The 115,343-nt window shown below is 65.6% G+C and carries 96 protein-coding genes, 1 tRNA gene and 2 pseudogenes (2 of these 99 only partly in view); 45 read left to right on the forward strand and 54 right to left on the reverse strand.

Annotation, left to right across the window (positions count from 1 at the left end):
• On the reverse strand, positions 1–305 hold the start of the coding sequence (locus TV39_RS14720) for a LysR family transcriptional regulator (protein WP_043482822.1). 679 nt of this gene lie to the left of the window's left edge; only the first 305 of its 984 coding nucleotides appear in the window; it begins with the start codon at positions 303–305; its stop codon lies off the left edge, out of view.
• Between the two features lie 96 nt (positions 306–401).
• Here TV39_RS14720 and TV39_RS14725 point away from each other — a divergent pair.
• Positions 402–1,619: pseudogene (locus TV39_RS14725) on the forward strand (MFS transporter); the annotation flags it as partial.
• 114 nt (positions 1,620–1,733) lie between these two features.
• Here TV39_RS14725 and TV39_RS21785 read toward each other — a convergent pair.
• Positions 1,734–2,897 carry a trans-sulfuration enzyme family protein gene (locus TV39_RS21785; protein ID WP_200891029.1) on the reverse strand — a complete coding sequence of 388 codons (1,164 nt, stop codon included), beginning with the start codon at positions 2,895–2,897 and terminating at the stop codon, positions 1,734–1,736.
• A gap of 132 nt (positions 2,898–3,029) precedes the next feature.
• On the opposite strand from TV39_RS21785, the gene TV39_RS14735 reads away from it, so the two are divergent.
• Positions 3,030–3,533 (forward strand): Lrp/AsnC family transcriptional regulator, encoded by a 504-nt coding sequence (locus TV39_RS14735; RefSeq protein ID WP_043483179.1) that lies wholly within the window; start codon positions 3,030–3,032, stop codon positions 3,531–3,533.
• Between the two features lie 53 nt (positions 3,534–3,586).
• Here TV39_RS14735 and TV39_RS14740 read toward each other — a convergent pair whose 3' ends face one another.
• The 3 genes from TV39_RS14740 to TV39_RS14750 all read right to left on the reverse strand — a co-directional run bounded on the left by TV39_RS14740 (position 3,587) and on the right by TV39_RS14750 (position 5,979).
• A complete protein-coding gene (locus TV39_RS14740; RefSeq protein WP_043482826.1) occupies positions 3,587–3,826 on the reverse strand; it encodes a hypothetical protein in 240 nt (79 codons plus the stop codon).
• On the reverse strand, positions 3,823–4,584 hold the full coding sequence (locus TV39_RS14745) for a helix-turn-helix domain-containing protein (RefSeq protein WP_235347403.1): 762 nt from the start codon (positions 4,582–4,584) through the stop codon (positions 3,823–3,825). The genes TV39_RS14740 and TV39_RS14745 overlap by 4 nt, the downstream gene beginning before the upstream one ends.
• Positions 4,585–4,737: 153 nt before the next feature.
• Entirely contained in the window at positions 4,738–5,979 is a 1,242-nt protein-coding gene (locus TV39_RS14750) for an MFS transporter (RefSeq protein ID WP_043482827.1), read from the reverse strand.
• Positions 5,980–6,158: 179 nt separating this feature from the next.
• Between TV39_RS14750 and TV39_RS14755 the strand changes: the two genes are divergently transcribed.
• From TV39_RS14755 to zapE, 3 genes are read left to right on the forward strand one after another with little or no spacing between them, the layout of a single operon-like run.
• Positions 6,159–6,662 (forward strand): Lrp/AsnC family transcriptional regulator, encoded by a 504-nt coding sequence (locus TV39_RS14755; RefSeq protein ID WP_442853503.1) that lies wholly within the window; start codon positions 6,159–6,161, stop codon positions 6,660–6,662.
• Between the two features lie 6 nt (positions 6,663–6,668).
• The gene (gene corA, locus TV39_RS14760; RefSeq protein ID WP_043482830.1) at positions 6,669–7,664 is read left to right on the forward strand and encodes a magnesium/cobalt transporter CorA; all 996 of its coding nucleotides are present in this window, start codon (positions 6,669–6,671) and stop codon (positions 7,662–7,664) included.
• A gap of 11 nt (positions 7,665–7,675) precedes the next feature.
• Positions 7,676–8,149 (forward strand): AFG1/ZapE family ATPase, encoded by a 474-nt coding sequence (gene zapE, locus TV39_RS14765; RefSeq protein ID WP_052500584.1) that lies wholly within the window; start codon positions 7,676–7,678, stop codon positions 8,147–8,149.
• On the opposite strand, the gene TV39_RS14770 is transcribed toward zapE, so the two are convergent.
• Positions 8,146–10,836: a PEP/pyruvate-binding domain-containing protein gene (locus TV39_RS14770; protein ID WP_043482831.1), complete on the reverse strand. Its 2,691-nt coding sequence runs from the start codon at positions 10,834–10,836 to the stop codon at positions 8,146–8,148. The two genes, zapE and TV39_RS14770, sit on opposite strands and share 4 nt — an antisense overlap.
• 157 nt (positions 10,837–10,993) lie before the next feature.
• Here TV39_RS14770 and TV39_RS14775 point away from each other — a divergent pair, with 157 nt between their 5' ends.
• A complete protein-coding gene (locus TV39_RS14775) occupies positions 10,994–11,344 on the forward strand; it encodes a spore germination protein GerW family protein (protein WP_043482833.1) in 351 nt (116 codons plus the stop codon).
• Here the strand turns inward: TV39_RS14775 and TV39_RS14780 are convergent.
• From TV39_RS14780 to TV39_RS14790, 3 genes are all read right to left on the reverse strand, one after another.
• Positions 11,325–12,170 (reverse strand): S1 family peptidase, encoded by an 846-nt coding sequence (locus TV39_RS14780; protein ID WP_160292506.1) that lies wholly within the window; start codon positions 12,168–12,170, stop codon positions 11,325–11,327. The genes TV39_RS14775 and TV39_RS14780 overlap by 20 nt on opposite strands.
• 182 nt (positions 12,171–12,352) lie before the next feature.
• Positions 12,353–13,945, reverse strand: coding sequence for an ABC-F family ATP-binding cassette domain-containing protein (locus tag TV39_RS14785; protein WP_043482836.1), 1,593 nt, complete (start codon positions 13,943–13,945; stop codon positions 12,353–12,355).
• A 98-nt stretch (positions 13,946–14,043) separates the two neighbouring features.
• Positions 14,044–14,119: transfer RNA gene (locus TV39_RS14790), tRNA-Ala, on the reverse strand.
• A gap of 247 nt (positions 14,120–14,366) precedes the next feature.
• On the opposite strand from TV39_RS14790, the gene TV39_RS14795 reads away from it, so the two are divergent.
• Together TV39_RS14795 and TV39_RS14800 are read left to right on the forward strand one after the other, a co-directional pair.
• Positions 14,367–20,159: a family 78 glycoside hydrolase catalytic domain gene (locus TV39_RS14795; protein WP_144406431.1), complete on the forward strand. Its 5,793-nt coding sequence runs from the start codon at positions 14,367–14,369 to the stop codon at positions 20,157–20,159.
• Entirely contained in the window at positions 20,152–21,630 is a 1,479-nt protein-coding gene (locus TV39_RS14800) for a CAP domain-containing protein (RefSeq protein WP_043482840.1), read from the forward strand. The genes TV39_RS14795 and TV39_RS14800 overlap by 8 nt, the downstream gene beginning before the upstream one ends.
• Positions 21,631–21,651: 21 nt before the next feature.
• On the opposite strand, the gene TV39_RS14805 is transcribed toward TV39_RS14800, so the two are convergent.
• From TV39_RS14805 to galU, 4 genes are all read right to left on the reverse strand, one after another.
• Entirely contained in the window at positions 21,652–22,440 is a 789-nt protein-coding gene (locus tag TV39_RS14805) for an SDR family oxidoreductase (protein ID WP_043482842.1), read from the reverse strand.
• A gap of 18 nt (positions 22,441–22,458) precedes the next feature.
• Positions 22,459–23,424: a hypothetical protein gene (locus TV39_RS14810; protein ID WP_235347404.1), complete on the reverse strand. Its 966-nt coding sequence runs from the start codon at positions 23,422–23,424 to the stop codon at positions 22,459–22,461.
• Between the two features lie 142 nt (positions 23,425–23,566).
• The gene (locus tag TV39_RS14815; RefSeq protein ID WP_043482845.1) at positions 23,567–24,184 is read right to left on the reverse strand and encodes a GNAT family N-acetyltransferase; all 618 of its coding nucleotides are present in this window, start codon (positions 24,182–24,184) and stop codon (positions 23,567–23,569) included.
• 6 nt (positions 24,185–24,190) lie between these two features.
• A complete protein-coding gene (gene galU, locus TV39_RS14820; RefSeq protein ID WP_043482848.1) occupies positions 24,191–25,096 on the reverse strand; it encodes a UTP--glucose-1-phosphate uridylyltransferase GalU in 906 nt (301 codons plus the stop codon).
• A 109-nt stretch (positions 25,097–25,205) separates the two neighbouring features.
• Here galU and TV39_RS14825 point away from each other — a divergent pair, with 109 nt between their 5' ends.
• The 3 genes from TV39_RS14825 to cpaB (TV39_RS14835) all read left to right on the forward strand — a co-directional run bounded on the left by TV39_RS14825 (position 25,206) and on the right by cpaB (TV39_RS14835) (position 27,045).
• Entirely contained in the window at positions 25,206–25,802 is a 597-nt protein-coding gene (locus TV39_RS14825) for a 5-formyltetrahydrofolate cyclo-ligase (protein WP_043482851.1), read from the forward strand.
• A gap of 137 nt (positions 25,803–25,939) precedes the next feature.
• A complete protein-coding gene (locus TV39_RS14830; protein ID WP_043482853.1) occupies positions 25,940–26,188 on the forward strand; it encodes an FmdB family zinc ribbon protein in 249 nt (82 codons plus the stop codon).
• 128 nt (positions 26,189–26,316) lie between these two features.
• Positions 26,317–27,045, forward strand: coding sequence for a Flp pilus assembly protein CpaB (cpaB, locus tag TV39_RS14835; protein ID WP_235347405.1), 729 nt, complete (start codon positions 26,317–26,319; stop codon positions 27,043–27,045).
• A gap of 105 nt (positions 27,046–27,150) precedes the next feature.
• On the opposite strand, the gene TV39_RS14840 is transcribed toward cpaB (TV39_RS14835), so the two are convergent.
• From TV39_RS14840 to TV39_RS14860, 5 genes are all read right to left on the reverse strand, one after another.
• Positions 27,151–31,374 carry an ATPase AAA gene (locus TV39_RS14840; RefSeq protein ID WP_043482855.1) on the reverse strand — a complete coding sequence of 1,408 codons (4,224 nt, stop codon included), beginning with the start codon at positions 31,372–31,374 and terminating at the stop codon, positions 27,151–27,153.
• Positions 31,375–31,504: 130 nt separating this feature from the next.
• Entirely contained in the window at positions 31,505–33,094 is a 1,590-nt protein-coding gene (guaA, locus tag TV39_RS14845) for a glutamine-hydrolyzing GMP synthase (RefSeq protein ID WP_043482858.1), read from the reverse strand.
• Positions 33,095–33,177: 83 nt separating this feature from the next.
• Positions 33,178–33,690 carry a DUF3817 domain-containing protein gene (locus tag TV39_RS14850; protein WP_043482861.1) on the reverse strand — a complete coding sequence of 171 codons (513 nt, stop codon included), beginning with the start codon at positions 33,688–33,690 and terminating at the stop codon, positions 33,178–33,180.
• On the reverse strand, positions 33,687–34,574 hold the full coding sequence (locus tag TV39_RS14855) for an SURF1 family protein (RefSeq protein ID WP_043482863.1): 888 nt from the start codon (positions 34,572–34,574) through the stop codon (positions 33,687–33,689). Before TV39_RS14855 ends, TV39_RS14850 begins: the two co-directional genes overlap by 4 nt.
• 59 nt (positions 34,575–34,633) lie before the next feature.
• Entirely contained in the window at positions 34,634–34,948 is a 315-nt protein-coding gene (locus tag TV39_RS14860) for a helix-turn-helix domain-containing protein (protein ID WP_043482865.1), read from the reverse strand.
• Positions 34,949–35,014: 66 nt separating this feature from the next.
• Between TV39_RS14860 and map the strand changes: the two genes are divergently transcribed.
• Positions 35,015–35,797: a type I methionyl aminopeptidase gene (gene map / locus TV39_RS14865; protein ID WP_043482869.1), complete on the forward strand. Its 783-nt coding sequence runs from the start codon at positions 35,015–35,017 to the stop codon at positions 35,795–35,797.
• Positions 35,798–35,816: 19 nt separating this feature from the next.
• Here map and TV39_RS14870 read toward each other — a convergent pair whose 3' ends face one another.
• The 3 genes from TV39_RS14870 to TV39_RS14880 all read right to left on the reverse strand — a co-directional run bounded on the left by TV39_RS14870 (position 35,817) and on the right by TV39_RS14880 (position 39,368).
• Positions 35,817–36,305 carry a PTS sugar transporter subunit IIA gene (locus TV39_RS14870; protein ID WP_043482871.1) on the reverse strand — a complete coding sequence of 163 codons (489 nt, stop codon included), beginning with the start codon at positions 36,303–36,305 and terminating at the stop codon, positions 35,817–35,819.
• A 51-nt stretch (positions 36,306–36,356) separates the two neighbouring features.
• Positions 36,357–38,108 carry a glycerol-3-phosphate dehydrogenase/oxidase gene (locus TV39_RS14875; protein ID WP_043482873.1) on the reverse strand — a complete coding sequence of 584 codons (1,752 nt, stop codon included), beginning with the start codon at positions 38,106–38,108 and terminating at the stop codon, positions 36,357–36,359.
• A 123-nt stretch (positions 38,109–38,231) separates the two neighbouring features.
• A complete protein-coding gene (locus tag TV39_RS14880; RefSeq protein WP_043482875.1) occupies positions 38,232–39,368 on the reverse strand; it encodes a GuaB3 family IMP dehydrogenase-related protein in 1,137 nt (378 codons plus the stop codon).
• A 220-nt stretch (positions 39,369–39,588) separates the two neighbouring features.
• Between TV39_RS14880 and TV39_RS14885 the strand changes: the two genes are divergently transcribed.
• The 4 genes from TV39_RS14885 to TV39_RS14900 all read left to right on the forward strand — a co-directional run bounded on the left by TV39_RS14885 (position 39,589) and on the right by TV39_RS14900 (position 43,887).
• On the forward strand, positions 39,589–41,517 hold the full coding sequence (locus TV39_RS14885; RefSeq protein WP_235347406.1) for a S8 family peptidase: 1,929 nt from the start codon (positions 39,589–39,591) through the stop codon (positions 41,515–41,517).
• 217 nt (positions 41,518–41,734) lie between these two features.
• Positions 41,735–42,661, forward strand: coding sequence for a WXG100 family type VII secretion target (locus TV39_RS14890; protein ID WP_043482879.1), 927 nt, complete (start codon positions 41,735–41,737; stop codon positions 42,659–42,661).
• 57 nt (positions 42,662–42,718) lie between these two features.
• Positions 42,719–43,369, forward strand: a complete 651-nt coding sequence (locus TV39_RS22135) for a hypothetical protein (protein ID WP_144406432.1) — start codon at positions 42,719–42,721, stop codon at positions 43,367–43,369.
• Positions 43,366–43,887 carry a hypothetical protein gene (locus TV39_RS14900; protein WP_043482883.1) on the forward strand — a complete coding sequence of 174 codons (522 nt, stop codon included), beginning with the start codon at positions 43,366–43,368 and terminating at the stop codon, positions 43,885–43,887. The genes TV39_RS22135 and TV39_RS14900 overlap by 4 nt, the downstream gene beginning before the upstream one ends.
• A 19-nt stretch (positions 43,888–43,906) precedes the next feature.
• Here the strand turns inward: TV39_RS14900 and TV39_RS14905 are convergent, their stop codons facing one another.
• From TV39_RS14905 to TV39_RS14920, 4 genes are all read right to left on the reverse strand, one after another.
• Positions 43,907–45,766, reverse strand: coding sequence for an ABC transporter ATP-binding protein (locus TV39_RS14905; RefSeq protein WP_043482886.1), 1,860 nt, complete (start codon positions 45,764–45,766; stop codon positions 43,907–43,909).
• Positions 45,767–45,844: 78 nt separating this feature from the next.
• A complete protein-coding gene (gene guaB / locus TV39_RS14910) occupies positions 45,845–47,356 on the reverse strand; it encodes an IMP dehydrogenase (RefSeq protein WP_043482889.1) in 1,512 nt (503 codons plus the stop codon).
• A 210-nt stretch (positions 47,357–47,566) separates the two neighbouring features.
• The gene (locus TV39_RS14915) at positions 47,567–49,624 is read right to left on the reverse strand and encodes an acyltransferase family protein (RefSeq protein WP_043482892.1); all 2,058 of its coding nucleotides are present in this window, start codon (positions 49,622–49,624) and stop codon (positions 47,567–47,569) included.
• Positions 49,621–51,666: an acyltransferase family protein gene (locus tag TV39_RS14920; protein ID WP_043482895.1), complete on the reverse strand. Its 2,046-nt coding sequence runs from the start codon at positions 51,664–51,666 to the stop codon at positions 49,621–49,623. Before TV39_RS14920 ends, TV39_RS14915 begins: the two co-directional genes overlap by 4 nt.
• 216 nt (positions 51,667–51,882) lie before the next feature.
• Between TV39_RS14920 and TV39_RS14925 the strand changes: the two genes are divergently transcribed.
• Complete coding sequence (locus TV39_RS14925; protein ID WP_052500585.1) at positions 51,883–52,851, forward strand: DUF389 domain-containing protein; 969 nt, start codon at positions 51,883–51,885, stop codon at positions 52,849–52,851.
• Here the strand turns inward: TV39_RS14925 and TV39_RS14930 are convergent.
• The 6 genes from TV39_RS14930 to TV39_RS14955 all read right to left on the reverse strand — a co-directional run bounded on the left by TV39_RS14930 (position 52,848) and on the right by TV39_RS14955 (position 58,854).
• A complete protein-coding gene (locus TV39_RS14930) occupies positions 52,848–53,963 on the reverse strand; it encodes a flavin-containing monooxygenase (RefSeq protein WP_052500586.1) in 1,116 nt (371 codons plus the stop codon). The genes TV39_RS14925 and TV39_RS14930 overlap by 4 nt on opposite strands.
• Complete coding sequence (locus tag TV39_RS14935; protein ID WP_043482898.1) at positions 53,960–54,307, reverse strand: hypothetical protein; 348 nt, start codon at positions 54,305–54,307, stop codon at positions 53,960–53,962. Before TV39_RS14935 ends, TV39_RS14930 begins: the two co-directional genes overlap by 4 nt.
• Before the next feature lie 91 nt (positions 54,308–54,398).
• Entirely contained in the window at positions 54,399–56,039 is a 1,641-nt protein-coding gene (locus TV39_RS14940; protein ID WP_043483195.1) for a helix-turn-helix transcriptional regulator, read from the reverse strand.
• A 220-nt stretch (positions 56,040–56,259) separates the two neighbouring features.
• On the reverse strand, positions 56,260–57,870 hold the full coding sequence (gene groL, locus TV39_RS14945; RefSeq protein WP_043482900.1) for a chaperonin GroEL: 1,611 nt from the start codon (positions 57,868–57,870) through the stop codon (positions 56,260–56,262).
• Positions 57,871–57,955: 85 nt separating this feature from the next.
• Entirely contained in the window at positions 57,956–58,249 is a 294-nt protein-coding gene (gene groES, locus TV39_RS14950; protein WP_003805290.1) for a co-chaperone GroES, read from the reverse strand.
• Between the two features lie 206 nt (positions 58,250–58,455).
• A complete protein-coding gene (locus TV39_RS14955; RefSeq protein WP_043482903.1) occupies positions 58,456–58,854 on the reverse strand; it encodes a hypothetical protein in 399 nt (132 codons plus the stop codon).
• Between the two features lie 55 nt (positions 58,855–58,909).
• Here TV39_RS14955 and TV39_RS14960 point away from each other — a divergent pair, with 55 nt between their 5' ends.
• Positions 58,910–60,154 (forward strand): class I SAM-dependent methyltransferase, encoded by a 1,245-nt coding sequence (locus tag TV39_RS14960; RefSeq protein ID WP_043482906.1) that lies wholly within the window; start codon positions 58,910–58,912, stop codon positions 60,152–60,154.
• 6 nt (positions 60,155–60,160) lie between these two features.
• Here TV39_RS14960 and TV39_RS14965 read toward each other — a convergent pair whose 3' ends face one another.
• Positions 60,161–60,991, reverse strand: coding sequence for a shikimate 5-dehydrogenase (locus TV39_RS14965; RefSeq protein ID WP_268747787.1), 831 nt, complete (start codon positions 60,989–60,991; stop codon positions 60,161–60,163).
• A gap of 58 nt (positions 60,992–61,049) precedes the next feature.
• Positions 61,050–62,825: a glycoside hydrolase family 3 N-terminal domain-containing protein gene (locus TV39_RS14970; protein ID WP_326942840.1), complete on the reverse strand. Its 1,776-nt coding sequence runs from the start codon at positions 62,823–62,825 to the stop codon at positions 61,050–61,052.
• 93 nt (positions 62,826–62,918) lie between these two features.
• Here TV39_RS14970 and TV39_RS14980 point away from each other — a divergent pair, with 93 nt between their 5' ends.
• Complete coding sequence (locus TV39_RS14980) at positions 62,919–64,070, forward strand: glutamate--cysteine ligase (protein WP_043482915.1); 1,152 nt, start codon at positions 62,919–62,921, stop codon at positions 64,068–64,070.
• A 48-nt stretch (positions 64,071–64,118) separates the two neighbouring features.
• Here TV39_RS14980 and tsaD read toward each other — a convergent pair whose 3' ends face one another.
• Genes tsaD through TV39_RS15010 form a run of 6 tightly spaced genes read right to left on the reverse strand, consistent with a single transcriptional unit; the run spans position 64,119 to position 69,394 of the window.
• Positions 64,119–65,243 (reverse strand): tRNA (adenosine(37)-N6)-threonylcarbamoyltransferase complex transferase subunit TsaD, encoded by a 1,125-nt coding sequence (tsaD, locus tag TV39_RS14985; protein ID WP_043482917.1) that lies wholly within the window; start codon positions 65,241–65,243, stop codon positions 64,119–64,121.
• On the reverse strand, positions 65,240–65,785 hold the full coding sequence (gene rimI, locus TV39_RS14990) for a ribosomal protein S18-alanine N-acetyltransferase (protein WP_043483198.1): 546 nt from the start codon (positions 65,783–65,785) through the stop codon (positions 65,240–65,242). Before rimI ends, tsaD begins: the two co-directional genes overlap by 4 nt.
• 5 nt (positions 65,786–65,790) lie before the next feature.
• Positions 65,791–66,462 carry a tRNA (adenosine(37)-N6)-threonylcarbamoyltransferase complex dimerization subunit type 1 TsaB gene (tsaB, locus tag TV39_RS14995; protein ID WP_043482919.1) on the reverse strand — a complete coding sequence of 224 codons (672 nt, stop codon included), beginning with the start codon at positions 66,460–66,462 and terminating at the stop codon, positions 65,791–65,793.
• Positions 66,462–67,025 (reverse strand): tRNA (adenosine(37)-N6)-threonylcarbamoyltransferase complex ATPase subunit type 1 TsaE, encoded by a 564-nt coding sequence (tsaE, locus tag TV39_RS15000; protein ID WP_043482921.1) that lies wholly within the window; start codon positions 67,023–67,025, stop codon positions 66,462–66,464. The genes tsaB and tsaE overlap by 1 nt, the downstream gene beginning before the upstream one ends.
• Complete coding sequence (gene alr, locus TV39_RS15005) at positions 67,025–68,260, reverse strand: alanine racemase (protein ID WP_043482923.1); 1,236 nt, start codon at positions 68,258–68,260, stop codon at positions 67,025–67,027. Before alr ends, tsaE begins: the two co-directional genes overlap by 1 nt.
• A 42-nt stretch (positions 68,261–68,302) precedes the next feature.
• Positions 68,303–69,394 carry a PfkB family carbohydrate kinase gene (locus tag TV39_RS15010; RefSeq protein ID WP_043482925.1) on the reverse strand — a complete coding sequence of 364 codons (1,092 nt, stop codon included), beginning with the start codon at positions 69,392–69,394 and terminating at the stop codon, positions 68,303–68,305.
• Positions 69,395–69,520: 126 nt separating this feature from the next.
• On the opposite strand from TV39_RS15010, the gene TV39_RS15015 reads away from it, so the two are divergent.
• Positions 69,521–70,903 carry a family 4 glycosyl hydrolase gene (locus TV39_RS15015; protein WP_043482927.1) on the forward strand — a complete coding sequence of 461 codons (1,383 nt, stop codon included), beginning with the start codon at positions 69,521–69,523 and terminating at the stop codon, positions 70,901–70,903.
• Positions 70,904–70,928: 25 nt separating this feature from the next.
• Here the strand turns inward: TV39_RS15015 and TV39_RS15020 are convergent, their stop codons facing one another.
• Entirely contained in the window at positions 70,929–71,465 is a 537-nt protein-coding gene (locus TV39_RS15020) for a GNAT family N-acetyltransferase (protein WP_082049779.1), read from the reverse strand.
• A gap of 133 nt (positions 71,466–71,598) precedes the next feature.
• Between TV39_RS15020 and mshA the strand changes: the two genes are divergently transcribed.
• From mshA to TV39_RS15035, 3 genes are all read left to right on the forward strand, one after another.
• On the forward strand, positions 71,599–72,873 hold the full coding sequence (gene mshA, locus TV39_RS15025; RefSeq protein ID WP_043482928.1) for a D-inositol-3-phosphate glycosyltransferase: 1,275 nt from the start codon (positions 71,599–71,601) through the stop codon (positions 72,871–72,873).
• A gap of 55 nt (positions 72,874–72,928) precedes the next feature.
• Positions 72,929–74,626: a formate--tetrahydrofolate ligase gene (locus TV39_RS15030; RefSeq protein WP_043482930.1), complete on the forward strand. Its 1,698-nt coding sequence runs from the start codon at positions 72,929–72,931 to the stop codon at positions 74,624–74,626.
• A 127-nt stretch (positions 74,627–74,753) separates the two neighbouring features.
• On the forward strand, positions 74,754–75,671 hold the full coding sequence (locus TV39_RS15035) for an endonuclease domain-containing protein (protein WP_043483204.1): 918 nt from the start codon (positions 74,754–74,756) through the stop codon (positions 75,669–75,671).
• Between the two features lie 84 nt (positions 75,672–75,755).
• Here TV39_RS15035 and TV39_RS15040 read toward each other — a convergent pair whose 3' ends face one another.
• From TV39_RS15040 to glmS, 8 genes are all read right to left on the reverse strand, one after another.
• Positions 75,756–76,841, reverse strand: coding sequence for an inositol-3-phosphate synthase (locus TV39_RS15040; RefSeq protein WP_043482932.1), 1,086 nt, complete (start codon positions 76,839–76,841; stop codon positions 75,756–75,758).
• Between the two features lie 191 nt (positions 76,842–77,032).
• Positions 77,033–78,070 (reverse strand): L-glyceraldehyde 3-phosphate reductase, encoded by a 1,038-nt coding sequence (gene mgrA, locus TV39_RS15045; protein ID WP_043482934.1) that lies wholly within the window; start codon positions 78,068–78,070, stop codon positions 77,033–77,035.
• Between the two features lie 102 nt (positions 78,071–78,172).
• The gene (gene treZ, locus TV39_RS15050) at positions 78,173–79,927 is read right to left on the reverse strand and encodes a malto-oligosyltrehalose trehalohydrolase (protein ID WP_043482935.1); all 1,755 of its coding nucleotides are present in this window, start codon (positions 79,925–79,927) and stop codon (positions 78,173–78,175) included.
• Positions 79,924–82,272 (reverse strand): malto-oligosyltrehalose synthase, encoded by a 2,349-nt coding sequence (treY, locus tag TV39_RS15055; protein WP_043482936.1) that lies wholly within the window; start codon positions 82,270–82,272, stop codon positions 79,924–79,926. Before treY ends, treZ begins: the two co-directional genes overlap by 4 nt.
• A complete protein-coding gene (glgX, locus tag TV39_RS15060) occupies positions 82,269–84,524 on the reverse strand; it encodes a glycogen debranching protein GlgX (protein WP_043482938.1) in 2,256 nt (751 codons plus the stop codon). The genes treY and glgX overlap by 4 nt, the downstream gene beginning before the upstream one ends.
• A 91-nt stretch (positions 84,525–84,615) precedes the next feature.
• Entirely contained in the window at positions 84,616–86,130 is a 1,515-nt protein-coding gene (locus tag TV39_RS15065) for an NAD(P)H-hydrate epimerase (protein WP_043482941.1), read from the reverse strand.
• Between the two features lie 57 nt (positions 86,131–86,187).
• The gene (locus TV39_RS15070; RefSeq protein WP_043482943.1) at positions 86,188–86,535 is read right to left on the reverse strand and encodes a holo-ACP synthase; all 348 of its coding nucleotides are present in this window, start codon (positions 86,533–86,535) and stop codon (positions 86,188–86,190) included.
• A gap of 5 nt (positions 86,536–86,540) precedes the next feature.
• Positions 86,541–88,433: a glutamine--fructose-6-phosphate transaminase (isomerizing) gene (gene glmS / locus TV39_RS15075; protein ID WP_043482946.1), complete on the reverse strand. Its 1,893-nt coding sequence runs from the start codon at positions 88,431–88,433 to the stop codon at positions 86,541–86,543.
• 124 nt (positions 88,434–88,557) lie between these two features.
• Between glmS and coaA the strand changes: the two genes are divergently transcribed.
• The gene (coaA, locus tag TV39_RS15080) at positions 88,558–89,532 is read left to right on the forward strand and encodes a type I pantothenate kinase (RefSeq protein ID WP_200891038.1); all 975 of its coding nucleotides are present in this window, start codon (positions 88,558–88,560) and stop codon (positions 89,530–89,532) included.
• A gap of 5 nt (positions 89,533–89,537) precedes the next feature.
• On the forward strand, positions 89,538–90,452 hold the full coding sequence (locus TV39_RS15085; RefSeq protein ID WP_043482951.1) for a M15 family metallopeptidase: 915 nt from the start codon (positions 89,538–89,540) through the stop codon (positions 90,450–90,452).
• A gap of 119 nt (positions 90,453–90,571) precedes the next feature.
• Here TV39_RS15085 and TV39_RS15090 read toward each other — a convergent pair whose 3' ends face one another.
• Positions 90,572–91,402: a hypothetical protein gene (locus tag TV39_RS15090; RefSeq protein ID WP_144406433.1), complete on the reverse strand. Its 831-nt coding sequence runs from the start codon at positions 91,400–91,402 to the stop codon at positions 90,572–90,574.
• A 211-nt stretch (positions 91,403–91,613) separates the two neighbouring features.
• Between TV39_RS15090 and mscL the strand changes: the two genes are divergently transcribed.
• Positions 91,614–92,009, forward strand: coding sequence for a large conductance mechanosensitive channel protein MscL (gene mscL, locus TV39_RS15095; protein WP_043482956.1), 396 nt, complete (start codon positions 91,614–91,616; stop codon positions 92,007–92,009).
• A 96-nt stretch (positions 92,010–92,105) separates the two neighbouring features.
• Here the strand turns inward: mscL and TV39_RS15100 are convergent, their stop codons facing one another.
• Positions 92,106–93,956 (reverse strand): hypothetical protein, encoded by a 1,851-nt coding sequence (locus TV39_RS15100; protein WP_144406434.1) that lies wholly within the window; start codon positions 93,954–93,956, stop codon positions 92,106–92,108.
• Between the two features lie 102 nt (positions 93,957–94,058).
• The gene (gene glmM / locus TV39_RS15105) at positions 94,059–95,420 is read right to left on the reverse strand and encodes a phosphoglucosamine mutase (RefSeq protein WP_043482961.1); all 1,362 of its coding nucleotides are present in this window, start codon (positions 95,418–95,420) and stop codon (positions 94,059–94,061) included.
• Positions 95,421–95,437: 17 nt separating this feature from the next.
• Here glmM and TV39_RS21790 point away from each other — a divergent pair, with 17 nt between their 5' ends.
• Positions 95,438–97,357, forward strand: a complete 1,920-nt coding sequence (locus TV39_RS21790; RefSeq protein ID WP_082049761.1) for an ArnT family glycosyltransferase — start codon at positions 95,438–95,440, stop codon at positions 97,355–97,357.
• Between the two features lie 72 nt (positions 97,358–97,429).
• Here the strand turns inward: TV39_RS21790 and rpsI are convergent, their stop codons facing one another.
• Together rpsI and rplM are read right to left on the reverse strand one after the other, a co-directional pair.
• Positions 97,430–97,936: a 30S ribosomal protein S9 gene (gene rpsI / locus TV39_RS15115; protein ID WP_043482963.1), complete on the reverse strand. Its 507-nt coding sequence runs from the start codon at positions 97,934–97,936 to the stop codon at positions 97,430–97,432.
• A gap of 38 nt (positions 97,937–97,974) precedes the next feature.
• Positions 97,975–98,418, reverse strand: coding sequence for a 50S ribosomal protein L13 (gene rplM / locus TV39_RS15120; RefSeq protein WP_011692756.1), 444 nt, complete (start codon positions 98,416–98,418; stop codon positions 97,975–97,977).
• Positions 98,419–98,751: 333 nt separating this feature from the next.
• On the opposite strand from rplM, the gene TV39_RS15125 reads away from it, so the two are divergent.
• The 18 genes and pseudogenes from TV39_RS15125 (at position 98,752) to TV39_RS15210 (ending at position 114,959) form a co-directional block, all read left to right on the forward strand.
• Positions 98,752–99,435, forward strand: a complete 684-nt coding sequence (locus TV39_RS15125) for a prepilin peptidase (protein ID WP_052500588.1) — start codon at positions 98,752–98,754, stop codon at positions 99,433–99,435.
• A 225-nt stretch (positions 99,436–99,660) separates the two neighbouring features.
• Positions 99,661–99,855 (forward strand): Flp family type IVb pilin, encoded by a 195-nt coding sequence (locus tag TV39_RS15130; protein ID WP_043482967.1) that lies wholly within the window; start codon positions 99,661–99,663, stop codon positions 99,853–99,855.
• Positions 99,856–99,981: 126 nt separating this feature from the next.
• Positions 99,982–100,389 (forward strand): TadE/TadG family type IV pilus assembly protein, encoded by a 408-nt coding sequence (locus TV39_RS15135; RefSeq protein ID WP_043482968.1) that lies wholly within the window; start codon positions 99,982–99,984, stop codon positions 100,387–100,389.
• A complete protein-coding gene (locus TV39_RS15140; RefSeq protein ID WP_043482969.1) occupies positions 100,377–101,435 on the forward strand; it encodes a Tad domain-containing protein in 1,059 nt (352 codons plus the stop codon). The genes TV39_RS15135 and TV39_RS15140 overlap by 13 nt, the downstream gene beginning before the upstream one ends.
• Before the next feature lie 57 nt (positions 101,436–101,492).
• Entirely contained in the window at positions 101,493–102,260 is a 768-nt protein-coding gene (gene cpaB, locus TV39_RS15145) for a Flp pilus assembly protein CpaB (RefSeq protein ID WP_052500590.1), read from the forward strand.
• Positions 102,260–103,459, forward strand: coding sequence for an AAA family ATPase (locus TV39_RS15150; RefSeq protein ID WP_043482970.1), 1,200 nt, complete (start codon positions 102,260–102,262; stop codon positions 103,457–103,459). Before cpaB (TV39_RS15145) ends, TV39_RS15150 begins: the two co-directional genes overlap by 1 nt.
• A complete protein-coding gene (locus TV39_RS15155) occupies positions 103,408–104,943 on the forward strand; it encodes a CpaF family protein (protein ID WP_442853504.1) in 1,536 nt (511 codons plus the stop codon). Before TV39_RS15150 ends, TV39_RS15155 begins: the two co-directional genes overlap by 52 nt.
• 3 nt (positions 104,944–104,946) lie before the next feature.
• Positions 104,947–105,888, forward strand: a complete 942-nt coding sequence (locus TV39_RS15160; RefSeq protein ID WP_043482972.1) for a type II secretion system F family protein — start codon at positions 104,947–104,949, stop codon at positions 105,886–105,888.
• Between the two features lie 11 nt (positions 105,889–105,899).
• Positions 105,900–106,778, forward strand: a complete 879-nt coding sequence (locus TV39_RS15165; RefSeq protein ID WP_043482974.1) for a type II secretion system F family protein — start codon at positions 105,900–105,902, stop codon at positions 106,776–106,778.
• A gap of 400 nt (positions 106,779–107,178) precedes the next feature.
• Positions 107,179–107,412, forward strand: a complete 234-nt coding sequence (locus tag TV39_RS15170) for a Flp family type IVb pilin (protein WP_043482976.1) — start codon at positions 107,179–107,181, stop codon at positions 107,410–107,412.
• Between the two features lie 120 nt (positions 107,413–107,532).
• A pseudogene (locus TV39_RS22860) lies at positions 107,533–107,921 on the forward strand (TadE/TadG family type IV pilus assembly protein).
• Complete coding sequence (locus TV39_RS15180) at positions 107,909–108,928, forward strand: pilus assembly protein TadG-related protein (protein WP_043482977.1); 1,020 nt, start codon at positions 107,909–107,911, stop codon at positions 108,926–108,928. The pseudogene TV39_RS22860 and the gene TV39_RS15180 overlap by 13 nt, the downstream one beginning before the upstream one ends.
• A 41-nt stretch (positions 108,929–108,969) precedes the next feature.
• A complete protein-coding gene (gene cpaB / locus TV39_RS15185) occupies positions 108,970–109,746 on the forward strand; it encodes a Flp pilus assembly protein CpaB (RefSeq protein WP_043482979.1) in 777 nt (258 codons plus the stop codon).
• The gene (locus tag TV39_RS15190) at positions 109,743–110,939 is read left to right on the forward strand and encodes an AAA family ATPase (RefSeq protein WP_043482982.1); all 1,197 of its coding nucleotides are present in this window, start codon (positions 109,743–109,745) and stop codon (positions 110,937–110,939) included. Before cpaB (TV39_RS15185) ends, TV39_RS15190 begins: the two co-directional genes overlap by 4 nt.
• On the forward strand, positions 110,940–112,556 hold the full coding sequence (locus tag TV39_RS15195; RefSeq protein ID WP_082049763.1) for a CpaF family protein: 1,617 nt from the start codon (positions 110,940–110,942) through the stop codon (positions 112,554–112,556).
• A gap of 10 nt (positions 112,557–112,566) precedes the next feature.
• Complete coding sequence (locus TV39_RS15200) at positions 112,567–113,499, forward strand: type II secretion system F family protein (protein WP_043483214.1); 933 nt, start codon at positions 112,567–112,569, stop codon at positions 113,497–113,499.
• Between the two features lie 8 nt (positions 113,500–113,507).
• Entirely contained in the window at positions 113,508–114,392 is an 885-nt protein-coding gene (locus TV39_RS15205) for a type II secretion system F family protein (RefSeq protein WP_043482984.1), read from the forward strand.
• 108 nt (positions 114,393–114,500) lie between these two features.
• A complete protein-coding gene (locus TV39_RS15210; protein ID WP_043482985.1) occupies positions 114,501–114,959 on the forward strand; it encodes an Hpt domain-containing protein in 459 nt (152 codons plus the stop codon).
• A gap of 52 nt (positions 114,960–115,011) precedes the next feature.
• Here TV39_RS15210 and TV39_RS15215 read toward each other — a convergent pair whose 3' ends face one another.
• Positions 115,012–115,343, reverse strand: the 3' portion of a protein-coding gene (locus TV39_RS15215; protein WP_043482988.1) for a response regulator transcription factor. It continues 439 nt past the right edge of the window; 332 of the gene's 771 nt are visible here — the last part of the coding sequence; the start codon falls outside the window, past its right edge — the gene reads right to left on this strand; its stop codon occupies positions 115,012–115,014.

Genomic DNA, 115,343 nt, shown 5'->3' on the forward strand with positions numbered 1-115,343 from the left:
ATCCTGCCCCGCACCACCTCGGATTCGTGCCGCACCAGGTCCAGCCCGGTCCGGAACTCGTTGAGCGCCGCATCGATGTACGGCAGCAGAGCCTTGGCCGCCGGAGTCAGCCGGATTCCCCTGCCATCGCGGATCAGCAGTTCGGTGCCCACGACGGCACTGGCCCGGGCGAGCGCCCGGCTGACCGTGGACTGCGGTATGCCGAGTATTTCCGCCGTTTCCGTCACGTGCTGCGTCCGTCCCAGTTCGGACAGGACGGGGAGCAACGGAAGCAACTGCGCCAGCTGTTTGTGCTCGATATCCATCGGGCCTTCCTAAAATTGATCCGTTATCAGCATTGGTCCTATGTAAATCATGCATTGGAAGCATGCGATCCGGCGATCTACGCTGGCTTCATGCACATGCTGTCAAAGCGGGACATGCCTCACCCCGGGCCGTGGGCGGGCCATCCGAAGGGCTCTGCTGCCTACGGACGGCTGCTTGCGGGCCTGGCGTTCGCCGGGGTGGCGACGTTCGCGCAGCTCTACTCGACGCAGGCCGTGCTGCCCATCATGGCCACGGACCTGCGGATCACGGCGGCCGAAGCGGCGCTCACCATCTCGCTGGCGACCGTGGGGCTCGCGGCCACTGTCATCCCGTGGTCCTTCCTGGCGGACAGGATCGGCCGGGTCCGGGCCATGACCCTGGGCATTTCTGCCGCGACCGTCCTGGGCCTGCTGGTTCCCCTTGCCGCCACCTTTCCCATGCTCCTGGGGCTCCGCTTGCTCGAAGGCATGGCACTGGGCGGGATACCGGCGATCGCCATTGCCTACCTGAACGAGGAAGTCCACAAGGCGCACGCCGCCATGGCAGCCGGGAGCTACGTTGCGGGGACCACGCTGGGCGGCCTGTCGGGACGGCTGGTTGCCGGCCCCGTCGCTGAGCTCTGGGGATGGCGGGCGGCCACCTTGGCCGTCTCCGTCCTGGCAGCTGTCGCTGCCGTCCTGTTCCTTGTCCTGGTGCCCAAGGCCCGCGGCTTCACGCCTGCACGCGCCAGCGGATTCCGCGGGGCCGCGAGGACCCTTGCCGGCCATCTGCGCAATCCCCGCCTGCTGGCCCTCTATGTCCAGGCCTTCCTGCTCATGGGCGGCTTCGTGGCCGTCTACAACTACCTCGGCTTCCGGCTTTCCGGTGATCCGTTCGGGCTGCCGGCCACCGTGATCAGCCTCATCTTCGTGGCATACCTGTCCGGCACGGTGACCTCCAGGCTGGCTGGAGCCCTCACGCTGAAGTTCGGGCGGCGGACCATCCTGCTGGCCGGAATCGTGCTGATGATCCTTGGCCTGGCGCTGACACTGACGCAGCTGCTGGTCCTGATCCTGGCCGGTCTTTTGGTTTTCACCGGAGGATTCTTTGCGGCGCACAGCATCGGGGCGGGCTGGACCGGAGGGATCGCCACCACCGGCAGGGCGCAGGCTGCCTCGCTGTACAACCTGGCCTACTACCTTGGCTCCAGTGCAATCGGGTGGGCAGGCGGCCTGGTTTTCCAGTCATTCGGTTGGACTGCGCTCGCCCTGACGGTCATCGGCCTGGGATGCACGACGGCGGTGATCACCGCCGTCGTGCATCCCGCGGCTGACGCGGGGAAGCCGGCCCCGGGGCAACCGGCGTCCGGGCAGCCCGCCCCCGGGCCAGCCGGCCCTCAAACAGCCGGCCTCCAAACAGCCGGCCCCTTGGCAAGGGGATCCGGCCGGCTAGCGCGTTCCCTCGACTGCCTGCAGGAGGTCCGCCACAATGTCCGCAGCGTCCTCCAGCCCCACGGACAAGCGGAGCAGGCTGGCAAGCGGCCTGGCCTCGGCGGCAACGGGCCGGTGGGTCAGCCCGGCCGGGTGCTGGATAAGGGTATCGATGCCGCCCAGGGACACGGCGTGGGTGATCATCCGGACCGCCGCCGGCACCCGCTCGGCATGCTCGGCGCTGGCCAGTTCAAACGCCAGCAGCGACCCGGGTCCGGACATCTGGGTCCCCACCAGCCCCAGCGGGTCGCACTCCGGGAGTCCCGGGTAATGGACCGCCTTCACCAGCTCGTGTCCGGCCAGGGCTGCTGCAACCTTGTGGGCGGTTGCCTGCTGCGCCCGGACCCGCACCGGAAGCGTGGCGAGCCCGCGGTGCAACAGGTAGGCCGGCCAGGGCGTCAGGATTCCGCCGGTCACGGCCCGGACCTGGCGGAGCCTGGTGGTCCACTCCGTTGACGCCGCCACCACACCGCCCATGGCATCCCCGTGTCCGCCGAGGAATTTGGTGGCGCTGTGCAGCACCAGTGTGGCGCCGTGGGCCAGGGGCTGTTGCAGCACCGGGCTGGCAAAGGTGTTGTCCACCAGTACCGGCACGCCGTCAGCGTCACGCGAGAGCTGAGCGATGTCCACCAGTTCCAGGCTGGGGTTGGCGGGCGTCTCCACCATCACCAATCCCGTGTCCGGTCGCAGGGCCGCACGGACTCCGTCCGCCGTCGTGAACGCCACCTCGGTGCCCAGGACGCCCGAGGCCAGGACGTGGTCGCTGCCGCCGTAGAGCGGCCGCACCGCCACCACGTGCTTCCTGCCGGCAGCCACAGTCGCGAGGAGGACTGCCGACAGCGCGGCCATCCCGGTGGCAAAGGCCACCGCCTCGGGAGCGCCTTCGAGCACGGCCACGCCCTCCTCGAAGCGGGCCACGGTGGGATTCCACAGGCGCTGGTAGACGGTGCTCTGGCCTTCCAACGGCATCCCGCCGCTGGCCATTTGTTCATAGGCCCGGCCGCCGTCGTGGACGGACGGAAGCGGCGCAGTGGTGGAGAGGTCAATCGGCACGGCGTGCACGCCTTGGTCGGTGAGGCCGGTACGGCCTGCATGGACAGCCAGTGAATCGGGAGAAAGCACGGGACTCCTTTGAATTATTCGCCATTGAATCCGGCAAGTCTCTGGCAATAATTCGGAGTTTCATAGGGCATACGAATGGAACTGTCGGAAAATGAAGTTTATGATGAACTCATAACCCTTGGAGGAGGCCCTGTGAGCAGCGGTGCGAAGAATATTCGGCTCGGCGCGGGAACCGAACCGCTGGACGCCATCGACGAACGGCTGCTGGCCGCCCTCGTGGATGACGCCCGCATCTCAAACAAACAGCTGGCCGAGCTCGTGGGCATCGCCCCGTCCACCGCGCTCATGCGTACCCGGGCACTGTCCGAACGCGGCATCATCCAGGGCTTCGAAGCGAAACTGAGCCTGTCCGCCATCGGCCGGTCCGTCCAGGCGCTCATCGCCGTCCGGCTCCGCGCCCACGACCGCGAACAAATCGACCGCTTCACGTCCCGGGTACCCCGGCTCCCGGCCGTGCTCTCCACCTTCCACACCTCCGGCTCGGTGGACTACCTCCTGCACATTGCCGTGGCCACCACCGAAGACCTCCGCGACTGGGTCCTGGACAACCTGGCGACCGATCCCGTGGTGGGCCACACCGAAACCACACTGGTGTTCGAACACATCCAGGGCAACCACGGGCCGCTTCCGGACTGACGCCCCCGGGCGGGCCGCTGGCCGGGCTGGACGCCCGGGTTACCGGCCTGCCCCTAGTGCCAGATGTAGAGTCCGGAATGCGCGGCGCCCATGATGTCGCTCCGAAGCACGTCCAGCTGCTCCCGGCGGAGCGCTGCAGCGCGTTCGCGTTCGGCCCAGTCGGAGAGAATCACCCGCCGGCGTTCGGCCCAACGGACCAGCGCGGCGCCCAGCCCGGCCGCAGCCGACTCGACGACGGTGGGCCTTCGGTAGGGGCTGCATGCAGCTGAACCGGTGGCGGAGACTGTGCTCATGGCACTTTCCTTTCAGGACTTTCCGGTTGTGTGTTCTGACGTTGGATGTTCTGGCGTTCTACATTCCGTGGCATGCGGGCCCGGCTTCCCGCCGATGCGGGAACGCCGAGGATGGGGAAGGCGTTCAGGTGGATCTGGACCGGGCGGGCGCCTTCCTGCTCACCTTCGTTCCTGATGTCCTCCAGCAGCCGGTGGCCGAAGGCTTCCAGGGCGCTGGTGTACCTCGCGAGCTGGTCCGCCGTGAGCCGCGCATTCGCGGTGCTGATGAGGGCGGCGTGGAGCCATTCAGCATCGAGGCTTTCGCTCCCGTGCGCCATGAAGTCCGCAAGCACGGCCTGCCTGCTGTGTTCAAACTCGCGGGTGACCAGCCTGGACGCTTCCTCTGTTGCCGGGGAAGCTGCCAGCTCCGGGGACGCGATCTGGATGGCCCCGCGCGGGCGTTCCCACCAGCGCTCCCGCGCCGTGCCTTTGCCCTCAACCTCCCTGACAAAGTCATGCTTTGCCAGTTGCCGAAGGTGGTAACTCGTGGATCCGCTGGACTCGTTGAGCAGTTCGCCCAGACTGCAGGCCGTCTGTGCCCCGTAGCGGGAGAGCATCTCAAGGATCTGCACCCGCAGGGGGTGTGCCAGTGCTTTCAGTGAGGCTGTATCGACGCGCCGCACCGGAAACGGCACATTGTCCTCAGCCGGCAGGACGGAGTCTGTGGCGCTTTCCGCGGGCGGGACTGCTGCTGGCGCCGCCTCCGGTGAACTTTTCATACGTCCAAAATACGCTTGCAAAGGAACCTTTGCAAGCGTTTCTTTGCAAGCATTTCTTTGCAAGGATTTGTTTGCATCGGATTCGTGGCACGTCGACGGCGCCCCGGCGCGATCAGGAGCGCCCCGGCGCCCACCCGCGGATTTTGGTTCCGGTCAGACTGGCCGGCGTACTGCGGCAGCGAGCGTCACGGCAGCAAGAACGAAGGCCAGGAGGGCGCAGAGCACTACGAATCCGGCCACTGCCGCCTGCAGCCCGTAGGCCGCCGTCGCAATTCCCAGGCCGATCACCGGCAGCGCGCTGCCAAGGTAGGTGATCACATAGACGGTGCTGATGATCTGCGCGTGCCGCGACGCCTCCACTTTTCCGGCCACGTCGTTGAACACGGTCCGGAAGGACACTCCCTGGCCAACGCCGGCGGCCACGCTTGCGGCGATCAGCAGCCACGGGCTCGTCCAGGCGGCGGCAGCGGCAATCAGGAGTACAGACACTGCCAGCACTGCCAGGCCGGCGGGCACCACAAACCTCCCGCGGACGGCCAGCAACTGGCTGAGGGCGGAAGCGCCGAGCGTCAATCCGGCCAGCAGTCCGATGAGGGGGCGGGAATCGGCGCCGACGATCTGGGCGAAGTAGCCGGGCGCCAGCGAAAGGCAAAAGCCGAAGACGGAGAAGCTCAGGAACCCAACGGCGGAAGCCAGCCAGAAGGCGCCCCGGGCTTCACGCGAAACGGAGGGGCGGCGGGGCGCCAGCACCTTCAGGGGCTGCGGGCCGGCGACGGACGTGATGGCGGGCCGCGCCTTGAGCAGGTACAGCGGCACCAGCATGGCGATGAGGACAACCGAGTGGAGGTAGTACGGCGTGGAGGTTGGCCCCGGCAGGAGCGAGAGGATTCCCCCGATAGCCGGGCCGGCTGCGACTCCCCCGGCGGACGCCAGCAGGGTAAAGCGTGAGGCCCAGTCGGGGCGGGCGGGCAGCAGTTCACGCAGCGCAGCGGAACTGGCGCCGGTAGCCAGGGCCACGGCGACGCCCTGGAAGGCGCGCCCCGCGGACAGCATCGCCAGGTTGTCCGCATTGGCAAAGACCAGCCCGCCGAACAGTCCCACGACCACCGCGAGCAGCAGCGCCGCCCGGCGGCCGATGTAATCGGACCAATGCCCGGCCAGCATGAGCGTGGACACAAGGGCCAGGACATAGGCGGAAAATGCCACCGTAATCCCGAACGACCCGATGCCAAGATTCGCCTGGAGCAGCGGGTACAGCGGGGTTGCCAGGTTGGCGCCGACGAGCAGCGTGAAAATCACGACGCCGGCCATCACCAGCCGCGCTGTGGTGGAAGCGTCCCATGCCCAGCCGCCGGCGGTAGCCGGACGCATGCGGAGTTCGCTGAAGACAGTCATTGTGCGTGCCTTTGCCTGCAGTGCCGGTCCTCGCCCGCTCCTTGTGGGAACGCCGCGGTCCGGGCGGAAAGAATTGATACCTACAGAATGGGTCATGCCTGAGCCTGGAGGCCAAAATAGGTGACAGAATTGAGCAAAATAGTCAATGATGCCCAGTAGATATGAACCGGAGTGACGATTTGAACAGCTTGGACACCACGGACCTGAAGATCCTCCTGGAACTGATCCGGGATCCGCGGGTCCAGATCGGCGAACTCAGCGACACCCTGGGCATCGCCCGCAACACGGCGCAGTCGCGGGTCCGCCGGATGCTCCGCTCCGGCCTGCTGCACGACGGCGGACGGGAGATTGACCTCGAGGCGGTGGGGTACGACGTCGTCGCTTTCGTGACCATCGAGGTCAGCCACCGCGAACTCGACGGCGTGGTGGGCGCCCTGCGCCTGATTCCGCAGGTCCTGGAGGTCCACGAGATCTCCGGCCGCGGCGACGTCTGGTGCCGGGTGGTGGCCACAGACACCCACAACCTGCAAACGGCGCTGCGGTCGATCCTCAGGATCAAGGGCGTGATCCGGACGGAAACCGTGCTGGCGCTGCACACGCATATCCCGTACCGCACTGAGCCGCTTATCAGCCGGCTTGCCCAGGGCGGCGCGGAGGCGCCAACCCGCAAGAGACTGGGATAATGGCTCGTGACCATCATTGACAACGCCGTGTACGTGGACGGCCGCCGGACCGCCGAGCCGCACAACCTTGAGCAGACCTTTGAGACCCTGGCAGACCACGGCGGCATGGCCTGGATCGGGCTGTACCGGCCCAACGAGGCCGAAATGTCCGCCGTGGCCCGGGAGTTCGGACTCCACCTGCTCGCGGTGGAGGATGCCATCTCGGCCCACCAGCGCCCCAAGCTGGAACGCTACGACGACGTCCTCTTCACTGTGCTTCGCCCTGCCCGGTACCTCGACGACACGGAAACGGTGGAGTTCGGGGAGCTGCACGTGTTCACGGGCTCGAACTTCGTGATCACAGTCCGGCATGCGGAGACAGCCGGAGTGGCCCAGGTGCGGCAACGGCTGGAGGGCCGCCCCGAACTTCTGTGCCACGGGCCGGAAGCCGTGCTCTACGCCCTATTGGACCAGGTGGTGGACGACTACGTTCCCGTTGCTGCCGGACTGGAGAACGACATCGATGAAATCGAGGACCAGCTGTTCAGCGGGGACTCCGCGGTCTCCCGCAGGATCTATGAGCTGGCCCGCGAAGTGATCCAGTTCCAGCGGGCCATCCATCCGCTGCCGGGAATGATGCAGCTGCTCAGGCGCGGCTTCGACAAATACGAAGTGAACACGGAACTGCAGCACCACCTCCGCGACGTGGAGGACCACGTGGAGCGGCTGATCTCCCGCGCTGATACCTTCCGCGACATCCTCCAGAATGCGCTCACCCTGGACGGCACCCTGACTGCCAACCGGCAAAACGAGGCGAGCGCCGAACAGAACGAGCAGGTCAAGAAGATCTCGTCCTGGGCGGCCATTTTCTTCGCCCCGTCCTTCGTGGCCGGGGTCTACGGCATGAATTTCGACCACATGCCTGAACTGCACTGGGCTTTCGGCTATCCGCTGGCGATTGCCATGATGGCCGCAACGGCAACACTCATGTACGTCATCTTTAAGCGGAAGGGCTGGCTCTAGGAGCCGCCGGCATGACTGGTTCCCAGGCCGGCGGCCCGCAGCCGGCTCTTCGCCCGGGCCGGATCCTCGTCCCCGGCACCGCCCGGCAGCTGGGTACGTTCGGATTGTTCGCCCCGGCCCCCGGCCAGCGGCGGACCGTGGACGTCACCGGAGGGCCGCTGGAGGTAAAGAGCGCCGAAGGGGACCTTTTGTGGGTAGGTTTCCGCGAACTCACCGGCGCGGCAGCGCCCGCCCGGGACTTCGCCGCCCTGGCCGGCCGGTTCGGGGAGTGGGTGGTGGACGGGCTCCCGTCCCGGGCCGGTGCCGCCGGTTCCCCGGAGTGGCAGCGATTCCTGGACGTCGTGGACGTGTTGTTTGCCGCGGACGTGACCCTGTTCGTCATCGGTCCGGCGCTGCCGGAGTTCGGCCCGGACAGTCCGTTGTCGCGCCTTCTCCGGGTGGATTCCGACCACGAGCTTCCGGCCGCGCATTCGTCCGGGAGCTAGTCCCGCTCCGACTGGACAATGGTCACGGTGCCGGCGCCGCCGTCGACCTCTATCCGCTGACCGCTCGCGATCCGGCGGGTCGCCACTCCGGTGCCCAGCACGGCGGGGATGCCGTATTCCCGGGCCACGATGGAGCCGTGGCTCAGTGGACCGCCAACGTCGGTGACGACGGCCGACGCCATGGCGAACAGCGGAGTCCATGCGGGAGTGGTGATGCGGGCCACCAGCACCTCCCCCGGCTGCATCAGGGAAAAGTCTTCGGGACCGGCCAGCACCCGGGCAGGAGCACTGACCCGCCCCTGGCTGGCGCCCACACCCTTGATGGTGTTCCCCTGTTGGTCCTGGGACCCCTCCGGCATCATCCCGGCGAGGGACCGCTGCAGCCACCGGATCTCCGGCAGCATCTGCGGGGCGGTGGCGCTGCGCTGCCCCCGCCAGCTCAACCGGCGCTCAGCGACTGCCTCAGCCAGGACCGGCCGGTCAGCACCGGTAATTGCCGCCGGGCCGCCCGGGGCCGCAAGGCCGAATTCGACGGCGCTGCCGACTTCCTGGTGTCGAAGCCAGAACACGTCGCCGGGGTCTGCAATGAGGCCGGCCGCCACCAGCCGCTGCCCCAGTTCGCGGAGCATGCGCCGCATCAGCGGCCACCCGAGCCCGACGTCGGCAAGCGCGTCTTCGCGGATCGGCGCCGGCCCCTGCGCCCACCGGAGCAGACGAACGAAGGCCTTCCTGCGGGCAGGGTGCAAGCGCGCCAGTATCCTGTTCGTGCTGTCCTCACGGCGGGCGGCAGCGAGCGCCTGCCGCCGGTGCGGGTCGTTGCCCTGCCCGCGCAGGTAGAACTTGAGCGTGTCCAGCAGCGGGGACGCGTCGTCCGCCGGCACGGGATTGACGAAGTCCAGGTTGTAGACGGTGTGCCCGAAGCGGTCCAGGTGCTGCTGGAAACGGTCCTCCCACTGCTGCCACAGGCCTGGATCCATCCCGCTGGGAGGCGTCCCCGACAGCTGGGCCCGGGCCAGTGATTTTGTCGGCGTCGCCAGGATGGCCTCTGTGAGCCCGGGGACGTCGCGGGACCACCCGGCCAGGTCGAAGAGGGATTTCTCGGCCCGGATCGGCTGGCTGTCGTAGCCGAGCAGGAACGTCGCCGCAGGCGGGTCGCCGTCCTGCCGGACAAACTTGTCGTAGAACTTCTGGAACGCGAGTTCGCTGGACGTCGCGATCGGAATGATGGACTGGACGGCCGTGTAGTACACCGTGCCGGCGTCAAGCAGCGCAGATACCCCCTCCAGCAGTTCCTGCCCGCCCAGGTCTGCAACGGGCTTCGCGGACCATGCCTCCACCACGCGCACATAGCGCGGGTGGGAATAGTCACGCCAGCCCTGGACCCCCATATGCGCTTCGCCCCGTATAAGGGCACGGACAGCTGCGGGCGTCTTGCCCATCAGCCGCCACAACGCGGCTGTCCGGTAGTAGTAATAGGCGTAGCCGTTGATGACAGGCAGTCCAAGATCGGTGTCGCGGAGGCTGTTCCCGCCGAACGCCTCGTCCATCAGGGCATGCAGGGACCGCGACACTGAACCGTCAATCAAGTCGGCGAACAAGGGAGACAGCGGATCGGGAAGCTGCTCCACAATGCTCGCCCGGAAATAGAGCCCCTTCGGGTACGGCACGCTCCAGTCGCGCGGGACTTCCCCCGCGGGCTCGGGCAGTGCGGTGATGGGACGTGACTGGAGAATGAAGAACCTGCCGTCCGCCAGCGCCCACTCGATATCCTGCGGCGATCCAAAGTGCCGGGCGATGCGGGTTCCGTAGCCGGCCAGCAGTGCAGCCGCTGCATCGTCGAGCACGGGTTGGTGCCTGCGGGAAGCGGGGACAGGTTCCTCGCGCGTGCCCCGGCCGGCGTACGCCGTCATGACCTCCTTGTCGGCCGTCCGGCGGGAAACCACCTTGCCGGTCGCGGCCTCCACCACGACGTCGTCAGTGGAGACGGCTCCGCTGACCACGGATTCGCCCAGCCCCCATGCGGCAGCGAGCACGATCTGGTCGCGGCGCCCGTTGGCCGGGTTGGCGGTGAACATGACTCCCGCGGCGTCCGCGGCCACCATCTGCTGGACTACCACGGCCAGCCGGACCTGGTCCGGCCTGATACCTTCCCGGGCACGGTAGACCATCGCCCGGGAGGTCCAGAGGGAGGCCCAGCAGTTGATGACTGCGTCGATCAAGGCATCGGCGCCATAGACGTTGAGGTACGTGTCCTGCTGGCCCGCGAAACTTGCAGAAGCGAGGTCTTCGGCGGTGGCTGAGGAACGTACCGCCACGGCCGTTTCCATGCCTGCGCCGGGGCCGGGGCCCGGGCCGGGATCGTGGCCGGGGCCCAGCTGGCGGTAGGCCTCACGGATTTCAGCGGCTATCACGTCCGGCATCGTGCCGGCGCTAAAGAGTGCGCGGATCTGCCCGGAGGCTTCCCCGTAGTCACGGGGCGTGGCGGAGGCCGGCAGGGCTGCGTACTCCTGGATCCGCCCGGCCAGCTGGTTGTCCCGGACAAACAGCTCGTAGGCGCCGGTGGTGATCAGGAATCCCGGGGGTACCGGCAGCCCCGCCCGAACGAGTTCGCCCAGCCCGGCGCCCTTGCCGCCCGCCGTCGCGACGTCGTCCCGGCCGACTTCGCGGAAATCACTGATGTAAACCATGACCGCGATGCCTCCTGTCCGGCGGGGCCCTCCCGGGCGCCCCTGATTCACAACATACTGGCACGCGGAGCGGCATCCTGCCATGGCCGGGGCTTTCCGGTCCCGGACCTGTCCTTCGGCCCTTCCGCTACCCCGCCCGGGTCCCTAGTGTGGGTCCATGGCTGAGGCATTTTCCTCCCTCGTGGAGACGTTCAGGAACGTGGGTGTGGCGAGGGCTTACGGCGCTCCGGTGCAGATCGGGGGCGAGGAACTAATTCCCGTGGCGTTGGTGTCCTTCGGCTTCGGCGGCGGGGGTGACTCCGGTCCGGAGGGCGCCAACGGGGCCGCGGAAGGCGGCGGCGGAGGAGGCTTCGTACTCCCGCTCGGCGCTTACCTGACGGACGGGCAGGGCCGTTTAGTGTTCCGGGCCAATACACTGACGCTTCTCGCGGGGCTGGTCCCGGTGGTGTGCGCCGTAGGGATGGCAGTTCGCGGAGTGATCAAGACGGTCAACGCAAGCCGGCGGTAGCCCTGATCCAGTCCAGTTCGTAGGGAACAGAAGCCGACAGGTTCAGGTAGGCGGGGGCCGGCGGCAGTTCAATCGCGTTCGTCACCCCGACCAGTTTCTGGTCACCGTGGTCTGACCAGATGACCGGACCGCCGCTGTCGCCACGGTTCGCTGACGTATGCGGCGAATACGTGCAGAACTGCCAGGGTCCCGCGATGTCCGGGCAGGCCTCCGCGGGGACCGCTGTGAGCCGGGTTTCAACCAGCCGGGGCGCCGGATCGCATTGTGCCGCAGGGTTGAACGGGTCGCCCGTACAGCCATAACCCGCCACGGTGACCTCTGCCCCGACCGGAGCCGGCGTGGACGCCAACTCAATGGTGGGCTCGGACACGGCCGAGTCCAGGAAGAGCAAGGAAATGTCGTCTTTGATCCTTGCGGGATCGTAGTGCGGCATGGGGACGGCCCTCGCCACCCCGATGGTGTATTCGGATCGTTTCTGGCCATAGTGGAATGTCACGGCGATGGCGGACGGGCTGCGTCCGTTGTTGCTGATGCAGTGCGCCGCCGTGACCACGGTGTCTTCCGTGATCAATGATCCGGTGCAGGAAGCAATTCCTTCCGGGTAGGCCAGTTCCACCCTGACGGCCCACGCGTACTCGTCGGAGTCCGCCCTGCTCCCGTTGTAGACGGCGAGGGCCGGAGTGGCCGAGGCTGCCGTTAGGGCTGCTGCGAAGAGTGCCGACAGCAGCGGCGCCACCAATCGCCGGCGCCGGCGCGGGCGCGGGGAGCCTGGGGGGATTCCTTCTCCGCTGCGGGCCGTGGTGTGCGTGGGGATTCTTGTGCGCATGAGGGTGCTCCTCATCTTTGCCTGAAGATATATCGCGGATGTGGTGACGGAACCATGACGAAGCCAGGTTCCCGGAGATCACACATCTGCCCCCAGTCGCAGCACCATTACTCTGCTCCTCCCCGCGAGCGGCCGTCAAGGCATCTCGCCTGCAGGAAGGCAGGCAGGTTCCCGGTCAGCGGTCAGGCGGCGCGGACCTGGATCTCACCGGGCAGTGCCGCATCGGCACCGAAGACCAGATACTGGTTTGCGATCTTCTCACTGAAGAACCTGTCGTGGCTGACCACCACCACGGCGCCCGGGAAGTGTATGAGCGCCCGTTCCATGACCTGGGTGCTGGACAGGTCGAGGTGGTTGGTGGGTTCGTCCAGCAGCAGCACCGACGCGCCGGACAACAGGCACTGCGCCATCGCCACGCGCGCTTTCTGGCCGCCGGAGAGGTTCCCGATTTTCTGCTTGAGGTCGGCTTCGGAGAACTGGAACATCGCCAGGAACCTGTTCACTGACTTCCGGGTGGCGCTAAACGCCAGGCTGTCCGGCAGGGCGTTGACTGCGTGCGAGACGGTGTCGGCGTCGTCGAGCTCCTCCAGCATCGTGTTGTAGGAGACGAAGCCCGGCCCCTTGGCCCAGGAGACGACGCCGGTGTCCGCCTCTTCCTGCCCTGTCAGCACCTTCAGGAGCGTGGACTTGCCGCTGCCGTTGGCCCCCCGGACCACGATCCGGTTGCCGCGCCTGATCTCGAAGCCAAGGTCGTTGAAGAGCACCTTGTCCCCGTACGACTTGCCTAGTCCTTCGACCCGGCAGAGGACGTCCTTGACGTGCAGGCCGCCGTAGATCTCGGTGACGATCTGGTCCACCGGACGGGGCGTGCGGGACTTCTTGATCTTGGCCAGCTGGTTTCCCAGACCGCGGCTGGCCGCTTTGGCAGCCTCGCGTCGGTCGGCGATCCCCTCAGCCTCGAACGCCAGCAGTTCGGATTCGTGCACAAACTGCTGCTCGAGGGACTTGAGGCGGAACTGCTTCTGCACGACGTATTCGCCGAAGTTACCGGGGTACTCGTGCAGGTGGAAGTTTTCCACTTCAATGATCCGGGTGACGACGGCATCCAGGAACTTCCGGTCGTGCGAGACGATGACCGCTGCCCCTTTGAAGTCCCGGAACCAGCCTTCGAGCCATTCGACGCCGGCCACGTCCAGGAAGTTGGTGGGTTCATCCAGCAGCAGCACTTCCGGGTCCTCAAGGAGGATCTTTGCCAGCGCGGCCCGGTTGCGCCAGCCGCCGGACAGCTCGTCGATAGCGCACACCCGGTGGGCCTGGCTGAAGCCCAGCGTCGTCAGAACCTTGGCAATCCGCCGGGGGTAGTCCCAGCCGTCGAGGCGGTCCATGTCCTCGAACAGCTCGGCCTGCCGGGCGATCAACCGGTCAAGTTCTGCACCCGCAGGGTCCCCCGCGATGGCGGTGTCAATGGACGCCAGTTCGGCCTCTACGGCCTTGATCCCGGAAAACAGCCCGTCGAGGACGTCCGTAATGGTTGATGCCCCGTTCAGTTCGGAGAACTGGGAAAAGTAGCCGATCCGTGTTCCCGGCTCCACTGTGACCGTCCCGGACGCCGGGGTAATCCGGTCAAGGATCAACTGGAGCATGGTGGTTTTGCCGGAGCCGTTCTTCCCGATGAGCCCCACCCTGTCGCCCGGTTCGAGGCGGAAGAACGCCTCCCGCAGAATCTGGGTGTTGTCGAATCGCACGCTGACGTCTTGCAGCCGGACAAGGCTCATTGCTGCTGTCCTCTCGAGGGGTGGTTCGTGGCCGTTTACCGGACCGGCAACGAAAAAGCTCCCCCACCCGATGCTGGCACCGGATGAGGGAGCTGATGTGGTGGAGCTAAGGAGATTCGAACTCCTGACCTCTTCGATGCGAACGAAGCGCTCTACCAACTGAGCTATAGCCCCCGACCATTCATAGGCTAACCGCATCGGCCCGTGTTTCAAAAACCGGGGGCGCCACGGCACTTTCACTGCTAAGTCGGACACCGCATCCAGTACTGGTACCCTCTGAACCGGGAGCACGTCCTGCACCGTTCACTGCCGCGCACACCGGCCGTAAATTCTTGCCGGTACGGATCCCTGTTTCTTTAAGACCTGGGGGAATTTCTTGGCGTGCCTTCTGCAGCGTTGCCGATCTGTCATCACCGTGCTCGTGGCGAGCCTCGCCGTCAGCCTTCTTGCCCCCGCTCCGGTACACGCGTACTTTGCGGACCGCACGCCGGCGGGCAAGGCCGCTGTTCAGGCTCCGTTCCTGCAGCCGGCCATTCCGGACGCGACGGCAGCCCAGGCACCGCCGTCCCCGGTCCGCGCTGAGGCACAGCCGTCGGATGCGGTCCCGGGACACGGACTGAGCGTCGCGTCCCTGAGCGTCGAGCATCTCAGCAATCCCCTGGGGGTGGATGCGGCGCAGCCCCGGCTGAGCTGGCAACTGGCGTCGGGAAGCAGGGACAAGGCGCAGACCGCATACCAGATACAGGTGTCCCGAAACGGTGACTCGCTGGCCGCCGATGCTCCCGATGTCTGGGACAGCGCCCGCGTCTCCGGCGACGCCCAGTCCCTCGTGGCGTACGCCGGACCGCCGCTGTCCTCCGCGACGCCGTACTACTGGCGAGTCCGGGTGTGGGACGAAGCCGGCACGGAATCCGCCTGGAGCTCCATCGCCACCTGGACCACAGGCCTGCTTGCTCCAGGCGACTGGAAGGCTGACTGGATCAGCCCGGCGTCCACCGATGCCGGCGGCTCTTATCTCAGGAAATCGTTCAGCCTGCCCGAAAAGCCGCTCCGCGCGACGGCCTTCGTTTCAGGCCGGGGCACCTTCGAGCGCACCCCGGACTATCAGGGTTACTGCTGCCTCCAGACGGCAACGCTGGCCAGGGGCATTTATGAATTGACCGCCAACGGGAAGAAGGTGGGCGACGCCGAACTCGAGGCACAGCCGACCGACAGCCGGGTGAGGTCCCTGTACCGGACCTGGGACGTGACATCCCTGCTCAAGGCGGGGGACAACGCCGTCGGATTCCTCCTTGGCGAAGATTCCGATGTCATCCTCCAGATCCAGGTCGAATGGCCCTCCGGCCCGGCCACCGTTGTGACCACGGACAGCACATGGACTTCCCGGCCCGGCCCCGTCACCCGCGCACACAGGTTCCATGGCGAGACCTTCGATGCCCGCAAACAGATTTCCGGCTGGGACACCGCTCCGATCAGCAACGTGGGCTGGAGCCCGGTTCGAACCAACCCCGCCCGCGGCACCCTCAGCGCATCACCGAATGAGCCCATGCGTGTGGTGGACAGGCTCACTCCGGTCAAGGTGACCCAGCCCGCCCCGGCAGTGTTCGTGGCCGACTTTGGCAAGAACGTTTCCGGGACGGTGTCCTTGTCCCAGGTGATCCCGGCCGGCAGGACCGTGACCATCAAGCACGGTGAGCGTCTGCTCAACGGCCGCGTCAACAACTCCGTCATCATGGCCGCACAGACCAGCACGTTCACCGGGGACGGCAAAACCTCCCTGTTCAGTTCCCGGTTCGCCTACGCCGGGTTCCGGTGGGCGGAAATCTCCGGACTGGATGCCCTGCCCGCCAATGGATCCATGGTGGCCCAGGAAATCCGCAACGACGTGGGCAACGCAGGAACCTTCACGGCCTCGACGCCGCTTTTGAACTCCCTGCACGAGGCCAACCGGCAGACTCAGGTCAACGGGATGCACGGCATCCCTGAGGACACCCCCACCCGCGAGAAACGCGGTTGGATGGCCGATGCGCACCTCGCGGCGGAGGCAACGATCAACAATTACGACATGGCTGCCTTCTATACCAAGTTCGTCCAGGACATGGAGGATGCACAAAAGCCCTCCGGTTTCGTGCCCGATATCGTGCCCGTCGAACACAACCCGTTCTGGAGCCAGCAGTCTGACCCCGCCTGGTCAGCGGCCACCGTGCTCATCCCCTACTACGTTTGGAAAGCCTACGGCGACGACAGGCTCCTCAGCCGCCATTACAGTTCGATGGACCGCTGGATGAGCTACACCGCCACCGTCACAGACGGCTACCTGATCACCCGGCCCAGTTATACGTGGGGGCAGGACTGGGTGGCGTCAGAGGACACGGACAGCAAGCTCTTCCAATCCGGGTTCTATTACCTCACTGCCAAACTGATGGCGGAGATGTCGGCCGAACTGGGTAAGGCCGGCCCGGCGGAAAAGTACAAAACCCTCTCAAACAACATTGCCAATGCCTTCAACGCACGCTACTTCGATGCTGGCAAGGCAAGCTACGGCAACAGCCAGTTCTCGAACGCGCTGCCCCTGACCCTGGGCATTGTCCCCGAAGGCAGGGCCGGTGACGTCACGGAGACGCTCGTAAACCAGGTCATGGTCATCGGCGGAGGACATGTCCGGGGCGGCCTGCCCGGAGCAAAATATATCGTCGACGCGCTCGAGCTGATGGACCGCTCCGACATCGTCAACATTGTGGTGTCCCGCACTGACAGTCCGGGCTGGGCGTACATGCTGACGCACGGGCCGGGCTCCATCTGGGAAGAGTGGCAGGGCTCCCCGTCCCTGAACCACCCCATGTTCACTTTCATTGACAACTGGCTGTACAAATCAGTGGCCGGTATTTCGCCGTCGGAGGCGGGCGGCTACCGCGAGATCATCTTCGACCCCCGCATCACGCCTAGCCTCCCCTCCGCCGCCGGAAGCGTCCATACACCCTTCGGCGAGGCCCGAATTGACTGGAAAGTGGCGGACAGACGGATCACCTACAACATCACCGTTCCCGTGGGATCCACCGGTAAGGTCACGCTGCGGGACACCGCACCCTCCGCTGTCTCTGAATCAGGACAGCTGGCTGCGGCTGGAAACGGGATCAAATCAGTCAGCGCTGGCGGCCCCGACACCCTGCTTACGCTGGGATCGGGCACCTACCATTTCACGTCGGACCCGGCACTCACGGAACTTGTGGCAGCCTCGAACACGTCCGCGGCCATCAGTACCGCTGTTACCGCCCTCGGAGCTTCCACGCCCAGGCTTGCGGCCCTGCGGGAAACGGCAGCGGCCACGGAATCCGGCACCAGCCAGGCGCTCGGCACCTACTTGCAGCAGGAGGGCAGGGCACCCGATGAACTGCGCAGTGCCATCACGGCGGCCCGCTCCTTCACCGCGGAGGTCTCCCTGGCCCGCGGCGAAGGCCTGGCTCCGGCCACTGCAGGCGACCTGGCCCTGCACGCTGCCTCAGCTGTCCACCAGCTCTCCGCAGCAGTTGATGCCGGCGGTGTGGTCGTCTCGGCGGCCGCCGCCGAAGAGCACCTTGCACCCGGCGGCAGCATGGACGTCACAGTAACGGTGAAGAACACAGGCCTTACCGCCCTTGGCCGGCTGAGCCCGGCGATCGAGCTTCCGCAGGGCTGGTCGGCCAGGCCCACAGCCCGCCTTCCGGAGCACGTGGAACCTGGCGGAGAGGCACGTGCCATCTACAGCGTGACGGCCCCGGCCGGCAGCCCTGCGGAGAGTTACCCGGCCCGCGGCTCCGTGTCCTTCACCCGCGGTGAGGACACGGCTACGCTGAGCAGCGGCTTCACCATCGGGGTGGGAAACGACCTCACGGCGGCCAGCGGCGGCCTGACGCCGCAGATCCTGGAGCCCGGCGGCACCGGCTTCGCGGCGGTCACACTCAGCAACCTCCAAACGTCCGCCGACCGCCACGTGCAGGTCGCGGCAACCGGCCTGCCGGCGGGCTGGCAGGAACAGCGCGCGGTTCAGGCCGTCGTTCCGGCCGGCGGACACACCACAGTACTGGTTCCCGTCTCGGCATCAGCCGCCGCCCGCGGGGGGACGCTGGAACTCTCAGTGACCGATGCTGCTGCCGGCACCGTCCTGGCAACAGCGCACTCCCTGGGCAAGGTACGTGGAAGCTCCGACTGCACGGCCGACACGACCGGAGAATCGTGCCTGCCACAAAGCAGCCTGGTCCTGGCAAACTTCGAAGGCGGAGCGCCAACCGGGTGGACTGCCGGGCAGGGCGCCAGCGTCGACGCAGGCGCCCTGCCCGGCGACGCCGGGACCGGCTCGTTCCTCGGGGCAGCGGCGCTACGGGTTAAGGCTGTCCGGCCTGCAGCTTCGGCACAATGGCGCGAAGTCACCTATTCGCTGCCGAAACCCGTCAGCACCGGTGACGGCGCCGCGCTCATGGCATCCCTCCAACTGGCCGATCCCGTGCCAGGCGCCGCTTACGAAGCAAAGCTCTGGGCGAGTGACGGCGCGGGGCACACCGCGGAGTCCGTTCACCGGCTTGCCCCAGGATCGTGGAACCACTTGGTCCTCCCCACCGTGGAGGACGGCCTCAAGAACCTGTCGGAGCTGCGGGTCGGTATTCGTACGACCGCTGCCACGGCCGATGCAACCGGCTTCTTCCTGGACGCTGTGAAGCTGGAGTACGGCCACGGCGGCCGGAATCTCGCGGCCGGCGCCGCCGTTTCAGCCAGCACCTCGCTGGAGACCGGCGGCTGGAGCGCGGCGAACCTGGTGGACTCCGCCGCGTTCAGCACCGCCTTGCACCGCGGATACCGATCGGAAATGGCCGGGACCCAGTGGATCCAGCTGGATCTTGGGGAGGCGCGGAGCCTCGGCACCGTGTACCTCCATCCCTTGACCACACCCGCCGGCGAGGAACCGGTCAAAGCGGGTGCCGGCATGCCCTCCGCTCCGAGAGTGCAGGTCTCCGTTGACGGAGCGAAGTGGACCACACCGGGTGCCATCGCCCAGCGGAGCGGCGTTGCCGGTTCACCGCTAATTGTCTCCTTTAGCCCCGTGGACGCCAGGTTCCTCAGGGTTGCCACCGACGACAACGGTCCCGATAATTCCCTGTCCCTCTCGGAAGTGGAGGTTTTCGGGCCGGGCAACACGGCGCCCGGTGCCCCCGAAGACCGGACGGTGGACCAGGGGAACCCTGCCACGTTCACCGCTACAGCACCGGGGCGGCCGGGGCACCGGCTCCAGTGGCAGCGCAGCGACGACGCGGGAGCAACATTCCAGGACGTTTCCGGCGCCATTGGAACCACCCTGACGGTCCCGTCGCCACAGGCTGCCGACGACGGCGACCGTTTCCGGGCCGTAACCGTCTCCGATGGTTCCGAGCCAGTGAACGTCTCCCCCGCTGCGACACTCACAGTCAGGAAGGAACCGCTGGCCGTCACCAGCCAACCGGAGGACCTGTACCTGGCGTTGCCCGGGCACGACCGGGGGAAACTGGCGGCAGCCGTGACCGGCGCCGGCATACGCCTCCAATGGCAAAGCAGCACCGACAGCGGCCTGAGCTGGCGGAACGTTGCCGGAGCCACTACGAGCGAGCTGGCGGTCTCCTTCAGTGAAGGATCCGCGCTCCCTTCCGAGCAGTTCCGAATCGTGGCAAGCAATGCGCTGGGAGCGCGCGTCTTCAGCAGCGCAGCCACTGTCAACGCGGGCGCGGCCCCTGCCGTCTCCGCGTCAGCCGCCCACGCCGCAGCGGTTGCCGGCCAACCCATCGACCTTCGCGTCACGGTGACCGGGTCACCCCGGCCCGCCGTCACCTGGTTCCGGCAGCAGGCCCCGGGCGCGCCCTGGGCGGAAGTGGCCGGAGAAACGGATACCACGCTGGTTATCGGTCCGGACGCCGTCACTAATGGCGCCCGCTACCATGCGGTGGCTGCGAATACGTTTGGCACTGCGACCAGCGACGACATATCTGTCTCAATCCTGACTGCGGCGCCGCTTCCGCCCGAGCCCCTTGGCCCTGCAGGCAATCTGGCCGCCGTGCCAAACGAACAGCCCATGGCGGACACCGGCGCCAACGTTTCGCCGCTGCTGCCCGCTCTCTTGCTGCTCCTTCTCGGCGGCACCGCCCTGGCTGTCCACCGGTTCACGCGCCCACGCGGTTCCCTGGCCCTTTCCCGAAAGAACGTCGATGAATAATCCGATTGCCCGGCAGCTCAGCGCAGGCTTGGTGCTCATGATGGCGGCAATGCTGTCACTTCCCACTGCGGCGGTGGCCACCGTCCCGGAGCCGAGCTTTACACCGTCAGCGTCCCCGGCAGCAACAGCGGCGCCCTCGGTGTCCCCGGAGCCGGCGCCGGAGCCGGAGCCGAACGTTGCCCTGTCAGCTACAGCGACAACAACGCCGGAGCCCTCCAGCCCGCTTCCGGGGCCGGCCCTTGAAGCCTTGGAACCGGTGTCGGCGCAGGAAATCAACGGGTTCTTCACGCTGCTGAACGAATACCGCCAGTCGCAGGGGGCACCCGCCGTCACGTTGGATCCGACCGTCAGCGCGGCCGCGCAGCAGTGGGCGCTTGCCCAGCTGGACTTCCCTTCCGCGACGCCGGTCCCGGAAGATGCACTGCCAGCCGGGGCTGCTTACGGCCGGATCGCCGAAACAACATACTCCCCCACCGGCCCCACCGTTCAGCAGCTCCATGCCAAGCTCGTCAGCACCTACGGCTCCGCCAACGCCGTCACCATGCGTGACCCGAAGTACGGCCAGGTGGGCATCGCTGCCCTCCGGACCGGGTTGAACCTGTACGTGTACGAAGTGCTCGTTGAGAAGTCCGCCACGGCCTACCCCACGGACTATGTGAACTACTCGTGGTCACCTGCCATCTACTCCGTCAGTTATGCACCGAGCGGGATGATCTGGAAAAAGCTGAGCTATGCGGACTGGGAGGCCGCTGGTTTCCCCCGGCCCCGCCTGGCTGGCTGGATCGCGGGCACGAGGGTGTTTACCTTTGCCCCGGCACCGGAAATCTATGCCACGTCCCCGGACGGCGTGACCCACCTGCTGACCTTCCGCGAGTGGCAGGAGATGGGCTTCAGGCAACCGGAACGGACCGCCGGCAGCTTCGTCCGGTATCCCTGGTCGAGTTCAATCTATTCAGTGGAGTTCGCCAGCCCGGCATGGCTGTGGAAAAGGCTCAGCTACGCTGATTGGCTCCAGCTGGGGCAGCCAGCGGCGCGGATCGCGGGGTTTATCCAAGGGACCTCTTATAACCAGCACCAGTACTCCAGCGAGGTTTTTGCCCGCGGCGAAGATGGCGTGCTGCACAAACTCACCTTCGACGAGTGGTCTGCGGCCGGTCGCCCTGCGCCCAGCCGGCTGGTCAGCGGATATTTCAAGACCTCGTGGATGGGAACCGTCTACTACAACGCCAATGTGAAGGTCGAAGGAAGCCGGCCAGTCAACTACGCGGAATGGTCAGCGGCCCAGTTACCCACTCCCGTCGTCGACGAATACGTGCCCTTTTCCTTCTACTGGAAACCTGTGAACTCCGGGAACATCTACTACCGCGCGCCGGACGGGCGGGACATCCTCATGAGCTACCAGCAATGGCAGCAGGCGGGCGCTCCTTGGCCCAGACCGTACACCGCAGCACCTCCGGCCGGAGAACGCTAAACGCGCTCGCCTCGCTGCCCGTTACCGCTTTGCCAGCCAGCCCGCGAATGTCTCAGTTCCGTACCGGTGCTCGGGAACCAGGTTGCCGCCCTCCCGCAGGTATTTTCCCGCGGCCCCCGGCAGGGGCAAACGGATCAGGCGCCCCCGGGACCCGCTGTGGTGCTTCCAGGTTTCTGCCAGTTCCGCCATCCCGTTGACTTCCGGGCCGCCCACCGTCCGGACCCGGTGGAGTTCCTGCGAAGGCCCTTCGACGGCTGCTTCGAGCAGTGCCGACGCCGCCTCGCCGGGCGCCATGGTTTGAAACCTCGCCCCCTTGACCACCGGGATAAGCCCCACTGTGGCGCCGGCCGCGAACAGCTGGACCAGGAGGCTGTGAAACTGGGTGGCGCGCACCGTAACGGTCTCAAGGGCGGACGCGGCGTAGATACGTTCCTTGTCCGCCTTGGACCGATAGAAGCGCAGGGGCACCTGGTCGCAGTTGATGATGGACAGCAGCACAGCCTTGCGGATACCGGCATGGTGCGCAGCGTCGAGGAGGCGGGCGCCACCGGCTGCGAAATCTTTGAGGGCCCTCCCTGATCTGCCTTCCAGGCAGTCAATCACGACGGCGACACCGGCCAGGGCGGCCGCCAGCCCTTCACCGGTGGTGACGTCTGCGCGGTAGTAGTCCGCGCCGTCGTACGCCCCTCCGGCACCGGGCCCCGGCGGGTGGCGGCTGATAACGGAAACGTCGTGGCCCAGCTGCACGGCCTGTCGGACCACCTCACGGCCCACCTGTCCGGTGCCGCCGGCAACACAGATGCGGGTCATGCTCCAGAGGCTACAGGCTCAGGCCCTGCGGCGCTGCAATACGTCGTCCAGGTTGCTCAAGGCGCTCTGCGCCTTGGTCTGGGCCTTGGGAGCGGCACCGGACGCTGCGGGGGCCGCAGCCGGACCCTGCTTGAGGGACGGCTTGCCTACAGCTTTGGGAGCTTCTGGCAGGTCAAGCGGATCAGGGGCGGCACGTTCTGCCTTGGCGGCTTCGACGTAAGTCGGTTTGGGAACGTCAACAGGCTCCCAGCTGGAGTCCGCGCTGACAGCTGAGCCGGGTGCCGTGGCGGTGCGCAGGGCGGTGTCCCCGGACGCCTTTGCCTCGGCGAGGGCCGCTTCACGCAGCTCCTGGGCTGTCAGCGGCTTTACCTTGGGCTTGCTCCCTGCCTCGGCGTCGAAAAGCGGGATTTCCGGAGCGTCCACGGCAGGTTCCCGGCTGGGACGCGGCACGGCAGCACGCATCTGCCGTGCCGGAGCCGACATGGCAGCACGGAATGCAGCGTTCATCCTGGCGCGGCGGTCCCGTACCGCCAGCCGCCGCAGCAAAGCTACCGCCACAATGGCTGCGAAGAGGGCCCCGACGGGCAACCAGGACGAGCCCAGTCCGAAAATACGGAAGATTCCGGCCACCACCCCGGTCAGCAGGGACACCAGACCCACGAGTGCGATCGCGCATCGTCCGTAACGGATCCTCAGTGCACCCGGACGCGCCGTTGCCGGCCCCGGGCCGACGGCGGTTGTCGCGGACCCCTGGGCGGATCCGGTGGCCTGCTTGGTTACCATTGATTTCTCCTGCTGGGCGGCCATTTTCATGGCGTTTCCGGCTTGGGGGTCTGCGGGTTCGGCGTAGTTGATTTCGGACATCAGCTCGGCAACGGGTTGAAGCTGATGCCGGCGGTTTCGGAGTACATACGGGGCTACCCACACGATCCAGAGCGCAACAGCGACAACAAGGATCACTGAGCTGCTAAGGGGGAAGTCCACATTCAAAACCGTAAGAGCATTTAGCCGACAGCTCTGGCATTAGCTCCGGTGTGTCGCAGGGCAGGTGGCAAATCAATGGATTTATGACGAAAAACACAGAACGGCGAACCGGGGTTGCGTCGATCAAAACCCTAACGCCAGGTCACGCCGGGCGGGTTCGAAGCCACCTGGCCAGCAGCCCTTCGGGGACTTCCTCGGACGTCAAGGCGAAAGACCGGTGGTCCGCCCAGTCGCCGTTGATGTGCAGGAACCGCGGCCGGTAGCCTTCGTCGCGGAAACCGAGCTTCTCCACCACCCGCAGGCTGGGCCCGTTTTCAGGCCTGATATTAATCTCCATCCGGTGCAGCCCGAGGGTCCCGAAGCAGTAGTCGGTGGCCATGGCCACAGCCGTGGGTGCGATCCCCCGGCCGGCACACGACTTGTCCACCCAGTATCCAAGCGTCGCCATCATCGCCGAGCCCCAAATGATGGATGACACGGTGAGCTGCCCAACAATGACGGGATCACGCCGGCCCGGCGTGCGCTCCGCGATCACGAAGGGCAACGCCGTGGCCTGGGCAGCCTGCGAGTTGAGAGACCTGACCATTTGCCGGTAGTCCGGCAGCGCCCCTCCCGGGGCCGGGTTCGAGGCCTCCCACGGTGCCAGCCAATCGGAATTGCGGGACCGGACCGCCATCCATTCCTTACGGTCACGGTAACGGATGGGGCGCAGAACAATGTCGCCGCATTCCAGCGTCACCGGCCAGATGCTGCCCCGCATGGGACGTTACTTGGCCAGGGAGGCGGTGAATTCCGGCAGCCACTCCCGCAGCCCGGGGCCGAGGTCGTCGCTGTCGCAGGCCAGCTGGACGCAGGCCTTGAGGTAGCTGAGCTTGTCGCCGGTGTCGTAGCGGCGGCCACGGAACACAACGCCGTATACGCCGTACCCTTCGCCCTCCCCTGCAGCCAGTTCCTGGAGGGCGTCCGTCAGCTGGATTTCCCCGCCCCTGCCCGGTTCGGTGCGTTCGAGGACATCGAAGACCGCGGGGTGGAGGACGTAGCGGCCGATCACGGCCAGGTTGGACGGCGCTTCTGCGGCGTCCGGCTTTTCCACGAGCTTCCTGATCCGCACGAAGCCGTTCATGTCGGTGTCATCGATGTCGGCGCAGCCGTAGGCGCTGATCTGGGAAGGCTCCACCTCAATGAGCGCCACCACGGAGCCACCGGTCTTGGCCTGCACTTCGATCATCTTGCTGAGCAGTTCGTCACGGGCGTCGATGAGGTCGTCGCCAAGCAGAACCGCAAAGGGTTCGTAGCCTACGTGCTGCTTCGCGCGCAGCACCGCGTGGCCGAGGCCCATGGGGTCGCCCTGGCGCACGTAGTGGATGTCACCGAGGTTGCTTGCGGCCTGGATGGCTTCGAGCTTGGCGGTGTCACCCTTGGCTTCCAGGGTGGCCTCCAGCGAAGGGACCCGGTCGAAGTGGTCTTCGAGGGCGCGCTTGTTCCGGCCGGTGATCATCAGGATGTCGGTGAGGCCCACACTGACGGCTTCTTCGACGACATACTGGATGGCGGGCTTGTCCACGACCGGCAGCATTTCCTTGGGCATGGCCTTGGTGGCCGGAAGGAACCTGGTACCGAGGCCGGCAGCGGGAATGACAGCCTTGCGGACAGAAGTATTGGTGGTAGTCACTGGACTAATCTAGCGTCAGGGACCAAACATTGGGTAATTGCACGGACCACCCCGCCGGCCCCGCACCGGGGCCTCAGTTCACGGCTCCCGACCTGAAAGGACGGCACGGATGCCATCGAAGGAAGAGATCCGCTCGGCCCACAGAATCGAGCGTGCCGCTTTCTCCCCCGCCGGCCTGGAAGCCGCCGGAGCAGGCATCGCCCGGCACGGACTCCAGTGGGCCGCCATGGTTGCCGCCGGCGAGCGGAGCACCTTTGCCGCTTACCTGGGGGTGGGATTCGAGCCTCCCACGCTCCCGCTCCTTGCCGCACTGCAAGGCACCGGGCACCGCGTACTGTTGCCGGTCTGCGGGCCCGACCGCACCCTGTCCTGGGTCTTCTGGACGCCGGAAACTGACTTCGTCCGCAGCAGCTACGCCCCCATCGAGGAACCCGTGGGGGAACAGCACGGCATCGAGGCAATGAGCGAAGTGGCCGGAGTCTTTGTCCCTGCCACGGCCGTGGACCTGTCAGGCAACAGGATCGGCCAGGGCGGTGGCTACTACGATAAATTCCTCTCGGGGCTGGATGCCGCCGGCCTGCCCCTGCCCGCCGCCGCAGTGGTCTTTGACGGCGAAGTCCTGCCGGCCGGCAGCATCCCCGCAGAGTCCTTTGACCGGAAGGTCCCGGTGGCGGTCACCCCGTCGCGACTCACACAGCTGATGTGAAACCCTTCCGCAGCGGGTGATAGAATTGGCACTCAGGCCCTGCGACTGCTAAAGGACAAGACCTGCCGGGACAACGCGGCAGCGATTTCCATCAGGCAGCACGGGACCTGCTCGTTTGTCCCAGAGGAGGATTTCCAGTGCCCACGTATGCATATGCCTGCAAGGACTGCAGCCACGCCTTCGAGATCGTGCAGTCGTTCACCGACAGCTCCCTCACCTCCTGCCCTGAGTGCGAGGGAACCCTGCGCAAGAAGTTCAACAGCGTCGGCGTCGTCTTCAAGGGTTCCGGCTTCTACCGGACGGATTCCCGCGATACCAAGGGCAGCAGTGTTTCGCCTGCCCCGGCAGCCGCTCCGGCGCCCGCCACCGCAGCTGCCGCCAACTGAGGCTGCACCCGGCGTTCCCTCGTTCGGCGGAATAGCGGACACCATGGCTGTGCTCTACCGGTCCTGGTTTTCCACATAGGTCCCCGCCGGGCTGTCCGCGCCCCCACCGGACTTCGTAGCCTCACGGTATGCCCTCCATCTTCCGCAATCACGGACTCTCATCGCCCCGGCAGAACTTCAGGACAGGACGCCCGGGCCGTTCGAGGCCATCAGGTGCGCGCCGCCTCAGCTCATGGCTCAACCGCAACCGCAGGCTCGTCGTCGCGCTCCTGCTGTGTGCTGCCGCCGGCATCGCCGTGCAGCAGCTGACCCCGGCACCGGAACACACTGTCACAGCGATGGCCTCGGCCCGGGACCTTCCCGCCGGAGCTGCATTGTCAAGCAATGAGGTGGTGCCCGTGAAGGTCCCGCCAGGCATGATGCCCGCCGGGGCCTTCACGGACGTCTCCGCGCTGCAGGGCAAACAGCTGGCAGCCCCGCTGCGCAAGGGCCAGCTGATCTCCGACACGCAATTGCTCGGACCCGGCCTGCTGGCGGGCACAGAACCCGGATCTGCAGCCGTGCCGCTGAGGATGGCGGACCCCTCGTCCATCCAGCTCGTGGCGCCCGGCCAGCTGGTCAATATTGTGATGACCAACGGAACGGACTTCGGCAAGGCAGCCGAATCGGAAGTGCTGGCAGCCTCCGTGCCCGTGCTCTGGACCTCGGGGCAGGGCGGACAGACCGGGCAATGGCTGGGGACCGGAGAAACCGAGGGTCTCATCGTGGTCGCAGCGGATCCGGAGCAGGCCCGGCGCCTCGCCGGCGCCTCAACACAAGGAAAACTCTTCTTCGTGCTGGTGGGGGCACAGGGCTAGCAGTCCTGCGCCCGGCTGCACTGGGCTTGCTGCACGGCGGCCGCCCTGGGGCTGCCTACGTGGCCGCCCGGCTAACCCTGCGGTGGCGGGCGTGCTGTGCTGGCCTTAGCCCCAGTGCGGGGGTTTCTGCTCCTGCAGCCAGGCATCGTGGTCGTAGTCCGAACCGTGATCGCCCCAGCGTTTCGGGTCATCTTCGGCTGCCTTGTTCGGCAGCACTCCCGACGCCGCGCCGACACCCGCCGGCTGACGCAACCTGTCCGTCGCTGGTTCGTCCGACCCGGGCCCGGGAGCGTCCTGGCTGTCCGTTGCGCTGCTGTTTGTGTCCATGCCGTATTCCTTGGTGTCTTCCACTGCTTCGCTGCCGGCGCCATGGGCCTCGTCCCGGGACGCGCGGCGCTCCTCCAAGGATACCGAGTGGTTGTCCCGGGGGGCCGCACCGCCTGGAGTGCCGCTCTCCGCTTGGGCTTCCTCATCAGCACCGTTATTGCCGCGGTCGGCGCTGTTCAGCGTCAGGTTGTCCACGTCGTCCTCGAAGAACGACTGCGAGGCGGATGAGAAGCCGGTGACAACGGGCTTCTCCAGCCCGAGGTAACCGCCGATCCGGTCAGCGCAGGCGGACGGATCCGTGAACACCTCGATGGTCCACAGGGGCATGTAGCGCCAGCCAAGGCGTTCCAGCAGTTGCGGGCGGAGCCTGCTCCGTTCCCGGACGCTCATTCGCCGGTATTGCTCAGTTCCGTCCGACTCAATAGCCACGGGCCTGGGGATTTCGGCGTCATCGTGACCGATGGAATTCACCGGGTCCGCGGCGGCGGCAACGTCAAGCACGCCGTCGTACTGGTGCCAGACCCTGGCTCCCCGGGCACGCAGCCTGTCACCGAGGTCTGCCACCAGCGGGTCCGCCCCCAGTGCCTGCTCGCTGGCTGCTGCGCGCGACGCGGGGGTGCCCAGGTCGGTGTTGCCGGCAATCTCGCGGTCCAGCAGCTCATAGAAGTCCACTGCGCCATGGCTGAGGCGGCTGACATCCAGGTCCTCCGGCTTGAAGCAGCTGAGCACATGCAGGGAACGCCGCGCACGGGTCATGGCCAGCGCGAATTTCGCCCGGCCGCCTTCAGCGGACAACGGTCCGAAATTGTGGAGCGCGCGGCCGTGCGGCGTGCGGCCATAACCCGGGGAGAAGATCACGTGGTCGCGGACCAGGCCCTGGGCACGTTCCAGGTCCACCACACGGAAGGATTCCGGTCCGGCCGTGAAGAAACTTGCCAGCAGCGGGTAGTTGGGCAGCTGCAGCCGGATGGCCTCGCCGATCCTGGCGGCGTGGCGGAGGCTGGCCGTGACCACGGCGAGGGAGGTCCTTGGCCGCAGGCGGGCGTGCTCAAACACGAGCTCAACCACCCGGTTGACCTCAGCTACGGCGGATTCAACGCCTTCCTGGTCGGCGCTCGGGAGACCGGTGCCGTCCGGCAGGTATTCCACCAGCAGGGCGCGGTCCAGTCCGGTGGCTGTCTGACCCTCGGGGAGCCTGTGGAGGTGCCCGTCGTAGAAACTCTTGCTCAGTTGCAGCACGAGGTCCTCGTCAACTGCCCGGTACGCGCAGGTCAGCCGCCGGGTCGGCAGCACCGCGGACAAGGCCGTGTAGGCACTCTCGACGCTCTGGTGGGCCGTCTCGCCGGCAGCCAGCCGCTCGACGCCGACGGTGAAGGTGCGGGGGCTGGCGATCTTATCGTCACCGAAGGCAATAACCTGTTTGGCCCGGGCGATCGCCGGCAGGACCGCCTGGAGGGAGGTGGCCTCGGCGTCGAGGATGACCACGGCGTCGAACTTCTGCTCAGCCGGCAGCAGTCCGGTCATCAGGTAGGGGCTCACCGACCATACCGGTACCAGCATGGGAACCAGAGCCGGGGCCTGCGCCGTGAGGGCGGCCAGCGTGACCCGGCCGTCCTTCAGGAGGCTCCGGAGCAGGTCTGCCTGCCGGGGGTTCTCGGCAATGCCGGCGCGCCACCGTTCGGACAGCTTCCACCGCAGCCGCGCCGCACCGCTGGCGATGTGGGCATTGTCCGCCAGGCGGTATTCGGCTTCGAGCTGCCGCAGGGCGTCGCCGTCGGACATCGCCAGATAGTCGTCACCGCTGATCATCGCCTCAAGGGCCGACTGCCACCAGGCAAGTTCCAGCTCCGCCGCGACGGATGCCGCCGGCACTTCCCGCTCTGCCAGGTCGGCAAGCAGTTCCCCGAGTCCGTGCTCGCGCATGTTCTCGATGAGGAGCGTTCGCTCCGGAAGCGTCTTGAGCGTCCGGGTGTCGGCCACCAGCCGCTCCAGGCGTTCCATCAGTTCTTCGTAGGGCGTGTGCTGGAGGTCCCCGCCTGCCTCTGTATGCTTGACGGCCGCACCCAGCTGGGCCAGTTCCCGCTCCAGGCTGCGGTACATCACATTCACTTCACCCAGGCCGGACGGCACTGCGGGATGGCGCTGCGTGGTGGCGTATTCCGCCCAGAGCGCCCGCTGCTCCTGGACCAGCACCAATGAGCTGTGGAGGTCAGCGATGTGCACGCCGGGGCGGACGTATTCCTTGGCAACGCGCCGCAGCCGGGAACGCTGCATGGAAGGCATCTCGATGTTCCGTTCGCGGCGCCACGGGGAGGTGGCTGTCGCGGAGATGAGGTCGTGGACCGGCCGGTCGAAGATGTCCGGGGTGAATTTGTCCAGGCTCTCCCTGACCGCCATCAGCAACTCGAGCTGGGCGCCCCATTCGTGGAAGGTCGTGCCGAGGCGTATCTGGGCGTGCTCTGCCACCTCGTTCATACGGTTGCGGAGCACTGGCAGGTTCTTCTCGACCGAGCGGGCAACGTCCTGCGCCTCTTCGGTTTCCTTGCGGGTCAGGAGCCGCGCGCCGTGCCAGGGGCTGGCCGTGGAAGCCCGGCTGAAACTGCCCAGCTCGGCCGCACGGTGAAGTCGGCCGGCAAGCTCCTCACGGTCGCGGATGTTGTCCAGGACGCTTCGCTTCAGGCGCACCGTGGTGGCGGGCGGCGTCGGCTGGATGGATGTCAGCTCGGCCAGCGACTGCATGGCCTGGTAGGGCGAGCAGCCCCAGCGCTCACGGACGTTGTGCAGCGAGGCCACGTGGTCCATGAGGGCATGCCGGTGCTCTGCCAGCGTGGTGTGGAGATTTTGGAGCTGGGGCTGAAGCGACTTCTCGTTCCGGACGATGGCCCGCACCAGCTGGCCCTTGAGTTGCAGCGGACTAGCCGTTCCGGAGAGCGCAAACAAGATGGATTCCAGGCCCAGCGTCTCCAGCTGGGCTCCGATCTCACTGAGGCTGGCCCGGCGGTCGCCCACCACCAGGACGGTCTTTCCCTCGTCCACCAGGGCGCCGATGGTGTTGATGGCAGTCTGTGTCTGCCCCGTACCGGGCGGGCTGCTGACCAGGAGCGAGTCACCGGCACGCACGGCGTCCACCACATACTGCTGGTCGGCGTCGGCGTCGAGGAGCAGCAGCTCATCGGCCGGATCCCGCTGGTCGATGTCCTGGAAGCGGTCCTCGGCGAGCTCGGCCACCTCCACGGCGTCGCCGGCTGCGGCACTGGCCAGGGCAGCTACCAGGGGGTTGTTCTGGTTGATCCACGGGTCGTCGAGGTTTCCGGAAAGGTCCGCAAACGTTGACACGAGCAGGTTGTGTTCCACTTCGGCCCCGTGGATGGGCTTGATGAGCGTACCCAGGCGGTCCAGGACGGGCTGGGGATCGAAGCGGGCCGTGCTGTAGGCCATCCGGGTCACGGCGTTGACATCGAAAACTATCCCGTGGATTGTCTTCAGGTGCCGGATCAGTGCCGGATTGATCTGGGCCTGCTCCGTCAGCTGAAGTTCGTAGTCGTCCTCGCCCGGACGGACGGTCAGGGAAATGGCGGTCAGCATGACCGGCGCAGACACCCGCTGCGGCTTTCCGCCTACAGCCGATGTCCAGGACACCGTTCCGGCCGAAAAATACCCGGCGTCGATGCCCCGGTCATTGCTGAGCTCGAAGATCTTCGAGCGGAGGTTGCGCGAAGCCCTCGCCGCAACGACGTACTGATCGTGGTCACGGATGAGCGTGGACAGGCGTGTGCGCCGCCCCGCCATGAGCTGCGCCAGTCCGGACGGATGCGCATGGGTGATGTCGATGGAGCCTTCCGGCGTCTTGGTGAAACGCAGCATCGTGTCTGCTCCGGTGACCGGTTTAAGCCCCGACAGCCACTTCCTGAGCTCTTCGGAGCCCTCTGGGAGGCCTTGACCAACTGACACTACTGCCTTCTTTTCTGCGTTTGCACGTGACGCCCTGGACCATACCGGCATACTTTCGAGCGTAGCCCGTATCGGGGCCCAGTGAGAGACCGCAACACTGGAGCGGGCCAAAATTGCGCCGGATTTAGCGTGAATAAAACAAAGTGGCCGGTCTCATCGCTGAGACCGGCCACTCACAGTGCTATTCCCACTCGATGGTTCCCGGCGGCTTGCTGGTCACGTCCAGGACCACCCGGTTGACGCCTTCCACCTCATTGGTAATGCGGTTGGAAATTCTCGCCAGCAGGTCGTAAGGAAGCCGTGACCAGTCGGCGGTCATCGCGTCTTCGGACGAGACGGGACGGAGCACGATCGGGTGACCGTAGGTGCGGCCGTCGCCCATAACGCCGACGCTGCGGACATCGGCGAGCAGGACCACAGGCATCTGCCACACCTCGTTGTCCAGGCCGGCGGCGGTCAGTTCGGCACGGGCAATGGCGTCCGCCTTGCGGAGCAGGTCCAGGCGTTCCTTGGTGACCTCACCAACGATGCGGATTCCGAGGCCGGGCCCGGGGAACGGCTGGCGGCCGACGATTTCCTGCGGCAGCCCCAGCTGGGCGCCAACGGCACGGACCTCGTCCTTGAACAGGGCGCGCAGCGGTTCAACCAGCTCGAACTGCAGGTCCTCGGGAAGACCGCCCACGTTGTGGTGGCTCTTGATGTTGGCTGCACCTTCGCCGCCGCCGGATTCAACGACGTCCGGGTACAGCGTGCCCTGGACCAGGAACTTGATCTTCTCACCGTGCGCGGCTGCCTCGGCGATGATGGCCAGTTCAGCCTCTTCGAACGCGCGGATGAACTCACGGCCGATGATCTTGCGCTTCGTCTCCGGATCGCTGACGCCGGCCAGGGCCGCCTGGAAGCGCTCCTGCTCGTTGGCAACATACAGCTTGACGCCGGTAGCGGCCACGAAGTCGCGTTCCACCTGTTCGGCTTCGCCTTCGCGCAGCAGGCCGTGGTCAACGAACACGCAGGTCAGCTGGTCGCCGACGGCGCGCTGGACCAGTGCTGCGGCAACCGCGGAGTCAACGCCGCCGGAGAGTCCGCAGATGACCCGGGCATCGCCGATCTGCTTGCGGATCCGGTCCACCTGCTCCTCGAGGATGTTCCCCGTGGTCCAGTTGGGTTCCAGCTTGGCGCCCTTGAACAGGAAGTTCTCGAGTACCTGCTGGCCGTAAGCGGAGTGCTTCACCTCCGGGTGCCACTGCACGCCGTACAGGCACTTCTCCTCGTTGGCGAAGGCAGCCACTTCCGCGCCCGCCGTCGTCGCAAGCACTTCAAAACCTTCGGGAGCAGCGTGCACGGAGTCCCCGTGGCTCATCCAGGTGTTCTGGTGCTGCGGCATCCCTTCGAGCACGGAGCGTCCCTCGCCGAGAATGGTGGTCCGGGTGGAGCCGTATTCGCGCAGGCCCGTCTTGTCGACTTTTCCGCCCAGCGCGTTGGCCATCGCCTGGAAGCCGTAGCAGATGCCGAAAACGGGGATCCCGGCTTCAAAGAGGTCAGCACCCACACTCGGTGCGCCTTCCGCGTACACGCTGGAAGGGCCACCGGAAAGGATGATGGCGGCGGGGTTCTTGGCCAGCAGTTGCTCGGTGCTATAGGTATGCGGAACCACTTCCGAATACACATTCGCTTCCCGGACGCGGCGGGCAATCAGCTGCGCGTACTGGGCACCGTAGTCAACAACCAGCACCGGCTTCTGGGAAGTCTGGGGTGCAGTGGGAGTAGTCACCGTCCTAGACTACTTTGCGCCGCCGGTCACCCGCACCTTGAGAAGCCGCGGGTAAGCGATCTCACAGGACCCGGGACGGCGGTTCAGTAGCGCTTGGACGCCTGTGGATTCGCGGCGAGTTCGGCCTCCACCTCGGCGTGGAACTTCTTCTCCACCACGAAGGACAGGAACGGAACCACACCGCCCAGGGCCAGGAGAATCAGTTTGGCGAAGGGCCACCGCATCAGCGACCACAGGCGGAAGTTGGACATCAGGTACACAACGTACATCCAGCCGTGCACAATCAGCACCGCCACGGAGAGGTTGACTCCCCCGAGGACGCCCTGCGGCTCGGCGTCTGCGAACCCGAAGCCAAACGTCTGGCCCGTGACCGCGTTGGTGCCGCCTGCGAACAGGTACTGGCCGAAGGCGTAACGGGCAACCAGTTCGGCGCACAGCAGGAGGAGCATCCCGCCCGTCAGGTAGGCCATGACTTTGTAGAACTTCAGGGCGGACCGGATCTGGGCTTCAGTCCCGCCGAACCTGCGCTTCTTTACGGTGCCCGATCCGCCGGTCTGGGACGGCTGGGGCTGGATGGCCGGCTTGGGGTCGATCATGGCTGTACCTTTTGTTCATTCGGGCTCGGATTATCTGAGGTGTTGGCGTGCGGCGCGGCTTGCTGTGGGTCTACGGGTCGGGCATCGCCTTCGGAATGTTCGTCGTCGAACTCGTCCTCGAGGTCGCGGCGGTAGTCGTCTTTCACCATTCGCCACCAGATGAACAGCGCGAACCCGGCGAACACTATCCACTCCACGGAGTAGAACAGGTTGAGCCAGTTCACCTGCTGGGCCGGCGGCTGCGGGCCGATGTTCAGGGGCTTCAGTTCACCGTTGACGGCCGCGGCGCTGACGTCAGCGCCGGCGGCCAGCTCGGAGGTAGCCGCCACGAATCCCGGGTAGCTGCTGACTTCCCAGGCGTTGATGAGTTCCGCCACCGATACTGCCGTGGCGCGTCCGGGTTCGGGGGCGGTGTTCGGCAGCGGGGCTTCGGAGGGCAGGAGGCGCCCGGTCAGTTCAACAACGCCCGACGGCGGCGCGTCCGCCTGGGCGGGGTCGGCCACCCATCCGCGGGCGACCGGTATCCAGGTTTGGGGCGTTGCCCCTGCGCCGCTGAGGACAGGAGCACCCTGAACCGAAAACGCGGAAACCACCCAGTACCCGGTGGCGCCGTCATGAAGGCGGTTCGGGACCAGTACCTGCTTGTCGGGATCGTAGGATCCTTTGGCCGTGACCATCTGGTCCGCCACGGAGCCGTGGAAGAATTCACCCGGCCGGAGCACCGTGATCAGCTGCTTGACGTCTTCGGTGCCGGTGGAAACCGGCACCTCCGGCTGGGTTGAGCGGCCGAATTGCCACTGGCTCAGCAGCACAAAAACCCCCGAGATGACGATCGCAAACACCAGGCCTGCGATCCAGCGGGGTTTGAGGGCAGTTTTCAACACACCTTAACCGTACTTCGTACTCGTGTAGAACAACGAAACGGGCCGTGCCCCAAGTTGTCCTAGGCAGGGACACCCGCTGAGAGCCGCCCACGTGCGTTGTGATCGGCGCTGGTCGGTTCAACACCCCGGCCGGCCTGGCTAATCTCCGCCCACACGGCATCGAGGGAGAGCCCGAGGACATCGGCGATCGCAGCGATGGTCGGGAAGGCGGGCGTCGCTATGCGGCCCGTCTCAATCTTCCGGAGGGTCTCCGGCGAAACACGTGCGTCGAGCGCGGTTTCGAGCATCGAGCGCTCGCCCCTGGCGCGACGCAACAGGGCACCGAGGCGTTCTCCGCGCTCGACTTCTGCGGGTGTGAGTGGGAGTCTAACCATGGCTCCGATTATAGTACCGGGATAATATGGCCGGGATAGTTATTGGATGCAAGAGGAAGGCGCCGCATGATCGAGATCCTGAACCCCGCCGAAGTGGACCGGGCAAGAGTGGCAGGTGCCTTGGTCGCCGACATCCTGCAGACGCTGAAGAGCCGGAGTACGGTGGGCACGAACCTCCTGGACATCGACCGGTGGGCACGGGCGATGATCATCGAGGCCGGGGCACTGTCCTGTTACGTTGACTACGAGCCATCTTTCGGACGCGGGCCGTTCGGCCACTACATCTGCACGGGCGTCAACGACGCCGTGCTCCACGGACTGCCGCACGACTACACGCTTGCCGACGGCGACCTGCTGACGCTCGACCTCGCCGTCTCCAAAGGAGGCGTCGCTGCAGACTCCGCCATCAGCTTCATCGTGGGCGACTCAAAGCCGCCGGAGAGCACCGCGATGATCAGCGCGACGGAGCGAGCCTTGAGCGCCGGGATAGCCGCTGCCGGGCCGGGGGCCCGCATCGGTGACATCTCCCATGCCATCGGCTCCGTCCTCAGCGAGGCGGGGTACCCGGTGAACACCGAGTTCGGAGGTCATGGCATCGGATCGACGATGCACCAGGACCCGCACGTCCCAAACACCGGACGGCCCGGCCGTGGGTACAAACTGCGGCCCGGGCTGCTGCTCGCACTGGAGCCGTGGGTCATGGCCGACACCGCGGAACTCATCACGGACGCCGACGGGTGGACGCTCCGAAGCGCGACGGGCTGCCGCACAGCACACAGTGAGCACACGATCGCCATCACCAACGATGGAGCGGAGATCCTCACCTTGCCGACGCAGGCACACTCGTGAGGGGTGCCCGATCAGCCCACTAGTGGTCGAAGAACACCAGGCTGGAGTTGATGAGCTCCGCGATCACCTCGGGGTCGTAGGCCCGGCGAAGGGATTCCCGGAACGATTCCTTTGACAGCGAGCGGGCCAGCGTGGCCAGTACTTCGAGGTGGTCCGAAAAGGAACTTGCCGGCGTCGCAATCAACAGGATGACTGTGGCGGGGCCGTCGGCGGCACCGAAGTCCAGGGCTTTTCCGTACTTGGTGATTCCCACGGCGATCGAGGTCCGGGACACGAACTCACTGCGGGCGTGCGGCAGACCCACTCCCCCGGGCAGGCCGGTGGCCAGCTGGTGCTCCCGGGCATTGACGTGCTTCAGGAAGCCTTCGAGGTCCGACACGCGCCCGGCCGCATAAAGGCGTTCCGCCAGCTGGGTCGCTGCGTCGGTCTTGTCCTTGGCATCAAGCTCAAGAATCACCATTTCCGGTGTGGTGAGTTCGGCATCGTACCGGTCCAGTGGTTCCGCCAAGAGTTGTCCCTTCAGTGAGGCAGGAGGCGCGCGTCAGTCATCCGCCTTGCGTCAGCGCAACGGGACAATGTCCTCGACGCCCAGGCGTGCGGCGTCGGCAGATTCATCGTCCGGCTGCTCCTGGCTCAGCCGTTCGGCTTCCACCCGGGCAAGGTAATGCTTGATTTCGCTTTCGCGCTGCGCATCGCTCCAGCCAAGAATTTCTCCCATCAGCTTAGCGACTACCGGGACGGCGGACACACCCCGGTCCCAGGACTCGATCGAAATACGCGTTCTGCGCGTCAATACGTCATGTACATGACGGGCTCCTTCGTGGGTGGCCGCATAAACGGCCTCGGCCTGGAGGTAGTCGTCCGCGCCCGGCAGCGGTTCGGCCAGGGCAGGGTTCTCCTTGATGAGCGCCAGGACCTCCGTGGCCATCGATCCGTACCGGTTGAGCAGGTGTTCAATCCTGGCCACATGCACGCCGCTCTCTTCGGCGGTCCGGTTGCGCCGGTTCCACGCTGCTTTGAACCCGCTGGCTCCCAGCAGGGGGATGGAATCGGTACAGCTGGGCGCCACGCGTTCGTCCATGCTCCGCGTCGCTTCATCGACCGCGTCCTTGGCCATGACACGGTAGGTGGTCCACTTTCCGCCTGCCACCACCACGAGGCCCGGTACCGGGTGGGCCACCACGTGTTCGCGGGACAGCTTGGCCGTTGAGTCGTTCTCTCCCGCCAGCAGGGGCCGCAACCCGGCATAGACGCCTTCGACGTCTTCCCTCGTCAGGGGCCGCTTGAGGACCTTGTTGACGTGTTCGAGGATGTAATCGATGTCCTTGCTGGACGCCGCCGGGTGGGCCTTGTCGAGATGCCAGTCGGTATCCGTGGTGCCGATGATCCAGTGCCGCCCCCACGGAATCACGAACAGCACCGATTTCTCGGTCCGCAAAATGAGGCCGACGGTTGACTGGAACCGGTCGCGCGGCACTACAAGGTGGATGCCCTTGGACGCGCGGACCTTCAGCTGCCCGCGGTCCGTCACCATGGCCTGGGTCTCGTCGGTCCACACGCCGGTTGCGTTGATGACCTGCTTGGCCCGGATGCTGAAAGTGGAGCCGTCCTCGCGGTTGACCACCTTGGCGCCCACTACCCGCTCACCTTCGCGGAGGAAGTCCACCACAGCCGTTTGGTTGACTGCATGGGCACCGTAGTACGCGGCCGTGCGGATCAGGTTGGCTACATACTTGGCGTCGTCAACCTGGCCGTCGTAGTAGCGGATGGACCCGACGAAGGCGTCGTCCTTCAGGCTTGGCGCTGCGCGCAGCGTGCCGCGGCGGGAAAGGTGCTTGTGGAAAGGAACACCCCGCTGGTGGCCGCTGGAAATGGACATGACGTCGTAGAGGGCAATTCCCGCGCCAACATAGGGCCGCTCGAAGAAAGGCTTGGTCAGCGGGTAGAGGAAGGGTACGGGCCGGGCCAGGTGGGGGGCGATTTCCGACAGCAACAGGCCGCGTTCATGCAGCGCTTCCTTCACCAGCCCGAAATCGAGCATCTCGAGGTAGCGAAGCCCGCCGTGAATGAGCTTGGAGGAGCGTGAGGACGTACCAGCCGCCCAGTCATTGGCCTCCACGATGCCTACGCTCAGGCCGCGCGTGATGGCGTCCAGGGCAGCGCCGGTGCCCACGATGCCACCGCCGACGATGAGGATGTCAAGTTCCTTGCCCGGCTCCATTGTTGCCTTGAGCGCCGCCAGGGACGCTTCCCGGGCCGCGGGGCCGAGTGCCCCCAGCTGAAAAGACGAACCACCGGAAGAACTGTTCATTTCACGCCTCCATCCGCATCAAACCTCGTAGTTCACCAGACTACTTCCTAGGCATGCGGATGGGCAGGGCTCAATTGCGGCCGGTCCCGGAGTCCGGGACCGGCCACTTTCGAAGGCGCTGCCTCAGTTTCCGGAGTACGGGGACACGACGACGTCGACCCGCTGGAATTCCTTCAGGTCCGAATAGCCGGTGGTCGCCATGGAGCGGCGGAGGGCACCGATCAGGTTGGATGTGCCGTTGGTGTGGTGGCCCGGCCCGAAAAGGACCTCCTCAAGCGGGCCCACGGTGCCAACGTTGACCCTGTCACCACGCGGCAGCTCCAGGTGGTGGGCCTCCTGGCCCCAGTGCCAGCCCTTGCCCGGAGCTTCTTCGGCGCGGGCAAGCGCGCTGCCGAGCATGACGGCGTCAGCGCCCATGGCAATGGCCTTGACGATATCGCCGGAGGACCCCATGCCGCCGTCGGCAATGACGTGAACGTAACGGCCGCCGGACTCGTCCATGTAGTCGCGGCGGGCTGCTGCGACGTCGGAAATTGCCGACGCCATGGGCGAGTGGATGCCCAGGGCCCGACGGGTGGTGGTGGTGGCGCCGCCGCCGAAGCCCACCAGCACGCCGGCAGCGCCGGTGCGCATGAGGTGGAGGGCCGGGGTGTAACCGGCAGCGCCGCCCACGATCACCGGAACGTCCAGCTCGTAGATGAACTGCTTGAGGTTCAGCGGTTCGTGGTCCTTGGAGACGTGCTCGGCGGAGACCGTGGTGCCCCGGATCACGAAAATGTCGACGCCGGCGGCGACGACGGTCTTGTAGTGTTCCTGGGTGCGCTGCGGGGTGAGCGAGCCGGCAACGGTCACGCCGGCGGCACGGATTTCGGCCAGGCGTGACGTAATCAGTTCCGGTTGGATGGGCGCCTGGTAGAGCTCCTGCATCCGTCGGGTGACGGCGGGGCTGTTGGTCTCGTCCTCCAGCGCGCCGATCTGGTCGAGGACGGACTGGGGGTCCTCATACCGCGTCCACAGCCCCTCAAGGTCCAGCACCCCGAGGCCGCCGAGGCGGCCCAGGGCAATGGCGGTTTCGGGGGACATTGCGGAGTCCATGGGCGCGGCGATGACCGGCATGTCGAACTTGTAGGCATCTATCTGCCACGAGACCGAAACGTCCTTGGGATCACGCGTACGACGGTTGGGGACGATCGCGATGTCATCCAGGGAGTAGGCACGACGCCCACGCTTGCCACGGCCAATCTCAATCTCATAAGTCACGTGACCACTTTACTTGACCACGCGGGATACGGCGGGGCGACTCCCCGCCGTCATCGCGGAAACTGATAGTCCACACTTTATTGACGACCTTTGTCAACCATTTACAAGTTATGAAAATACCTTTACGTTTACTCTCGGTTACCACCTGATCCACCACGTGACCGTCCATCACTCCACCCTCCGGGCCACACCTATGCCCGATCCGAGAAAGAAGCTCCTTTTGGCAAAAGCAGCAAGTGCACCAATCAGGCGCCATCGCATACTGGCGCTGTCGCTCGCCGCGGCAGTCGGCACCCTGGCCTTCGCCGGTTCACCGGTCTTCGCCACCACTCAAACCGGAGACGGTTCCGCGTCCGGACAGGCCGCGGCTCAAAGCACCCCGGTGCAGGATGCGGCCGCCGGCGAGGCCTACACAAAGTTCATCGTGGATTACAAGGAGACCGCCGCCAACGCCACGCCGAAAGGCCGCGCCAACGCCTGGGGCAAGGCTGCCAACGCGCAGGGCGTGACGGTCAAGGAGGTCCGCACCCTGGCCACCGGCGGAACGCTGATCGAGGCGGACAAGGCCCTGGCCGGACAGGCAGCCCGGGACTTCATGGCCGGGATTGCGGCGTCGGGGTCGGTCGAATCCGTCGAGCCTGATGCCCGGATGACCGTGGCGCTCACACCCAACGACCCGCGCTACGGCGAACAATGGGATTTCACCGCAACCAACGGCATGCGGATTCCCGGAGCATGGGACGTCGCCACCGGAACCGGCGTGACAGTGGCCGTGATCGACACCGGCATCACGGCCCACCCGGACTTGGACGCGAACGTGCTCCCCGGTTATGACTTTGTCTCCGACGCCACCGCGGCACGGGACGGGAACGGCCGCGACGCCAACGCGCAGGACCAGGGCGACTGGTACGCCGCCGGCGAGTGCGGCCAGACAACGGCCGGCAACAGTTCCTGGCACGGCACCCACGTCGCCGGCACCGTGGCCGCCGTGACCGGCAACGCCACCGGAGTGGCCGGCGTGGCACCCAACGCCAAAGTGGTGCCGGTCCGCGTCCTCGCAAAGTGCGGGGGTTCGCTGTCCGACATTGCCGATGCGATCATCTGGTCAGCCGGCGGTACCGTCTCGGGCATCCCGGCCAATGCCAACCCTGCCAAGGTCATCAACATGAGCCTGGGCGGCTCCGGTTCCTGCGGCAGCACCTACCAGGCCGCCATCGATTCCGCGGTTTCGCGGGGAGCCACAGTGGTGGTCGCCGCCGGCAACAGCAACCAGGATGCTTCCGGATTCCGCCCGGCGAACTGCAACAGCGTGGTGAGTGTGGCTGCGAGCAACCCGAGCGGCAGCCTCTCCTACTACTCCAACTACGGCGCCACGGTTGACCTGACCGCGCCGGGCGGAGACGTCAGGGTGACCGGCGGCGGAATCCTCTCCACCATCAACACCGGCACCACCACGCCGTCCTCGGCGGGCTACGCCAACTACCAAGGGACCTCCATGGCGGCTCCGCACGTGGCCGGGCTCGCCGCACTGATGAAATCCAAGGCTTCCTCACTCACCCCCGCCCAGGTTGAGTCCACGCTCAAGCAGGGAACCCGCGCCATGCCGGGCGGCTGCACCACCGGCTGCGGGGCGGGACTCTCGGACGCCACCAAGACCATGGGGCTGCTGGGCGGGACCACTCCCCCGCCGTCAGGCAACCTCCTGCTGAACCCCGGCTTCGAAGAGGGCGCAGTCTCCTGGACCTCCGACCACGCCGACACGTTTGAGACAGGGACGAATGCCCGGACCGGTTCCCGCTACGCAGGACTCAATGGCTGGGGCCAGGTAACGTCCTACAAGCTGGACCAGGCATTCGCTGTCCCCTCCACGGGGTCCACCGCGTCGCTGTCCTTCTACTTGAAGGTGCAGTCAGACGAGACCACTGCCAGCTCGGCCTACGACACCCTCAAAGTCCAGGTGATCAGCGGCGGCACCACCACCACGCTGGCCACGTACTCCAACCTCAACGAGTCCACCGGCTACGTCCAGAAGCAGCTGGACCTTTCCGCCTACAAAGGCAAGAGCGTGACCCTGCGCTTCCTGGGCGTCGAGGATTCATCGCTGTCGACTTACTTCTACCTTGATGACACGTCCGTGACCACCTCCTAGCCTCCGGCCGGGAATGTCCGGGAACCGCCGCCCGCGCACCCTGGCGCGGCCGGCGGTTCCCGCGTCCGGGGTGGATCCGCGCTTGCCACGCGGTCAACCGGCGCCCCCGGCGAAACCCGGGGGGACAAGTCCCCATCGCACGACTTCGGTTCATGGAATAGTTTGGACGGATAATCCGCAGGCAGGCATCGCCGGCCCAAACAACTTGGGGGACACTATGGCGCCAGGCTTTTACGGTGCTGACATCAACCAGCTTCGAACGCTGTCAAAATCCCTGGGACAATCGGGAACACGGCTGAAGAACGTGGAATCCACCGTCAATTCCCTGGTTCAATCGGCCGCCTGGAAGGGCTCAGACGGCGACAAGTTCCGCAGTGAATGGGCTTCCACTCTGCGGCCCTTGCTGAACCGCTCCTCGGAGTCGCTTAACAGCCAGTCGAAGCTCTTGCTGGCCCATGCCAACGACCAGGAACAAGCCAGCAATGCCGGAAGCGGCCACACCCCTTCCCCGGCGCCGGGTGCCCCGGCACCGGCTTCCCCACCGACTCCGGCTCAGGAACGGAACTGGGGCGATGCCTTTACGGACCCCAACTACGAACACGCGCCTTCAGGAATTGAATGGCTGCTGGAGAAGGGGGTAACAGAGGACGGCAACGCAACTTCAGACATTGCCAGCGCCCTGCAGTTCGTCGCAGACAAGTTCAGCTGGAACCTCGAACTTGCGCAGGTCGAAAAGGGCGTCAGCAAGTTCTTTGACGCCATGAGGGGCGTCGGCAAGGGCCTCGTCGGGCTGGGCATCGTCCTCGGCGCCCTCGACATCGTGTCAGGCATTGAGAACCGCGATCCCTTCCGGGTCGCTGATGGTGCAGTTGGCGGAGGCCTGGCGTTAGCCGCGGGAATCGCTGCTGCCAGCGGCGTCGGACTGCCTGTTGCGGCAGCCATCGGCGGCGCCGGCCTCCTGTGGGGCCTGGCATCGATGGCCTCCGGCGACGTGCCTGTCACCAAGAGGATCTGGGACTTCGGCTCGGGCGTAGTGGGCGGTGTTAAGGACCTTGCCAACGGCGCGGTTGACGGTGTCAAGGACCTGGTCGACGGCGCCAAGGATGCCGTGGGGTGGGTCGGCGGTAAGCTCGGATTCGGCTAGCAGACCGCGGCGGGGTGGCCCTGGTGCAAGGCAGCAACAGCAGACCATAAGGAACACATGACTGAGCAGACATTGCCCGACACGGCATACCGTGTCACGAGCCACGAAATTTTGGCCCTCCTCGCGTTTGAGCCAGGGCCGGGGACAGCACTAACCCGTCGCGTGCTGGGTCTTGCGGACCTGCCTGATGACCATGACATAGTCCGGGCCGGCGTCGGTACTCTCAACGTCCGGGACACAGCTTCGGTTGATGGCGACGTGGTCAGCCTGCATGGCCCGGCCAACTTCCTGGCCCGGGTTTTTAGCACGGCAACTCTGTGGTTCGACATCACCCGTGTGGGTCCGGATGCCGTGGCGCCTGCTTATGTCGTCGAATCTCCAGCGGGCCGGATTGCACTCTTCCTTCGACCCTTGAGCGAGTACGTTTGCCTGCCTATGAGCGATGACGCCGATACGTTGGACATGGTGGAAGCCACCGTCAACGACGCCGTCGGCTCGGCGCAGACGCCTTCGGGCGGTATCATCACCTCCCGCCGTTACGACCGGGACGGCGAACCGGTGGTTGCCAACATCAAGGTGCTCGAAAACGGCGTGTTGAGTCTGGCGTCGGCACCCGTCGACGAGAGCGGACAGCTAACAGTCCGCGACCTGCAGGCCGCTGAACTGCCCGGCTCCGTGGTCCGCTCCCTGCTGGCAGGGCCAGCATGACGCGCCCGGACCTGACGGGCACAGACCCGACCGTGATTACGCCCGGGGCCGCATACGGATTCGCGCAGCGCCGATCGTGGGTGTTCTCCGCCTGGTGGTTCTCTGCTGTACTGGCAGCCTCCGGTGTGGCATATTCCGGTTTTTCCCTGATGCTGGCACGGAGCCCTGAAACCGGCGTGGTCTTGGTTATCCTGGGTGCAGCGATGTCCGCCATGGGCTGGGCACTGACCGCCATGCCTCGCTTCACGCGCAAATTCCCCAAGCCGGCTGCCGACATCCCGCGGGTGGAGCAGGGTATCAGGACCACTCCCATTACGATCCGGACGTTCCTCATCGCCACCGCGCTGGGTGTGGCCGCGCTGGCCATACTCACGCCCAAGGACGCCTATCCGGACATACTTCCCGTCCTGGCAATGATCGTGACTTTAGCAGTTGGCGTGTGTGCCGGGCTGGCATACATACGCCGGCTGATGATCGGCAGCGCCGAGCTGTACACCCGGTGGCTCGAACGCCGCTGAGGGCGCGCCGGCTGACCTGTCAGAACCCCTCAGCTTCGTCCACGGTGAGCTGGGATTCGAACATCCTGAAGTACCGGCCGCGGAGGGCCACCAGTTCGCGGTGGGTTCCCTGCTCAACGATCCGCCCGTCTTCGAGCATATAGACGATGTCCGCTTTCTCAATCGTTGCGAGCCGGTGGCTGATGGCGATGATCGTACTGCTGCGGTCGGCGAAGAGCCGGGTGAAGATCCGGTGCTCGGCGAGGGCGTCGATTGCCGACGTCGGCTCGTCCATCACCATGAAGGAGGCGTTCCGGTAGAAGTTCCGGGCCATGGCAAGCCGCTGCCACTGGCCGCCGCTCAATCCGCTGCCCTTGCGCCCGCGCGGATCTTCCATCCAGTTGCTGACGTGGTTGTCCAGGCCGTTGGGCAGTTTGTTGATGAACTCGAGGGCCTCGGCGTCTGAAGCTGCCCGCCGGATCCGCTCATCGTCCCGCGGCGAATCGACGTCGCCAAAGAGAATGTTCTCTGCTGCCGTGGCGAACTCATACTTGAGGAATTCCTGGCTTAGCACCGCCAGATGGCGGTGCCAGGACGTGACGTCGACGGCGGCGAGGTCCACGCCGTCGAGCATCACCTGCCCCGAATCGGGGCGGTAGAGGCCGGCAAGAATCCGGATCAGGGTGGACTTGCCGGCGCCGTTCTCCCCCACGATGGCGATGTGCTGGCCCTCGCGGATGGTCATGCTGATGCCGCGGATCACCTCAATGTCGCTGCCCGTGTACGTGAAGCGGATGTCCCGCAGCTCCACGGTCTTCGGCGCCTGCAACAGCGGCGGGGCATGCTCGGAGTGCACCGGGAGCGCCATGAAGAGTTCGTAGTCCTTGAGGTTCGCCAGGTCCTCGTCGATGGAGCTGAGCGAGGAGACCAGGTTATTGGCCGTGGACAGGGCCCGGCTGACAATCTGCTGGACGTAGAGGAACTGCCCCACCGGCTGGGCACGGGCGATGATCTGGCCCACCACCCAGATCAGCGAAACAACCTCGGCTCCGTATTGCAGGGCGTCCGCCGCCAGCTGCTTGGGAATGTACCGCTTCTGGAAATCCAGCCGCCGCTTTTCATCCGCGTCCCGGAGCCGGGAACGGAGCCCCATCAGGTAGCCAACGATCCCGTAGAGGCGCATCTCCGCAATATGTTGCGGCCGCAGCAGGTTGGTTTCGATCATCCGGCGCTGGCGGCGGGAGTCCACCTGCGTGTTCCAGTGCGCGATCTGCTCACGGGAGAGTTTGAACTGCAGGTAGACGCTGGGGACGATGGCCACCAACACGATCACCGCGATCCACCAGCTGACCAGCAGGAGTGCTCCGACCGCGAGGATCACCGACACCAGCTGCGTGAAGATCGCGGCGATCCGGTCCAAGACCCGGGCATAGGAATCGGAGAACCGCTTGGCGCGGTCGTACAGGTCCACCGTTTCCTTGTCGTCGTAGCGCCAGAACTCGAGTGCCAGGAACCGCTCGTACATGAGGTCCCCCACGATGGCCCCGACCCTGAAGCTCATGAGTTGCTGGATGTAGCGGTCCACGCTGCTGAAAGCACCCCAAAAGAGGCCCAGGGCGGCGGTAACGATGACGTAGACGATCGCCTGCTGGCCGGCAGCGGCATCGCCGGCGTACGCGGCAGCCAGGGCGGTGGTGGTCAGCGCGGCAAAGTAGGTGGTGACCAGGGGCAGCACCGCTGAAATCAGCGAACCGACCACCTTCATCACGACGGCGGCAGGCGAGGCCCGGAAGCTGACCCTCAGCACCTGCGCCACAGCCCGCGCGTAGGGCCTCACGGCCAGCCGCCGCTGGGGGTCCCTTTTCGGGCTTAGTTCGGCGGGGTGGCGTGGTTGGGACATGCCTCCAGCCTAGTGCTGCGCACAGAAGCAAACAGGCCGCGGGGAACTCCCCACGGCCTGTTTGACGAATGCCGGGACCTAGCGTGATCCGTAGTTCGGGGCTTCCACCGTCATCTGGATATCGTGCGGGTGCGATTCCTTGAGGCCGGCCGGAGTGATCCGGACGAACTTGCCCCGTGCCTTCAGCTCGGCGACCGTGGGGGCGCCGGTGTAGAACATGGTCTGGCGCAGGCCGCCCACCAGCTGGTAGGCAACGGATGCCAGCGGGCCGCGGTAGGCCACGCGGCCTTCGATGCCTTCCGGGATCAGCTTGTCGTCGCCGGAAACGTCGGCCTGGAAGTAGCGGTCCTTGGAATAGGACGTGTTCTTGCCGCGGGTCTGCATGGCTCCGAGGGAACCCATGCCGCGGTAGCTCTTGAACTGCTTGCCGTTCACGAAGATGAGCTCACCGGGTGACTCGTCGCAACCGGCCAGCAGCGAACCGAGCATCACGGTGTCGGCGCCGGCAACCAGCGCCTTGCCGATGTCGCCCGAGTACTGGAGGCCGCCGTCGGCGATCAGCGGAACGCCGGCCGGGATGGCAGCCTTCGCGGACTCGTAGATGGCGGTGATCTGCGGAACGCCCACACCGGCCACCACGCGTGTGGTGCAGATGGAGCCCGGGCCTACGCCCACTTTGATGCCGTCGGCGCCGGCGTCGATGAGCGCCTGCGCACCTTCGCGGGTGGCCGCCTGGCCGCCGATGATGTCAACGTGTGCGGCTGCGGGGTCGGACTTCAGGCGGCGGATCATGTCCAGCACGCCCTGGGAGTGTCCGTTGGCCGTGTCCACGAACAAAGCGTCCACGCCGGCGTCCACGAGGGTCATGGCGCGTTCCCAGCCGTCGCCGAAGAAGCCGATGGCGGCGCCGACGCGGAGCCTGCCTTCGTCGTCCTTGGTGGCCAGCGGGTACTGCTCGGCCTTGGTGAAGTCCTTCGTAGTGATGAGGCCCTTGAGCCGGCCCTGGTCATCAACCAGCGGAAGCTTTTCGATCTTGTTGGTGGCGAGCTTGTGCGAGGCTTCCTCGCGGCTGATGCCTACATGCCCGGTGACCAGGGGCATCTTGGTCATCACGTCGCTGACGAGGCGGATCGGGAAATCCGCTTCCGGCACGAAGCGGGTGTCGCGGTTGGTGACAATGCCCAGCAACCGCATTCCCTCGTCCACCACCGGCAGGCCGGAAACGCGGTAGTGCGAGCAGATCTCGTCCAGTTCGGCCAGGGTCGCTTCCGGTCCGATGGTCAGCGGGTTGGTGATCATCCCGGATTCGCTGCGCTTTACACGGTCCACCTGGTCGGCCTGGTCCTGGATGGACAGGTTGCGGTGGACCACGCCCAGGCCGCCCTGGCGGGCCATGGCGATGGCCATGCGCGACTCGGTGACGGTGTCCATGGCTGCGGACAACAGCGGCGTCTGGACAGTGATGCGCTTGGAAATGCGTGAGGATGTGTCTGCTTCTGACGGGATGACGTCGGTGTGCCCGGGCAGGAGCAGGACGTCGTCGTAGGTCAGGCCGATAAAGCCGAACGGGTTGTGTTCGGGCTGGGTCATGAGTGCGCCTCTTACCTTAATTCCGGGGTTCACGGGTAGGGGTTGCAGCTGATGACCAGCCCGTCATTACGGGACTGGCCTGTGCAGATGGTGGTGCCTTGGTGCGGAAGTGTTGAATAAATTCTAGAACCTCGGCGGCGATCCCCATATTCCGCGGCGGTAATGTGAGCAACCGCACCTGCCCGCGTCTGGCCGCCCGGCTGCGCCGGCTCAGGTCCAGCCGGTGGCGGCCAGCAGCCGCTGCTCGAACATGGGAATCATGGTCTGCACATAGGTCTTGGTCAGGTGGTTGTCATCTTTATAGACGTAGACGTTGCCCACCACTGCCGGGCAGATGCCGTCCGCGCAGATGAAGTCGCTCATGTCCATCAGGTGGAGTCCGTCCACCTTGCCGCGGTACTGGTCCAGGGGTGACGATTCAGCGAGCGATTCGCCCAACGGCGGATTGCACTCCTCCGCGGCGGCGCCCCTCTTTTGCACGCACTCCGGCATGTTGAACCCGAACCGCGGGTTGTCCCGGACCCCCACAACGTCCATTCCGGCGTCGGTGAACGGCTTGATGCCCTCCAGGTAGCCGGGAACTTCGGTCTCGAACGGCGCGTCCGTGTGCGTCAGGGACGCGACGGTGAACACGGCGTCCGGCTTGTGTTCAAGCACATATGCGGCGCTGGCTCTGTTGAAGGCATTGCACTCGGCATCACGCTCGGCCGACTCCGCACCGAAGCGGCAGCTTCCCTTGAGGAGCGTGACCACTTCCCAGCCATGCTCCTTGGCGACCGGGCCCAGCGCGGCCATGTACTGCTGCGCGTGCGAGTCGCCCAGCACCACGATCCTTTTGGTGACAACGTCGGGCTTGCTGTTCTGCAGGCAGCCGGAGAGCAGCGGATCACCGGGCACATTCCCGTCGGTGCAGAGGCCGTCGATATCCGCCCATTCGTTCTTCATGGCAGCCGGCGCCGGGATGATCTTCGCCTCCGGCGTCGGTTTGCCCGCGTTCTCCGGGGTCAGGGCGGCGGCACCCGGAGTCAGTTCCCTGGGCTGCGCCGCGGCGGCAGCTTCGTCGGCGGTCAGTTTGGTCTGCCACAGGGCCACCGGCCCGGCGAGCAGGGCTCCGCACGCCGCAATCACGACGGCGTTCCGCCAGATCCGCCGTTGCGGCCAGTGCCACTCGCGCAGCGGCTTTTCCACGAACCGGGTGGTGAGGACGGCCATCACCACTGACGCCGCCACGATGGCAAGGCCCTGGATGAGGTTCGGCGAGACAACACCCGTGCCGGCCAGGGCCAGGACCAGCAGCGGCCAGTGCCAGAGGTACAGCGCGTAGGAGTTGTCGCCAAGCGACACGAGGGGTTTCCAGCTCAGGAGGCGGTCTGCGCCGAAGCGGCTGCCGCTCTGGCCGGCCACAATGATCGCCGCGGCCGCCAGCGTGGGCCACAGCGCCACAAAACCGGGAAAGGAACGGTCCACGGTCAGCAGGAGGCCGCAGGACACCATCGCCGCCACGCCGGCCCAGCCCAGGATGACCCGCAGGATCTTTCCGGGCTTCAGGTACGGAAGCGCGAGTGCCAGCAGGGAGCCCAGCGCGAACTCCCACAGCCGGGTCCTGGTATCAAAGTAGGCGTAGGCCTGGTTGGTGGCGGTCTGGTCAATGGAATACGCCAGCGACGCCGCAAATATCACGCCAAAGGCAACGGCCAGCAGCAGCCGGTAGCTGATTGCGGGCCGGCGGAGGACCCGGTGCAGCACGGCTGCTCCCGCAAACACCAGGGGCCACAGGATAAAGACCTGCCCCTGGATGGACAGCGACCAGAAATGCTGGAGGGGGCTCGCGCCGGAGTGGTCCTGGGCGTAGTAGTCAACGGCGGAGTCCGCAAGCAGCCAGTTCTGCCGGTAAAGCAGTGAGGCCCAGGCCTGGTCCAGGATGTCCGGCCAGCGGCTTTGCGGCAGGATGGCCCACGTGCCGGCGAGGACACCCAGGATAACCACGACGGCGGCGGGCAGCAGCCGCTTGAACAGGTGCAGCCAGTGGCTGACCAGCTTGAGCGGGCGGCCGCTTTCCACCTTCCGCACGAACGAGAGGGTGAGCAGGAACGCGGAAATAAGCAGGAAAATGTCCACCCCGCCGGACACCCGGCCCAGCCAGACGTGGTACGTGACCACCATGAGTACTGCGAGGGCCCGGAGTCCCTGCACCTCGGGGCGGTACCCCTCCTTGGCCGCCTTGTTGGCGCTGGCTTGCGTGGCTCCACTCAGTGCTTGGCTCGTCATTGTTCCTTCCAGCCCGTCACCGCCATGAAGCGTTCCTCGAAAATTGGCGCCAGGGTCTTCATGTAGGTGGCGGTCGGGTGGTTATCGTCCAGGTAGGCAATGATGTTTCCGATCACTGCCGGACACGTGTCCCCCGGGCAGAAGTAGTCTGAAAAGTCCAGGTTCTTCACGTTCGGGTAGGCATTGGCCGGCGACTCGCCGGGATAAGCGTCTGTCCGCGGCATTGCGCAGGCCGCTTCGTCGTCGGCATGCCGGGCCAGGCATTCCGGTACGGACCCGGTAAACCGTGGGGTGTCGCGGACGGATACCACGGGAATAGTGGAACCGGCAGCGGCTTCCAGCATCCGGGCCCAGCCTGGATCCATGAATTCAGTCCGGGGCTCGCCGTGGCTGACCCGGGTGCTGGTGGTGAAAATCAGATCAGGTTTGATCTTGGCAAATTCCGCGGAAACGGCTTTGTTGAAATCCACGCAATCCTCCGGAATGGTCGGATCGGCACCCTCGGTGACCGGGCACAGCGCCTTGACGTACGACACCACCGACCAGTTGTAGCGTTTGGCCAGTTCCATGACCGGCGTCGCCCAGACGCCGGCATGCGAACTTCCCCACACCACGATTGTCTTCGTGGGTGACTCCACGTCGCCGTTGCTGCAACGGATGCCGTTCGGGTCATGGAAGCCTTCGCAGCCGCCGGGGAAATCCGCCCAGTCGCTGCTGACGTCGGCCAGGTCCGGCAGGAGGACTGCATCTGCAGCGGCAGTCCCCGAATATCCGGGCATCAGGCTCCTGGCGCCCGGATTGTTGTATTCAGCCTGCGCCAGCGCGGCGTCTGCCTGCAGCTGGATGGCATAGCGCGCTCCGCCCAGCGAACCCGCAGCAAGCGTCAGAACCAGGGCGATCGAGACGAGGGCCCGCCGGCGGTTGACCTCCGGCCACTTCCATTCGCGCCATGGTTTCTCAATAAAGCGGGTGGTGAGGTAGGCCAGCATCATCGAGACGACAATGATCACCGTCCCGGAGAGCGGCCCGGCGTGGTCCCGTCCCGTCGCCGCCAGGGCAATGACCAGGATTGGCCAATGCCATAGGTACAGGGCGTAGGAGATGTCTCCGAGCCGGACCAGCGGCCCGGCGCTGAGGATCCTGTCGACGCCGACCCGGCTGCCGGTTTGCCCGGCTGCAATGACGCCCGCCGCCGCGAGGGTGGGCCACAATGCCGCCACTCCCGGAAATGCGCCCTGGACGTTGATCAGGATCCCGCAGCTCAACATGGCCGCAATGCCCAACCAGCCAAGGGCAATGCGCCCTGTCCGCGGAATTCGGAGGCCGGGAAGAATGAGCGCCACCAGCGTTCCAAGGGCAAATTCCCACAGCCGGGCGCCGGTGTCGAAATAGGCCTGCGCCTGGTTTGTCAGGGTGAAGATGATCGAATAGACCAGTGAAACCGTGAATACACCGGCGAAGATATAGACCAGCAGGATCCGGTAGTGCAGCCGGTATCGTTTGGCCACGAGCGCTGCAGCGGCAAAAATCAGCGGCCACAGAATGAACACCTGCCCCTGGATGGAGAGCGACCAGAAATGCTGGAAAGGGCTGGCGCCGCTGTGGTCCGTCGCATAGTAGTCGGTGGCCTGTGACTGCAGCAGCCGGTTCTCGAAGTAGAACAGTGACGCCCAGCCTTCGGAAATGATGCTGAGCCAGCGTGTGCGCGGCAGAAACAGCGAGCTCGCCGCCAGGACTGCGATGATGACGGTGACGGCCGCCGGCAGGAGGCGCCGGAACAAGTGGAGCCAGTGCTTGAACAGTGCCATCGGCCTGCCCTGCTCGTACTTGCCGACGAACTGCAGGGTCATCAGGAAGGCGGAGATCAACAGGAACACATCGACGCCGCCGGACACCCGGCCGAACCAGACGTGGTAGCTGACCACCATGAGCACGGCCAGGGAGCGCAAACCCTGGATCTCGGGCCTGAACTTTGATTTTCGGCCCGCCTCGACACCGGCGCCGCTGCGGCGCGGCGAGGCCAGGGCTCTCGCTATAGACACAGAAAAACCCCTCAAGCGGATAACCAAAGCATCCATGTTACCGAAACGTAACTTTAATCGCGAATCGCCGACGCCGACGAACAGGACCCCCGCCTTCCATTAAGGCACTGCAAGCTGGGAGTTTCCAGAGGAGGGTCCCGGTCGCGGGCAGGTCTGGAAACTAGGCTGGTGCCGACGCCGCAGTGCATAACCGGGCAATACGGAGGAGTGGCCACAATGATCGTTCAGGTGCGCATTTGCATACCCGCGGAGCTCTCCGACCTGGTGGTGGAAAGTTGCACCCAGCAAACCGGCGCGGCGGAAGTGGCCGTGCACAAAGGGGCGTCCATCCTGCCGCCCGGGGACGTCGTGGTGGTCCACGTGGCCCGGGAATCGGTGGAGGAGCTGCTGGAGAAGCTGCATGCACTCAACGTCCAGGAGCTGGGCTCCATCGCCGTGTCCATGCCCGAACTTATGCTCTCCCGGCGTGCCGACCAGGCTGAAGCCGCCGCCCCGGGAGACGGCGCCGACGCCATGATCTGGGATGAGGTGACGCGCCAGACCGGCGAGGATTCGCGGCTGACGTGGAGCTATTTGGCGTTCCTCGTCCTGGCGACGCAGCTGGCCGCGATCGGGATCGTCACTGATTCGACCATTGCCATTGTGGGAGCCATGGCCGTCGGTCCGGAATTCGGGCCCCTCGCTGCCCTGGCGGTGTCGCTCGCACAGCGGAAATGGCGGCTCGGACGGAGTGCGGCGCTGGCGCTGGGGGTCGGCTTTCCCGTGGCCATGCTCCTGGCAGCGCTGACAGCCTGGTTGTCAGTTCCGCTGGGGCTCTTTCCTCCCAACACCCTGGACACCGGGTCCGCCGTCGAGTTCATTTACCACCCGGGGCCCTACTCACTGATCGTTGCAGTGCTGGCCGGCACAGCGGGGATGCTGTCCGTGATCAGCCGGCGCTCGGCCGCCCTGATCGGGGTGTTCATTTCCGTGACCACCGTTCCGGCAGCCGGGTTTGTGGCGGTAGCGCTGGTGCTGGGCGAGTACCAGAAAGCGGCGGGCTCGGCACTTCAGCTGCTGCTCAACCTCGTGGGCATCGTAGCCTCGGCGCTGGCCGTACTCATCTTCTACCGGATCATCACCAGGCGGCTGCCGGAAGGGAGTGCCCGGCGGCTGAGGCGCCGGGCACTGCGTGCCCGCAGCTAGGCCGGCGGCCCCGCCACCACCGATGACGGCGCGGCGGGAATCTTTCCCGCCAGGTATCGGGCGTCCCGGCAGGAGCCGGGGAGGGTGGCCGATGCGGCGCAGTACATGAATTCCTCTCCCAGGAAGAACAGTCCGGGCACGTCCGCGGCCACGCCGCGGTGCTGCCTGGGCCGTCCGCCGCCGTCGAACACCGGGGCCTCGATCCATCCGAAGGACTCGCGGTAGCCGGTGCACCAGATCACGTTGGACACGTCATCGAGGGAGCGTCCCGCCACAACGGGCCGCCCGTCCCGGACGCCGGTCACCCGCGGAACGATCTCGACGCCGGCGGCAGCCAGGTCCTTGCTCTTGGTCCTGATCAGGGGATCCGCGTGCGCCAGCATGTTTGGTGCCGCCTTGCGGCCGATCGGAGTATCGAGTGTCAGCACGTGGAGCCCCGCGAAACGCACCAGGGGCAGGACGAAGCGGGCCGCGGCCCTTCCGTGCCGCACCGGCAGCTCGCCGCCCGGCTTGCCTGCTATCACTGTGTGGTGCGTGCGGCTCACTTCCAGGGCGATTTCCGCCCCCGAGTTACCCAGCCCCACCACAAGGACACTGCCGCTCCCGAGCTGGCCCGGGTTCCGGTACTGGCTGGAATGCAGCTGCACAATGGACGGCGAGAGGTCCGGAGCAAAGTCCGGCACCCTGGGCTCCTGCGTGGAGCCGGTGGCCACAACGACGTTTCCGGCCAGCCACCGCCGGCCGTCCGAGGCCGCAACGTACCGTCCATCCTCGCGCCGCAATTTCTCGACCCGGGTGCCGGTGCGGACCGGTAGGTCAAATGCGGCTGCATAAGCCTCAAGGTAGTCTGCGAGCTCGTCCTTGGTGGGGAAGGACAACCTGTCTCCCGGAAATCGCATGCCGGGCAGGCCGTCGTACTTGGCCGGTGTGAACAGCCTCATGGTGTCCCAGCGCTGCCGCCAGGCGTCACCGACCCTTGGATTCGCATCCAGGATCAGGAATTTCCGGCCCTGGCGCTTGAGGTAGTGGCCCATGGCCAGGCCCGCCTGTCCCCCTCCGATCACCAGCGTGTCAAGCGTGTCGCCCGACCCGCCGTCGTTCATGCTGTTCATTGCGCTGCCTCCTGTTCAGCTGCTGCGGACTGATGAGGTGAACCATCCCGGTCAGTCGTAGGCCGTCCTGCGTCCCCGCCTGGCCGTTCGTTCCTGTATTGCAGCCACCACACGAGCATCAGGGCGGAGGCCAGTACGTACACCGCGTGGAGCAGCCAGATCGGCCCGGCAGGCAGGTGGAAAACGTAGACGGAATGGACAGCGTTGGCCACATTGCTCAGGACCAGGTTGCTGAGGCTATAGGACGCCAGGTCCTTGGTCCGCGCCGCCTTGAGGAGCATCGGAAGAATGCCAAGGGCGAACAGCACGGTCGAGAACGTGCCGGCCAGGACGGGAAGGTTCATAGTTCGACACTAGGACCGCGGCAGTGCGCCCCGCGTCGGCAGAATTATGCATCTTGCCCCGGACGCGCTGGGTAGTTCTACGCAGTCAGCCTCAGGCAGTGAGCCCGTGATCGACGGCGTACCTGGTGGCAGCGACCCTGGACTGCAGCCCGAGTTTGAGGAAGATGTTACTGATGTGCCGGGCAATCGTCTTTTCGCTCAGGTAGAGCTCGCCGGCGATCACTCGGTTGGACTTGCCGGCCGCAACGAGCCGGAGCACCTCGACTTCACGCGGCGTCAGCGGTCCGGCATGCCCTTCCTGAGCCGGTGCGTGCTGGAGCGAGGCGGCCCACGCCGCAGCCGGCGCTGCGCCGAGGGCCAGGAACTCCGCGTGTGCAGCCTCGAAGTCCATCTCTGCGGAATCGTCGTCGCCGGCTGCACGGCAGGCCTGGCCCACCATCGTGCAGCTGCGTGCCGCCTCAAATGGAACGCCCAGTTCCCGCCAGAGCGTCCAAGCCCGCCTCAGGAGGGGCAGCGCCCGGGCGGGTTCTCCTTCCGCGAGCAGGACGGCGCCGCCGGCCTGGCAGGAGGCAGCCTGCGCCATCGGCATCCCGCACACCTGTGCCAAGGACGCCAGTTCATCGGCGGCCTGCCGCGCAGCGGCTGTGTCCCCCGCGGCCAGTTCTATTTCCACGAGCGCCGGTAGCAGGTGGCGGCGCGTGGCGAGGTCGGCAGCGTCGGCAGCCCCGCGGATGAGGGTTTGCGCGGCGGGGATGTCGCCACGGGCCAGCTTGAGCAGCGCGAGTCCCGGCTGGGGCTCATAGCCGCTGCGTGCCGCCTGCCGGTAGCATTCCTCTGCCGCCGCGAACTCACCCCGCAGCCGTTCCACTTCGCCCTGCTGGTAGTAGCCGCCATAGAGGGCCTGGTAATCCCCCGCCGAAGACAGCCGCTGCGCGTCCTTCGCGGCGCTGATGGCCTCATCCCATGCCCCGTGCAGCCGGTACAGGTCGGCGCGGTGGCTCTGGCACTGGCCGCTGAAAAGGACCATGTCCGGCCGTCCCCCACACCACCGGTCCAGTGCCACTGTCCACTCCAGGGCACGGCGCAGATCGAAGGCCAGGTGGCAGGTCCCGATGACGGCGCAGTAGATGATCCCGGAGGGGACTGGCGAGAGCTCCCCCGCGGTCACCGCAACCATCACCTCGTCAAAGAGCCCGACGCCGGTGCTGATGTCACCGAGCGCCACGCAGGCCTGGCCCGTACCCAGCATCGAAAGAGAGATGAGATCCCGGTCCTGGAACTTCTCCCCGATGGCCAGGGCGTCCATGAAAACGCGGCGGCCACCTTCGGGGTCGCCGCCAAACAGCATGCCCAGCGCCGTGGGAATCAGCAGCATGCCCTGCACTGCGCAGGGTGCGTCCAGCTCAGCCACCAGCCGTCCGGCGCGGGCGAACCATCCCGTGCTGCGGGCCAGCTGGCCCGAGTTCATGAGATGGATGCCGATCCACCCGGCGCAGCGGGCCGCACCCACCACGTCGCCGACGACGAGGTACTCCTCGTGCGCACGGGTGAGCGTGTCGATTCCGGCGTCGGATTTGCCGGTCAGGATTTCCGCGGTGGCCAGGCGCTCAAGGTCCGGCGCGGGGAGCCCGCCGCCCTGGTCGGCATCGCTGAGGTGCTCGAAGGCGTCGGTCCAGCGATGCTCCTCGAAGGCCGAGCGGCCCTGGTCAAGGCCGGCTTCAGACGTTGCCATCATGCCCTCCCGCGGATCCGGCCGCCCCGCCGGGCTGGTCCGCGTCCCAGCTCTGCGCGCGACGGTCCTTTAAGCGCCACGGTACGCCGGGGGTGCCGGGGGCACAAGCTCCCCACAGGACCCGGCAACGGACGGCAAACGGGCACGAAAAAGCCGGCCCGGCGCGGACGGTTCCTGGGAACCACCCGGCCGGGCCGGCCTTGAGGGCGTTGGCTGCAAGCTAGTGCTTGTGGCCTGCGTGCTCGTCGTCGTCGGCCGGCTTTTCGACAACGAGGGTCTCGGTGGTGAGAACCAGCGCTGCGATGGAAGCGGCGTTGCGGAGAGCTGCGCGCGTCACCTTGACGGGGTCGATGACGCCGGCGGCAATGAGGTCTTCATATTCACCGGTCTTGGCGTTGAAGCCCTGGTTGACCGCGGACTCGGCAACCTTGGCAGTAACGACGTAGCCGTCGAAACCGGCGTTCTGGGCGATCCAGCGCAGCGGCTGGACCAGTGCGCGGCGCACGATGCCCACAGCCGAGGCTGCGTCGCCTTCGAGAGCGGTGACTGCAGGGTCCTCGTCCAGTGCCTTGAGGGCGTGGATGAGGGCCGAACCGCCACCGGCAACGATGCCTTCTTCGAGGGCAGCGCGGGTGGAGGACACTGCGTCCTCGATGCGGTGCTTCTTTTCCTTCAGCTCCACCTCGGTGGCTGCGCCAACCTTGATCACGCCAATGCCGCCGGCCAGCTTGGCCAGGCGTTCCTGGAGCTTTTCCTTGTCCCAGTCGGAGTCGGTGCGGGTGAGCTCGGCGCGCAGCTGGGCAACGCGTGCCGCTACGTCCTCGGCCGTGCCGGCACCGTCAACGATGGTGGTGTTGTCCTTGGTCACCGTGATGCGGCGGGCCGTGCCCAGCACCTCGAGGCCAACGGAATCCAGGCTGAGGCCCAGTTCCGGGGAGACAACCTGCGCACCGGTGAGGGTGGCGATGTCCTGCAGCATGGCCTTGCGGCGGTCACCGAAGCCCGGAGCCTTGACGGCAACGACGTTCAGGGTGCCGCGGATGCGGTTGACGATCAGCGTGGACAGGGCCTCGCCTTCGACGTCCTCGGCAATGATGAACAGCGGCTTGGAGCTCTGCAGCGCCTTCTCCAGGAGGGGCAGGAATTCCTGGACCGAGGAGATCTTGCCCTGGTTGATCAGGATGAGGGCGTCTTCGAGGACTGCTTCCTGGCGTTCCGCGTCAGTGACGAAGTACGGGGACAGGTAGCCCTTGTCGAACTGCATGCCTTCGGTGAGGACCAGCTCGGTCTGCGTGGTGGAGGACTCCTCGATGGTGATCACACCATCCTTGCCGACCTTGCCGAAAGCCTCAGCCAGCAGCTCGCCGATCTCATCGCTCTGGGCGGAGATGGCTGCAACGTTTGCAACCTGGGTGCCTTCGACGGGGCGGGCGTTCTCCAGCAGGCGCGCCGCAACGGCTTCGACGGAAACTTCGATGCCGCGCTTGATCTGGCCCGGGGCGGCGCCAGCCGCCACGTTGCGCAGGCCTTCCTTGACCAGTGCCTGTGCCAGCACGGTGGCGGTGGTGGTGCCGTCGCCGGCAACATCGTTAGTCTTCGTGGCGACTTCCTTGGCCAGCTGCGCGCCAAGGTTTTCGTACGGGTCATCCAGTTCGACTTCACGGGCGATGGTCACGCCGTCGTTCGTGATGGTGGGAGCGCCCCACTTCTTGTCCAGCACGACGTTGCGGCCGCGCGGACCAAGCGTCACCTTGACCGTGTTGGCGAGCTTGTCGATGCCGGCTTCAAGCGACCGGCGGGCAGCGTCGTTAAACGCAAGCTGCTTTGCCATGGTTTTGTCCTTTCAAGACAGAAACCCCGCGCCGCTGACCTGTCAGACATGAATCAGACGGATCGGCTGCGCGGGGGTCCAAGAGTTACTTTACGACGATCGCCAGAACGTCGCGGGCGGACAGCACGAGGTACTCGGTGCCGCCGGTCTTGACTTCGGTTCCGCCGTACTTGGAGTAAATAACGACGTCGCCAACGGCTACGTCGACCGGAACGCGGTTGCCATCCTCAAAGCGGCCGGGGCCGACTGCAACAACTTCGCCTTCCTGCGGCTTCTCCTGCGCGGAGTCCGGGATAACCAGGCCGGAAGCCGTGGTCTGCTCTGCTTCGAGCGGGCGGACAACAATACGATCCTCAAGAGGCTTAATAGAGACCGACACTCGGACCTCTCCTTTACGTCAGCAAATTTATGGACTGGAAAACTGTTGCGCCTGCGCATGCAAACCGTCGTCGCGGTGCCGGCAGCAGCGTGGCTGGCAGTTCTTCATGTGTTAGCACCCTCCTAGGGAGAGTGCTAATGATGACTCTATGTAAGTGGTTAGCACTCGGTCAAGGCGAGTGCCAGAATTTCGTCCCCGGTGAACGGCTAGCGCCCTGCCAGGTCCTCAAAATCAACGTCGTCGCCGTCGTCCGTCTCGTCGTCGTTCGTAACGTTGCGGTTCCGGTACAGCACGACGGCGGCGGCGAGCGCGGTGGCCGCCGAGATGATGAGGAACACGAGGCCGCCCGTGCGGACGGCCGTGTAGGACTCGCGGATTTCCCGTGCCTCGTCGGTGGCGTCCTGGATGTTCTTGCCGCCCACCGAGTACACCGTGGCGTTGAAGGAATCAAGGAAGAAGATGATCACCAGGAGCGCCAGGCAGACCACGGCGACGGCGGCACCCGCGATCAGCGCGGTCCGGGCATATGTGGCCGGTCCGGTGTGATGCGGGTGGTCGTTGCCCTGGTCGTCGACGGGCGGCTGCGGCAATGCACTGTCTTCCATGCCTCCAACCCTAGCCGCACCGCGGGTGCCGGGCTCCTCGATTAGGCTTGATGACATGGCTGACGCACTGCAGGACCTGATCGCCCCGCTCCTGACCAGCGAAGGCTGGGAGCTGCTGGCGTCGCTGGGTCCCTACCGGGAGGACGAAGCGTTCCGGCTCAACGAGTCGCTCCGAAAGGCCGGCCACTCCCCCGCGCTGGTGTCGGCCGTCCTCACCCAGTCCAGGCTGCGGACCAAGGCCGAGGCCAAGTTCGGCGAGTTCGCCCGGCAGATGATCTTCACGCCTGCCGGGCTGGAGCAGGCCACCCGCCTCAACGTCGCTGCCCGGCACGCGGAACGGTTCGCGTCCGCCGGGATCGGGCATGTGGCGGATCTCGGCTGCGGGCTGGGCGCCGATTCGATGGCACTGGCCTCCATGGACATCAGGGTTACCGCCGTGGAGATGGACGAAACCACTGCCGCCTGCGCCACCATGAACCTGATTCCCTTCCCGCACGCCAGCGTGGTCCACTCCGACGCCACCTCAGTCCCGCTGGACGGCGTGGACGGCGTCTGGCTGGATCCGGCCCGCCGCACCACGTCGACATCCGGGACGCGACGGATCTGGGATCCGGAGGAATTCTCCCCGCCGCTGTCCTTCGTGGAATCCCTCGCTGAGTCCGGGCGGGCCGTGGGCGTAAAAATGGGCCCGGGCATGCCGCATGATTCCGTGCCGGCCGGGTGTGAGGCGCAGTGGGTTTCCGTGGGCGGGGACGTTACCGAGGTGGCGCTGTGGTTCAACGCGGTCAGCCGGCCCGGCGTCCGGCGCGCGGCCCTGCTGCTGGGCCCGCAGGGCGCGGCGGAAATCACCAGTGCGGAAGAGTTCGACGGCGGCCCGGTGGCGCCGGTTGGTCCGGTGGAGGGATACCTGTATGAGCCTGACGGTGCCGTCATCCGGGCGGGGCTCGTGGCAGATGTCGCTGCGCGGCTGGGCGGCCATCTCCTGGATGAACACATTGCCTATATCTGCGCGCCGGAGCTCGTGGACACCCCGTTTGCCAGGGCCTACAAGGTCCTTGAGGTGATGCCGTTCAACGTCAAAGCACTCAAGGCCTGGGTGAAGCAGAACAACATCGGCGTGCTGGACATCAAGAAACGCGGGACGTCAGTGACGCCGGAGGAACTCCGCAAGCAACTCCTTGCCGGAGGCAAGAATGCCGGCAAGGGTTCGAAGGGCAAAAAGACAGCCACCCTGGTCCTCACCAGGATCGGCGAGGACCGGGTGGCCATCTCGGTAGAGCCGGTACAGGCCCCGATCTAGCTGCTGCTACTGGGCCCGCATGAAGTCTTCGGCCGCGCGGACCTGCTCGTCCGTGGGCCGGACGCCGGTGTACAGCACGAACTGCTCCAGCGCCTGGATGGTGGCTACTTCGGCGCCGGTGATCACCGTCTTCCCGGCAGCCCGGGCGGCCTTGATGAGCGGCGTCTCTGCCGGCAGCGCAACGACGTCGAACACCACCTTCGCGGCGTCCACCGCCTCCGGCGGGAAGGACAGCGAGTCGACGTCGGGACCTCCTGCCATACCGACGGGCGTCACGTTGATGATCATGTCCGCCGTGCCGCCAGCGTCCGGTGCGGGAAGTTCGGCACTCCACTTGAACCCGTAGAGGTCTGCGAGCGGTTTCCCGGTTGCCTCGTTGCGGGCAACGATGGTGACATCCGTGAATCCGGCGTCACGGAGGGCGGCCGCGGTGGCTTTGGCCATGCCGCCGGAGCCCTTGAGCAGCACTGAATAGCCGGCAGGGACGGCGTTGCGCTGCAGCAACTGCTCGATTGCCGTGTAGTCGGTGTTGTAGGCCGTGAGCCGGCCGCCGTCGTTCACGATCGTGTTGACCGAGTCGATGGCCCGGGCCGAGGGATCCATCGCGTCAACCAGCGCAATGACGTCTTCCTTGTACGGCATGGACACCGCGCAGCCCCGGATGCCCAAACCCCTGACGCCGGCGATGGCCTGCGCGAGGTCCGTTGGCGCGAAGGCCTTGTAGATCCAGTTCAGGCCCAGCTGCTCATAAAGATGGTTGTGGAAGCGGGTTCCGTTGTTGCTCGGCCGGGCCGAGAGGGAAATGCACAGGGTCATGTCTTTATTCAGAATTGGCACGGGTCCATTAAACGCCTCTGCAGCCCGGACGGCACTGTTACGCCACGCGGCAGCGGCGTCAGCAGCCGCTGCCAGGCGCATGGGGTCCGACGGCGGCGGGCAGCTTTCCGGTGGCCGGCGCCTTGCCGGCCAGGACGGCAGCCAGGGCGTTGAACGCTTCCTGGCTGCGTCCGTAGAGGGCCACCTTGGCGGGTGCCGCCGAGCCGGCCAACGGCCACGGCGCATCAAGGGCCACCACGACGTCGCCCGTGGCCGGCACCCCTTCATAGCCGATCAGCGTCACGAGCGGCCCGGCGCCAAGGCTGATGCCGGCGTCCCGGGCGGCCCGGGCGAAACGGGCGCGGTCCTGGTCGCTGCCGCCGGCCAGGCGGACACTGCGCGGGACCATCGGCCCGTGGCACGGTCCGGCCAGAACGGTCACCGCAGCCGCGGAAATACGTTGCGAAAGGGCGGATCCGCTTCCCGGGGCGGCGGCCTGCGGCACCGGGGTCCGGGCGCGCCACATCATCATGGTCACCACCCGCTGTGCCGCCTCGTCGAGGCGCGTCCCCGGCAGCGCTCCGGTGTTGACGGCGCCGACCACTGCCGCGTGCGCGGCGGCCACGTCCCCCGGCATAAGCAGCAGGTCCGCCCCCGCGGCCAGGGCCAGCGGCGCGGCGGACTCCCCGGGGTACTGCTTCTTGATCGCGCCCATGTTGAGCGCGTCGGTCACGGCAACACCCTTGAAACCCAGGCCGCGGAGGGCTGCGTAGCTCTGCTTGGACAATGACGCCGGCACCCCCGGTTCCAGGGCGGGCACGGAAATGTGGCCGGTCATGATCATGGGCAGGCCGGCATCGATGGCGGCCTGGAAAGGTTTCCAGTCCTTTGCGCGGAGCTGCGCCACCGTGGCGTTCTGCACCGGCAGGTTCTCGTGCGAGTCAACGGCCACGGAGCCATGCCCCGGGAAGTGCTTGGCGGACGGCAGCAGCCCGCCTGCCAGCATTCCCTGCGCAAAGCCGACGCCCAGGCCGGCAGCCGCATCGGGGTTGCCGGACATCGCCCTGGCGCCGATGGTGGGATCCAGCGGCCCGGCGGTCACATCCGTGTCCGGCGCGAAGTCCGCCGTGAATCCGAGCCCGGCCAGCTCCGAGGCCAGCGCCTTGCCGGCTTCGGTTGCGAGCCCCACGTTGCCGGCTGCGCCAAAGCTCATCGGGGCCGGCCATTCCGTCAACGGGGCGCGCAGCCTCGCCACGACTCCGCCTTCCTGGTCCACACTGACCAGTGCCGGCCAGGTGCGTCCGTCCGCTGTGGCCGCCTTCTGCAGCCGGCCGATGCCTGCCGCCATGGCGGCGGTGTCCACGGTTCCGTCGGCGGACCGCGGCACGTTGTCACCCATGACGATTGCTCCGCTCAGGTGCAGCCGTTCCACGGTTGCCGCCTGGGCCGCGAAATCCGTGCCGGTGAAGAACGGCATCAGCACCTGCCCGGCCTTCTGCTCGACGCTCATTTTTGCGACGGCGGCCCGTGCGGCGTCCTCGTCCTGCTGCTGCGGTCCCCAGCCAAGCTGGCGCAGGCCGGGAGCAGGCGTGGAGGGCCGGGGCGCGGCCGGGGCACCCGAAGCGCCGGCGCCGGAAGGCGTGGCGCCAGCCGACGGGGAGGCAGTCGGGGACGACGTTCCGGGGGGACCTTCGGAGCCGTCCGGGGAAGGGACGCCGGTACAGGCGGCGGTCGCGATCAGTGCCGCCGCCGCTGCGAGGGTTGCCGCGGTTTTAGGGAAAGTCTTCGTGTGCGGAGTTTTGTTGTGCGACGTTTCTTTGTGGGAACTGTCACTGCGTCGTTGAAACCAAGCCATCAACTCGATGCTACCCCTGCACTAGACTTGAACCACCCGTTGCCCGCCCGCAGGCGGCTACGGCAACGGACGGCGGAACAGTGAAGGGACCACATGAAGATTGATTTCGCTTCATCCAGGCAATCAACTCTTGGTGTGGAATGGGAGCTTGCCCTGGTCAATGCGCAGACCGGCGAACTCGCCTCGGTGGCCAACGAAGTTCTCCGCGGCGTCGCAGCCAACCACCCCGAACTCAACGAGGACGACGAACACCCCCATATCAAGCAGGAACTCCTGCTGAACACGGTTGAGCTCGTCACCGGCATCTGCGAAACAGTGGCTCAGGCCAAGGCCGACCTCAGCAGTTCCCTCGCCGCCGTGCGGGAAGTTACCGACCCCATGGGCGTTGAGGTCTTCTGCGCCGGAAGCCACCCTTTCAGCCCGCCCCAGCTGCAGCCTGTCACGGACAAGGCCCGCTACGCCAAACTCATTGACCGCACCCAGTGGTGGGGCCGCCAGATGGTCATCTACGGCGTCCACGTCCATGTGGGCCTGGACAGCCGCGACAAGGTATTGCCTGTGCTGGACGGGCTGGTGAACTACTTCCCGCACTTCCAGGCGCTGTCCGCCTCAAGTCCGTTCTGGGGCGGCGAGGACACCGGCTACGCCTCGCAGCGCGCGCTGATGTTCCAGCAGCTGCCCACCGCCGGCCTGCCGTTCCAGTTCTCCACCTGGGCGGAGTACGAGTCCTATGTTCAGGACATGTTCACCACCGGAGTGATCGACACCATCTCGGAGATCCGCTGGGACATCCGCCCGGTCCCCAACCTCGGCACCATCGAGATGCGCATTTGCGACGGCCTGGCCACCCTGGAGGAGGTCGGCGCGATCGCTGCCCTGACCCAGTGCCTGGTGGACGAGTTCTCCACCACCCTGGACAACGGCGGCACCATTCCCACCATGCCTCCGTGGCACGTCCAGGAGAACAAGTGGCGTGCCGCCCGCTACGGCCTTGAGGCGATCATCATCCTCGATGCCCAGGGCAACGAGCAGTTGGTCACCGAGCACCTGCTCGAAACCCTGAACCGGCTGGAGCCCGTGGCGGCGAAGCTCGGCTGCTCCGACGAGCTCGCCGACGTCGAAAAGATCATCAGCCGCGGCGCCGGATACCAGCGGCAGCGCCGTGTCGCCGCGGAACACGGCGGAGACCTCCAGGCCGTGGTGCTGGACCTCGTCAAGCAGATGCGGAACGGCCCCACCGCCTGAGCTCCTTTGCTGCAGCGCCGGGCCGGGGGCCGCGGCGCCCTGTCCGGGCTACGCCGAAACCGTGGTGACCGGCATGGACGAATCCGGGGCAAAGCTGATGCCGCTCGGCTCGATGCCGGCCATGACCAGCTGCGCGCCGAGGGCGGCCACCATGGCACCGTTGTCCGTGCACAGCCCAAGCGGCGGAACGGTCAGCCGGATCCCGGCCGCCCGGCACCGCTGTTCGGTGAGCTGGCGCAGCCGCGAGTTAGCGGCAACCCCGCCGCCCAGCAGGAGCTCGGTGATGCCGTTTTCCCGGCAGGCGAGCACCGCCTTGGACGTGATGACGTCCACCACGGCCTCCTGGAAGGCGGCCGCGATGTCCGCGACCGGCACGTCTTCGCCGCGGGCTTCAAACTGCTCCACGCAACGGGCGACGGCGGTCTTCAACCCGCTGAAGGACCAGTCATAGCGGTGCGGGCCGGGTTCGTCCGCGGTGCCCATGTACTTGGGCTGCGTCAGGCCGCGCGGGAATCTAATGGCTTTCGCATTGCCGGTGCGGGCAAGTTTGTCGATGGCCGGCCCGCCCGGATAGCCGAGCCCCAGGAGCCGTGCCACTTTGTCGTAGGCTTCGCCGGCGGCGTCGTCGATGGTGGAGCCCAGCAGCTCAACGTCGTCGGTGATGTTCCTGATCCGGAGGATTTCTGTGTGGCCCCCGGAAACCAGCAGGGCGCCCAGATTCCCAGGCAGGGCGTTCTCCGGCACCGCGTTCTCCGGCAAGCCGCCGGCAAAAGGCGGCAGGGCGCCGTCGTCCGTTTGCAGCAGCCCGACGCCGACGTGGGCCACCAGGTGGTTGATGGCGTACAGCGGCTTCCCCGTGGCCACTGCGAGCGCTTTGGCGGCGCACACGCCCACCATCAGCGCGCCGGCCAGTCCCGGACCGGAGGTGACGGCGATCGCGTCCACGTCCTCCAGCTTGACCCCCGCCTCCGTGAGGGCTTCCTGGAGGGTGGGCACAAAAGCGTCCAGGTGGGCACGGGATGCGATTTCGGGGATGACCCCGCCGAAACGGACGTGCTCCTCCATGGAGGAGGACACGGTGTTGCAGAGGAGGGCTGTTCCGCGCACGATTCCCACGCCCGTTTCGTCGCAGGAGGACTCGATGCCCAGGACAAGGGGCTGTGTTCGGTTCATGGTGTGTCTGCCTCCGTGGCCGGCAAGTGGTCTGGGGTCGCGTCAGGGGCCGCGGGAACGGGTGTCGGGCTGGCGTCCTGGAGCTGGAGCCGCATGATCAGGGCGTCAACGCCGTCCCGGTAGTACCTTGGCCGGATGTGGATCTGCTCGAAGCCGAAGCGGCGGTAGAGGTCCTGTGCCCGGGGGTTGTCCGCCCGGACTTCCAGCAGTACGTCCGCCGCGTGGCGCCGGCGGCTTTCAGCGATGAGCTCGGCCAGCAGGGCCGAACCGATCCCCCTGCCTTCGCACTCAGGCACCACGGCGATGGTCTGGACATCCGCGATCGGTTCGATGCACATCAGCCCGGCATAGCCCACGATCTCACCGGCGGCCTCGGCCACCAGGTAATGGCGGGTCTGTGCCTGCGCCAGTTCGTCATGGAACATCTGCAGCGGCCAGGCGTCCACCGGGAACAGCCTGCATTCGAGGGTGTGCACGGCGGGGATGTCCGTCCCGTTCATGCTGCGCAGCGTCACCCCGGCCGGTCCGGAACCGGCCGCCATCCCGGTCACAGCGCACGCTTTCTGGGCCCGGGAACCTGTGCATCGGACTCGCGGAGGTACAGCGGGGTGGAGTCCAGCAGCGGCTCCCCCGCGGCCAGCCTGGCCAGGGCGAACTGGCCCAGGTAGAGGGCATCGGGCTGTTCAGCGCTGAAGTCGGGGTTGGCGCGGAGGACGTCCTCGTAGATGCCTGCGCCGGCACCGTAGGCCGGGAGGTCCGGAAGGTCGGCCGCGAACCCCACGTGCGGCCCGTCAACCAGCCGTGGCAGCTGGCCGTCAGTGAGTGAGTAGCGGGCCCAATAGACCTCTTTGCGCCGGGCGTCCGTTGCCACCAGGAATTCCGGCACGGCGGCGGTCGATTCGGCCACTTCCAGCGCCATGGCGTCCAGGCTCATCATGCCGTACAGGGGTTTGCCCCACACATACGAGAGGGTCCGCGCTGTGGCGATCCCGGAGCGCAGTCCGGTGAACGGCCCCGGGCCCACGCCGGTCACCACCGCATCGATGTCCGCGCCCGTCACCCCTGCATCGGCGAGGAGCGCGTCGATGCCCGGGGCCAGCACTTCGGCGTGGCTGCGGGTGTCCTCGGTGGAGAAACTCGCCAGGACTCCTTCCGGCGCATCGTCGGAAACCAGCGCCGCACTGGCCACGGCTGAGGTGTCGATGGCAAGAATGAGCATCAGGAGTTCCCTTCCAGGGCGGCAGGCCGCAGGGGCTGCTCAGCCCAGCGCGGGCCGAAGCCTCGGATCAGAATGGTGCGGGGTTCGTCGTCGTCGTCCGTATCGAAGTCCAGCACGCCGTCGGCCGCGGCGGGTGAGGACCGCAGCGGCCGGTGCAGTTCGACGTCGAGCAGGCTGTCACTGAGGTGTTCCACCCGTCCGCGGCCCCACTCCACTACGGTGACGGTGCTGTCCATGGTGTTTTCGAGGTCGATGTCATCGATTTCCGCCGGGCTGTCCAGCCGGTAGGCATCCACGTGCACCAGGTCGGGGCCGCCGGGACGCGGGCCGTCCGGAAGGTTGGGATGGATGCGGACCAGGACGAACGTGGGGGAAATGATGCCTGCCCGCACGCCCAGCCCCTCGCCGAGTCCCTGGGTGAAGGTTGTCTTGCCGGCGCCGAGCTCTCCGGTCAGGATGACGAGGTCGCCCGCGTCAAGGACGGCGCCGAGTGCCGCCCCGAGGGCATGGGTTTCCTCCGCGCTTTGCACGCTCAGGGACAGCTCCCACTGCGGATCACCCATCATGCTTCACCCGCCCCGTCCGCGTGGCTTTCGTTGACGTAGCGCCGAGGGACACGCGGGCTGATCCGTGTCACGATTTCGTAGTTGATGGTGCCCGCCGCGCGGGCCCAGTCGTCCGCCGTCGGGCCGCCGTCGGCGCCGTCGCCGAAGAGGACCGCCTCGGCACCGAGCACGCTGGCCCCGCCGGACGCCACGTGGCGGGGTCCGAGGTCGATCACCATCTGGTCCATGGCGATCCTGCCCACTACCGGGTAGTTACGGCCCTCCACCTGCACCGGGCCGCCCGTGGCCACCCGGGGCACACCGTCGGCGTATCCGAGCGGGATCAGTCCTAGCGTGCTGGCACTGCCGGTGCGGTAGTTGAGTCCGTAGGAAACGCCCTGGCCGGCAGGGACGTCCTTGCAGTGCGACACCTTGGTTCGGACGGTCATGGCCGGGCGGAGTCCCAGCTCGGCCGGCGACTGGCCTTCGAACGGGGAGAGTCCGTAGATGCCCAGGCCCACGCGGACCAGGTCGAAGTGCGTGTCCGGGCGGGAGAGCGTTGCGGGGGTGTTGGCCAGGTGCCGCACCTCCGGATCCACCCCGGCGTCCTCGGCGATGGCCAGGATTTCGCGGAAGGCCTGCAGCTGCTGGTCCGTTTCCGGACGGTGCGGTTCATCCGCCACGGCAAGGTGGGAGAAGATGCCCACCACCCGGAGCAGGCCTTCGTCCTGGTATTCCATCGCCTCGCCCACCAGGCTGTCCCACGCCTCCAGCGTTGCACCGTTCCGGCCCAGGCCGGTGTCCACTTTCAGGTGGATGCGCGCGGGGCGTTCCTGCTCCCGGGCCGCCAGGACAATCTTCTCCAGCTCCCAGCCGGAGCAGCCGATGTCGATCCCGGCGGCGACGGCGGCACCGAAGTTGCTGTCCGGCGTGTGAAGCCAGGCGAGCAGGGGCGCCTCGATGCCCGCAGCACGCAGCGCAAGCGCCTCAGAAATGTGGGCGACACCGAGCCAGCGTGCCCCGGCGTCGAGCGCGGCCCGGGCCACGGGAACGGCGCCGTGCCCGTAGGCGTCCGCCTTCACCACGGCCATGACCTGCGCCGGCGAGGCGACGGCGGCCAAGTGGCGCACGTTGTGCCGGATCGCGTCCAGGTCGATCACTGCTGAACGTTCGCTGGCTGAACGTTCGCTGGCGGGGCCGGACGTTGCGTCCGGGACGGGCCGGAAGTCACCGGTTGCTGCTGGGTAAGTCACCCTAGTGATTCTAGTGGCGGCGCGGCGGGCGGCTTAATTCGGCTAGGCGTCGGAGAGATGGGCGATGGTTGCCGTGGCCCGGCGAAGCGCCTGCGGAGGCACATGCCGCACGATTTCCTCCAGGAAGCTGAAGCGCCGGAGCCACTGGCTGCTTTGCCGTTCCGGCCTGGCGTTGGCCCGCTTCCACCAGTCGGCGATGTCGCCCCAGCCTGGTGCTGCGAGGGAACCGCCCACTTCCTGGACCGCCAGGGACGCGCACAGGTTGGCGAACCGGAGCCGGTCGGCCAGCGGCCAGCGCGCCAGGCTGCCCACAATGAAGGCGGCACCAAAGCAGTCCCCGGCCCCGGTGGGGTCAAAGGCCGAGACCGGCAGCGATGGAACCCACTCCTCCTCGCCCGTTTCGGAGTCCACGGCCATGGCACCCTGCGGCCCCAGGGTCACCACGGCCACCGGAACCCGGTCGGCGAGCGCATACAGCGCCGCCCACGGGGTGTCCCTGCCGGTGAAGGCCATGGCCTCGCGCTGGTTGGGCATAAACGCGTGGAAGTACTCGAGGTTGTCCAGCCTGGTGGAAGACCACTTGCCGGTGGCGTCCCAGCCGACGTCGCCGAAAAGTTTGACTCCGGCGCTGTGGGCGGCAACGGCCCACGGGGCCAGTTCCTCGTCCAGGTCGGCGACGGCGGCGAGCGCGGCCGGCGGCGTGCCGATCAGTTCCGATGAGGTGACCGGCGCCGGATGGCCGTGGGTCACCATGGAGCGGTCATGCTGCACGCTGAGCGACACAGTCACGGGCGAGTGCCAGCCGGGGACCCGCTTGGAGAGGGACAGGTCCACATGCTCCTGGGCGGCCAGGATCTTCCAGTTGTAGTCGCCGTAGCCGTCGTCGCCGAAGGCGGCCGCCAGCCCGGTCCGCAGTCCCAGGCGCGCGGCGGCAATGGCCTGGTTGGCCACCCCGCCCGGGCAGCTGCCCATTCCCTCGCTCCAGATCTCCGTGCCCGGCTCCGGCGCGTGGGGCAGCCCGGTGAAGATGATGTCCTGGAAAACCGTCCCCGTCAGGAGCAGGTCGAAGCTCCCGTCCGCGGGAGTGCGGACGGCGGAGAGCGGATCGAACCGGCGCTCTGGTATCGCGTCCATGTTCGGCAGACTACGCCCTCGCGCCACCCCTGCAAAGGGCCCCGCCGCGGGGCGCGCCAGGTGCTCGGCGCGGGCTCGGCGCGGGTCCCCGTGAGTGGCCCGCCGCAGCAGAATAGACTGCGAGGTATGCGGCTCATGATTGCCGGTGGCGGCGGGTTCCGTGTCCCGCTCGTGTTCCGGGCGCTCACCTCCGGCCCCTTCGCGGGGCTGGTGCACGAGCTTGTGCTCTACGACGTCGATCCCCTGCGGCTGGATGCCATCAAGGCCGTCCTGGCATCGATGGCTCCTTCCGGTGGTGAACGCGGCCCTGCCGTCAGCACCACCACTTCCCTGCCCGACGGGCTCGACGGCACCGACATGGTGTTCGCTGCCATCCGCCCCGGCGGAACAGCGGGCCGCACCGCCGACGAACGCGTGGCCCTCGGTCTGGGCCTGCTGGGCCAGGAGACCACCGGCGCCGGCGGGCTCTCCTACGCCCTGAGATCCGTCCCCGGGATGCTGGCGTTGGCCCGCGAAATGAAGCAGCGGTGCCCTGAGGCGTGGCTGGTCAACTTCACTAACCCGGCCGGAATAGTCACCGAGGCACTGGTGCCCGTGCTGGGAAAGAGGGTGATCGGAATCTGCGATTCTGCGGGCGGCCTGGTCCACCGGGCGGCCCGGGCGGCCGGCGCCGCCCTGCCTGAGGGAAGGCTCGACGGCGTGGGCTACTACGGGCTCAACCACCTGGGCTGGCTGTACCGGCTGGAGTCGGGTGGCAAGGACCTGCTGCCCGGACTGCTGGCGGACGCACAGGCCCTGTCCGGCTTCGAGGAGGGACGGCTCTTCCCGCAGCCGTTCCTCCAGGCACTGGGCTGCCTGCCCAACGAGTACCTCTATTACTACTACGACACCGAACGGGCCGTCGGCGCCATCCGCGCGATGCGGCAGACACGCGGCGAATCGATCCACGACCAGCAGTCCGGGCTGTACCCGGCGCTGGCCGCGGCCGGGCCCCGCGCCTACGATCTGTGGGACGCAGCCCGCCGTTCCCGCGAGGAGGGCTACCTGGCCGAGGCACGCGCCGGCGGCGAACAGCGGGACGAGGAAGACCTCGCCGGCGGCGGCTACGAACGCGTTGCCCTTGGCGTGATGCGGGCCCTGGCAGGGGCTACGGCTGCCGGGGACGCGGGATCCGGGGGCACGGAGCTCATCCTCAACACCCCAAACGCAGGTGCGGTTCCCGGGCTGCCGGCGGACGCCGTCGTCGAGGTTCCCTGCGTGGTGACGCCCGACGGCGCGGTGCCGCTGCCGCAGGAGCGGCCGGGAGACGCTCAACTTGCCCTCATGCAGCGGGTCAAGGAGGTGGAACGGCTCACGGTTTCCGCGGCGGTGAACGGACGGCGCGGGGACGCTCTTCGGGCGTTCGCGCTCCACCCGCTAATTGGTTCCGAGGAGCTGGCCGGCAACCTGCTGGCTGGCTATGAAGCGGCGTTTCCGGCGCTGGGGCTGCTGTGGCGCGGCGGGGCCTGACTCCAACGGGTACTGATGCCGGCCGCTACAGCTTGCGGTACATCACCTTCAGGCCCACATAGCCCAGCGTCGGATGGTTGAAGGCTTCCGGGATGGTGGCCAGCACCTCGAAGCCCATGGCCTGCCAGGCTGCCACCGCCCGGACGTTGCTCTCCACCACGGCGTTGAACTGCATGGCACGGAAGCCTGCCGCCCGGGCCGCGTCCAGCGAGTAGGCGCAGAGCGCCTTGGCCAGCCCTTTGCCGGCGTGGTCCGGGTGGACCATGTAGCCGGCATTGGCCACATGGTTCCCTCCCCCGCCCTGGTTGGCGTGCAGCTCTCCGGTCCCCAGCACCGCCCCGTCCTGCACGGCCACGAATGCCTGGCCGGGGGCGTCCTTGAACCAGCGGTTCCGGGCCTCGTCCTCCGTGGTGCCGCGGTCCCAGGTGAAGGTGTCGCCGGCCCGGATGACCGGTTCCAGGATGGCCCACATACCGGGCCAGTCGGCTGCCGTGGCGGGGCGGATGTCGACGCCGGAAGGGTGCCTGTTTGAATCTGCGGTTGCGTCTGCGGTTGCGCTCACAGCCGCCACGTTAGCAGGAGGGCTCCCGGTGCTCGGGACACTGTTCGGGACGGTGATCGGGACACTGTGAAGGCCGGGGCACTTCAGGAGTAGTGTTTTATCGGATGCAGTACCGCCAGCCGAAGGGAGAGCCGTGACTCTGATCCGCCGTGTCGCGTTCCTTTCCCTGCACACCTCGCCCATGGAACAGCCCGGTTCCGGCGACGCCGGCGGCATGAACGTGTACGTGCGGGCGCTGGCCTCGGCACTGGCCGCCAGCGGCGTCGAGGTGGAAATCTTCACCCGGTCCACGTCGTCGGGGCAGCCCGCCGTCGAACACCCGGATCCCGGCGTGTGCGTCCACAACGTGATCTCCGGACCGCCGCGGAAGCTGCCCAAAGAGGAGCTTCCGGAGCTGCTGCACAGCATGGTGGCGGAAATTGAGCGCATCCGGCAGCGCCAGCCGCACGGCCGGTACGACCTCATCCATTCGCACTACTGGGTCTCCGGCGTGGCCGGGCTGGAGCTTTCGCGGCTGTGGGGCGTGCCGCTGGTGCACACCATGCACACCATGGCCAAGGTCAAGAACCTCCTGCTGCAGTCCGGTGAGAAACCCGAACCCCGGCGGCGCGAGGACGGCGAACACCGGATCGTCGACGGCGCCACCCGGCTGATCGCAAACACCCCGGCCGAAGCCGCGGAACTCGTGTCGCACTACGACGCCGACTTCGACCACATCGACGTGGCTCCCCCGGGTGTGGACCTGACGGTGTTCACGCCGGCGTTCCGGACCCGCTCGCGGGCACAGCTCGGAGTGCCCGCCGGCAAGTTCCACCTGCTGTTCGCCGGACGGATCCAACGGCTCAAGGGCCCGCAGGTCCTCGTCAAAGCGGCTGCCCTGCTCCGCTCGCGCCGCCCGGACATCGACCTCCAGGTGACCATCCTGGGCGCCCTGAGCGGGGCCAAGGACTTCGACCTGAAGTCGCTGATCAGCGCGGCCGGAATGGACGACGTCGTCACGCACCATCCGCCGGTGAACGCCCCGGCGCTGGCCGGCTGGTTCCGCTCCGCCGACGTCGTGGTGATGCCGTCCTACAGCGAATCCTTCGGCCTGGTGGCGCTGGAAGCCCAGGCATGCGGCACACCCGTGGTGGCAACCAGGGTGGGCGGACTGTCCCGGGCCATTTTCGAGGGCAGGACCGGGCTGCTGGTGGACGGCCACAAGGCCGCAGACTGGGCCGACGTCCTGGAGGCGCTCTACGACGACCCCGCCACCCGCGGGGACATGGGGAGGGCTGCGGCCCTGCACGCCCAGGGCTTCGGCTGGCAGCGGACCGCCGCGATCACGCTGGAAAGCTACCATGCCGCCGTCGACCAGTACATTGACAGTCACAGAATTCCGGTGGGCCACACGCCTCAAGCCGGGTAGCGCCGGGCGGGACCCCCGACCGGTTTTCCCTGAAGCCACGAACTGAAGGACAACGATGTCTGACAACAACGTCATGAGTGACCTGGAAATCGCCCAGCGCGCCACCATGCGGCCCATCGGCGACATCGCCGCCGCGGCAGGCATCAACGCCGACGCCCTGGAACTCTATGGCCGGTACAAGGCCAAGATCGATCCGGCGAAGCTTGTGGCTGCGGAAGGGGCACCGGACCGCCCGCCGGGCAAGGTGGTGCTCGTCTCGGCGATGTCCCCCACTCCGGCGGGCGAGGGGAAGTCCACTACCACGGTGGGCCTGGCGGATTCCCTGGCCCGGGCGGGCCGGAAGGTGATGATTGCGCTGCGCGAGCCGTCCCTGGGCCCCGTCCTGGGCATGAAAGGCGGGGCCACCGGAGGGGGCTACTCCCAGGTGCTGCCCATGGAGGAAATCAACCTGCACTTCACCGGCGACTTCCACGCCATCACCTCGGCGAACAACGCACTCATGGCCCTGGTGGACAACCATATTTTCCAGGGCAACGAACTCAACATCGATCCCCGCAGGATGACGTTCAAGCGGGTCCTGGACATGAACGACCGCTCGCTCCGCGAAGTGGTGATCGGCCTCGGCGGACCTGCCCAGGGCGTCCCCCGGCAGGACGGCTTCGACATCACGGTGGCCTCGGAGATCATGGCCGTGTTCTGCCTGGCCACGGACATAGCCGATCTGCGCGCCCGGCTGGGCCGCATCACCTTCGGCTACACCTATGACCGCGAACCCGTCACGGTGGCGGACCTCGGCGTCCAGGGCGCACTGACCATGCTGCTCAGGGATGCGATCAAGCCCAACCTCGTGCAGACCATCGCCGGCACCCCAGCCCTGGTGCACGGCGGCCCGTTTGCCAACATCGCGCACGGCTGCAACTCGCTGATCGCCACCCAGACCGCCCGCCGGCTCGCGGACATCGTGGTCACCGAGGCCGGCTTCGGCGCCGATCTGGGGGCCGAAAAGTTCATGGACATCAAGGCGAGGGTGGCAGACGTGGCGCCGTCCGCCGTCGTACTGGTGGCCACGGTGCGGGCGCTGAAGATGCACGGCGGCGTGGCCAAGGACCGGCTGAAGGAACCCAGCGTGGAGGCGCTGGCATCCGGAACCGCCAACCTCAGGCGGCACATCCTCAATGTGGAAAAGTTCGGGATCACTCCCGTGGTGGCGGTCAACAAATTCGCCACGGATACTCAGGAAGAGCTGGACTGGCTGCTGGAATGGTGCGCCGGCGAAGGGGTGCAGGCGGCCGTGGCCGACGTATGGGGCAGGGGCGGCGGCGGGGACGGGGGTGACGATCTCGCGGCCAAAGTGCTCGCAGCGCTCGAGGCACCGCACCGCTTCCGGCACCTGTATCCGCTGGAGTTGTCTGTGGAGGACAAGATCCGCACCATCGTGCAGGAAATGTACGGGGCCGACGGCGTGGACTTCTCCGTTCCCGCGCTCAAGCGCCTTGCCGAAATCGAGAAGAACGGCTGGGCAGGCATGCCCGTGTGCATGGCCAAGACGCAGTATTCCTTCAGCGATGACGCCACCCGCCTGGGTGCGCCGAAAGGCTTCACGGTCCACGTACGGGACCTCATCCCCAAGACCGGCGCCGGCTTCATCGTGGCGCTGACCGGAGCGGTGATGACGATGCCGGGCCTGCCCAAGGTCCCGGCAGCCCTGCGGATGGACGTGGACGACACCGGCAAGCCAGTCGGCCTCTTCTAGACGCTCTCTTCCGTTGAGCTATCACTTGTGGCTGCCATTCCGGCCTGTTGGGGACTGAGAGTGAAAGCGAAACGGGAGGTGTGGATAACTTCTGCGGCCCCCGGGGATTCGGGCAACAATGGGGCGCATGCGACCTCCCGCGCCACTCCCGGCCCACTTGTCCGCCGCCCCGTTCACGGTCCACGAAGCGCGGGCCGCCAGCCTCAGCGCCGCCCGGCTCCGTTCATCCGACCTCGCAACGGCGGGGCGACTGCTCTACCTGCCAACCGGCTGGGAATTTGAACTGCGCGGCCTGGCACGGGCGCTCTCGGCGGCGACTCCGGGCGCGTGGATATCCCATTTGACGGCCGCAACGCTGCTTGGACTATGGCTACCACCCTGGTACCGCGGCTGCCGCGAACTGCATTTGAGTAAACCGAAAGCGCTTCCGCCGGTGCGGCGCGCGGGCGTGGTCGGGCATACAGTCCTGGCTTTTGAGGACGAAGTGATGGTGATGGACGGCATCCGCATCTCAACTCCCGCACGAACCTGGCTTGACCTTGCCAGGCCGCTGCCCCTTGAAGACCTCGTGGCCGTGGGTGATCAGCTGGTCAGACGGCCGCGCCCGGAGCTCGAGGGCCGAAGGGAGCCGTGGGCAACGCTTCCGCAATTGCACGCAATGATGGCGCGTCACCCGAAGCTCAAAGGCATCGTGAAGGCGCGCAAGGCTGCGGAACTGATTCGACCGGGGGCCGACTCCGCGCCTGAGACGCTTCTGCGACTGGCATTGACCGCCATCGGCCTGCCGGAGCCGGAGTTGCAGGTGCAGATAATCCCGCAGGATCCATATTCACCCGCCGCCGACCTCGGCTATCGCAAACAGCGGGTGGCAATTCAGTACGACGGCGGCCACCACCTCTCGCGCGAACAGCAGACCCGCGACAATCGCCGAGACGAAGCGTTCAACTCGGCGGGCTGGCGGTATTTCAAGTTCAACGCGAACGATCTCGCAGACGATTTCCGAAGGGCGGCGTGCAAGGTTCGGCTCGCGCTCCAGGGGCGTTGACCACCGGTTGCCCTATCAGTTAGGGCGGTCAAAACAAGGGTTTGAGCACCGTAAGTGATAGGGCAACCGGGGTTAAGGAGTCGCTTAGCGCTCCAGGTCTCCGCGGATGAAGGCCTCAACCTTTTCACGGGCGAGGTCGTCGTTGAACTGCTCCGGCGGGGACTTCATGAAGTAGCTCGAGGCGGAGAGCAGCGGGCCGCCGATGCCGCGGTCCAGGCCGATCTTGGCGGCACGGATGGCGTCGATGATCACGCCGGCGGAGTTGGGCGAGTCCCACACTTCGAGCTTGTACTCCAAAGAAACCGGGGCGTCGCCGAAGTTGCGTCCTTCGAGGCGGACGAAGGCCCACTTGCGGTCGTCCAGCCACTGAACGTAGTCGGACGGGCCGATGTGCACGTCCTTGGCGGCCAGTTCGGCTTCGACGTTGGAGGTGACGGCCTGGGTCTTGGAGATCTTCTTGGATTCCAGGCGGTCGCGCTCCAGCATGTTCTTGAAGTCCATGTTGCCGCCGACGTTGAGCTGGTAGGTGCGGTCCAGCGTGACGCCGCGGTCTTCGAAGAGCTTGGCCATGACGCGGTGCGTGATGGTGGCACCGATCTGGCTCTTGATGTCGTCGCCCACGATCGGGACACCGGCGGCGGTGAACTTGTCCGCCCACTCCTTGGTCCCGGCGATGAACACCGGCAGGGCGTTGACGAACGCGACTCCGGCGTCGATTGCGGCCTGTGCGTAGAATTCGGCGGCTTCCTGCGAGCCAACGGGCAGGTAGCAGACCATGACGTCAACCTTGGCGTCCTTCAGGGCCTGGACAACATCGACCGGCTCTTCCGGGGACTGCTCGATGGTCTCGAGGTAGTACTTCCCGAGGCCGTCCAGGGTGGGGCCGCGCTGGACGGTCACACCGGTGGGCGGAACGTCGGAGATCTTGATGGTGTTGTTTTCGCTGGCCAGGATGGCGTCGGCCAGGTCAACGCCGACCTTCTTGCCGTCAACATCGAAGGCTGCAACGAAGTGAACATCGTTGACGTGGTACTTACCGAACTCCACGTGCATCAGACCGGGGATCGTGGCCTTGGGGTTGGCATCCCGGTAGTAGTGGACACCCTGGACCAGGGAAGCGGCGCAGTTACCCACACCGACGATGGCGACACGAATCGGATTTGAAGACACGGAACTCCTTTGAGAACAAACTTCACTGCCCCGCGCGGCTGCACTCTGATGTGCGACGGCGGCTGATGGGCACGGCGCCATTGGGCGCCCTTGCATTGTAGCCAACGCCGCCGGGGCCGGAGTTGTTCCCGGTTGGCCCCGGCGGCTCTATTACGCCGCTCTGTTACGCGGCGGCCACCTTTACGCGCAGGCTACTTCTGGGCCCAGAGGTTGATGTCGGATTCGACGGCGAACTCGTCGATCGCTTTCAGCTCCTCCTGCGAGAACGCCAGGTTGTTGACGGCGGACAACGTGTCCTCCAGCTGCTTCACGCTGGACGCCCCGACCAGCGCGGATGTTACGGGCGAACCCTTGGGCTGGTCGCGGAGGATCCAGGCGATGGCCATCTGCGCGAGCGACTGCCCGCGGCCGCCGGCGATCTTGTTGAGCCCGCGGACCCGGTCCAGCTTGTCCTCGGTGAGCGCCGACTCGGACAGGAACCGTTCCTTGGCGGCGCGTGAATCGGCCGGAACCCCGTTCAGGTAGCGGTCCGTCAGCATGCCCTGGGCGAGCGGGGAGAACGCAATGGAACCTGCGCCCACCTGGTCCAGTGCCTCATAGAGGTTGGGCGCACCGTCCTCGGTCCAGCGGTTCAGCATGGAGTAGCTGGGCTGGTGGATGAGCAGCGGGGTGCCGAGGTCTTTCAGGATCCGGGCGGCCTCGAGCGTCTGTTCGGGCGTGTAGGAGGAAATGCCCGCGTACAGGGCTTTGCCGGAGCGCACGGCGTAGTCCAGCGCCCCCATGGTCTCCTCCATGGGCGTTTCCGGATCGGGGCGGTGGCTGTAGAAGATGTCCACGTAGTCCAGGCCCATGCGCTGCAGCGACTGGTCCAGGCTGGAGATCAGGTATTTGCGGGAGCCCCACTCGCCGTACGGACCGGGCCACATGTAGTAGCCGGCCTTGGTGGAGATGACCAGTTCGTCGCGGTACGGCTTGAAATCGTCCTGCAGGTGGCGGCCGAAATTGGTTTCCGCGGATCCGTCCGGCGGGCCGTAGTTGTTGGCCAGGTCAAAGTGGTTGACGCCGAGATCGAAGGCGCGGCGAAGGATGGCGCGCTGCTCTTCGAAGCGCTTGTCATCGCCGAAGTTGTGCCAGAGGCCAAGTGAGATGGCCGGAAGTTTGAGCCCGCTGCGTCCGACGCGGCGGTAGGGCATGGATTCATAGCGGTTGTCCGCTGCAGAATAAGTCATGCCTGCAATCCTGCCAGCTGTGATGCACACAACAGCCAACAAATCCGGTGTTACGCCGCGGGCTGACACAAACAGCCCGCGGCGTAAGGACAGAGGCTGAAGTTAAGCCTTCAGAATGGCAGCACTCCAAGGAGCCAGCATCAGCGAACCGCCGTCGGGCACTGTGGCCTCGTCGGTGGAGAGCAGCAGCGTGCCGGCGGCGTCCTCGAGCTTGACCGCCTGTTCGGAGAAGTTCAGTGCCACGTGCACGTCTCCGCGCCGGAACCGCAGCCACCTGTCCTCTTCGCTGTATTCCACCGCAGTGTCCGTGAACCCGAGGCCGGCGAGTTCCGGGGTGGATCGGCGGAGCGCCGTGAGGGCCCGGTAGAGGTCCAGGAGCCGCGCGTGGTTACCCTCGGCGGCTTCGGCCCAGTTCAGTTTCGAACGGCTGAAGGTCTCGGGGTCCTGGGGATCGGGCACGACGGCGGGATCCCACCCCATGCGCTCGAACTCCTTGATGCGCCCTTCCGCCGTCGCCTTGCCCAGCTCCGGCTCGGGGTGGGAGGTGAAGAACTGCCACGGCGTGGTGGCGCCGTATTCCTCCCCCATGAAGAGCATGGGCGTGAACGGGGACGTCAGCGTGAGGACAGCAGCCAGGGCCAGCTGCCCGTAGGCCAGCGACTGGGAGAGCCTGTCGCCGGTGGCCCGGTTGCCGATCTGGTCATGGTTCTGGCTGCACACCACCAGGGCGGCGGGGTGCACCAGCCCGGTGTTGATGGGCCGTCCATGGTGCCGGCCGCGGAAGCTGGAGTAGCTGCCGTCGTGGAAGAAGCCGTCGCGCAGGACCTTGGCCAGGGCGCCCAGCGAATCGAAGTCGCTGTAGTAGCCCTCCGTCTCGCCGCTGATGTTCACGTGGACGGCGTGGTGGAAGTCGTCGCTCCACTGGCCCTCCAGCCCGTACCCGTTGACGTCGCGGGGGTACAGCAGGCGGGGGTTGTTGAGGTCCGACTCAGCGATCATCGTGATCGGCCGGCCTGTTTCCGCGGCCACGGTGTCGCCCAGGGCGCCGAACTCCTCCAGGAGATGGACCGCGCGCTCGTCCTTGAAGGCATGCACTGCGTCGATCCGCAGGCCGTCGACGTGGTAGTCCCGCAGCCACATGGTCGCGTTGTCCAGGATGTAGCGGCGGACCTCGTCGGATCCGTGCCCGTCCAGGTTGACCGAGTCGCCCCAGGTGTTCCCTTCGCCGGACTTCAGGTAGGGCCCAAACCGCGGCAGATAGTTCCCGCTGGGACCGAGGTGGTTGTACACCACGTCCTGGATGACGCCCAGGCCTGCGCCGTGGGCTGCGTCCACGAAGCGCTGGTAGGCTGCGGGGCCGCCGTAGCCCTCATGGACGGTGTACCAGAGCACTCCGTCGTAGCCCCAGTTGTGGGTGCCGTTGAAGCCGTTGACGGGCAGGAGTTCCACGAAGTCGACGCCGAGGTCCTTGAGGTAGCTCAGCTTTCCGGCGGCGGCTTCCAGGGTGCCCTCGGGAGTGAAGGTGCCGATGTGCAGTTCATAGATGACGGCGCCCTGCAGCTCCCTGCCCGCCCAGTTTCCGTCCGCCCACTCATGGGCGGAGGGATCAAAGGTGCGGGACAGGGAGTGGACCCCCTCCGGCTGGCGGCGGGACCGGGGATCCGGCAACGGGGTGGTGTCGCTGCCGGGCAGGTAGCCGTAGTAGACCTCCCCCTCCGCCGGGGCACCGGGCGCCGTCCACCAGCCCTCACCGCGTTGGCTCATGGGGTATTCAACGCCGTCTGCCAGCAAAGTGATGGCTGTGACGTCCGGAGCCCAGATGTCGAAGCGTCCGCTTCCGCGTGCGGCGGGCATCATGCGTGGTTCTCCAATCCATTCGTGGGTACCAGCAGGGCAACGGGGTAGCTGGCCAGGATGTCCGCAACGGACACCGGCCCGGGCCCGAAGCTGCTACCGGTGAGCTCATCTGTCATGGCCGCCGGCAGCGCCACCGTGGTGTCCTGCCAGCCGCCGGACTGCTCCAGCCGGCGCGGCAGCCTGGTGGCCAGCGTGAGGGCTCCAGCAGACTCGCCGGCCCCCCTGCTGAACGCCACCAGGTGCGCCGCCGCCGGGCCCGTGGAAGGGATCACCGTGTAGCCGGTGAAGAGCTCGGGCCGGTCACGCCGGAGCCTGAGCGCCCGCGAGGTCACCAGCAGCTTGGCGGCGTCATCCTGGTACGACGCCGGACGCACGCCGGAGTCGAGTTCACCCAGCGCGTTCCGCCGCGCGGCAAAGTCCACAGCACGGCGGTTGTCCGGATCCGTCAGCGAACGGTCCCAGAACTCGGTGCCCTGGTACACATCCGGAACGCCCGGCATGGTCAGCTGCACCAGTTTGGCGGACAGCGCGTTTGCCGCGCCGTACGGTTCCAGGAGCGCCACGAAGGCCTCCAGTTCCGCACGGACCTCCGGGTCGTCGAACGCGGAGTCGACGGCGGCAGCCAGCTTCTGTTCGAACGCTTCGTTGGGGTCCAGCCAGTCGGTCGAATTTCCGGCCTCGCGGGCGGCCTTGGTGGCGTACTGCTGGAGCCGCTCCCGGGAGGCAGGCCATGCGCCGGCGATGGCCTGCCACAGAAGGCTTGCCAGCGGACCGTCGGGCAGCGGTGCAAGTTCCTGCAGTTTGGCCAGGACCTTGTCCCATTCCGCCACGAACTCCGAAATCACGGAGATCCGGGCGCGGGTGTCCTCGCTGCGCTTGGTGTCATGCGTGCTCAGCGTGGTCATGGACAACGGCAGGTTGGCTTCCCGCCGCGCCATCCGCCGGTGGAACTCGGCCGGGTCGAGGGCGAACTCGGTGGGATCGGCGCCCACCTCCGTCAGGGTGCCCAGCCGGGTATAGCGGAAGAAAGCAGTGTCCTCCACGCCCTTGGCCATCACCATGCCGGAGGTCTGCTGGAACCGCTGTGCCAGCGCCGAGCCGGAATCCAGCAGCAGCGGCTGCAGCACTTCAATGGCCGCAGCGAGGTCCGGGCGGTTCCGGGCCGCGAGGCCGCAGGCTTCCTTGAGGACGTCCTCGCCATACGGGAGGTAGGTCCGGTACACGGGGAAGGAGGCAATGATCTCGGAGATCGCGTCAGCGGCGTGGCCGCCGTCCACCCCGGCCCCGTCGAGGTCCGTCCCGGCCGGAACAAGCCGCGCCAGCCTGAGGACCTCGGAGTGCAGGATGCCGTCGGTGATCCGGCGTTTGGTTCCGCGGATCATTTCCTCATAGTCTGCGGGTTCTCCGCCGCGGAGCCTGCCGTCGAGCTGGTCCAGGGCTTTCTGCGCCGAGGCGTCGACGAAGAGGCGGTCCACGTCCGCCAGCGCGTCGTAGCCGGTGGTCCCTTCGCAATCGAAGGAAGCGGGCAGCTCCTCCCCCGGCTCCAGGATCTTCTCGATCAGCAGGTAGCTGCCGCCGGTCACTTCGCGGAGCCGCCGGAGGTAGCCCTCCGGGTCGGCCAGCCCGTCCGGGTGGTCGATCCGGAGCCCGTCCGCCAGCCCCTCGCGGAACCAGCGGACCACTTCGGCATGGGCTTCGTCGAACACCCGGGGGACTTCCACCCGGACGCCCGCCAGCGTATTCACGGCGAAGAAGCGGCGGTAGTTGAGGTCCGTGTCCGCGCGGCGCCAGCCCACCAGTTCGTAGTTCTGGCGGGCGTGGACGTCACGGGGGTCATCCCCCTCGGTGAAGCTTCCTTCGGCCAGCGGGAACCGGTGGTCGTAATAGCGGAGTTCGCCGTCGCGGATTTCCAGCTTGTCCAGGTCGTCGTCGCTCCCCAGCACGGGCAGCCGGACGCGTCCGCCGCCGAAGTCCCAGTCGACGTCGAACGCTTCTGCGTAAGGGGACTTCCGGCCTTCCTTCAGCAACGACCACCACCAGGGATTCTGGTACGGCGACGCCACGCCGACATGGTTGGGCACAATGTCCACGAGGACGCCCATGCCGGCGGCGCGGGCCGCGCGGGACACCGCTTCGAGGCCCTCGGGGCCGCCGCGGTCCGGGTCCACCGTGGAGGGGTCCGTGACATCGTAGCCGTGGTCCGACCCCTTTTCCGCCGTCAGGATCGGGGACAGGTAGATCCAGTCCACGCCCAGCGACTTCAGGTAGGGGACCTCGGCGGCGGCGTCCTGCAGCGTGAAGGACGGGCGGATCTGCAGACGGTACGTGGAGACCGGCGTCCTCATGAATCCGCCTTGCCCTTCGACCTTGCCCTCGTAGCCTGGGCGGGCTCGGCGATGGCCGGTGAGGTCAGCGCCGCCGTCTCGCTGGTGGCGGTCTGCGTCAGCGCCGCGAGGGATGCTGCCACCGAGTGGTCCGGCTCGGTCTCCGGAACACTGTGGGCGCGGAGCACCACGAGGGACTTGGCGTCGACGGCCAGGACACCGCCGGCTTCCACGGGTTCGGTGTCGGCGTTGTGCCCTGCGGTGTCGATGATGATGTCCCAGGCGGGAGCATACTCGTCGGACGGCAGGGTGAACTTCACTTCGTCGTCATGCGCGTTGAAGTAGAGCACAAAGTTGACGTCGGTGATGCGGCGGCCGCGCTCGTCGCGGCCACGGATGCCGTCGCCGTTGAGGAACATGCCCACCGAGCGGCCGAAGCCGCTGTCCCAGTCTTCGGGCTTCATGGTGGAGCCGTCCACGTCCAGCCATTCGATGTCCGGAAGCCGTTCGCCTTCGCCGCGCAGGACCGGCCTGCCGTCAAAGAAGCGGCTCCGGCGGAACGTGGGGTGCTTGTGCCTGAGGGCGTTGACGGCCGCGGTGAATTCCACCAGGGGCTGGTCCACGTTGTCCCAGTTGATCCAGGTCAGCTCGGAATCCTGGCAGTAGCCGTTGTTGTTGCCCTGCTGCGTGCGGCCCATCTCGTCGCCGTGAAGCAGCATGGGCACGCCCTGCGAGAGCAGCAGCGAGGCGATGAAGTTGCGCTGCTGCCGGGCACGGAGGCCCAGGACCTTGGGGTCGTCGGTGGGGCCCTCAGCGCCGCAGTTCCACGAGCGGTTGTGGGATTCGCCGTCGTTGTTGTCCTCGCCGTTGGCCTCGTTGTGCTTCTCGTTGTAAGACACCAGGTCTGCCAGGGTGAAGCCGTCATGCGCGGTGACGAAGTTGATCGAGGCGACCGGACGGCGGCCGGAGTGCTCGTAGAGGTCGGCGGAGCCGGTGATCCTGGAGGCGAATTCGCCCAGGGTGGCCGGTTCTCCGCGCCAGAAGTCGCGCACGGTGTCGCGGTATTTTCCGTTCCATTCCGTCCACTGCGGCGGGAAGTTGCCCACCTGGTAGCCGCCGGGGCCCACGTCCCACGGCTCGGCGATCAGCTTGACCTGGGACACTACCGGGTCCTGCTGGATGAGTTCGAAGAAGGTGGACAGCTTGTCCACGTCGTAGAATTCGCGGGCCAGGGTGGAGGCGAGGTCGAACCGGAAGCCGTCCACGTGCATCTCCGTCACCCAGTAGCGCAGCGAATCCATCAGGAGCTGCAGGGAGTGGGGGTGCCGGACGTTGAGCGAGTTGCCCGTGCCCGTGTAGTCCATGTAGTGCTTCTCGTCGCCGTCCATGAGCCGGTAGTAGGCGGGGTTGTCGATGCCCTTGAAGGACAGCGTGGGGCCCAGGTGGTTGCCTTCGGCGGTGTGGTTGTACACGACGTCGAGGATCACTTCGATGCCGGCCTGGTGCAGTGAACGGACCATGGCCTTGAAGTCCTGGACCTGCTGGCCGGTGTCACCGGTGGAGCTGTAGGTGTTGTGCGGGGCGAAAAAGCCGATGGTGTTGTAGCCCCAGTAGTTGTTGAGGCCCTTGTCTTCCAGGATGCCGTCGTTGACGAACTGGTGCACCGGCATCAGTTCGATGGCCGTGACGCCCAGCTTCTGCAGGTGGGAGATGACGGAGGGGTGAGCCACGCCGGCGTAGGTGCCGCGCTGGTCCTCCGGAACTTCGGGGTGCAGCTGGGTGAGGCCCTTGACGTGGGCCTCGTAGATCACGGACTTGTGGTACGGAATCCTGGGGTTGTGGTCGCCGTCCCAGTCGAAGAACGGGTTGATCACCACGCCCATCATCATGTGCGGGGCGGAATCCGCGTCATTACGGGAATCGGGATCGCCCATGTTGTAGGAGAACAGCGCGGGGTCCCAGTCGATCTGGCCGTGCACGGCTTTCGCGTAGGGGTCCAGCAGGAGCTTGTTCGCGTTGAACCGGTTTCCGGATGCGGGATCGTAGGGTCCGTGGACCCGGTAGCCGTATTTCTGGCCGGGCTGGATGTGGGGCAGGTAGCAGTGCCACACGTAGCCGTCGACTTCGAGGAGCTCGATCCGGGTCTCCGCGCCCTTATCGTCGAAGAGGCACAGTTCCACCTTTTCAGCCCTTTCGCTGAACAGCGCAAAGTTCGTGCCAGTTCCGTTAAAGGTGGCTCCCAGCGGGTATGCCGATCCGGGCCAGACTTCCATGTGTACTCCTCGTGCGTTACGGATTAATCTCTAGACAGACTACTAGTAAGTAGGTTTAGTAATTGTTTTCCCCGCAGTTTGCGCGGAATGATTACAAAGTGCGCATCACCTCGGGCAGGGACTGGGCGATAATACCGGCGGTCACAGGGCCGCCGCCCGAGGCCAGTGTGCCTGCACGGCCGTGCAGGCTTGCCGCCACGGCGCCGAGGGCTGCCCAGCGCTGGTCCGCGGAGATCCCGCAGGCGTCAAACCGTTCCTCGTCGTCAGCATGCTGGGCCAGCAGGGAGCCGAGCACTCCGGCCAGCACGTCGCCGCTGCCGGCGGTGGCCATCCAGGGCGTAGCTTCAGCCTGGCTGAAAACCGGGCCGTAGGGCGCGGCCACCAGGGTGGTGGCGCCCTTGAGCAGCACTGTGGCTCCGGTGCGTTCAGCGGCCTGGCGCACGGCGTCCAGCGTGGCGCCGTCCACGCCCTGCCGTCCGAGGTCGATTCCGTAGCGCTGCAGGATGCGCGCCAGTTCGCCGCCGTGCGGCGTCAGCACCACGTGCGGAGGCAGGGCGTCAGGGAGGGCGGGCAGCGCACCGGCGTCGGCGGCTACGGGCAGTCCCGACTCGACGGCGTCGCGCACCCGCTGCAGCTGCTCGTCGTCGCCATCGGCGATACCCGAACCGACCAGCCAGGCCTGGACGTGCGCGTCAGCCACGTTGTCCGGTCCGCACACCACTTCCGGGCATGCCTGCCGGACCAGCCGGGTCGGTTCGGGCGGGCCAAGGTACCGGACCATTCCGGCTCCGGCCGCGAGGGCGCCGCGGCAGGCGAGGACGGCAGCCCCCGGGTACTGCTGCGAGCCCGCAACGACGCCCAGAACGCCGCGGGTGTATTTGTGGGAGCGGCGGCCCGGCGGGGGCAGCAGCCGGGAAAGGTCGGCGGATTCCAGGCGCCGCAGCACCGGCAACGGCAGTTCGGCCTCGATGCCGATGGGGATGACCACCACCCGCCCGGCATAGTCGGCGCCGGGATCAGCGAGCAGTCCGGCCTTCGCTCCGCCGAACGTCACGGTGAGGTCGGCCGGAAGAACCGGGTCATAGGCCTCACCGGTGTCCGCGTTCACGCCGCTGGGGTTGTCGCAGGCCACCACGAACCCGTGTTCCCCGGTCCGCAGTTTCCCGATGAGGGAGGCCGCTGCGCCGCGGAGCCCGCCTTGGGCGCCGGTCCCCAGCACCGCGTCGATCACGACGTCGGCGCCGGCTGCCGCCGCTGCCAGGTCACCCGCGTTGTGGTCGGTGAGGATCAGGGCGCGGCCGCCAGCCCGCTCAAAGGCGGCCAAGCCGTCCGGGTGGGCCTCGCCTGCGGTGAGCACCGCCGTCGTACGCATTCCGCGGGCGGCCAGGAAGGCGGCGGCGAAGAGCCCGTCTCCCCCGTTGTTGCCCTTGCCGACCAGCACGGAAACGCTGGCACCGTAGGGGCGGAGCCCGCGCGCCGTGAGTTCCCGGACCACGGCGTTGGCCAGGCCGTAGGCTGCGCGCTGCATCAGAACAGCGCCCGCACCTGCACGGAGAAGGGGCTTTTCGGCCTCACGAATCTGGGTGCCGGTGTAGGCGCTGATCATAGGTTCAGTCCAATCGGTGCTGGGTCCGCTGCGGGCCGTCAGGTGGAGATTGCGCGCTTACCCTTCCGCGAGGACGGTCGCCGTGGCGATGCCGCCGTCGTGGCTCATGGACAGGTGCCAGCGCTTGACGCCCTTGGACTCGGCGACGGCCAGCACGGTGCCCTTCACCTGGACGGTGGGGCCGTTCTGGTCCAGGCCGATCCAGCAGTCCTGCCAGTTCATGCCGGCCGGGGCGCCCAGAACTTTGGCCACGGCTTCCTTGGCCGCAAAGCGCGCGGCCAGGGAGCGGGTGTTCAGTTCGCGCTCGGCAGGGACAAACAGCCTGTCCCGGAGGCCAGGGGTCCGTTCCAGCTGCCGGCCGAACCGTTCAATGTCTACGACGTCTACGCCAATGCCAACAATCATGCGGCTTATTCTACGGTCACGCTCTTGGCCAGGTTGCGTGGCTGGTCCACGTCGTATCCCTTGGCCGTGGCAAGTTCGAGGGCGAAGATCTGCAGCGGTACGGTGGCCAGCAGGGGCGCCAGCAGCGTGGGCGTCTCGGGGATGTAGAAGACGTGCTCGGCGTAGGCCTTGACGGCCTCGTCACCCTCTTCCGCGATCACGATGGTCTTCGCGCCGCGGGCGCGGACTTCCTGGATGTTGGAGACCACCTTGGCGTGCAGCGAGTTCCGGCCGCGCGGGGAAGGCACCACCACGAACACGGGCTGGCCTTCCTCGATCAGCGCGATCGGGCCGTGCTTCAGCTCGCCGGCGGCGAAGCCTTCGGCGTGGATGTAGGCGAGCTCCTTGAGCTTGAGTGCGCCTTCCATGGCCACCGGGAAGCCGACGTGGCGGCCCAGGAACAGCACGGACTTGGCGCCGGCCATGGAGCGGGCCAGATCCTTGATTTCCCCTTCGTGGTCCAGGATTTCCTGGATCTTCGCCGGGATCTTGCCGAGGTCGGCCAGGATGTCCTTGATCTCGCCCTGGAACTTGTTGCCGCGCAGCTGTGCCAAATACAGGCCCAGCAGGTACGCGGCGGCGATCTGCGCCAGGAACGCCTTGGTGGAGGCGACGGCGATCTCCGGACCGGCGTGCGTGTAGAGCACGGCGTCGGATTCGCGCGGGATGGTGGAGCCGTTGGTGTTGCAGATGGAGAGGGTCTTGGCGCCCTGTTCCTTGGCATACCGGACGGCCATCAGGGTGTCCATGGTCTCGCCGGACTGGGAGATGGACACCACCAGGGTGTTCTCGTCCACGATCGGGTCGCGGTAGCGGAACTCGTGGGAGAGCTCCACCTCCGTGGCGATCCGGCACCAGTGCTCAATGGCGTACTTGGCCACCTGGCCGGCGTACGCGGACGTGCCGCACGCCAGCACGATGATCTTGGTGATGCCCTTCAGGTGCTCCGGGTCAATACGCATCTCGTTGAGGGTGAGCTTGCCGTCCAGGTCGTAGCGGCCCAGGAGGGTCTTGGCCACGGCGTCAGGCTGGTCGTGGATTTCCTTCTCCATGAAGGACGGGAAGCCGCCCTTTTCAGCCGACGACGGGTCCCAGTCCACGTGGTATTCCTTGCCGTGGGCCGGGGCGCCGAAGAAGTCCGTGATGTCCACCGTGTCAGCGGTGATGGTCACGATCTGGTCCTGGCCCAGTTCCACGGCCCGGCGGGTGTAGTCGATGAAGCCGGAGACGTCCGAGCCGAGGAAGTTCTCCCCGTCACCCAGGCCCACCACGAGCGGCGAGTTGCGCCGGGCGGCCACGACGACGTCGGGCTGGTCCGCGTGCACGGCCAGCAGCGTGAAGGCGCCTTCGAGCCGCTGGCAGGCAAGCTGCATGGCTTTCGTCAGCCCGCCGTTGGCGGCGTTGCCGTTCAGCTGGTTGCGGAAGATGTCGCCGATCAGCGCGGCGGCCACCTCCGTGTCCGTCTCGGACGCAAACACAGCGCCCTTTTCGAGCAGCTCCAGCTTGAGTTCGGCGAAGTTTTCGATGATGCCGTTGTGGATCAGGGCCAGCTTGCCGCCGTCGGACAGGTGCGGGTGCGCGTTCTGGTCCGTCGGCCCGCCGTGCGTGGCCCAGCGGGTGTGGCCGATTCCGGTGACGGAATCCGGCAGCGGCTTCTCATCCAGTTCCGCGATCAGGTTGCTCAGCTTCCCTGACTTCTTGCGGGACGAGATGACTCCGTCCGAGACCACGGCAACGCCAGCCGAGTCATAACCCCGGTACTCCAGGCGGCGAAGCCCCTCAAGGACAACGTTCAACGCGTTGTGCCCACCATTTACCCGGCCCGATGAATGGCCTACGTATCCTACGATTCCACACATAGAGCCAAGCTTATATGGACTCGGAGTCCAGTGACGTCCGTTGCAGCCGCGGCGGGGCAGGCGCCGGGCCCGTTACAGCGGATGCGACGTGCTCCATTTCGCTCTCAGCGTCGCGGAGGGCAGAATCTCTAACGTGACTTTGCAACGCAATGAAGCGAATGGAGAGGGTGTCTCCCCGTTCGTGGAGCTGGACAGGCAGACCTGGTCCCGGCTCGCAGCCCAGATGGAACAGCCTCTGAATGAAGAGGACGTGGTCCGTCTCAGAGGGCTCGGTGATCCGCTGGACATGAAGGAAGTCCGCGAAGTCTATTTGCCGCTCTCACGGCTGCTTCACCTGTATGTGGAGGCCGCGGGCCAGCTGCACTCCGCCACCACTACGTTCCTCGGCGAACAGACGCAGCGCACACCCTTCGTGATCGGCGTAGCCGGTTCCGTGGCCGTGGGCAAGTCCACCATCGCCCGTGTGCTCCGCGAGATGCTCCGCCGCTGGCCGGGTACGCCCAACGTGGAGCTCATCACCACCGACGGTTTCCTGTATCCCCTGGCCGAGCTGAAGCGCCGGCACCTCCTGGAGCGCAAGGGTTTTCCGGAGTCGTATGACCGCCGCGCGCTCCTTCGCTTTGTGAGTGAGATCAAGGGCGGCGCGGAAGAGGTCCGGGCTCCCTGGTACTCCCACGTCACGTATGACATTGTGCCCGGCAAGGAAGTGGTGGTCCGCCGGCCGGACGTGCTGATCGTGGAGGGCCTGAACGTCCTGGCCCCCGCCCGTCCCCGCCACGACGGCAAGCAGGGGCTGGCCCTGAGTGATTTCTTCGACTTCTCCATTTACGTCGACGCCAAGACCTCCTACATCGAGGAATGGTACGTGGACCGGTTCCGCAAGCTGCGGACCACGGCCTTTGCCCAGCCAGAGTCCTACTTTCACCGCTACGCCACGCTGTCCGATGAGGAAGCCGAAAGCACCGCCCGCGATATCTGGAAGCGCATCAACGAGCCCAACCTGGAGGAGAACGTCCTCCCCACCCGGGGCCGGGCCCAGCTGGTGCTCACCAAGGAAGCGGACCATTCCATCCGCCGCATGCTGCTGCGGAAGGTCTAGCACACGTGTGCCACAACTGTTCCGCTGCCGCTGCCGCTGCCGCTGCTGCCGCGCCGGCGCCGAGCAGGCGGTCTGTCGCCAGGCTCCTGGCCGCCGGTGCCGGACTGACTGCCCTGGCGGCCTGTACGCCCGACGCCGGAACCCGGCCGCCGTCGTCGTCCTCCCCTTCTGCAATGTCAGCATCGACCTCGCAGACTGCAACGCCATCCACCGCAGCGCCAGCGACGTCCACCGCTGCCACTGAACCGGGTGCGGCGGCGACGCCGACTCCCACTTCCGCACCGACGCCCGCCTCGCCCGCGGCCGGGCTGCCCCAACAGCATTCACTGACGGATCCGGCCAGCCCGTGGCTGGTGGTCAACAAGCACCGTCCGCTCTCCCCCGCCGACTACGTCCCGGCAGACCTCGTGCAGCCTAGCGTCGCCCTGGCAGTTTCGGGCGAAGCCGCCCAGCTGAACAGCACGACGGCGGCCGCCGCGGAGCAGATGTTCGCCGCGGCAGCGCAGGACGGCGTCACCATGACCCTGGCGAGCGGTTACCGCTCCTACGGCACACAGGTGGCGACGTACAACGGCTACGTAGCGGCCCGCGGGCAGGCCGAAGCGGACACCGCCTCGGCCAGGCCTGGCTTCTCGGAGCACCAGACCGGCTGGGCTTTCGACATTGGCGACGGCGGTGGAGCATGCGGCTTCCAGCCCTGTTTCGCCGAACAGCCGGCGGCGGTGTGGGCCAAGGCCAACGGCCACCGGTTCGGTTTCGTGGTGCGCTATCCGTGGATGCTCCACGAGATCACGGGGTACTACTACGAGTCCTGGCACCTGCGGTTCATCGGGGTGGAGGCGGCAACGGACATGTCAGCCAAGGGCATTGCGACGCTGGAGGAGTACTTCGGACTGGAAGCGGCACCGGGCTATTTGTAGGGCTTCGCCGGATTCGGCATGGCTGGGGGCCCGGCGGCGCATCCCAGGAGAGCTCACGGGCAACGCATCGCCAGAAATCCTGGAAGCGACCAAGGGCTCCTACTTACCCGGCTCGTCCTTTAGGGCAGTCCGTCTACCGTGCCGAGGCCGCACCGGGCGACGACGTATCCCCAGAACAACAGTGCGTGTGGACGGGTTCCGCGCCAGCTCAAGGGGACGGAAGCGCCACTCTGCTCGACGACGGTAGCTGTCCACCGGCGCCGCACGAGCCCGGGCCGGCGCAGCCGGAGTTTGCTGAGGGAGGAGTAGGGGATCCATCTCCCTGCATGGCGCCGTGCCAGGCCGGCCGCACGGGCTGGCGTAACGGTGGCGCGCTGAAAGTGCGGGTTCTCGCTCTGGTCCAGCGGGCCGTGCGGGATGGTACCGGCGGGCAGGATGAGGATGCCGTTCCGGTTGACCCATATTTGAACTTTCCGCCCCTCACTGCTGGCATCCCCGGCGACCAGCCGGCACAGGTCGTCGTCTTCGGGAGGTTCCACTGTCGGTGCCCGCTGTGTTGTCTGAGCCGTGGGCGCTGTGTCGGGCCAGGCGACGCCGTCTCCGGCTGGGGTGCCCGGCCGGCGCCCCGCACGCGTATCGTGGGCCCTCCTGTTGGCAGCAGCGACGGCCTGCGTAACGGCTGCCCGCAGTCCATCGGCACACAACCGGGGCGCGTCAACGGCGAACACTTCGCGATCGAGCTGGATGACCGAACGGACACCGGCCTGCTCACCCAACAGGTCCGCCAGGTCGTCGTGATCGGGGCGGACGAGCAGACCGACGGCGTCGTCCAGTTCCACCAGCCAGCGGTGCTCGGCGATCTCGGGTTCGTCGTCGACCTCGACGGAGATCCAGGCCACCAACTCGGCCGGCCGAACCGGCCTGTCTTCCTCCTCCGGGATTGATGGCACGAGGAGTCCCAGACGCTCGACAACATCAGTGGTGTGAAGAGTACAATCATGCTTCTTCAGTCGGTGTTGCACCATTCCCGTCCCGTCCCCACACGAGCATGCACCGTCCTTCGGCAGACGCGAGTCTACGGCACCTGGCGTCCGGGGCGACACGCCGGAAAATTACCTTGTCTCCACGCCGTGTTCACAAGCCGGCGCTAGTCTGGGTCCCATGTTGACCGGATTCAAGAATTTCATTATGAAGGGCAACGTCGTAGACCTTGCCGTCGCCGTGGTCATGGGTGCGGCGTTCGGCGCCGTCGTCACCTCAATCGTTGAAGGCTTGCTGACTCCGCTGATCGGCCGCCTGTTTAATGCCAAGGGCATTGAAGAGATGCAGTGGGAGGGATTCATGTATGGCTCCGTCATCTCCTCCGTCATTTCGTTCCTGCTGGTGGGCGCCTCCATCTACTTCGTGGTGGTCCTGCCGATGAACCACATGATCGAACGCCGCAACCGCCGGCTCGGCATTGGTACCGAGGTCAAGGAAGAGGCCGCCGAGGACCCGCAGATCGCGCTCCTTACCGAAATCCGCGACTCACTCCGGAGCGGCAGCCCCCGGGCGTAGTTCCTGAGCACAACGAAAAAGTGGTCCGCCTCCGAATGGGGCGGACCACTTTTTTGCATGCCGGGGCGTGGGTGGAGACTCCTACCTCGGTATTGGCTACCGGCCAATCTTCCAGAGGGTCACGGCGGCCTCGGAGCCACCCGTGTCGTAGACGGTTTCGGCAACCTTTGTTCCGTTTACCTGCCGCTGCCAATCTGCCTCGCAGCTGCTGTCGATCATCACGTAGTCGACTCCTGCCTGCCCAGCCAGCCGCTGGTCCAATGACCCTTTTTCACGGTCTTCGAGTAGACCCCTGAATGACGGTTCGTTGGCTGGCCAAGCCAACCCCAAGTTGTAATAAGCCGTCGGCAGGCCAGTCACCGCCTTCAGTCGGAACGGGTCAATGCAAGGGTCTGTCAGGATAATGCCCCCGTCACCGTCCGGCATGGACTGAGCGACCGTCGAAATTGCGCCCGCCTGGGCGTCTTCGAAAGTGGCGGTGCCCTGGTTGTGAACGAAGAAGGCGAACCCGATGTAGTCAAGGAAGCTGCAGGCCAGCACGCCACACACGAGGATTCCACCCGCCCTCGCAAGCAACCGCGACCTGGCAAGACGAATGGACGGGCGCGGCTTCGCGGCGTCCTCCCCCGCGACTATGGACGGCATTTGTCCGTCTGCCGTGATTGCCGTCTCTGCTAGCCGGGCCGATTTTGCGCTGCTGGCATCGGTCACGAGTACCTGGGCCAAAACCGGAAACGAAAGCGCCGTCGCCAAGATGAAGCTGTCCAGCCAAAACCTGTACGGCTCTTGGTTTGCACCCCACAGATCGTTGGTGGCAACCACCGGCCAGGCGACGGCGATGCCGATCGCTAGTGAGAGCCAAGCCTTGTTGTTGTGTTTGATCCCGGCCCAAAATATCCTCCCTAGGAACAGGGCAGGCACGGCAGCGCCAACGATACCTATTGGAAATGGAACCCCTAGATTCTCTGAGGAGAGCTCCCTGTATTCGAGGAAGTCGTCGTGCTGAGCAATGCCGGACAACGTGGCGACAATCGTAGGTGCTGCCGCCCCCGCCATCCCCACAGCCGACGCCCACACCAAGGCGGGATACCTCCTCATGAGAAGAAGAATCCCAGGTACCGCTCCAGCCAGTCCGGCGACAAGGGCGGCCAACGGTCCCACGGCTCCGGAGATAAACGTCCCGCCAAGCAGCACGGCAAACAGTATGGCCGCGCTGCTAATGGCATGCCAGCGGTTTCCGAATTTCGTTAGTCCAAAGGTGGCCGCTATATAAGAGACAAAATAGACAGCAGTGAGGAACGAGTAGGTTTGAACGTTGGCCAACATCCCGATCGCGACAGCAGCCGCGACCACAATGACAGCATGGGAGTATTGCCGTACATCAGTGCCGCCCCCGGACCGGGGAAATGTGAAGCCCACGAGCAGGCAAGCGGCCATGACGGCTATCGCCATACCGGCCGCCTCACCGTTCAAAGTGAACATCGTTCCGAATGTTCCCCACAGCACTCCGTGGTTATCCAGCGGATGGAACCACCGACCACTGATCAGAGCAGCGAGGACACCAACCACGCTGGGGACGAAGCCAAAGATCCCCAGTGCCGCCCTGCTTGTCAGACGGATAAAAAGCCAGCTAATGGTCATCACCATGGCCAGTTGGAAAGCTACGCCGACGACCTGCCACGTTGCAATGATGTCAGCGTTGAATGCTCGGACAGTTAGTCCCAAGATGACGTAATAAAGTCGGGGGTAATGGCTGGTCCCGGTCTCTGTGAACGGTTCTACATTGTCCAGGTTCCCTCTGCTGACATTGACCGCAATGGCCAAATAGGAATACTGGTCATGGTCGAAATAGTTTCGGAAGTTGGCCCAGCCGAAGTTCCTGCTGGTGCTCAAGGGAAGGACTAGGAAACACCAGTAGCCAACTGCCGAAGCAACGATGGATGCCACGGAGCCAAGGATAAACCGAGTGTTGCCCTTGTCTTGTTTCTTGTATGTATGTTGCGCCTTTTGCGTATCGGTCCCCTGCGATATCAAGTGGCTTCTCCCCTGTCAGGCTTCGGGCGTCGGTTTGGAAAGTCGATTCTCCACCACTGCGGCTAGGTGCTTGCAGATACGTTCAGCGGTGGGCATGTCGGCTGCCTCCACCATCACGCGGACCAAGGCCTCGGTTCCGGACGGCCGCAAGAGCACCCGGCCGGTCTCGCCGAGTTCCGCGGAAGCTTCAGCCACGGCGGCCAGGACACCCTCATCGGTGCCGGCTCGGGCCTTGTCCACGTTCTTGACGTTGATCATGAGCTGCGGAAGCTTGGTCATCACCGTGGCGAGTTCTTTCAATGACTTGCCCGTGAGTGCCACCTGGGCGGCCAGCTGCAGGCCGGTCAGGAGGCCGTCGCCGGTGGTGGCGTGGTCAGCGAAGATTACGTGTCCGGACTGTTCGCCGCCGAGGTTGTACCCGCCGTCGCGCATTTCCTCAAGAACGTAGCGGTCCCCCACCGCAGTCTCGCGTATGGTGATGCCGGCGTTCCGGAGGGCGATCTTCAGGCCGAGGTTGCTCATGACGGTGGCCACCAGGACGTTGTCCTTGAGCTTGCCGGATTTCTTCAGCGCCAGGGCGAGGATGGCCATGATCTGGTCACCGTCCACCTCGTTGCCTTCGTGGTCAATGGCAAGGCACCGGTCGGCGTCGCCGTCGTGGGCGATGCCAAGGTCGGCGCCGTGCTCCACTACGGCCTTCTGGAGGGCGCCGAGGTGGGTTGAGCCCACGCCGTCGTTGATGTTCAGGCCATCGGGCTCAGCGCCGATGACCACGATCTCGGCACCGGCGTCGTTGAACAGCTGCGGTGAACAGCCGCTGGCGGCACCGTGGGCGCAGTCCAGGACGACCTTCAGCCCGTCCAGGCGGTGCGGCAGGGTCCCCAGCAGGTGGACGATGTAGCGGTCCTCGGCATCGGAGAAGGTCTGGATCCGGCCTACGTCGCTACCTGTGGGCCTGACAGGATGTTTGCCCATCTGCGCCTCGATGGCATCTTCCACCTCGTCAGGGAGCTTCTGGCCGCCCCTGGCGAAGAATTTGATGCCGTTGTCCGGGGCCGGGTTGTGGGAGGCGGAGATCATGACGCCGAAGTCGGCGTTGAGATCGGCCACCAGGTAGGCAGCGGCAGGAGTGGGGAGGACGCCGGCATCGTAGACGTCGATGCCTGAACTGGACAGTCCCGCCGAGACCGCCGCCGAGATGAACTCGCCGCTGGCGCGCGGGTCGCGGGCAACCACGGCGCGCGGCCGCGTGCCGTCCGTGCTGCGTTCGTGGCCGAGGACGACGGCGGCCGCTTGCGCCAGCTGCATCGCCAGCTCTGCTGTGAGCAGGCCGTTAGCCAGGCCCCGGACACCATCTGTTCCAAATAATCTAGACATCGGGTCAAGCTTAGACGATGGACCTGCCGACGCCGTCGGGGTCGCTGCTGTATGTTCACCTTGAGAAGACAAAGCAGGCGCGAGTCGCCGACACAGAAGGTGGGGGCCGTGTGAGTCGTCGTGAAACCGCGTGGTTTTCCATTTTGCTCTTGGTAGCTGCCGCACTATACGTCTGGAATCTACCGCTGAACGGTTGGGGCAATGGCTATTATGCTGCCGCCGCACAGGCCGGGGCGTCCAACTGGACGGCGTTTTTCTTTGGTTCATCGGATGGCGGTAATGGAATCACTGTGGACAAGCTCCCAGGGAGCATCTGGGTGGCGTCTCTGTCAGTCAGGCTCTTTGGTTTGTCGTCGTGGAGTCTGCTCGTACCGCAGGCCCTTATGGGCGTAGGAACGGTGGCGCTGACCTACTTGATTGTAAGGCGTCATTTCAAAGCCAGCACCGCACTTCTTTCTGGAGTTGTCCTCCTCCTGACACCGGCAGCGGCAATCATGTTCCGCTACAACAATCCGGATGCCCTGCTGACCTTCCTATTGACGTTGGCTGTCTACCTAGTACTTCGGGCAACTGAAGACGGACGGTGGCGGTGGATTCTCCTAGCGGCAGTCGCTGTCGGGGCCGGTTTCCTGACCAAATCAGCCCAGGCTCTCCTCATTTTGCCTGCGCTTGGTCTTGTATATCTCTACGCGGGCACCGGCCGTCTGTCGAAACGCTCACTCCAGCTTGCAGGCGCGCTCACGGTGGTGCTTGTTGTCGCCGGTTCGTGGGTTACTGCCGCTGAAACCACCAGAGCAGCTGATAGGCCATATGCCGGTGGATCCTTTGGCAACAGTTTCGTGGAGGTCCTCCTACGCCAGAACGGACTTGGACGGCTCCTTGGCGCGGAGGCGGGGGGCACTGCAGGGCAAGAACTCCTGAAGCCTGGCACGCTCCGGCTTATGGTCTATCCGTCTTTTGGATCGCAGGGGTCATGGCTGATGCCCATTGCCATCACCGCCATGCTTTGCTCCTTACTCATAGTCCGACGTACTGTCCGCTCGGACCCGCGACGGGGGCTCATTCTCTTGGCGGGCGGCTGGTTCCTGACCTATGCCGTCACGTTTAGTTTCATGAACGGCGTCATTCACCCCTACTATCTCGTCACCATAGCTCCGCCTGTGGCCATACTTGTGGCCACAGGATGGCAACTCGTTTGGCCAGCCCGCAAATGGTTACCTTTCCGCATTGCCATGACCTTGTCAGTGCTGGCCACAGCCGTCATAGCATTTGGATACTTGAACAATGCAGGCGGAATCGGACCAGCTCTGGGGATACTTGCGTTAGTAATCTGCCTGATCGCATGCGAACTACTAGTGTTGTGCAGTCGCAAGCGGGCGGTAAGTAGGTTTACTGCAATTGCTGTAGCCACCGCATGTCTCATTGGTCCATCAGCCTTCACCGTTTCAGCCGTGAACTCCCAGCACTCAGGTGTCTTGCCATCCGCCGCGGTGCCCGGGAGTCCTAGGGTTCTAGATTCCCCCGATCCCAGCCGATGGCCGGAGGCAAGCAGCCAGGAGCTGCGAGGTTCCGCACTGGGCCACGCGGCAGAGCCTGCAGTTGTTGCCGAGCTGAAACTACATGCAAGCCGAAGCAGGTGGGCAGCTGCCGCTCCCGGAGCGCTGAATGCGGCGAACTATCAGCTGGCGGCCGAGTTGCCAGTCCTTCCGGTCGGAGGATTCAACGGGGGGACACCGTTTCCTACATTGGAACAGTTCCAGGAGTACATCTCGTCAGGCCAGCTGAGGTACTTCATCTCGCGCCGAGACGGCGCAGATATATCAGCAGAGGCTGGATTCGCTGGCGAAGTCACAGCCTGGGTGCGCGAACACTTCAACGCTCAACGATTCGGGGACACGGACCTGTTTGATCTCTCCCGTCCGCTTGCCATCTCCTGAAACATCGGAAGCCCGCCCCGCCGAGTGGCGGGACGGGCTTCCGATAAGCGCCAGAGGCGCCTGCAAGCGGATCTAGCGCTTGGAGTACTGCTGAGCCTTGCGGGCCTTCTTGAGACCGGCCTTCTTACGCTCGATGACGCGTGCGTCACGGGTGAGGTAGCCGGCCTTCTTCAGGGTGGCGCGGTTGTTCTCGACGTCGATCTCATTCAGTGAACGGGCGATGCCGAGACGCAGTGCACCGGCCTGGCCGGAAGGGCCACCGCCGTGGATGCGGGCAATGACGTCGTAAGCGCCGTCAAGATCGAGGATCTTGAAGGGCTCGTTGACGTCCTGCTGGTGCAGCTTGTTCGGGAAGTAGTTCGCCAGCTCGCGGCCGTTGATGATCCACTTGCCGGAGCCCGGCACAACGCGAACGCGTGCAACGGCTTCCTTGCGGCGGCCAACAGCTGCGCCGGCAACGGTCAGTGCCGGGCGCTCCTTCTTCGGCGCAGCAGCTTCAGCAGCTCCGCTTTCCGAGGTGTAGCTGGTCAGGGTTTCCTCTGCCTCAACGGCTTCGGTGGTCTCTTCGTTCTGAGCCACGGTTCTCCTTGTATAGATAAGTTGTTTGGTGGCCAGGACTACTGGGCGACCTGGGAAATTTCGAAAGTCTTGGGCTGCTGGGCGGCGTGCGGGTGCTCTGCACCGCGGTAAACCTTCAGCTTGCCCAGCTGCTGTGCAGCGAGGGAGTTCTTAGGGAGCATGCCCTTGATGGCCTTCTCCACGGCGCGGACCGGGTTGGATTCCAGCAGCTCCGCGTAGTTGACGGAGGTCAGGCCGCCCGGGTAGCCGGAGTGGCGGTAAGCGCGCTTCTGTTCGAGCTTGGCGCCGGTCAGGGCAACCTTCTCGGCGTTGATGATGATGACGAAGTCGCCCATGTCCATGTGGGGAGCAAAGGTGGCCTTGTGCTTGCCGCGCAGCAGGATTGCGGTCTGGCTGGCGAGACGACCAAGGACAACGTCGGTGGCGTCAATGACGTGCCACTGGCGGTTGATATCGCCGGGCTTCGGGGTGTACGTACGCACGGTGTTTGCCTCGTTCTTGTTCTGGCGTTCTTGTTTAGGTGTCACGTAAGCGTGTGCACCTACTATCTATGCGCTACCGGAACAGAGGTGAGGGCTCTATGAATCCAGTGGTCCAGAAGTCTCGAATATGCCCGAGGAGTAGTTATCCTGCAACCGGATTCTCAGCGGGCACGCATCATCGAGAAAGGACACGCACAACGACTATCAAGAATAGCGGGTACAGAGGCCGCTGGTCAAAATAGGCTCTAGGTAGCCAGCCTGCGCCGGTGATGCTGCCAGGTCCGGCCACTTTGACCGCGAACAACTCCGAGCTTAGGTGCCCCGTTGACTGAAATGCCCCCGGTTGCTTTGTTGGTCACTGCCTGCGCCCTTTTGGGCCTCGCCGCAGCACCCACCACCCTTGCAGCCACGCGGCGGTTGCTGCCCGGCATCGAACTCGGCAACGTCCGCTGGCGTACTGTTACCGGCTCTGTCACCACGGCAGCGCTGTTTGGGGCGATGGCCTGGCGGTTCGGCTGGTCCTGGGTGCTGCCGGCGTTCCTATTTCTCTGTGCAGCTGGTCTTGTGCTCTCCCGGGTTGACCTCGAGCACAAGTTATTGCCCAACAAGATGGTGGTTCCCACGCTCGGAATCGGACTTCTGCTGCTTCTCTTGGACGCCGGCACGAACCAGCGGTGTGGCAACCTGCTCGTAGCAGCCATCGGATGCGTCGTAACTTTCGTGATTTACCTGATTTTGGCCCTAATTTCTCCCCGCGGAATGGGGATGGGGGACGTGAAGCTCTCGGCACCACTTGGTTTGTACCTGGGGTACCTCTCAGTGGGGCACTTGGTACTGGGTATCGCTCTTGGTTTCATTGTGGGCGCTGTGACCAGTGTGCTCCTTGTTACAAGCGGATTTGCGGGAAGGAATACGGCTATACCGTTCGGCCCTTCCATGTTCGTAGGGTGCCTGCTGGCGGTACTTTGGGGCACTGAGATCGGGCGGGTTCTCCTCCCCGCCGCCTTCTCCCGATAACCATTTCCGAGTACACCAAGTAGTCGCGTACTTGAGTGGCCGGGATAAAGCGGTGTAACAGCAAGTAGGCAGAAGATTTGGATGTCTAAAAGACGAGTACATCCACTCATTGTGTGGCTATTTGTGACTCCTGTATTCCTTAGTGCATCGAAGTTCCAGCAACACCTTGTTGGGGGGAGCGGGGAACTCGAAACCAATTCAACACTCACAAAAGGAACACGAAAAATGAACTCAGTAATGGTCTCCCTCGTCGCTTTTGTCGCCGGCGTCAAGAACCGCCTCGCAGGTGAAGAGAAGGGCGCAACGATGGTGGAGTACGGCCTCATGGTTGCGCTCATCGCCATCATCGTCGCAGTCGGCGCCGGGCTTCTGGGCATCGGCATCGACACTCTGTTCGATAACACCACCGCCAAGCTCTAATTCGCACGTCTGGCTTTGGCTCTGGTGGCGGTCGATTGACCGGCACCAGAGCCAATTCAGCTCTTATTGGAAGAACCCTCAGCGGAGCAGGATCCCGGTGGGGAAACGAAGTCCCGGGAGACGGTCTTGAAACCGAAACAGAAAGAGCGCGGCGCAGTAGCCGTTGAGATGGCAATAGTCCTCCCTCTACTGCTTTTGATTCTCGTTGGAACCATGGAATTTGGACGGGTGTTCAACGTCCAGAACTCCCTGACCCAGGCTGCCCGCGAAGGCGCCCGGTATGCAGCCATCAAGTACAACAAGCCAGGGCTGAATGTAGCTGGCACGGCGTTGGCAGCCGCACCATCCCTCGACGGGTTGGGTATGACCGTCACCGACAATGCCAGCAGTTGCGGCGCCGACAAGGATGTCAAGGTGACCACCAGCGTCACTTTGACATCCTTGTCCGGCTTCCTGGATGCCGGCTGGTTCGGCTCGCCTGGTCCCTTTCCCATGACACTGAAGGGCGTAGGTGTGATGAGATGCGGCGGCTAACAGGACGTTTGAGGGGCGGATCTGCGATTACCCGAAAAAACGCTGAAGGCGAACGTGGTGCCGCCGCTGTCATCGTGGCATTCACGATGGTTGTGCTTCTCGGCTTTACAGCGTTGGCGGTCGATGTGGGAGCGGTGTATGCAGAGAAGGCACAACTTCAGAACGGTGCCGATGCCACGGCATTGGCCATCGCCAACGACTGCGCCAAGGGGCTCAATTGCCCAACTGCGATGGGAGCCGCAGGCAACCGATTGGCTGATGTCAACGCCAACGACTCTTCCAGCGGGGTGTTCTCGGTGACGCAGCCCAACGCCACGACAGTCCGCGTTGAAACCAATGCCCAGGCTGCGGGATCCACGGATGACAGCTTTGGGTTGTTCTTCGCCAGGGTTCTCGGCAATGAATCCGCCGTCATCCACGCTGTTGCCCAGGCGTCGTGGGGCGCTCCTTCCGAGGCGACCACTTTGCCGTGGACCATCAGCCAGTGCGTTTTCAAAAAGTACCTCACACCTAGCCAGCTGGCTGAGCTGAGTTCAACCGGCACTTTCACCGGCGACCCTATCCCGACCCATATTCTCCTCCGTTACGACGAAAACACCCCGGATTATCCAGGATGCGCCCCGCAAAACGGCTATGCCGAGGGTGGCTTCGGTTGGCTGGACAGGGATACCGGATGCTCGGCGGACATCAATATCGCCGAATCGGAGGTTGGCAACGACCCCGGCAATGACTTCCCGAGCGAATGCACGGGGATCATCTCCAGCCTCATGAAAGACCCCGTCCTCATTCCGATCTTCAGCACAGCGACCGGTACTGGGCAACACGCTACCTATGGTTTGGTCGGATTCATCGCATTTCAGATCACAGGTTACAAATTTGGCGGCACCCCAGCACTCACGAACCTGGATCCCGCAGCCCCCTCGTGCACCGGCAACTGCCGCGGCATCCAGGGCTATTTCACCCGCTACGTTTCCCTCGCAGAGGGCCTGTCAACGAGCGGTGGAACCCCCAATTACGGAGCAACTTCAGTCTGGCTCTCCGATTAGCCGCTGAGCACCGTATGCGAACCCGTCTCACCAAGAAATCGACAAGGAGCTAGTGAAGTGAAATCACGCCTACTGGGAGGCATCGCAGCACTGCTGTTGGCAATCACCGGAACCGTACTACTGGTTGTATACGTTCAGGGAGCCGACGACAGGGCCGCGCAAGGTCTCGAACCCGTAAATGTATTGGTTGTCAAAGAGTCCATTCCCGCCGGCACCAAAGCGGAGGATTTGAACAATAAAGTCCAGCTGGAGGCAATCCCCCAGGCCGCCGTACCGGACGGTGCCATCGAAAGCCTGAGCGATTACAAGGGGAAGATCACGTCAGTGGGTCTCGAGCCCGGTGAGCAGCTCCTCAAGGCCAGGCTCGTGGACCCTCGCGATCTACTGCCCGGTACGGTACCGGTACCTGACGGCCTGGAAGAAGTTACCATCCTCCTCGCACCCGAACGGATCCTTGGCGGTCGGGTCGAAGCGGGCGACAAGGTGACCGTCTACACCTCTTTCAAGTCCGAGGAAGAGATGCCGGCCGGCGCTAACGTTCCGGCTGAGGTCAAGGGGTGGAAGCAGTCCACCGGCCTGCTGTTCCACGACGTTCTGGTAACCGCCGTTCAGAAAGCTGCACCCCAGACGGAAAAGAACTCCGGTTCCACCGAGAAGGGCATCGAAATGCCCAACGGATCTGCCTTTATCACCGTTGCCAGGAGCGACGCTGATGCTGCCAAGCTGGTCTATGGAGCCGAGTTCGGCACTATCTGGCTCGCCAAGCAGGCAGACACGTCCACCAAGAGCGATCCGCCCGTGACAACTTTCGGAGGGCTGTACTGATGAGCCGGTTCGTCGCCATCACTGCGGTTCGCGACTTTGAGGGACGCGTCCGCCAGGCCATCACGGGCGCATTGCACGGCGAAATGCAGACCCTCTCGCCGGACGTCCTGTCCGGCGGCCCGGACGATGTGTTCAAGCAGCTCAACGGCGCACCTCCGGAAGTACTCATTCTCGGGCCGGGTGTGGCTCCGGATGATGCACTGAAGCTGGCTACAGTGTTCGATCTCCAATACCCCGAAGTCAGTCTGCTCATGATCGCTGAACCCACACCGGACCTGGTACTCAGGGCAATGCATTCCGGGATCCGAGACGTCGTCACGCCGGAAATCGTGGTCAACGATCTACGCGTACTCCTCGAACGCGCCTGCCTGGCCGCTGCCAGCCGACGACGGGGTATGGCGCCGGCGGCAGAACCAGGTCAGGAACGTGGCCGGGTGATAGCTGTCATGTCGCCCAAGGGCGGGGTCGGCAAGACTACGGTCGCGACCAATTTGGCCATCGGCTTGGGGAAAGTAGCCCCCATGGGAGTGGTGATTGTCGATTTGGACCTCCAATTCGGCGATGTGGCGTCAGGACTGCTGCTGGAGCCCGAGCACTGCATCACCGAGGCCGTTCACGGCGTGGCATCCCAGGATTCTATGGTCCTCAAGGCATTCCTCACAGTCCACCCCGCCGGTATCTACGCGCTGTGCGCACCGCGCACGCCGGCGGAATCTGACTACATCACCGCCGATCACGTTAGCCGACTGATTAACCAGCTCGCCAGCGAATTCAAATACGTAGTCGTCGACACTGCCCCGGGCTTGGGCGAGCACGTCCTCGCCACACTGGAACAGGCTACGGACGGCGTCTGGGTCTGCGGGATGGACGTTCCCAGCGTCCGCGGCCTGCGCAAGTGCTTCAGTGTCTTGAAGGAGCTGCAACTTTTGCCTCAAGGCAGGCATACCGTCCTCAACTTTGCGGATCGAAAGAGCGGGCTCTCCGTCCAGGACGTCGAGGCCACCATTGGTGTTCCTATTGACGCCGTAGTACCGCGTTCAAAGACACTTCCATTTTCCACAAACCGAGGAGTGCCTGTGCTGCAAAGCACCACGAGGGACTCGGCCTCGAAAGGCCTCACGAAGCTGGTGGACCGCTTCGATCCGCAATGGGTGTCCTCCACCCACAACAAACTTCACCGAAGGGTGGTTGTATCGTGAGACTGTCAGATCGCCTCTCCAGGTCACAGAACGACTTATCTTCCATCGCCTCGGAACCACCTGCCGGCGGCCCCGGGGGGACTCCTCCGATATCGCAGCCGCCAGCAGAATTTCCCACGGCTCCTGCACCTACACCCTCTGCATCACCGTTAGCCTCGCTGAACGTCCATGCGGCACCTCCCGTTGTGGATGCCTTGGCAGGACTCAAGCAGCGGGCGGCCTTAGCTCTCTTCGAGCGGATGGGAACACGCTTTGGCGACTCGTCCTCGTCGTCCGAGGAGGAGCTCCGGGCTTCCGCTGTTGAGGAACTGTCAGCGGTCATCGACGAGGAACAAGTCCCGCTCTCGCCGGAGGAACGCAGACGCCTCATCCGCGAAATTGCGGATGAAGTGATGGGCTTAGGCCCACTTCAGCGGCTGCTCGAAGATCCATCAGTAACTGAGATCATGGTCAATCGCTTCGACCAGATCTACATCGAACGGAACGGACACCTCACGCTGACGGGTTCGCAATTCAGCTCCGACGACCACCTGAGGAAGGTCATCGAACGGATCGTGTCCAAGGTAGGCCGCCGCATCGACGAATCGTCCCCGCTGGTGGATGCACGGTTAGAGGACGGTTCGCGTGTCAACGCGATCATTCCGCCCTTGGCTGTGAACGGACCATCGCTCACCATTCGGAAATTCAGCCACGTGCCGCTGACCGTTCGGAACCTCATTGAGTCGGGATCGATAACCGTCGAGATGGCGGAGCTACTGAGTGCCTGTGTCAGGGCACGATTGAACATCATCGTCTCCGGCGGAACTGGCACCGGAAAGACCACGCTGCTGAACGTTCTCTCCTCGTTCATCCCTGAGGAAGACCGGATCGTAACCATCGAGGATGCTGTGGAACTGCAGCTCCAGCAGGAGCACGTAGTTCGTTTGGAGAGTCGGCCAGCCAACATCGAAGGTAAAGGCGCCGTCGGCATCCGTGAGCTTGTCCGAAATTCCCTTCGTATGCGCCCGGACCGGATCATAGTGGGGGAGGTTCGCAGCGGTGAATCATTGGACATGCTCCAGGCGATGAACACTGGCCATGATGGATCGTTGTCCACAGTGCATGCCAACTCTCCACGCGACGCTGTGGCCCGTCTGGAAACCCTGGTACTGATGGCAGGCATGGATTTGCCCCTTCGTGCCATTCGCGAACAAGTCTCGTCCGCAGTCGATCTCATTATTCAGGTAACGAGGTTGCGTGATGGAAGTCGCCGGGTGACCCATGTGACGGAGGTGCAGGGAATGGAGGGCGACATCGTCACACTTCAGGACGTGTTCCTGTTCGACTACGCCGCGGGGATGGATTCGCAAGGACGCTTCCTCGGCAGGCCGGTGTCGACCGGGATACGCCCGCGGTTCCTGGATCGTTTTTCGGAACTCGGCATCACTGTATCACCGGCAGTCTTTGGGGCCACGATGATGCCGATGCCGGCGGGGAGGCGGTAAGCCATGGAGTCTCCAGCCATCTTCGTTGCGGCCATAGTCCTCTGCTTCGGCGCGATCCTCCTGTTGTTCTTTGTGGTTCTCAAACCCCGGTTCGGCGTCGTTCCGGCAGAACGACGGCGGCCTAATGCCAATCCTGAGCAGTCCTCATTCAGCAGGGTTTCACAGTCAATTGTTGACGGTATGGGCAGTGCCTTGGGAAAGTCCGGAGGTCCGTACAACCGGGAAGTCTTGTACAACGCAGGGGTCAAGATGACTCCAGCAGATTTCACCGTCGTGGTCACTGTCGCGGCCTTTCTAGCTGGTTTGGTGGGAACACTGTTTTCCAATCCAGTGGTCGGAATCCTTCTCGGTGCGGGGACACCGTTCCTCGTCCGCCTGGCCCTCGGGCTCCGCACGGACAAAAGACGCGGCAAGTTTGAGGCTCAGCTCATCGATACTATCCAGATGCTGATTGGGGGTCTGAGGGCCGGCCACAGCGTGATGCGGTCTATTGAGGCGGCCGGTCTCGAATCAGAGGCGCCGACGTCCGAAGAGTTGCGACGCATTGTCAACGAGACCCGCATCGGCAAGGATGCACGACTGGCCTTGGAAGAAACCGCCGACCGGATGGACAGCGAGGACTTCCGTTGGATTGCCCAGGCCATCCAGATTAACCGAGAGGTAGGCGGCGATCTGGCCGAGGTTCTCGAACAGGTGGCTGGCACCATTCGTGAGCGCAGCGAGATTAAGGGCCAGGTTCGTTCGCTGAGCGCAGAGGGCAAAATGTCGGCAATAATTCTGATGGCGATGCCGGTCGCGGTCGCGATCATGCTCACAGTCATCAACCCGGCATACATGCATGTCTTCGTCGAAGGACCGGTCGGCATGGCAATGATGATCGCAAGCCTCGTCATGTTCATCATCGGCGGATTCTGGATGAGCCGCACCGTAAAGATTAAGTTCTAGGGGGAATCGAAATGACTCCAATCGCGTGGCTAATCATTGCAGCGGTAGTGTTGCCGTTGGCTTACTTCACTTGGGTCCTCGTCACCTTGGACCGTCGAGGCGCGCTGGCCGTCCAGACCAATCTTGGGCAGGGTTTTAGCCAAAGCGGATCCGTTTCTAACCAGCGTCCGCCAATGTTGCTGGGGATATCGAAGCGACTGACTCCGGGCAGCTATGAGGCGAAGCTGGACCGCTGGCTGGCCCTAGCTGGGCGCCCCGAATCGATGCCCTTGGACAAACTCATCATCGCGAAGCCCCTCCTGGCGCTGGTTGGGGCTGTCCTCGGTATCCTTGTCTTCCGGAATTCGCCAAGCCTTCAAAATGTCGGTATTGCGATCCTTATCACCGCCCTTGCCTACTTTGTTCCCGACCTTCTCGTCTATAACAGGGGCGTCAAGCGTCAGGAAGCGATAGCGCTCGAACTTCCTAACACCCTCGACCAAATGTTGATCTCTGTTGAAGCGGGTCTTGGTTTCGAAGCCGCGATGGCAAGAGCCGCAGAATACGGTGAGGGACCTCTAGCCCAAGAACTCATGCGGACGCTTCAGGACATGCAGGTTGGGCGTCCCAGGCAGGAGGCGTACAAAGCAATGGCCGACAGGTCGTCAGTGCCCGATCTCCGGAGCTTCGTGCGTGCAGTAGTACAGGCCGACAAATACGGTATCGGCATCGCCAAAGTACTTCGGACTCAAGCCAAACAAGCTCGAGTCAAGCGCCGGCAACGGGCCGAAGAGAAGGCGATGAAGCTGCCTGTCAAGGTCCTCTTTCCGCTAATGCTGTTCATCTTCCCAGTGTTATTCATTGTTCTGCTAGGCCCCGCTGCCATCAACATCATGGACTTGCTGGGCTGATCTGCCCACCATGATGAATAGACCCGGATTCCTCGGCACCCAGAACCGAGGAATCCGTTGCCACCCAGCACCGAGAAGCGGCATCTCGCGCCGGGGAGAAGGCCCTGGGCGCGTGTGAGTGCACGTTCAGGGCCTTCATGGAAAAACCACAAGTGACCGAAGATCGGGACTCCCCCAGCCACATGGCTGAGGGAGTCCTCTTGTGTGCCGTGACTCGCTACGATCACGTTGGCTGCGCATGAAAGGCGCTGGATTTCCCCAGGCAATAGGCGGGCAACGCGCATTTTAGGCAGGTTTGGCGCAGGATGCTCAAAGATCCGTTAGTGAGCGGGGAAGTCCTTGCTATTTTTTTGGCAGCGCTGGTGCAGGACCAGCCACCCGAACTCGCTCAGGAGTCCCCATGCTTTCTCTCTACACCAACCTCGCCATCCGCCTTCGCAACGAGGAGAAGGGGGCCACGGCCGTCGAATACGGCATCATGGTCGCCCTCATTGCCGTCGTCATCATCGTTGCTGTAGGCCTCTTGGGCGGAACGCTGAACGAGACGTTCAGCAACATTCAGTGCCAGGTGTCGGGCCAGGGCGCTTTCGTCCCGGGTGTCGACGGAGCAGACGGCGCTTGCGCCGCCCCGTAACCCACCCGCTCAACCTCCGACGCACCCACGGCACGTCAACCCGAAGTGGCGGCGGCACCCAAGCCGCCGCCACTTTGGCTGTCACCACCACCCCACCGGCCTGAACTGAAAGGCACCCCTATGTCCAGGGCATCCGAGCGCGGAGCCGTTGCGGTCGAGTTTGCGATCCTGGCGCCTGTCCTCGTCATGCTGCTCCTGGGCATCATGGAATTCAGCCGGGCCTACAACACCCAGGCCTCCCTCTCCGCAGCCGCCCGCGAAGGCGTGCGCGTCATGGCCATCTCTAACAAGATCCCTGATGCCAACAAGGCGGCGAGAGATACCGCGGTATCCCTTCAGCCCGGCTGAAGGACACGAACATCGTCTTCAAGAACCTCGATACCGGCACCACCAGCTGCGCACCGGGTAACCGCATGACCATCACCATCAGCTACACCCTCTCCACCATGACCGGCATCGCCGGCCCGTTCCCCATGACCGGCAAGGGAGCCATGCTGTGCGGCGGCTGACAAAGCACGACGGCGAACGCGGCGCCGTGAGCGTCCTGGTCGCCCTCTTGCTGGTGGTGCTCCTGGGCTTCGGAGCGATCGCTGTGGACGTCGGAATGCTGTACGCCGAGCGGACCCAGCTGCGCAACGGAGCCGACGCAGCTGCCCTCGCCATAGCCCAGAAATGCGCGAAGAGCGCTAATGATCCCGACTGCTCCGACACGTCAACCCTGGCAGCCACCCTCACCAACAGCAACGCCAACGACGGCCGCAGCAACATCAAATCCACCTCGCTGGACAAGGCCGCCCGCACCGTCACCGTCACCGCCGGCGCACAGGAGAAGGGCAGGACTCCCAACGAAGTCTCGCTGTTCTTCGCCCGTGTGCTGGGCATGAACTCAGCCGAAGTCAACGCCCCTTCAACCGTGGTGTGGGGCAGCCCCGAAAAGGGGACCACTCCCTTTCCGATCACCGTGTCTATCTGCCAGGTCCGCAACAGCACGAACATCATGCAGCTTCTCCAGTTGCATGGAAAAAACGCCAACGTCGACTGCAATTACGGGCCATCGGGTGCATTCGTGGAGGGCGGCTTCGGGGGCCTTAAGCAGGATCCCGGCCAGTGCGGCGCCTTCATCGACGTCGCAAAGAGCACCGCCGGCGGAGACACCGGCAACAATGCGCCGCCAAATTGCGAGGCCACGCTGAACGGCTGGGCGGCGGACATGAACGCCGGCAAGGACGTCTTCGTTTTGCTTCCGATCTTCAATTCAGTGACCGGAACCGGAACCAACGCTATCTACGGACTGACCACGTTCGCCGCGTTCAAGGTGGCCGGGTGGAAGGTCGGCAGCTCGGGGCTTCCTTACACCTTCCGCAACCGGACTCCGGACGTCCCGGCCAGCCTTGAGTGCAAGGAACCTTGCCGCGGAATCATCGGAACCTTCGTTGAGTACGTGTCCTTGGCCAATGGCTACACGCTGGGCCCCATAAACCCGGACGGCGCAACCGTCGTTGCGCTCAGCAAGTAGCTCATGAACCCCCACAATTCCCGCAAGCACAGGAGCAGTCAGTGAAGTCACGTTTGTTGGCAGGGGTGGTGGCAGTCCTCCTGGCCATCGTCGGGGCGGTCCTCGTCGTCACGTACGCCCAGGGCGCGGACCAGCGCGCCGTCAAGGACCTGGACCCGGTGGGCGTACTCGTGGTCACCAAAGCCGTCCCCGCCGGTGCAACCGTAGACACCGTTAAGGCATCGGTGGCACTGGAACAGGTGCCGGGCACCGCCGTCGCAAAATCCGCGCTGGACACCCTCGACGAATCCGCCGGAAAAGTGGCCGCCGCAGACCTCGTCCCGGGCGAACAGTTGCTGGCGGAGAAGCTCGTCGCGCCGGAAGATCTCCAGACGTCGGGTTCGGTCAAGGTGCCGGCCGGCCTCCAGGAAGTATCCTTCCAGCTCGAGCCGCAGCGCGTGGTGGGCGGGCGCCTCCAGCCCGGCGACCACGTGGGCATCTTCATCACCATGCGGTCCGGCGGCATCGAGCCGAAGCCCGAGAACGAAACAACGCAGCTCTCCATCCACAAGGTCCTGGTAACCGCAGTGCAGCGTGCGCCCGAAACCGCTGCCAAGCCGGCCCCCTCGGCGAGCGCCGGTGCCGAACCCAATCCTCGCGACGTGAACCTTCCCACCGGCTCCCTGATGATCACCGTGGCGGTCAACGACATCAACGCAGCTAAGATCGTTTTCGCCTCGGAGATGACCGACTTCTCGTCCATCTGGCTCAGCCGGGAACCGCTCGATGCCGAGGACAACGGACCGCGCGTCATGATCCGGCCGGACGTCTACAAATGAGCCGCTTCGTCCTCATAACCCCCGACGTCGACTTTGACGGCCGCCTCCGCCAGGCCGTTGCCGGCGGCCTCCAAGGAGGCGTGCAGACCTTCTTCACCAGCCTGCTCCCCGCCGATCCCAACGACCTGTTCGCCCACCTGAACCAGGAACGTCCCGAGGTTCTTATCCTGGGGCCGGACGTTCCCGTGGAGGAATCGCTCAGGCTCGCCACGGTGATGAATGTCCGGTTCCCTGAGCTCAGTGTCATCCTCGCCAGCGAACCGGACCCGGACTTCATCCTGCAGGCCATGCGCGCGGGTATCCGGGACATCCTCTCCCCCGGATCCGATGCGGCGCAGATCCGGGTCCTCCTGGAACGCGCCAGCCAGCAGTTCGCCAACCGGCACCGCGTCCAGGCGCCCCCGCCGATGACGGAAACCAACAAGGGCCTGGTCATCGGCGTCTTCTCGCCCAAGGGCGGGGTGGGCAAGACCACCATCGCCACCAACATCGCCATCGGGCTGGGCAAGATCGCCCCGATGAGCGTGGTGATCGTGGACCTGGACCTGCAGTTCGGCGATGTCGCCTCCGGGCTCTACCTCGACCCGCAGCACACCGTGACGGACGCGGTGTCCCCTGCCGCGAGCCAGGACTCCCTGGTCCTCAAGGCCTTCCTGACCGTCCACCCTGGCAGCATCTACGCCCTGTGCGCTCCGCCAACGCCCGTTGATGCGGACGAGATCACTCCGGAACAGGTCAGCCGGCTGCTGGAACAGCTTTCCGAACAGTTCCAGTACGTGGTGGTGGACACCGCTCCCGGCCTTCCGGAAATCGGCCTCGCCGCCATGGAGCAGTGCACGGACGTGGTGTGGGTCAGCGGCATGGACATCCCCAGCGTCCGCGGCCTGCGCTCCGGCCTGGACGTGCTGCGCCAGCTGGAAATCCTCCCGGAAACCCGGCACGTGGTGCTCAACATGGCCGATTCAAAGCTGGGGCTCACCGTACAGGACCTCGAGTCGACCATCGGCGCGCCCGTGGACGTCAGCATTCCGCGGTCCCGCGCCGTGGCCCTGTCCACCAACCGCGGCATTCCCGTCCTTCAGGAGTCAGCCAAGGACCCGGCAACCAAGGGCCTGAACCAGCTCGTCAACCGGTTCAACCCGGCCTGGCGGGCCACATCGCAACGCAAACTGCACCGAAGGGTCGTGGTCTAGATGAAACTTTCAGAGCGCATTAGCGCAGTGCAGGCGAAATCGCAGCCACTGTCGCCTTCACGCACCCAAACCGTTGCCGCGCCGTCGCCGGTTTCCCGGGCGGCTACAGCAACGCTCGAACTGGACCGCCCCGAGCTGCCCGTCCGGCAGCCCGAACCGTGGGCACCGTCAACCCCGGAAAAGCGGACGACGACGGCGGCACCGGCTGCCGCCGTCGTCGTACCGTCAGGGGGGAGCGACCACGCGGACGAGGCAAAACCGAAGGCCCAGCAGCCTGTTGACGCGTTCGCCGCCTTGAAGGAGCGGGCGGCCACGGCGTTGTTCGAACGCCTGGGTGCGCGCTTCAACGACTCGGCCATCACCGAACTGGAGCTCCGGACGTCCGCCCGGGAGGAACTCACCCGCATCATCGATGCCGAGCAGGTGCCGCTCTCATCGGAGGAACGCACGCGCCTGGTCCAGGACGTGGCCGACGACGTGCTGGGCTACGGACCGCTGCAGCGGCTGCTGGACGACCCCGCCGTCACCGAAATCATGGTCAACCGGATGGACCGGATCTATGTGGAGCGCAAGGGCCACCTGACGCTGGCGGATTCCCGGTTCAGCTCGGAAGAACACCTGCGGAAGGTGATCGAGCGCATTGTGTCCAAGGTGGGCCGCCGCATCGACGAGTCCTCTCCCCTGGTGGACGCCCGGCTGGAGGACGGCTCCCGTGTCAACGCGGTGATCCCGCCGCTGGCTGTGGGCGGATCGTCGCTGACCATCCGGAAGTTCAGCAAGGTACCCCTCACTGTCCGCAACCTCATCGACTTTGGCACCCTGACGCCGGAAATGGCGGAGCTCCTGAACGCCTGCGTCAAAGCCAAGCTCAACATCATCGTCTCGGGCGGAACGGGAACCGGGAAGACCACGCTGCTGAATGTCCTCTCCTCCTTCCTGCCCTCTGACGAACGGATCGTCACCATCGAGGACGCCGTGGAGCTGCAGATCCAGCAGGAGCACGTGGTCCGGCTGGAGAGCCGTCCCCCCAACACCGAAGGCAAAGGCGAAGTGACCATCCGTGAACTGCTGCGCAACTCGCTGCGTATGCGCCCCGACCGCATCGTGGTGGGTGAGGTCCGCGGCGGCGAGTCACTGGACATGCTCCAGGCCATGAACACGGGCCATGACGGATCCCTGTCCACCGTTCACTCCAACTCGCCGCGCGACGCCGTGGCACGGCTCGAAACCCTGGTGCTCATGGCCGGGATGGACCTACCGCTGCGGGCCATCCGGGAACAGATAGCTTCGGCAGTAAACCTCATCGTCCAGATATCGCGGCTGCGGGACGGCAGCCGCCGCATCACCCACGTGACCGAGGTGCAGGGCATGGAAGGCGACATCGTCACCCTGCAGGACGCGTTCGTCTTCGACTACTCCGCCGGCGTCGACGCCCAGGGCCGCTTCCTGGGACGTCCTGTGGCCACGGGGATCCGGCCGCGCTTCATCGACCGCTTCGAGGACCTGGGAATCCATGTCTCCCCCGCTGTCTTCGCCACGCCCGGCGGCCCGGCCGGCCATCCCGGTCCCGGCGGCCATCCCGGTCCCGCTGGCCCCGCCGGCCAGGGAATGGCGTAGGGACGCCGGGATGCTCATAATCGTCGGAGCCGCGCTCCTCTTCCTGGCACCGCTTCTTCTGGGTGTGGCAATGCTGATACCCGGTGCTCCGGAGATCGCCCTCAGCCGCCGTCGTCCCTATGACTCCGACCCGCCGTCACGGCTGACGCGCCTGGCAAACATCACTGTCGGAGCCCTGGACCGCTTCCTGGCAGCCAGGAACCTTCGCCTCTACAACCGGGAGTCCTTGGAAACTGCGGGCGTCCGGCTCAGCCAGGCCGAGTTCATCGTTTTGGTCATCGCCGGTGCCATCGTGGGCTCTCTGGTGGGCCTGGTGATCGGCTTGCCTGTGGTCTCGGTCCTCCTTGTCATCCTGGCGCCGTTCGTGGGGCACATGGTGCTGGGCTTCCTCGCCGGCAAGCGGCGTGCCAGGTTCGACCAGCAGCTCGGCGACACCCTCCAGCTCCTCGCCGGCGGCCTGCGGGCCGGGCACAGCATCCTCCGGGCCATCGATGCCGCCGCCGCCGAGTCCCAAAGCCCCACCGCCGAGGAGATGCGCCGGGTGATCACGGAGACCAGCCTGGGCCGCGACCTGCTGGCTTCACTAACGGACACCTCGGAGCGCATGAAGAACGACGACTTCGTCTGGATCGCGCAGGCCATCCAGATCAACCGCGAGGTGGGCGGCAACCTGGCTGAGGTCCTGGACCAGGTCAATGAAACGATCCGTGAGCGGTCCGAAATCAAGGGCCACATCAAGGCGCTGGCGGCGGAGGGCAAATTCTCCGCCTACATCCTGATCGCCATGCCCATCGGCATCGTACTGATGCTCATGGCGGTGAACCCCGGCTACATGGACGCGATGTTCACGCATCCGCTGGGGTGGGCCATGATCGCGGCGTCGGTGGTTTTCATGACCATCGGCAGCCTGTGGATGCGCAAAATCATCGATCTGAAGTTCTGAGGCCCCCGATGAATCCCGTGGTGCTGTCCTCGCTCCTCCTGGTAAGCCTCCCCATCGGCTACCTGGCATGGTCCGTCCTGTCCGTGGACCGCAAGGCCCGGACGGCAACGGTGGCTATCCTGACCCGCGGCAGGAGGGCGTCGGAACTCCCTGAAAAGACACCGGGACGATTCCTCGGCAGGATCGGCTACGGCCTGACCCCCGCCGCTTACGTCCGGAAACTCGACCGGCTGCTCTCCCTGGCCGGCCGGCCTGCAGCGTGGCCGCTGGGTCGCATCCTCGCGGCCAAACCCGTCCTCGGGCTGGTGGGCGCGTCCCTTTTCATCCTCATCAGCATGAGCAGCCCCAAACCGATCATCAAGTTGGCCGGGCTGTTCCTGCTCTTCCTGGGCTACTTCATCCCCGATCTGCTCCTCTACAGCAAGGGCATGGAGCGGCAGAAAGCCATGCAGCTGGAACTCGCCAACACCCTGGACCAGATGCTCATTTCAGTGGAAGCGGGCCTCGGCTTCGAGGGTGCCATGGCCCGTGCCGGGGAAAACGGCAAAGGGCCGCTGGCCGAAGAAATCATCCGCACCCTGCAGGACATGCAGGTGGGACGCAGCCGCCGGGAGTCGTACGTGGCGCTTGCCGAACGCACCAACATCCCGGAGCTGCGCAGCTTCGTCCAGGCGATTGTCCAGGCTGACACCTACGGCATCGCCATCAGCCGGGTCCTCCGGATTCAGGCCAAAGTGATGCGGGTGAAGCGACGGCAGCGTGCTGAGGAAAAGGCCATGAAGCTGCCGGTGATGATCCTCTTCCCTCTCCTGTTCTTCATCTTTCCCGTGCTGTTCATCGCAATTCTCGGCCCGGCCGTCATCAACACGGTTGTCACATTCAGCGGCCAGTAAGGTACGCAGGTGGCCCCTGTCACCCCCTGTAAACCCAAGAGACTCAAGGTTTCCACAAGATCTGCCGAAGTCCAGTGAATTGACAGAATCAGGAAGTAGCGTTGTCATATGTCCAGTTCAGGCAGTTACACCGAAGGCGAGGGTGCGGACCAAATCCCAGCCCTGCCCTCGGCCGCAGCTGCCCCGGGCACTGACGCCGGTGTGGCTTTTGAGGAAATCCCGCTTGTGGACCTCCTGGTGCTGCAGGACCTCGAGAGCCAGCTGGCCCAGCCGGCCGTCGCAAGGAAGTTCGCCTTGGACTATATCGAGATCTGGGAACAGCGATTTCTCAACCTGACGAACGCGATCTCCGGCCAGGACCGCACCACTGCCCTGGACGCCGCCATCAGCCTGAAGATCGGCTCGGCGATGGTAGGCGGCCTGCGCCTCGCCCGCCTGGCGGAAGACATCGAGAGCATGATCCGTTCGGGCTGCTGGGACAAAGGCCAGTCAATGCTGGCATGCGTCTCCGACCTTGGCCACGAAACGGTTGCCCAGCTCCGCCTCAGCTACCTGCCGGCGGGCTAAGCCACCGGCGGCCCGCCCGGCGACGCCGCGTGCAACGCTGCGAGCGGTCCCCCTAGAGCTTGCCGGCACCGAGCCGGTACCCGACTCCCCGGACCGTCTGCAGCAACTGCGGTGAGTGCGTGTCCTCGTGCAGCTTCTTCCGGAGGTTCCCGATGTGCACTTCCACGGCACGCTCGTCAGCCTCGCTGATATACGTGTTGTCCTGGTAGTAGTCCCCCCGCACCACCTTCACCAGGTCCGCCCGGGTGCACACTGCGCCGCCGGCCCGGAGGAGTTCCTCCAGCAGGACAAACTCGCTGCGGGTCAGCTCCAGTTCCTTGCCCGCCAGTTCGGCGGATCTGGTCCGCGGGCTGAGCCTCAGGTCCCTGTGCTCCAGAACGTCCC

Source organism: Arthrobacter sp. SPG23 (assembly GCF_000876655.1).
Lineage (GTDB): Bacteria > Actinomycetota > Actinomycetes > Actinomycetales > Micrococcaceae > Arthrobacter.

Coding starts and splice junctions, on each gene's coding strand:
- groL (WP_043482900.1), bottom strand. CDS start 57,870: ATGGCAAAGCAGCTTGCGTTTAACGACGCTGCCCGCCGGTCGCTTGAA.
- tsaD (WP_043482917.1), bottom strand. CDS start 65,243: ATGAACCGAACACAGCCCCTTGTCCTGGGCATCGAGTCCTCCTGCGAC.
- TV39_RS15195 (WP_082049763.1), top strand. CDS start 110,940: ATGAAACTTTCAGAGCGCATTAGCGCAGTGCAGGCGAAATCGCAGCCA.
- glmM (WP_043482961.1), bottom strand. CDS start 95,420: ATGTCTAGATTATTTGGAACAGATGGTGTCCGGGGCCTGGCTAACGGC.
- TV39_RS15130 (WP_043482967.1), top strand. CDS start 99,661: ATGAACTCAGTAATGGTCTCCCTCGTCGCTTTTGTCGCCGGCGTCAAG.
- TV39_RS15205 (WP_043482984.1), top strand. CDS start 113,508: ATGAATCCCGTGGTGCTGTCCTCGCTCCTCCTGGTAAGCCTCCCCATC.
- zapE (WP_052500584.1), top strand. CDS start 7,676: ATGACTGGTTCCCAGGCCGGCGGCCCGCAGCCGGCTCTTCGCCCGGGC.
- TV39_RS22135 (WP_144406432.1), top strand. CDS start 42,719: ATGACTGAGCAGACATTGCCCGACACGGCATACCGTGTCACGAGCCAC.
- TV39_RS14900 (WP_043482883.1), top strand. CDS start 43,366: ATGACGCGCCCGGACCTGACGGGCACAGACCCGACCGTGATTACGCCC.
- TV39_RS14780 (WP_160292506.1), bottom strand. CDS start 12,170: ATGCGCACAAGAATCCCCACGCACACCACGGCCCGCAGCGGAGAAGGA.
- cpaB (WP_235347405.1), top strand. CDS start 26,317: ATGCCCTCCATCTTCCGCAATCACGGACTCTCATCGCCCCGGCAGAAC.
- map (WP_043482869.1), top strand. CDS start 35,015: ATGATCGAGATCCTGAACCCCGCCGAAGTGGACCGGGCAAGAGTGGCA.
- TV39_RS14745 (WP_235347403.1), bottom strand. CDS start 4,584: ATGAAAAGTTCACCGGAGGCGGCGCCAGCAGCAGTCCCGCCCGCGGAA.
- TV39_RS15015 (WP_043482927.1), top strand. CDS start 69,521: ATGCGGCTCATGATTGCCGGTGGCGGCGGGTTCCGTGTCCCGCTCGTG.
- TV39_RS14850 (WP_043482861.1), bottom strand. CDS start 33,690: ATGATCGACCCCAAGCCGGCCATCCAGCCCCAGCCGTCCCAGACCGGC.
- TV39_RS15035 (WP_043483204.1), top strand. CDS start 74,754: ATGCGACCTCCCGCGCCACTCCCGGCCCACTTGTCCGCCGCCCCGTTC.
- TV39_RS15200 (WP_043483214.1), top strand. CDS start 112,567: ATGCTCATAATCGTCGGAGCCGCGCTCCTCTTCCTGGCACCGCTTCTT.
- TV39_RS14980 (WP_043482915.1), top strand. CDS start 62,919: ATGAAGATTGATTTCGCTTCATCCAGGCAATCAACTCTTGGTGTGGAA.
- treY (WP_043482936.1), bottom strand. CDS start 82,272: ATGAGGACGCCGGTCTCCACGTACCGTCTGCAGATCCGCCCGTCCTTC.
- TV39_RS14775 (WP_043482833.1), top strand. CDS start 10,994: ATGGCTGAGGCATTTTCCTCCCTCGTGGAGACGTTCAGGAACGTGGGT.
- TV39_RS14960 (WP_043482906.1), top strand. CDS start 58,910: ATGGCTGACGCACTGCAGGACCTGATCGCCCCGCTCCTGACCAGCGAA.
- TV39_RS15190 (WP_043482982.1), top strand. CDS start 109,743: ATGAGCCGCTTCGTCCTCATAACCCCCGACGTCGACTTTGACGGCCGC.
- TV39_RS15010 (WP_043482925.1), bottom strand. CDS start 69,394: ATGGACGCGATACCAGAGCGCCGGTTCGATCCGCTCTCCGCCGTCCGC.
- TV39_RS15030 (WP_043482930.1), top strand. CDS start 72,929: ATGTCTGACAACAACGTCATGAGTGACCTGGAAATCGCCCAGCGCGCC.
- TV39_RS14905 (WP_043482886.1), bottom strand. CDS start 45,766: ATGTCCCAACCACGCCACCCCGCCGAACTAAGCCCGAAAAGGGACCCC.
- TV39_RS14890 (WP_043482879.1), top strand. CDS start 41,735: ATGGCGCCAGGCTTTTACGGTGCTGACATCAACCAGCTTCGAACGCTG.
- TV39_RS15210 (WP_043482985.1), top strand. CDS start 114,501: ATGTCCAGTTCAGGCAGTTACACCGAAGGCGAGGGTGCGGACCAAATC.
- TV39_RS14815 (WP_043482845.1), bottom strand. CDS start 24,184: ATGCGGGGCAGCATCTGGCCGGTGACGCTGGAATGCGGCGACATTGTT.
- TV39_RS14800 (WP_043482840.1), top strand. CDS start 20,152: ATGAATAATCCGATTGCCCGGCAGCTCAGCGCAGGCTTGGTGCTCATG.
- TV39_RS15165 (WP_043482974.1), top strand. CDS start 105,900: ATGACTCCAATCGCGTGGCTAATCATTGCAGCGGTAGTGTTGCCGTTG.
- TV39_RS14740 (WP_043482826.1), bottom strand. CDS start 3,826: ATGAGCACAGTCTCCGCCACCGGTTCAGCTGCATGCAGCCCCTACCGA.
- TV39_RS15155 (WP_442853504.1), top strand. CDS start 103,408: ATGGGTGTCCTCCACCCACAACAAACTTCACCGAAGGGTGGTTGTATC.
- guaB (WP_043482889.1), bottom strand. CDS start 47,356: ATGACCCAGCCCGAACACAACCCGTTCGGCTTTATCGGCCTGACCTAC.
- TV39_RS14805 (WP_043482842.1), bottom strand. CDS start 22,440: ATGACCCGCATCTGTGTTGCCGGCGGCACCGGACAGGTGGGCCGTGAG.
- mscL (WP_043482956.1), top strand. CDS start 91,614: ATGTTGACCGGATTCAAGAATTTCATTATGAAGGGCAACGTCGTAGAC.
- treZ (WP_043482935.1), bottom strand. CDS start 79,927: ATGATGCCCGCCGCACGCGGAAGCGGACGCTTCGACATCTGGGCTCCG.
- glgX (WP_043482938.1), bottom strand. CDS start 84,524: ATGGAAGTCTGGCCCGGATCGGCATACCCGCTGGGAGCCACCTTTAAC.
- TV39_RS14840 (WP_043482855.1), bottom strand. CDS start 31,374: ATGCCGGTATGGTCCAGGGCGTCACGTGCAAACGCAGAAAAGAAGGCA.
- TV39_RS14750 (WP_043482827.1), bottom strand. CDS start 5,979: ATGACTGTCTTCAGCGAACTCCGCATGCGTCCGGCTACCGCCGGCGGC.
- TV39_RS14875 (WP_043482873.1), bottom strand. CDS start 38,108: ATGAACAGTTCTTCCGGTGGTTCGTCTTTTCAGCTGGGGGCACTCGGC.
- TV39_RS15160 (WP_043482972.1), top strand. CDS start 104,947: ATGGAGTCTCCAGCCATCTTCGTTGCGGCCATAGTCCTCTGCTTCGGC.
- TV39_RS14825 (WP_043482851.1), top strand. CDS start 25,206: ATGCCATCGAAGGAAGAGATCCGCTCGGCCCACAGAATCGAGCGTGCC.
- tsaB (WP_043482919.1), bottom strand. CDS start 66,462: ATGCTCATTCTTGCCATCGACACCTCAGCCGTGGCCAGTGCGGCGCTG.
- rimI (WP_043483198.1), bottom strand. CDS start 65,785: ATGGCGGCCGGTTCCGGACCGGCCGGGGTGACGCTGCGCAGCATGAAC.
- TV39_RS14935 (WP_043482898.1), bottom strand. CDS start 54,307: ATGAACCTTCCCGTCCTGGCCGGCACGTTCTCGACCGTGCTGTTCGCC.
- TV39_RS15125 (WP_052500588.1), top strand. CDS start 98,752: ATGCCCCCGGTTGCTTTGTTGGTCACTGCCTGCGCCCTTTTGGGCCTC.
- TV39_RS14955 (WP_043482903.1), bottom strand. CDS start 58,854: ATGGAAGACAGTGCATTGCCGCAGCCGCCCGTCGACGACCAGGGCAAC.
- TV39_RS15150 (WP_043482970.1), top strand. CDS start 102,260: ATGAGCCGGTTCGTCGCCATCACTGCGGTTCGCGACTTTGAGGGACGC.
- mgrA (WP_043482934.1), bottom strand. CDS start 78,070: ATGACTTATTCTGCAGCGGACAACCGCTATGAATCCATGCCCTACCGC.
- TV39_RS15170 (WP_043482976.1), top strand. CDS start 107,179: ATGCTTTCTCTCTACACCAACCTCGCCATCCGCCTTCGCAACGAGGAG.
- TV39_RS15070 (WP_043482943.1), bottom strand. CDS start 86,535: ATGATTGTTGGCATTGGCGTAGACGTCGTAGACATTGAACGGTTCGGC.
- TV39_RS14940 (WP_043483195.1), bottom strand. CDS start 56,039: ATGGCAACGTCTGAAGCCGGCCTTGACCAGGGCCGCTCGGCCTTCGAG.
- TV39_RS14925 (WP_052500585.1), top strand. CDS start 51,883: ATGATCGTTCAGGTGCGCATTTGCATACCCGCGGAGCTCTCCGACCTG.
- TV39_RS14860 (WP_043482865.1), bottom strand. CDS start 34,948: ATGGTTAGACTCCCACTCACACCCGCAGAAGTCGAGCGCGGAGAACGC.
- TV39_RS14915 (WP_043482892.1), bottom strand. CDS start 49,624: ATGACGAGCCAAGCACTGAGTGGAGCCACGCAAGCCAGCGCCAACAAG.
- TV39_RS14970 (WP_326942840.1), bottom strand. CDS start 62,825: ATGGCTTGGTTTCAACGACGCAGTGACAGTTCCCACAAAGAAACGTCG.
- TV39_RS15065 (WP_043482941.1), bottom strand. CDS start 86,130: ATGATCAGCGCCTACACCGGCACCCAGATTCGTGAGGCCGAAAAGCCC.
- TV39_RS14930 (WP_052500586.1), bottom strand. CDS start 53,963: ATGAACAGCATGAACGACGGCGGGTCGGGCGACACGCTTGACACGCTG.
- TV39_RS14785 (WP_043482836.1), bottom strand. CDS start 13,945: ATGAGCCTTGTCCGGCTGCAAGACGTCAGCGTGCGATTCGACAACACC.
- TV39_RS15140 (WP_043482969.1), top strand. CDS start 100,377: ATGCGGCGGCTAACAGGACGTTTGAGGGGCGGATCTGCGATTACCCGA.
- TV39_RS21790 (WP_082049761.1), top strand. CDS start 95,438: ATGGACCTGCCGACGCCGTCGGGGTCGCTGCTGTATGTTCACCTTGAG.
- TV39_RS14770 (WP_043482831.1), bottom strand. CDS start 10,836: ATGGTTTACATCAGTGATTTCCGCGAAGTCGGCCGGGACGACGTCGCG.
- tsaE (WP_043482921.1), bottom strand. CDS start 67,025: ATGGGTGATCCGCAGTGGGAGCTGTCCCTGAGCGTGCAAAGCGCGGAG.
- glmS (WP_043482946.1), bottom strand. CDS start 88,433: ATGTGTGGAATCGTAGGATACGTAGGCCATTCATCGGGCCGGGTAAAT.